Here is a 108,198-nt window from a genome sequence, read left to right as displayed (position 1 = left end):
CGTTCTGATATGGTAAGATGGGTATAGCTCATAACGATTCCTCCGTTTGAATGTTTGTGTGGTAACTACATTTTACACGAGGTCGTTATGGGCTTTCTTTATATTGACTTCTGGGTGTTGCACTTAATATTACAATCCGTCAAGTAGAAAAAGCTCGCTACACATTGCAAACTATAGATAATAAGGCCTAACAAAATGCCATTAAAGACACCTAGTTTTCCATACAACCCTAAGCCATAGCCATAAAAGATAGTCGTACAAATAATGGATTGCATTAAATAATTTGTTAGCGATAGTTTACCAACACATTCAAAGACCTGTGAAATAATAGAGGTATGCCAAAATTTATACTGTAAGGCAGCAAAACACACATACCCTAACGATAATAGCATAGCGCCGCCTATCGAAAACATAGGAGAAAAACTATTTTCCATTAGTCCTAGAGACTTGCACAACAGCCCAATTGGTACAAGAAGTGCCCCTAGCATATACCACTTTTTCTCCTGCTCCATATTTTCAAATGCTCGTACTTTGGCTAGTCCCATCCCTACTAAAAATAATGGTATATGTAAAACTAATCCAAATATCACGTTAGCCATATAAACTAAAGGATCGTCCATTCCTGGCTTTTCAGCATGTTTACGAAAATCATATGTTTCTGCAAAAGTACCATAAACATATGTATGACCTTCTTTTTCAATATAAGTATCAATCCTTTGCTGTTGCTTCATTGAGACCTCACTTGGTCCATACAACAGCATAGTAGAAGTAACAAACAGTATCCCTGCCCAAATAAATGTAGTTTTTGCTTTTCGATTGATAAAAAGAATTAATAAAGGGATCGTTACACCATAGATTACTAAAATACTCCGACGAAGAATTACCCATCTACTTTTTCTGCCTTTTCGGTGTATAGATTCTACTAGTTTTATAAGTGAAAAGCCGAAAAGCAATGTGAAAATCGGCATAAATGAGTCTACAACAAAAATTTTTAAGAAGTACAGTGCACCTTGATCAAGCTGTGATAAACCCCTTACTTCATCCTTCCCTACGATTCCAAATTGAAAAATAAGCAAATTCGCGAGTAATATCCCAAGTAAACTAAATCCTCGCATACAATCAATAAAAGAAACTCGTTTTATTCCCAAAAATGTAATCTCCCAATTCATTATTTTGCTATTAGAGCATAGCACCTCTACGATGTACAACTTCATTGGAGTCTTTCTAGTTGAGTCGGAAACCTAAACTAAGAGGGCTATTTCTTTTTTCTTTTTATTTTGTAAAAGCTATCAAATATTATGTTAGTAATTGAAAAGACAAATACTTCAATTACCCTCCTTCTATGCGTCCACAAAAAAATCTACTCAAATGGACCACGCTTTTTTAGCGCGTTACCCATTTCAAACTATGTTCTTTTCTATGTTTCCAGTAAGTAAATTCGCAAGTAATATCCTAAGTGACCTAAATCCTTGCATAAATCAATAAAAGAAACTCGTTTTATTGCTACACCTGTAACCTTACATAGTGTAAGTATATGGGCATAACCTTATAGGAAAATAATGAGCATCTTAATAAAATCTTAAAAACTGAAAAAAAGTTTTATAAGAGGGATATGACTTTTTATGATGATAACATCACTCTTTTATGAGACTTTTGTTCCGTATTCATTTATCTTGTACCGTACAAGCACTAGCTATTAAGGGCCGAACCCACGCATAGTATCAATAAAGGAAACACGTTTTTTATTGCATTTAATCTCCTCAATTGGTTATCTTATACATAGTGAAAGCTTATTATGAAATAATGACTACTTTAAATTAATCTTAAAAGAAGGTGATAGTATGCAAGATGCGTCAATTTTAGTGTTAGAGGACGAACGTGCAATTGCGGAAATGATTGAAATTATTTTAAGAAAAGAGGGGTTTTTAGACATTACACTTTGCTGTACTGTTCAAGAAGCAAAAAATAAGATTAAAACGAAGGTTTTTGATTTTTATCTATTAGATATTATGCTTCCTGATGGAAGTGGGCTCGATATGGCGAATATGATTCGTGAGCATAGTGAAGCGCCTATCTTCTTTTTAACGGCAAAAGGTAGTGATGCAGATAAGCTTCGCGGTTTTATGAACGGGGCAGACGATTATATTACGAAGCCATTTAATCCACTTGAACTTGTTGCGAGGGTGAAGGTTCAGCTTACCAGATATATGAAGAAAAAAGATGCTCCGAGTAGTCATTTATTTTCATGTAGTCGATTTACATTCGATATCGATGCAGCTGAGGTGACTGTAAATGGTACAAAAGAAATTATTAGCGGTAGATTATTTTACTTATTGAAGTATTTATGTGAAAACGCAGGGCAAGTATTATCAAAAGAGCAAATTTATGAGCGTGTATGGGGTGACTGTTTGTTTGATGATAATACTGTGATGGTTCATATTCGAAAACTGCGAGAAAAAATAGAAAAAAATCCGGGTAAACCAACTTGCATTATTACTGTAAGGGGGATTGGTTATAAACTGGTTGGAGATGTTCATTCATGAAGCCAGCTAGGAGATTAACACTTCGTTTTGTGTCTTATTTCAGCATCTTTTATTTACTAATCATTTCAGGCTTTATTATTTGTTTGGTGTTTTTCTTTCAATCTCTCATTGTTCATATGGGTGACAATATTCATACAATGACTTCCTCTGAAATTGAAGATAATGCTGTCATAGAAAAAGGCAAATCCATTAAGCTTGCTGATTATTTAGTGAAGCGAGCTGAAGAGAACGCAGGGCAATTATATTTGTTCAATGAATCGATGGATATTGTTGATTACACAGGAGATTCATGTGAACTATGTGGAATGACGGATAACGAAATAATGGCTCTTCAACGGCCGGGAATGCACACATGGGAGATTCCTAAATATTATTTGTTATTTTTACCTATATCATCTGTCCATCCACTTTTTGAGGAGGCACTACAAAATTGGAAAGCTACAGGAGGAATTTCAAATGAGGTACTTCAGCGTTTACAAGACAATAAGGCATCTGTTGAAATCTATAATGAGCAATGGGATAGGATAGAGATCATTGGAGAGCGTTATAAAAAGCTACATAAGCCTCAATTGCTAGAAGAGAAATATGATATTTTTGAACATAAAGAGTTTATAGAAAATGCTGCTTTGGAGGATGGCTCGACACTAGTTGTACGGATGCCAAATCCGTCATACAAGCCTTTGGAAGATCCTTTTAAAAATGCAATGTTTTTATTTATTTTCAGCTTCTTTGGTGAAAGTATTATCATGTTAATAGGGGTATTCTTTTTATCGATTAGCATTTCTCGTCAATTTGTTCGTCCGCTTTTGTATATACTATCTCGAATAGAGCGACTTTCACATTTTGATTACAGTAAAGTAAGAGATAAGAAGGTACATCATCGAAAGACAGGTAAATTAAAAAGGAAATTTAAGTTATTTAAGCCAGTTGATGAATCTCTCAATCACTTATCGGAACGTCTTGACTCTAATGAACGACAAATTAAGCATGCAGAGCAATTACGTGAAGAATGGATAACAGGCTTATCCCATGATTTAAAGACACCGTTAAGCTCTATATATGGTTATTCATCCATGCTTGCTTCTAAAGACTATGAGTGGACAAATGAAGAAATGCGCGTCTTTGCAACTACAATGCAGGAGAAGGCGACCTACATGGATGCTCTTATACAAGATTTAACCTATACGTACCAATTAAAAAATAAAGCGATCCAGCTTGAAAAAGTGTTATTACCACTCAACATATGGTTACCTCAATATGAGGATGAGCAAGTGTCTGTAAACGTATATGGGGATGTTATGTTGGAAGCGGACGAGCTTTTATTAAAGCGCATTTTAGATAATCTCATAACAAATGCTAAAAAATATACGCCTGATGGTACGAAGGTAAGTGTAGAAGCGAAAAATATCGGTAATGAAATTATGCTGACCATTGCTGATAAAGGTCCTGGGATTCCTCAGAAGGAGCTCGATAACCTCTTTGAGCGATATTATCGAGGGACAAATACTACAGACGATACAACAGGTACAGGACTAGGGTTGGCTATTACTAAACAGTTAATTGATTTGCATGATGGAGCCATTAGTGTCCAATCGGGAGCAGGAGGTACAGTTTTTGTGTTGAAATTTAAACTTTAAAATATTTTGCAGTAAGGGTGAAAATCAATCACTCGTGAACAGGCTTGAAGTTGAAGTGTATCCCTATATAAACAGCTTTTTCATAACTATTTAACACACATCAATCTATAGATTTTATGTAAAAAAATCCATATAATTTCTAGATACCAAGTAAAGAGGGGAAAAAATGTCACGTAAATTATACTTTGCACTAATTATGTTAAGTCTTATTTGGGGAGGATCTTTTTATTTTTTTAAAATTTTAGTTGCAGATTTCAATCCTTTGGTAGTAGCATTTTTACGGTCAACTTTTGGAGCTGTAACACTTATTGTACTTATACCATTTTTCCGCAAATCTTTTAGTGGGAAAATTCCTATGATACCTTTGTTTGCGGTAGGAATACTAAATACTTTAATTCCATGGACACTTATTTGTTTTAGCGAACAAAAAATGACTAGTAATTTAGCTTCAGTTTTAAATGCAACCCAACCATTATGGACAATGGTTTTAGGAATTTTATTATTTGGTATCCATTCTAATCGTAACCAAATAATAGGTCTATGTATTGGATTCGTAGGTATTTTAATACTCTCAGATATACATCTATCCAATGTTTTTTCAGTGGATTCATTAAATTTCGTCGCAATGTTGATAGCAACTTTTTGCTATGGTTTAGCGACCCATATAACAAAGCGTTATTTAAAAGAAATATCCATGTTCCAAATTTCTTTAGGTACATTATTAGTCGGTAGCATATGTAGTGGTGTCATAGTTCTATTTTTAGAAGAGCCAATTCAAATTTTAACTAAAATATCGTGGCATCATATAGGTGCATTAATTGGAATAGGTACATTTGGATCAGGTATAGCCTATTTACTTTACTTTTACTTAATTCAAAAAGGAAGTCCTAACTTCGCTTCCATATCTACATACTTAGTGCCAGTATCAGCTATTTTCTGGGGATATTTCCTTTTAAATGAAAATATAAGTTGGAGATTAATCATTGGATTAGTTTTTATCCTTATAGGAGTTTATATAACTAGTCAAAAAATCAAATTAAGTGCTCCTATTAAAGTTATACAAAAAGAGTCCTAACCGAGGTTACAGAAGAAGTCCATTTAACTACAATTCCTAGAGTTCGTCAAGATAGTGATTACATTTTTTAAATTCTGGGATTTTTAATCAAAGTTATTAATAAAAACCAAAGTCATAACAAATCAAGCCCACGTATTTTGATCAATCTCTATTAAATCGTGGGTTTCTTCTATATTTTAGATTATCTAAAAAGGATCACTTCAAATTAAGAAAGTTTACATATCAGGTAGTAACAGGTCCTCAAGGAATAACAGGTTACTTTCAATTAGAAACACTTTGTAGTAAAACCAAAACGAGTCTATTACAGTATTCAGCCTTAGAGTGCTATTAAAAAGGTCAGAAAGGTTAAAAATATAAACGACTTCATATCGGAGCTTTGATAGGAAATGATAAATACAAGGGTCACTTGAAATAAAGTGACCCTTGTACAAAAGGTAGAAGAAAGGCTAGATTTTCAACTTACGTTTAGTTAAAAGTTAATCACTAAGTTTGTGTAACTAATTCGACAGCTTCTACTACTAATGGAGTTCCGGCTGAGATCGTACCAGTAACACCGTTAAAAGTTAACTCTGTTGCAGAAATTGTATACGATCCACCTTCTTGTAATACACCGTTTATATAGAAATTATAGTAGCCGTGTGTTACTACTGGGAAAGCAGTCGCAGCAGTTCCACTATCATTTAAAAAGGCAGTCGCTGGGATTGTAGTACCGTCAGCAACTGTTAAATCTGCTGCTAACACATCAAAAAATCGTGTGGAAGTACCATTAACGTTTACATGAATATTAATAATTGAAAGTGCCATTTTTTTCACCTCCTTTCAAGGGAAAAAGAATAATTTAGTAGATTCTCATATCACATTTGTTGGAAACCTAATGATTCAATAATGATTGGAGTTCCGGCAAAAATAGTTGTATTAAATGAGTTAAGGATTAACGAATCCGGGGTTACTTTATAAGCACCGCCTTCTTGCATCACAGCATTGATGTAAAGATTGACATATCCATTGGGATTAAAAAGCTTGAATTCTGTTACTGGATCGCCATTATCATCAGTAAATAAATTAGCAGGAAGAGTTATTCCGTTTGTTAAATCAATATCATCTGTCACAATATAAAAATATCTATTTATTATTGGAATAATAGTTCCTTCAGGGATAATAACTGGAGGAGGTTGAATAGAACCTACATCAATAGCTTTTAAACGGGGCCAAAAAATTCGGTTATTTTCACAACAACTGTCACAAATCAATTTTAGCGGGTCCAATTTTCCCATTTTTTTCACCTCCCTTTTTCATATGTTTTTGACCCCGTAAGGTATAGGCATTTGTTATAAAGAAAGATTTTCAAAAAAAATTATCTTATTTTTACTATATTTTATGAAATAGAATGGGAAGGTGATTGGCACTTAGTCTATAAAAAGAGAATTAAATCAATTTTTTTACGAAAAAATAGGTTTTTGAATTACCTTAAAGCGATTAAAGTGGCGTTTTATACAAGCGAAAAGTGATAGAAATACTGTTAAAAAAGCAAAAAAAAAGAATAAGTCTAAAGGAATTTGCAATAGATGAGTCTTGAAGAATTAAGCTTTTGTAGATTTTATTTTGTTTATAAATGAAAAAGCCGTAGCGCAACACGCTACAGCTAAATGCCCTTTGAAATGGCTGGTTCTTATAAGAAAGATATTATACTGGAAGGTAATTTTATGGGGGGTGTCAATTAATAGGTGAACCTGTTTGGCGTGAAAAGGATTTATTCGTATTTTGAAGAAACGTAAAGAGAATGATAAAACGGTTTAAATTATAGATTTTAACGTGTCGAGTAAAGTTATAACATTCCGCAAATTGAAGTTGTTTGAACCAACTACAAACTCTTCGTCTCTTTCGCTTAACTATCAAAACTGCCTACAATCATAAAATCTACAATAACTCCACTTATTGGATTTTCCGAACCTAATACATTAATTCCTAATACGGTTACACCACTAATGTTTGTAATATTAGCAGAGACATATTTTGAAGTAATATTCTTCTCTCTCATTTGTACTCTCAGTCTTAAATTTATCGTTGAATTTGTAGAATATACAGTTGAAACTGCAAAGTCAATGGTTGATAACAGTGGATTGCCATTAGCTAATGCATTGTCTGTAAAATAAAATGTAGCTATACCATTTGTGTTTGATATAGCTTGTCCATAAACAATGCGCTTATTCGATCCGCCCGCTTTCAACACATGAAATAATGTTGGTGCTAGTGTAATAAATTCAATGCTCATAGCCATTCCCCTGTTATATTTTCCATCAATTACAAGCACTAAAGAATGATTCACTAATACACTATGAACTTTTTATTAATTTATTACTTTAATTTCCTTGATGATTCTTGTTTAAATAAAAGAGGACAACTTAGTTTGTAGGTGAGGAAAGAAATTATTTAGTGAACACTTTGAGCATATTGTTCCGGGGCTAAGAATAGGAATTTGTCTTATGTATTCAAAAAGATTCTTTTGTTGGCGTTCGGTACTCCCAGTGCTGGTAAGCCTGCACGTAAAGCAACAGGTAACAAAACGCCCCTAACAGTGCCACAGCCGGTGATGGCCAAAAGAACCACGAAATAAACATCATTAACAGACCAATCGTCCAATAAGCTAGTGCAGGTGTTTTAATGATTTTTGTAAAAGGAGCAATCATGACCTCATTAATACCAGAAGTCATCATCACCCGACTCATGGCAACGATAATAGAAATAATGAGAATGATCGACAACAATTCTTTAATGGCATAAATAAAACTGTTAAAAACCCCACTAATGGATGCAGTTAAATCGCCTGTAGCAAAAATTGCTAGCATGAAGATGCCTAGTACACAAATGAGGGTGGTATCGCGACTTTTAATGATCTTTTTTTTAAAATGGATTCTTATCAAAAAATATGTTAATGAGGTATTTTTATTCTAACCTCATGTCAAAACAACATCACTCTGAAAGGCAAATCGTTTAGCGCGCATAGCTAAGGATATTTCTTTTTTTATTTTTTTCTCCTTTTATATTTAATTATTTATAATAGAAAGATTGAAAGGGACTGGGACAAAAAGAAAAAATGTTAGACTGATTGTATTTCGGTCTAACATTTTTTTGATTTAGGAAGGAATACTCTACTCATTGAAGCGGAAAAGTTATTATCTATTTTCGCTGTTTTTCATAATCATCGTGTTCTGTCCCAGTCCCCTTTCTAAAAAAGGATACATTGTAGGTTTGAAAATAAGTTGTACTGTTTATTAAAAGTTTGGAAACAAAACCTCTGTATTAAATGTAAAACGGGGATTTTATTTAATTCAACTATCAAACTAAGAATCCACCTCAGAATTTGGTTTATGAAGTTTTGTTTTTCCATGTTTATTCAAAGCGTACATTTTCGGAAATTTCTTTCATCTTAGCCCAATCTAAAATTTCTATCGCATTATTTTCGCGACTGATAATCCCTTGTTCTGACCAGTCCTTTAGGATACGATTTATATGTCTTTTTGTAGTACCAATTAATGAGGCAACATCATCTAAAGAATTTGTTTTTATGTATTGATTGACATGTGTTGGAGATTCAACAGTACATAAATAAGCTGCTAAACGTACATTTACTGGAGAAAGCGCATTAACTCTAGATGAAATTGTGCAAGTTAGGAGCTTATATGCTAACTCTTTTAATAATAATTGATTAAATTTACTATCAAATTTTAAATGAGTTTCGTACACGTCTAATGGAATAATTAAAACTTCACATGGCTCTACAGCGATACAGTTAGATACAATTAAACAATCTGTAAATATTTCAATATCGCCCATAATCGAGGGCTGTTGGCAGTACCTTAATAATAACTCTTTCCCAGTCACTTCTAAACTTGATACCATATACCTTCCTGACAGTAAAAAATATAATCCGTCTATCTGGTCTCCTGCTTTTAAAATGTATTCATTTGGTTGGAAAGGACATACAATAAGGGATGGAGTTAGTTCTTGTGTAAAAGTGTAGTTATAAATAGATTTAAATAAACTTTGATTCATTTTTTCCTCCGAGACATCTGTCCTGTATTAATATTTTTAATTTTAATATAGTTATAGTTAATTAATAAAGAGGTAGGGATTTAAATGAACTTTGTATTCGATTTAGATGGAACACTTTGCTTTGATGGTAAAAGTATTGATAGAGAAATTATTGAAGCACTTCAAGAATTAAAGTTAGCAGGGCATCAAGTGATTTTTGCCTCAGCTAGACCAATTCGTGATTTAGTACCTATCATACCAAAGGATTTTCATGAAGGTCTATTAGTTGGAGGAAATGGAACATTTACGTATGATCATGGGCAAATTCAAGTGACACATTTTGAACAACAAATATTGGACAAACTCATCACACTTATTCATCGACATCAGTTGAAATATTTAGCAGATGGTCAGTGGGATTACTCCTTTACAGGTGATATTGACCATCCTATTTATCGAAATATCGATAAAACCAATTCAACGAACATACCGTTGGAACAATTACTACCAGTCTGCAAATTAGTTTTATTCCAACCAAATGAGGAAGTGTTAGAAGTGCTTGAAGCATTTCCGGTCCTAGTCACACACTATAAAACTGAGCATGCCATCGACATTAGCCCTCTAGGGATTAATAAAGTTAGAGGACTACATACGTTGAACATTCAACAGTTTGTTGCTTTTGGGAACGATAGCAATGACCAATGCTTGTTTGAACATGCGGTTCATAGTGTATGTGTTGGGAGTAATGATGTGAAAAGTTATGCGAATGACATTGTTGAACGAGTTGGCGTAGCGAAGAAGATTCGTGAACTAATGAGAGAATATGATTTAAAATAATACATTTCAATATCAGCAACATAATAATAGAAATATTGAAGGGTTTAGGATTTATTCAGGAATAACAGGTTACTTCCATTTTATGTCTTAATTAAAGCCTGTTAAGCGCTGTACTTTATGAAAAAACAAAAGTGAAATATCAGTACTTATGCGTTAAACGGTATACTGACAAAACTACCGAAGCTTTTTGATAGGTAATTAAAATTAAAGGGTCTTGAAATGAAAGTGACCCTTGTACAAAAGTCAATTTGTGAATCACGTTCCGGCACAATATCTTCTTATAAAAAATAAACTGGGCAATAAGTATATATGAGCATGTTTTGAAAAAGATTAATCAAAACATGCTTTTGATAGTTGTTCTCATTTAAAGGATAAATAATTTAATAAAACTATTTAAAGTTACAATCGAGTAATCACTAATTATTAAATCCTAATTCTTCAAGTATATGTAACGTTTCCTGTAAAAATAAATCTTGTTCTTCTTTACTTTCTAACAAAATACCATCTTCTACTCTGTCAAAACGAAACGCGCGTATAATGGCTTTTGTGTAAGCAGCATAAGTTCTTTCTAATTCATTTAAGGGGCGTTCTTTGTTATATGCATCAATAAATAATTTAAATCGCTCCGTTCCATTTAATCTACCTTCGTAGGGAACATGCCAAGCATGATATACGCCAACTGCAATACATTCATTTAAATAAACTTCATTTCCAGCTAGATTGAAATCATAAATTGCTAGACTCCCTTGATTTTGTTTTAACATGTTGTAATAACAAAAATCACCTTGAATCGCTCCTTGTGGTAAATAACCCCAAATTAACTTTAATCTTTGACGATAATCATTATATAAAGATTCTATTTTAGTAAAGATCGGGTGCGATTTAAACTGTTTTTTAAAGTCTATAAAGCTTAACTCATTTTCATCGTAATCCCCAATTGCATCAGATTGATTTCCACCAAATAAACTCCAAGAAGTAGCTGTGTTGAATGGAGTTGATAATTGCTGCGAGATGAAGTGCTGAACACCTAACAAACGACCGATTTCAACAAGTTCTGCATCTGTTATAGTTTCAATTATTTCGCCCTTTAGTTCTCTTTCTAATGAATATACTTTCTCCTCAATTTCTACAACGTAAAAACCACTTTTAGATTTTACATATTGAGAAACATTCATCCCTTTTTCTGATAGAATATTAGCAAAATTACAACATTGTTCCCAATAGGTTTTACTTGCTTGTTCCCCTTTTAAGATATATGTATACTCTGCTTCAATTTTTGCTAAAACACTTTCACCCATTCTAAAAATATCAATATTTTTAGGGGTAACGTCGTAATGACTACATATAAGCATTATTTTTTGATTATCCATCTCAACCTCCATAAACTTTACCCTTACCTGGATGTTAAATCTGCAATTTTATTTTATAGAATATTTTTACAATTGTATATAAAAAAATAGAGATTGTATTCCACCGAATAAACTAAGTGATGTAATTAAACAAATGGGATATAAAAGCTCTGAATCATTAAGATCATTTTTTCCTATTGAATGGCTTTTGGCCTTTGCCTTATGAATAGACCGAATGAAGGAATGTAACGCGCAAATGACGCTAAGAGACATGAGAATTTGAAATAAAGTTGCGATGTTTATAAAAAGATAAGAAGTTTCGTGACGTTTATAATAAAGACATTGCTCAAATTGCCTACTTTTGAAATAATTGATATTTAACAGTAGTTAAATTGTTTAATATTTCCAACTATAAATAACTAGCAATAAGAGCTTTGCAACAATAATAATAATGTAACTCATTAATACAAAAATCATAAATGGAGGTCATCGAAATATGAATCAAAATTTGAAACGTAAAGAGCTAGATAAGGTATTAGACTTCTTGGAACAAAATAGGCTATTTAGCGGGGTTGTACTATTATCTGAGGAAGGCAAAACATTTTACAAGAGAGCAATTGGCAAGAGAAATAACTCAAGTAAACAGTCTCTTGATGCAGTCTTCGAAATTGCCTCGCTTTCAAAGAGCTTTACAGCAATGGCAATTATGATACTAATTGAGGAGAAAAAACTTAAGATAGATGATAATCTTAAAAAGTTTTTTCCTTTTCTCCCTTATGAAAACATTACTATTAAAAATCTGTTAACTCACACTTCTGGACTTCCGGATTACATGGAATGGTTTGAACATCCAAGTAACTGGGATCCAAATAAAATTGCAACGAATAAAGATGTAGTTAAATTTTTGAAAGATGAAAAGCCAGAAGTGTTATTCCACGTGAATGAAAAGTGGGAGTATTGTAATACAGGGTATGTATTACTTGCAGAAATCATAGAAATAGTTTCTAGAATAGGGTACGGAGAGTTTTTACAGAAAAGAATATTCACACCTTTAAATATGTTCAATACATCAACATATTCACAATTTTTAGATAGCGAAATTGAAAACTTTTCGTCAGGTTTTATCTATGATTGGGAACAGGACTTGTATAGACTACCAACTGAAATGGAAGAACATAAGTATGTTTACTTCTTCGGTGGTGTTAAAGGTGATGGTGGTATAAAATCCACCGTAGATGATTTGCTGAAATGGGAGCGTGCTATTTATAATAATGATCTAGTATCAGAACAAACAAAGGAAAGTATTATAGATCCAGTTTTCATTAAAGGAGAAGCTGCTAATGGGTATTGTCCTTGTTTGCACGAAAATTTAGGGGGATATGGGCTTGGTTGGAAAATAGAGGACCATCCTCAATATAAGAAGGTTATTCTTCACGATGGATATTGGGCAGGTTATTATTCAGTTTTAATTAGTTATAAGGAGAGTAACAAAGCTATAATTATACTAAATAACCTAGACTTTACGGATAACGAGTTAAACAAGACACCATATTTTTTAACCCTTACTTTAGAAAAGATTTTATTCGGAGAAAAAGCTGGGTTACAAAAGTTTGAACAGTTAATAATGTCAAATCATTAGAAAAAGCATATTTGATGTATCTTTTTTCAAAAAAATGCTTTAGTTAGTACAAGGTTATCTTGTTTGTAGATTCCCCTTTTTTATTCTGTCGTTGTATAGTAGTTTTTATTTTTAAGACTAACACTACAAGGGCAAACATATATTAAAGCATCAAATTTGGAGTAATATCTAATCGAAAATAGGGAATTTGAAAGTCTATAAAATTGCATTCAACGGTCGCAATCGTGGAACAACACTAGAAATGATCTTTTTATAAAACTCTCATACTTAACTAAAATGAACTTCATTTTGATTAATTTTTTTCAAAATGGAGTTTTTTCATTTGCTGTTAAGCAAAGCTGAAGGCACTTTTTAATCATTCTTTATTGTAAAGCTATATTTTATTTTTTTTTGCAAGTAAATCTCTATTTGATTGGGAAAATGGAGCAAGGACACACCTATGCAAGATGTAGCAGGGAAAATTCGAGCATTATTGGGAAAGTATCGTGTAGGTGAAGAAGATACTTCTAAGCTTGTTAAACATTAATTACGCATGCTACAGTAGCTTCTTCAAGAATTGGCGTTATCCAGGAAGGATGGCGCTCTTTTGCTGTATTGGGTCAAACTTTCTATAAGGAAATTGGGTGCTTTTGTTAGAATTATAGAGAAGATAGTGACATATTCCATGCTTGGATATTAGCAGGAATGGGACCATTATACAGTGAATATTTTTATAAAAGGGCTGTAGCAACGATTGCTAACATAAATGTGCCTAGTACAATAAGAGAACTTTCTATACCAACAACGTCAACAGCAACAACATATAAATTTAAGGGAGTCGAAAAAACAATTCATGATATAACAATGTTGCAACATCAGTAATAGTCCAAGTTCGCAACATTGGTTTTTTATCGAAAAAGAGTCCTTAAAAAATCTTTTGATACTTTGTACAGTAGTTAAAACATTACTAAGTGTAGAGTAGTTTAATATGAAAGGGTAGGGGGAAGTATGATTAAAAAAATTATAATTTTAATTACTAGCATTCTCTGTATTTTACTAATTATGTCTACAGATAAAGTTTTGGCAACAATAAGTGATAGGGATGAGAAAATAAAACTGATTGAAGTTGAAATTGAGAGCAACATGAAAAAACATGATATTCCGGGGATGGCCTTTGCGCTAGTTGATTCTAATGGGATTATTTATTCTAAAGGTTTTGGAGTTTTAGATATACGAGAAGATACCCAGCAGATTGACGAAAATACAAACTTTAACTTAGGATCGCTTTCTAAAGTGTTTACCACAATAGCTATTATGCAGCTTCAGGAGAAAGGATTTTTAAGTATAGAAGATCCTGTTGTTGACCATCTTTCTTGGTTTAAGACAAAGGATGCTTTCATGTCAAATCAAATTACTATTAAACATTTACTTAATCACTCGAGTGGTTTGCCAAGTCGTCTCAATGTTCATGATGTTAAAAGTGTAGATCGCCGGGAGATTATAGAGCAAATTAGTGAAAAACTAGGTAATGTTATGTTAGATGCTGCAAAACCAGGTGAAACGTTTGAATACACCAATATGAATACAGATTTGTTGCAACTAATTATTGAGGAAGTTTCAGGTGTCCCTTTTACAAAGTATATGGATGAAAATATTTTTAAGCCTCTCGGAATGAACAGAACAGGGTATTTTACATTTGATAATCATCACCTTTCCAATACAGCAATGGGGCATCGCTATCAATGGAGTAAAATTAAACCCTATGAGGAAAAGCTAGTCTATGCTACATCTAGCTCGGCTGGGTTATCCTCAAATGCCACAGATTTAGCAAAGTTTATGAAGTGTTTACTCAACGGGGGAATAACGCCTACGGGTAATCTGATTCGTTCAAATAGTATTACTGAAATATTCAAAGCTAATGAATATGGCGTAGGGTACAATTGGTATGTATATCCTCATAATATGTATATGGAGGGTGGGTTACCAGGCTTCACTTCAACGATGGTCCTTTCTTCTGATAAATCCTTTGGTCTTGTTCTCTTATCAAATTCGAAACAAGATATAACATACCATTCTGGATTTAATTTATTTAGAATAGTGGAAGGAGGAACCCCTAAACCTTTACTAGGTAAGGATTTTCCAAAGGTGAATGCTACCGCTAAGATCATTCTTGGTATTACAATCTTCATTTTTATTATGTTAATCTCTGTATTAGGATCAACATGCTATAATTTCGCAAAAGGAAGGCATAGGGTAGCTTTTGCGAAATTTAGTTTCAGTAGATTTTGTGTGATCACCTTCATACTAGTATTATACTTTGGAGTAATGTATTACATTTACGTTTTACTACCTTTTTACGTGGGAGTTCCTTCGTTATTCAACTTTAAAAAAGAACCAGATGTCACATCAGGACTGATTATATTTAGTATAGTACATACATTGTTCTCTATAGTTTTATTCTTGAAAATCCTAATAATTCAAAAGGTTAAACAGATCCAATCGGTATAGTTTAATTAGAAATTAAAGCGTTGATCCAACAAGGGATTAACGCTCTTTTTATTGAAGCAAATTGAACTAACGAAGCGGGTTTAGTTGTTCAACATAGTGGAATAACTAGCTTTCGTTAAAATGGAGGATTGTATAGCGGGAAGAAAAAATATATAAAATGTCACAAAAAATAATAAAAATCAGTACATTTACAAGATAATATTCCGATATTTAATAATGTCTAATGTCTAACATCTATATTAACGATACATCCACTTGTTGAATAAATCAGTCTAAACTTATACAAAAATTTGAATAATAAATTAATCCTCTTTTTTTAGAAAGTAAAAGCTCTATTAAACCGGATGTTATTTGAATAGTAATACTGAATAACATTAGGAAATCCTAAAATCAAAAATTTATTATTGTAATAGAGCATTGAGAGATAGTAACAGGAGGAACAAAATGAGAAATTATTTCGAAGATCCGAACATAAATATCGAGCAACAACTAATAAACTTGGTCAGTGAAATTAGTGAATATAAAGGAATGTTGACCGCTTATAAAGAGCAAAGACCTGACATATTCACTAGCCTTGAAAAAGCTATACCCCTACAATACATAAAAAACTATATTTCAGTTTATGAGGATATAAAAGTTTCAAATAAGCGATTAAAAGAACTAATTTTAGATGATATGATGCCCCAATCAATTTCGGAAGATGCAATATTTTGTTATTATGAAACTTTGAATTTAGTTCATAAAAAATCTTGTACGTTTTCTATAAGTCCAGATACTATACAAGAATTGCATTTCCAATTAATTCATTATAATACCTCTGACGGTGCAAAATGGCGCCAAAAGCCATTTTCTATCCCAGGACTTCCCGAAAAAGGGATGCATACGATTTGTTATCGTCCTTTTCCACCTGAAAATATTCCGCGGGCAATAGAACAACTATGTAACCAGTATAATTTATTACATCGTAAAAAAGAGTTACCTACACTTATATTAATAGCTCGCTTTATATTGAACTTTTATTGCATAATTCCTTTTAGTCAAGGCAATGGTAGATTAACAATTATGTTAATGCAATTACTATTAGTAAAAAGCGGACATACATTTGTGAAATATGTTTGTTTAGATGAATATATAAAGAAGAGAGAGGCAGAATACTATGAAGCCATATTTAAATCATCGGTTAATTGGTATTGTAATGGGCATAATAGTAGCTTCTGGCTAAAAGAGTTTTTACTTATTATTTTAGAAGCTTATGAAGATCTACATAGCAGAGTACTAGATTCTATATGTAAACATACGAAGGTAGAGCGAATTCAAAATTTTATTCATCATCAAAAGCAACCATTTACAAAAGAATGCATTCGAAGCATTTACCCAGATATAGCTGAAAGTACTATTAGTAAAGCTTTAACTGATTTGCAACTATTAGGTGAAATTAAACTTATTTCAAAAGGGAGAAATGCGCGCTGGATGAAAGTATAGTCTTAATCTACACCTTTTAAAGTCGGGGCTAATCAATTTTTACTAAAAAATTAAAAATCTATTCTAAGAACCAATTGCCAATCTTAAGCGGCAATTGGTTCTTTAGTTATCTATCTGATAAGGAATGGAAAGCAATAAATACGTCCTTTCTAAAATAACCAATATGTCTAAATTTAGAAGATTTATTTCCTAATCTGTTAACAAAAATATGTCCATATTGCCATTTCAATCTGCTTATTTTCGCCATATTATGGCATCTTTATGTTAATTATGTTCCTATTCATCTACTTTAAAATCAATATTCCGGCGAGAATTAACTATTTTACACATAAAATAGATTCTTTATACTGCAGTTTGCCAAAAATTGTGACAATACCTAAAATTTACATTACAGGAAAGCATAAATCGTTTTCGCAAAGATCTTTCCTGAAACAAAAGACTTAAGAAGTAATTGCATAAATTACTTTGAAAAATATTATAGAAGGAGGTAAACAAAATGAAAAAGAAAATAATTACAGGGTTAATGATAACGTCCATTGTTACAACGGGGGCTATTCCTGTACATACTTTTACAACGCCTTTAGTTCATGCGGAAGTTCAAGAAGAGAACATCGCTATTTCCTCATCTTTAAGAAAATTAGGTGCACAGTCTAAATTGATTCAACTATATATAGATCAGGCTTTAATAAGCCCTAATGTACAGCTAGAGGAAGTACCAGCTTTAAACACAGAGCAATTTCTAATAAAACAGGATATGAAAGAATGGTCATCGGAACATTATCCAAAGTTAATGCTAATAAATTCAAAAAGTAAAGGGTTTGCCACTAAATTTAATAATTATTATCCAACATTGAAAGGGTATGTAGATAATAAGGACGATAGAGAAGGTTTTTTGGATAGATTAGAAGTCCTTCAAGAAATGGCTATAACGAATCAAGAAAATGTGCAACTTCAAATTAATGAATTAACAGACCTTAAATTACAGCTTGAAAAAAAACTTAAAGATCTCGATACGGATGTGACAAAAGCTCAGGGAGTACTAAGTTTAGAGGGAACGGGCAAGATAGACAAGCTAAAAGACGAATTACTAGCTACTAAAAAATTAATTCAACATGATTTACAGCAAATGGCATTACTGCCGGGAGCTTTAAATGTACAAGGACTTAAAATATTCCAAGAGATTTATAGTCTTGCAAAAGATATTATCGACCCAGCTGCACAAACAGCGGCGGCGGCGTATAACAAAGGAAAAGAAATTAATAAATCTATTCTAGAGGCTGAGGAAAAAGCAGAGCAAGAAGCAAAAGAAAAGGGTAAATCTGCTTTAGAGATTGAGGCTGCTAAAAAAGAAGCTCGTGAAGCCATTGAGAAAAATAAAAAAGGTGAAATTGCTGCAGCGGCTGCTACAAAAGCGAAAGAGTATGACCTTATGAAAGCAATTGACCCAGAAAAAATCAAAAAAACATATAGTACCTTCGCTGAAGTAAATAAGCTAAAGGCAGAACAACGAGCATACTTAGATGATTTAGGGCAACAAAATCAAAAATTATATGATTTAACAACGAAACTAACGATAGCAGATTTACAAAAATCAATGCTACTTCTTATGCAACATGATTTGCATACATTTGCTAGCCAAGTGGATGTAGAACTTGACCTATTGAAACGCTATAAAGAAGACTTGAATTTAATAAAAAATAGTATCAAAAAATTAAGTACTGATGCTGATACTACTGACAATTCGTCTCAAAAAGATACATTAAGACAATTGAAAAATATAATAAGTCAACTAGAGGAACAAGTTAATAAATTTTAATGTTGTGAAATTATAAAAATCTATCGAAGATTTGGAGTCGTTTAATATGAAGAAATTCCCTTTTAAAGTATTAACTGTGGCAACTTTAGCAACGGTTATAACCGCTACTAACAGTGGCACTATTCATGCACTTGCACAAGAACACATTACTCAGGAACAAAAAATAGGAAATTATTATACATTAGGACCTGAAGGACTGAAAAAAGCGTTAGCTGAAACAGGATCTCATATTCTTGTAATGGATTTGTACGCAAAAACAATGATTAAACAGCCGAATGTAAATCTATCCAATATTGATTTAGGTTCAGACGGGGGAGAATTAATCAAAAATATTCACCTTAATCAGGAACTGTCTCGAATCCATGCGAATTATTGGTTAGATACGGCAAAGCCAAAAATTCAAAAAACAGCACGTAATATTGTAAATTATGATGAACAATTTAATAACTATTACGACACATTGATAGACACTGTAAAAAAGAAAGATAAGGAAGGCTTAAAAGAAGGTATAGGCGATTTAATTAGTACAATTCATACAAATTCGAAAGAAGTTACAGAAGTGATTAAAATGTTAGAAGCCTTCAAAACAAAACTGTATACAAATACGATTGACTTTAAAAATAATATTGGCGGACCAGATGGGAAAGGTGGATTAACGGCAATATTAGCGGGAAAACAAGCATTGATTCCACAGCTTCAAGCTGAAATTGAGAATTTGCGTTCCACTCAGAAGGCCCATTTTGACAATGTACTAGCATGGTCAATTGGTGGAGGCTTAGGAGCAGCTGTTTTAGTTATTGGAACGATTGCAGGAGGAGTAGTAATCGTTGTGACTGGCGGAACAGCTACACCGGCAGTTGTAGGAGGCCTTGCAGTTCTAGGTTCTGCTGGTATTGGTTTAGGAACAGCAGCTGGAGTTACGGCATCTAATCATATGAACTCTTATAACGAAATTTCTAATAAAATCGGAGAATTAACGATGAAAGCCGATTTTGCTAACCAAGCAGTTATTGCACTTACTAACGCTAAAGAAACTTTGACATATTTGTATCAAACAGTGGATCAAGCGATAATGTCTCTAACGAATATTCAGCAACAATGGAATACAATGGGGGCAAATTATAAAGATTTATATGATAATATCGACCAAATGCAAGAACATAAGCTCTCTTTAATACCTGATGATTTAAAAGCAGCTAAACAGAGTTGGAATGATATTCATCAAGATGCAGAATTTATTGCAAAAGACATTGCCTTTAAACAAGAAGAAAAGAATTGAAAGACAGCTAGGAGGAATACAAAATGAAAAAAAAATCTCTTTACAAGGTACTCGCTGTATCGACGCTTTTAACCTTGACAACAACTTCTGTAATCTCTCCAGTAGCAGCATTTGCAGAGACAAGTAAGATTGAGCAAACTATCAATAGTGATACATCTCTTTCAGCAAATGAAGCGAAGATGAGAGAAACCTTGCAAATGGCGGGGCTTTTTGCGAAATCTATGAATGCCTATTCTTATATGTTAATTAAGAATCCAGATGTCAACTTTGAAGGAATTAACATTAAAGGTTATCCAAATTTACCTGGTAAAATTATACAGGATCAAAAAGATGCAAGAGCACATGCCCTTACATGGGATACAAAAGTAAAAAAACAGCTGATAGATACATTGACAGGTATTATTGAATACGACACTAAATTTGAAAATTATTATGACATAATTGTAGAGGCCATTCATACAGGAGATGGAGAGACGTTAATAGAAGGGATTACAGATTTACGCGAAGAAATTCAACAAAATCAAAAATATGCACAACAATTAATAGCAGAATTAACTAAATTAAGAGACGCTATTGGACAAGATGTAAGAGCATTCGGCAGTAACAAAGATCTTTTACAGTCGATTTTAAAAAATCAGGGGGTTGCAGTTGAGGATGATCAAAAGCGACTGAAAGAAGTTTTAGAATCGGTAAACTATTATAAAAAATTAGAGTCTGATGGAATAATAACAGTATCTGTACCCTCTATTCCTACGTGGATTGCTGGTGGTATTATGTTAGGGATAGCAAGAGATCAATTAGGTCAATTAGAACCATTATTAGCACAATTAAATCAGACAGTTGATTATAAAACAACATTAAATCGTGTAGTTGGCATTGCACATAGTAATATTAGTGAAATGTACAATGCACTCGATGATGCTATTAACGCTCTTACTTTTATGTCTACACAATGGAATGATTTAGACTCTCAATATTCAGGCGTACTGAGACATATCGAGAATGCATCTGCAAAAGCGGAACAAAATAAATTCAAATTTTTATTACCTAATTTGAAATCAGCTAAAGACAGCTGGGGAACATTAAAAGAAGATGCAGACACATTAAAAGCAGGGATAAAAGAGTTAAAAATATAGCCTGTTTTCAATAATAGAAAAGTAGATTTGGGGATATTTCATTTTCCAAATCTGCTTTTTTATTCCAGTTTTCAGACTGCTTTCTTGCAATTAGAACACTTTTTTAGCAAGATTATGTAAAATTCATTCAGACCAGACAGTTATTTTCTTTCATCCTAACTAACTACCCAACCTTTTTTGAGGTAATAAACCAAAATAACGCTGTGTCTTTACTTGTAAGATAAATTTGCACAACAAGCCAAATATTAGCCAATGAGTGTTATATCAATAAATCTGATACGACCTGAACAATTAGCAAGAAAAAAATAATGGGTAATAAAATTTGAATCCATTTTGTTTTAATATATGGAATGATCTTTAAGCCTAAAAACGAGCCAACAATTGAGCCAATTGAAACAGGAATTGCGATTCCCCAATTAACAATGCCCGTAAAGTAGTAAAAGAGAAATGCACCTGTACAACTTGAAAACGTAATAATTCTTGTTACCTCAACTGCTTTTATATAGTTATATTGCTTTTTAAGATGATAGGTTACATGCATTAAGGCTGAGCCTGGTCCAAAACCACCGTCATATATTGAAATCACAAACGGAATGAGTTTATTAATTGGTTGCTCCTCCGTTTCTTTTATATCCTTAACCATAAATTTATTACTGCAAAGTACAATGAAAAATGCGAAAATTAAGAATACGCAAGCTACAACATTCATGATTTGCTCTGATAATCGGGTGGCTAAAAATGCGCCAAATAAACCTCCAAAACTAGATATCATAATTAAAGATGTGAATTTTTTGACCGATAAATGACCTTTAACTATAAACGATACGACATTGCATAGGGCTGAAATTCCAGTCGCGAATTTATTAACTGCTACCGTTGTATGAATTGGAATGCCAATAAGTAACATTGCGGGTAACAAAACGAAGCCGGCAGCGCCGAAAAGAACACCAATAATTGCTGCGAGTAAGCCAATTGTAAATAACATAAACCCATTTACTGATAACCATTCATGTAGTAAAATTTCCATCAAATCACCTCATACTTAAATTACTGCTAACTAATACATAAAACAAATATATAATAATTGCTTATTCATAAATATAATTTATGAATAGAAAGGTGTGAATGAAATGAATTTGCATGCATTAAGGATTTTTACGAATGTAGCAAAGCTTGGAGGAATTACCGCAGCAGCGAATAAAATGCTTCTTAGCCAACCAGCTGTCACAATTCAAATACGAAAATTAGAAAGCGAAATCGGAGCAAAATTGATCGAAGGAAAAGGACGTGGCATTCAATTAACTCCTGAGGGGAAGTTTTTGTATGAGCAAGGAATGCGTTTATTTTATTTAGAAGCACAAATTGATGACAAGCTCGGTAAATTTTTAGCGAAAGAAGAAAAAATACATATTGCTTCTTCCTACATACCAATAAACTATATACTCCCGCCTATTATAGCAGCGTATAAGCTTGCTAATCCTCGTGTTGAATTTATTGTATCTTTAGGCAATGTAAAATCTGTGGAAGAGCAAGTTCTGAGTTATGAAGTAGATCTTGGTTTTGTCGTGCAAAATAAAATGGGTCACCCTGATTTACGGTTTGAAAAAATAGTAGATATCCCGTTTTGGTTTGTTGTTCACCCATCACATTCTTTAGCAAATCAAACTGTCCCCATTCATGAATTATCGAATGAGGACTTTATTTATCGAGAACGTGGAAGTTCGACACTTGATTTATTGGAGTCGGTTTTTTACACGTTTAACGGTGCATTACCTAAATTAGGACTTCAAATGCAGGGCTTACATGAATCAATTAAAGTAGTAGAAGCAGGATACGGTATGACTTTAGCGCCGTCCTACAGTGTAACGGAAAGTATTACAAATGGGAAACTAGCTCGGGTGTATGTTGAACAGGCAGATATTCAGCAAAGCTTATTTATATGTACACGCAAATCAGATATAGAAGAGCATCCATTTATTCAGTATTTAAAAGATCATTTAACGCCATAAATTAACCAATCTTAAGATTGAGAAAAGGGAATTTTATATTTCCATTTCCTGCTGTATTAATATATAGTGATGGTAATCATCCACAATGATTAATTTTATTCTTAAATTGGAGGGTATAATGGGGAGATTAGTTCATTTTGAAATTCATGTAAGTGACATGGAACGTGCAAAGAAATTTTATGGAGAGGTATTCGGATGGTCATTTCAAGATTGGAGTGATTATGCAGGAATGCCTTACTTTGGAGCGGTGACTGGCAATGAGGACGAGCTAGGAATCAATGGTGCTTTAATGCAACGTCAGGGTTCTTCTCCGGAACCAAACCAAGCCTTAAATGGATTTGCTTGTACAATGGGTGTGGAAAATTATGATATAACAGAAGCTAAAATTCTTAAGAATGGCGGCACGGTTGCCATGCCGAAATATGCACTACCAGGAATGGCGTGGCAAGGATACTATATTGATACTGAAGGCAATATTTTCGGAATTCATCAACCTGACAAAAATGCAAAATAGAGCTCTAATAGTTAACAAGCATTTTTAAAAATCCAGACTTAGACTACGAGAAGCTGTTTCACTAAAATTTAAACAGCTGAATAGCTTTTGCTTTCTCTAATTACTTTGACGGGCAGCTCGGGATGTAGCACACGTCAAAAATTAATTTTATTAAGGAATTAAGAACTTTGCTAGATTTTTTAATAAGAGCGTGTTTTGATTTAATTTTTAATCAAAACACGCTTTTTGGATTTCTTAATATCATGATTTATTTCTTTGGATCAAAATGCTCTTATGAAAAATCTGTATGGATGATTGCTTGTAATCCTTTTTTTATTATTTTTTGATCTGGAATGGAGAAGCGATTCTTACTCTTCTATCAGCGAAGTTCGATGCTTAGCGGCGTTCCTTGCTTGGTTAGCGGCGGAATTTCGTGTTTTAGCGGCGTTCTTCCTGTGGTATCAGCGATTCATACACTTCTATCAGCGAAGCTCGATGCTTTATCAGCGATTCATACACTTCTATCAGCGATATTCGATGCTTTATCAGCGATTCTTGCACTTCTATCAGCGATATTCGATGCTTTATCAGCGATTTTTGCACTTCTATCAGCGAAGTTCGATTCTTTATCAGCGATCTTACTCTTCTATCAGCGATGTTCGGGCGTTGATTACTTAGAAAGCTTCATTCATTTTGCCTGTTGCTACTTCAATTTAAGCTTTCTGCATTCTCTGTATATATTACCAAAACCACTCTCCCGTTGTTTGGATCTACTTCTCTTTCGATATCACGGAAAAAGAAATAACCCTATTTATGCTGATGCTCAGCAATTGTTTTTAAAAAACATTCCATCGAATTTGTCATATAGGCATCTTTTCGTCGAATAAAGACGGTTGAAATCGTACCGTATTGTTTAGGAATTGGATGACAATAAACCTTGCCTGTAGCAGAAAGATGTTCAGCGGCAGATTGTGGTACAAGTGTAACGCCAAGACCGATGGCAACACTGTTTAAAATTGTCTCTAAAATATTAAATTCCATAATTCTTTTTGGCAATAAACCTTCATCTTTGAGCCAGAGTTCTAGCTTGGATCGATAGCCGCAACCTTGATTAGAAACAAGGATTGGTGTAGACATAAATTCCTCAATACGAAAGGCTTTGTTTTGTGATAGGAGAACGAGGTTTTCTGTATACACATCATATTGTTCTAAAACTGGATGTTTAATCGGTCCAGTTATAAAAGCCCCATCTAATTGGTGATCCGCTACTTCTTTAATAAGCTCCTCAGTTAAACCAGCTTGTAGTGTTAAATCGACATTCGGATAACCTTTATAGTAGGACGCTAGAATGGTAGGTAATATACTCACTGTTTCGACTGTACCGATTTTTAAAGTACCAGTCGGTGTATCACTATCTAAAAATACTTGTTTCATTTCCTCAACATCCTGCAAAATTTTATGAACGTAAGCAAGCATTTTTCGTCCTTCTGGATTTAATGTCATTCCTTTTTTATGGCGATAAAATAACGGCGTTTTGAGCTCCTTTTCTAATAGCTTAATACGTGCAGTTACATTGGATTGTACATAATTTAATTCTTTTGCAGCATGGCTAACACTCCCATTATTTGCGACGCTTTTGAAAATCTGTAAATCTCGTAGTTCCATCGAGCATTACCCCCTTAAAAACTATCATTATAAATGATAGTTAATATCACTTTCAATCATTTTACGTGATGTATTTTCTTTTTTATAATTCTCATTGTGCAATAGAGGAACTTAGTTTAAAAACGCTACGTCCTGTGGCAATGACTGAGTGGCCAACATCGTGCGACGAAGCACGAAAGCTGATTCCGCTCGCAATTATGACGAGCCGTAATTGATAGGGTTATATAGAAATGAGGAAAAACATTGAGAAGAAATCAAATAATAGTAGGCGTGATCGCATGTTTAATTGCAAGTATGTCATGGGGAGCCATGTTTCCAGTAGCTGATCATGCGCTTGAATATATCAATCCGCTCTATTTTTCAACGATTCGATATGGAGCGGTATCGATTGTATTAGTCATTTTATTAGGGATGAAGGAAGGGAAGAAAGCATTTCGTTTAGAAGGGAAAGGTAAATTGCTCGTCTTTTTTGGGACGATGGCATTTACAGTTTACAACGTGCTTGTTTTTTTAGGCCAAATGTTAATGGGGAAATCCGGTGTTATGGTAGCGTCGATTATGGAAGCGCTCATGCCGATGATTTCGATTGCTATTCTTTGGGGGTATAAACATGTGAAACCGAAGAGGTATATGATTAGTAGTATGATTATTGCTTTTGTTGGAGCTATTTTTGTTATTACTAAAGGCGATTTGAGTTTCTTTCTTACACTAAAACAAAATCTGGTTTCGCTTGCATTCATTTTAATCGGTGTTATAGGTTGGGTCATCTATACAATGGGCGGTCAAACATTTAATGATTGGTCTACGCTACGCTATTCTACATTAACATGTGTTTTTGGCACAGCTGTAACAGGTATCATCACAATGATCATGACGTTACAAGGAGTTGTATCAGTCCCAAGTATGGAAACGATTTTTGCTATTAAATATGATTTATTGTTTATGATGACACTGCCGGGTATTGTAGCATTGCTTAGTTGGAATTACGGTGTGAAAATCCTATCATCCATTAATGGGATTTTATTTATTAATTTCGTTCCAATCACTACATTGGTCATTATGATGATACAAGGATACAACATAACAATTTTTGATATGGTAGGGACCTTACTTGTTATTTCTGCTCTTATTTGGAATAACATCTGTCAGCGTAGAGAAGAAAACACGAGTCCGCAGGTTGTGCATGAAGAAGAATTGCGGCAGGCTGTTTAATAGTACAAGGCTTATTATTTTTTTGCTTGCTCAATTGCCTTCTAAGCATTTTAACGTAGCGACATTTATACAATTACCTGATTGTTAACGGCTACAGAATCAACGTAAGTATTTAGCGTAGGCATTTAGTGCGATGATAGCGCGTTAATTAAGACCTTCTAGTATCAAATGAAATTCAAATGTACTAAATAAACAATCACGAAACTCCATTTTGATCAAATTTTTTTCAAAATGGAGTTTTTCTTTTTGTTATTAATATGGCGAATCATTTAGATATATTAAGCATTTTATCGGCAGTATATAAACAAATATCGAAGACAAGGATGGGAGCGAGGGCGGAACGGAAATCAATGACATATGATGAGTAGAAATATAGAAGGTATTTTTTCCCTGTATGCCGAAATAAACAAGAGTACAAATAGAGAGCAATATTTCTATATAATTGTACAATTTACCGATGACTACCATCTGATGAGGAGTGATGTAGTATGTATAAAAAAATAACAAGTTGTTTAATCAGTAGGAGAACACTTATTTAGTAGAGAGTTCGAGATTATGGATTTCTCTACTACTAGAGGAGGAATCGGAAGTTTGCTTAGTTTAAGATCAATTGATCAAAGTAATTGGGAAGCTTGTATTCAACTGAAGCCAAAGCAAGAACAGGAAGAGTTTATTGCCTCGAATCTGTATTCAATTGCAGAAAGTAAATTTTTACCACAAATGAAGATCAAGGCAATCTATTGTGGAGAAATACTTATCGGTTTTGCGATGTACGGGATTGATTCCGATGATGGAAACTATTGGATATATCGGTTTATGATTGATGAGCAATTTCAAGGGCGTGGACATGGCAAGGGCGCAATGAAATTAATAATTGAAGACATCCGGAGTAGGGATGATCGCACTGATGTCATCTTGCTCGGGTATCAGCCAGACAATGAGCAAGCAAGAAAACTATACGCCAGTATGGGTTTTAAAGAGTCTGGAATGGCCCCTTGGGGAGAAATGTTAGCAAAATATAGTTTTCATTAGAATGTCTAAATAAATATTAAATGTAACTAATTTTTACGTGGGATGTTCTTAAAGTCTACAAAGGGCTTTAGGAGCATCCCTTTTTATATAATTTTTGCATTTCCAATTTCCCCTTCACATTATCATGTCGTCTCGTTATTAAAAATCTATCAAAAGAGGATAGTTTGAAAAGTTTGCGAGAGATGGACATTTTAACAGCTTCTATATAAAATTTTGTTTTTCTTATCTTGTGTTTTTAATAGATTCTAAAGTGTCTATCAACATAGTTATAAATGAATAATTCAATTTAGCGTGTTTTAATCCGTTTTCGGTTTAAAACACGCTCTTTAACTATACTATTTTCTTTTGCTTTGATACAGGAACTGACCGATTTAAAATACTGTTAGCTATCATTCCAATCATAATAATGATCATACCGATTAGAGATACTCCAACAGGCCAAGAACCATTTAAAAAAAGGATTTCACCAAGAACAGTAAAAATCATTGTTCCAGCTTGCGTTGCTTCCACTGCCCCTAACAAAGACAGGTTATTTTTCGCTATGTCAGTAGCGAAGAAAAATGTCATTGTGGCGATAACACCCGAACATAATGCTAATAAGAAACCTTCCGTGATTTGCCCAGATGTTGGAATGCCAGTTGTTGTCCAACCATAAATTGCTAATAGAATACTGACAGGAAGGCTGCCAATTGCCATGCCTAGCACGCGTTGAAATGTATCTAAGCGACCAGCAACGACTTCCATCATTTTTCGATTACCGAAAGGATATAAGAATGCAGCGATAACTACAGGGAGGAAGCCAGATAAAAATTGAGAAATAGTAATATTTCCAGATTCTGTTAATTACATACAAATGACACCCGTTAAAATAAATAAGGAAACGAGTAAGCTTCGCATTGGGATTTTACCGCGAACTTGTTTAACTCCGGATTTCGTCTCCAATGTAATAAAGAATAACGGGGATAATAACAAACCAGCTAAAATGGTTATTTGCCATGTACCTGCTACGAGCCATGCAGGACTAAATACAGCAGCATAGCTTAATAATGAATAAAATCCAACCCCGGCTATTGTTCCATAGCCAATCCATGCCAAAGGGTGTTTACGCATTTCTACCCATAGTGGACGAAGGTTTTTGCGAAATAGGACGATAAAGAATAAAATGGGTAAAGCGAATAAAAATCGGAAGGAAGCAGTCCAAGCCCAGCTTGTTCCTGATACGTTCATAACTCGATTTATAATAAATGTAGCTGAAAAAAACGCAGATGATAAAATACCTAATAAGATAGCACGCATTTCGTTCGCTCCTTTCTGAATATATACTATAATATAATTATTTGTATAAAAAGTAAATTATAATATACCGAAAGTGGGGTTCATATGAAAGAACAAGAGGATATGCAAACAAAAGAAGTCATTTTGCAAGTTGGTCAATTGTTACGACAAATAAGGAATGAACAGAAATTAAGTTTAGAAGAGTTAGCGAAAAAAACAGGTGTTAGTAAATTAACGTTAGGGAAAATTGAGAGAGGAGAAACGAATCCTACATTAGGCGTCATTTGGAAGATTACAAAAGGATTATCCATTCCGTTATCACGGCTTATGGTGATAGAAGATATAGTAAATGTTGCACGCTGCGGACAAGGAATTATTATAGAAGAAAATCAAATTTGGCGATTAGAGACTATATTTCGTTATAAAAAGGAAACAGGATTGGAAATGCATCGTGCTTGTTTGCAACCGAATAGCGTATATGAGGCAGAACCTCATCATGAAGGAGCTATCGAATATGTAACAGTAATGAAAGGGGAAATTTCGATTCAAGTTGGACAAGAAGTACATGTATTAAACGAGTTTGATTCTATTCAATTTGAAGCAAATAGAAAGCATAGCTATGAAAACAAGGGGAATGAAGTTGCAGTGCTCCATTTAACAATGAAATATTTATCTTGAAATAAGGTATCACGCGTATTTTGATCTTTGGATTTTATGTGCCACGCTGTAGTTGAGAGCTGTATTGACAGCGTGGAATTTAGGAAAGTAAGTATGTTTTACTGATCGTTTATGAGAAATTTGCCTACAAAGCACTTGCTACTAACATCTCCTTTTAGTGCATATAGCCAAAATGGGTGGAGAAAAATATTATGTTTTTCTCCACAGTCTATTTCTTTTTAACTTTCATCAAAATACGGATCTATTGTTGAGCACGAAAAGTGGCTAGCACAGTTTTAGTTAAGATGTTTGTACCGATTTCAAGAGCATCTGTATCAAAGCTCATATAAGGATGATGGAGTCCGGGAGTGAGGTTACAGCCTAGGCCAATCATCGTTGCTTTTAATTGTGGTTTCTTAATTGTGTAAAAATGAAAATCGTCTCCACCAGAGGTGATAAGTGTGGGTATGATATTTGGTTCACCAATAACTTCGGCAATGCCTGTGCGTGCAAATTGTAGGGTTAGCACGTGCGCTTATTATTTGTGATGAGTCTGTATCGGCATTAGATGTATCTATTCAATCGCAAGTACTGAATTTATTGGAGGATTTACAAAAAGAATTTAACTTAACATTATTGTTTATCTCTCATGATTTAAGTGTTGTACGCCATATTTCTAATCGAATTGGCGTAATGTATTTAGGAAAGCTAGTAGAAGAAACAACGACAGATGAAATTTTTAGCAACCCAATGCATCCTTATACAAAAGCACTTTTATCAGCAATTCCTGTGCCAAATCCACGAATAAGACGTGAAAAGATTAAGCTGCAAGGTGAAATCCCTTCTCCATTGAATCCACCAACAGGCTGTGTTTTCCAGACGAGATGCCCTTTTGTAATGGAAAAATGCCGGACGGTGGAGCCGGAGTTAGTCGAACATTCACCTGCCCATAAAACGGCCTGTCATTTATATTACAAGTAGGGGAGTTTTGAGAAATGAAAATTGAAAAAATTATAGTTCGCAAAATGAAGATGACCATGAAATCACCCTTTGAAACAAGTTTTATGAAGCAGCAAGAACGTGTTTTCTTAATTATTGAAGCATATGGTGAGAAGCATGTTGGTTATGGAGAATGTGTTGTTAGCGCTTATCCTTATTATGGAGAAGAAACGGCTTCAACGGCATTCTCTATTATCGATGAATTTTTAATACCACTTGTTATTAATCAGGAATTCAACCACCCTGATGAAGTAAATGAGAAATTTGCTCGTGTGCGACGCAATAATATGGCAAAATCTGCGGTGGAAGCAGCCATTTGGGATTTATATGCAAAAGAGCGGGGCATACCTTTAGCACAAGCACTTGGAGGAGAAAAAAAAGAAATTACAGTTGGCATTAGCCTAGGCATTGAAGAGGATACAAATGTATTGCTAGAAAGCATTGAAGGTTATTTAAAACAAGGGTTCAAAAAAATTAAAATTAAAATTAAGCCTGGAAAAGATATCGAAGTACTACGTGCAATCCGTGATCGTTTTGGTGATATTCCTTTAATGGCAGATGCCAATTCTGCCTACTCGTTAGAAGATCTACCATTATTTAAAGAGATGGATAAATTAAATTTAATGATGATTGAGCAACCACTTGAGCATGATGATATTGTCGATCATCGAAATTTACAAAGAGAACTCAATACACCGATTTGCTTAGATGAAAGTATACATTCATACGATGATGCCAGACGTGCAATTGAACTAGGTAGCTGCAAAGTGATTAATATAAAGGTAGGTCGTGTTGGAGGCTTATCTGAGGCTAAAAAGATTCATGATTTATGTCAGCAGCATCAGATCCCTGTATGGTGTGGAGGCATGCTAGAATCAGGGATTGGTCGTGCTCATAATATTGCCATTACAACACTGTCAAACTTTACAATACCTGGTGATACAGCTCCGTCTTCTCGCTATTGGCATGAGGACATTATTGAGCCAGAGATTGTCATGGATGACCAAGGACATATCCAAGTTTCTAATCTACCAGGTATTGGTTATAATGTTGCGCAAGACAAACTTGAAAAATACACAATAGAAAAATATATTTACGAAGCATAATGAAGGCTTCTCTAAATTTAGCCATACAAAAACTGCACCTGCAATTGTTAGATTGTGTCTAACAATTGGGGTGCAGTTCACTATAAAGATGGAGGATTTAGAGCTCCATTACTACAATCCAAAAATTGTGAAGGTTATTTATGTGTAAAAGTTCTTGCTACAATTGCTCATTTTATTGTATGTGGCTTGACACTCTTTAGCGGGAGAGCGTAAATACCGTGTAGCAGATATTAGCGTCTTTTCATTAAACGCACCTATTACTCTGAAGTAATAGACGAAAATAATACGAAATTTATAATGTGAATTTTTTTAGTTCTACTGACAATGTATTTGTCATTTCTTGAAGTTCTGAAACCTTCTCACTAATTTTTTTGAATGATCCTAACTGTTCTTGAGTAGAAGCGGATATTTCTTCTGTTCCTGCTGCGGTTTCTTCCGTAATAGCTGAAATGTTTTCAATAGCATTGTTCATGTGCTGGCTCATTTCGCTTGTTTTCTCCATATCCTTCGTAAGGTGCTTTAATTGATCATTAATATCTAATACATGAGTTGCAATTACCTCAAAAGACTTTTCTGTATCGGTCATCGATTGTAATTGTTCCTTTGAAAGCTGATGTCCATGCTCTGCCGTAGAAAGAATGCGTGTAATGCCATCTTGTATTTGTGTCACCATTGAAGAGATGAAAGTAGTGGCCTTTTCTGTTTCATGGGATAGTTTTTTCACTTCCTGCGCTACAATGGCGAATCCTTTTCCGGCTTCGCCAGCACGCGCCGCTTCAATTGCAGCATTCAATGCTAAGAGATTTGTTTGATCAGCAATCGCGTGGACTGCATTAGCCGCACCTTCAATTTCTGTTGTGAATTGAGAGAATTGAGTAACAGCCTCTTTAATATTAATCGAAGTGGATGATATATCCTTTGCAATAGAGGATTGTTTCTCTAGTGAGCTACGACCATTTTGAACAGCAGTAAGTGCTTTGTTACCGTTTACTGCGGATTGTTCACTTGTCTCTTGGACAGTAGTAAATTGATCCGCCATCGTATTCATCAGGATAGCCGTTGACTGGATATCTTCTGAAATAGTGAGGCTTCCCTTTGCCAATTCGTCCGTTGATGTAGCAATTTGTTTACTGCCTTCGTTAACGGTTTCAATATAGCTTGTGACATCTTTAGTAAATAGACCAACATTTTTACCTACATGATCAATGGATTGTACGGTGCTTTTTAAGCTAACAATCATTTTGGAAAAGTTCTCAGTCAGTTGATCAACTTCATTGCGACTACCTTTCTTATAGGGAAGGGAAGAGGTATCAATTGTTAAATTCCCTGCAGCCACCAATTGTGCACAATCCACGACTCGGTTAATCGGATTTGTAATTTTTTTCGTTGCGGCATACGAAAAAATAATAGTAGCAATAAGTAGTAGGATACTACCAATTATTGTTGATGTAGTAATAAAAGAAATTTTTTCTGCTACCAAATCATTCGTTTCTTTATACCATTCATTTGTTTCTTCTTTCAGTAGATACATATCGTTCAAAATACCGGATATTCTGAGAGATTGTTTTTTTATCTCAGGACGATTGTGAGCAAGAAATCCTGCCTCTGAAGCTTTTTCTAATTCGTCGTATTTACCCTCGATTTTTTTGATGATGGCCTTATGCTCAGCTATTTTTGCAATAGTTGAGAGTTTTTCTAAATTTACTTTCGTTTCTTGTAAAGTAGAAAGAGCTTCATTTTTATTGGCCTCACTATCTAAAAAAGTGTAGTTATTTAATGATTGGCTCGCTAAAACTAGACTTTGTTCAAGTTCTTTCACTGCCAGCAATAGTTCTGTATCATCTTGTGCAGTTGTTTGTATATCAAATGTTTGAACGATTATAAAACCAATCATAGCCATTGCGAGGACAATGGGAATAAGTATGTTCATGAATAATTTTTTTCGTAGTGTCACTGGCTGTTCCCCTTTTCTGCAGTAACTTTTATTTTACCCGAAACAATATCTTCTTGTGCTTTTTTAATAGCAGCCTGTTGCTCAGGTGTAAGTTTAATAACACGTATATCCGCTAGGCCCACGCCATTATCAGCTAAACCGAATGACAACGATTTTTCGGAAATTTTCCCTTTATCATCTAATGTTTTAGCCATTTTAAAAACAGCTTGGTCGACGTTTTTTAACATTGATGTTACGACAGTTTTTTCTGCAATGTAAAATTGATCAATATCAACTCCGGCCGCATATATGCCCATATCTTCGGCTTTCTTTATGGCACCAAAGCCTGTGAATCCAGCTGCATGATAAATAAAATCTACGCCGTTCTTTATGTAACGTTCTGCGATTGCGGCACCTGCCTCGGTATCATCAAATGTGCCAGCGTACTCACTAACAATTTCGATTGTTGGATTAAAATACCGAGCACCCTCAATAAAGCCGTTTTCAAAATGATGGATAACCGGGACATTTGCACCACCAATAAATCCTAATTTTCCAGTTTTACTCGTCATTGCGGCAACCATTCCAAGTAAAAAGCTTCCTTCCTGCTCTTTAAAAGTGATTGAAGTAATGTTGGCAACATCTGATTGACCATCTATAAGGATAAATTGCTGATCAGGATATTTCTTCGCAGTTTTTTCTAAAGCTTCCTGTACAGAGAAGCCAAGACCAATAATGACGTTATACTTTTCTGCGACAAGTTCCTCTAGCTTCTGCTCGTAATTGCCATCAGGCGCCTCTTTATAATCAAACAAAATACCTAGCTCATCGCGTGCTTTCTCAAGCCCTTTAAAAGCTGAGTCATTAAACGATTCATCACCAAGCCCTGCATCCGAAAGTAAGATACCAATTTTATAGTCATCTTGCGCTTTTTCCTGCTGAGTAATAGAACAGCCTGCTAATAACAAAGCTATTAAGCAAAAGCCCATCATGTATTTTTTCAATATGAATACCTCCAATTATATGTATTATTTATATCGGCAATAAGTTATTTTAAGTCAGAGTTCAGACGATAATTTTTTGTTTTACCATTAAATACTATCAGATTATTTACAATTTACTACAGGAAAATGGGTTTAAATCATTCTCGATATTTTCTATTCACTGAGTATTTAGTTTGTTTTGTAATGGATTTTCTCTATTTATATAGTGAAAAAGGTCGGGGATTAATGTGAAATTTTTGTATATTTTGAAAAACAACCCCTTTTCTTAGCAAATAAAAAGCCTCGCAAACATCTAAAGAGTTTGCGAGACATACGAATGAATTAAACTGCACCAAATAACTTTACTATATTTATTAGTATGATCCCTACAATACCGAAGTCTGAATCACCAAATGTAGTTCCTTCATAGCCAATATCACCCATAAAGATCAGGAGAAGCGCAGGGATAAAGCTAATCATTAATCCGTTGGCAAATGCTCCTACGATAGCACCGCGTCTACCACCAGTTGCATTTCCAAATACTCCTGCAGTAGCACCCGTGAAAAAATGTGGCACTAGCCCAGGTACAATTACTTTTAGCCCTATGAGAGGGAGTATAAACATGGACACTAAACCTGCTACAAAACTAAACAAGAAGCCGATAATAACTGCATTCGGTGCGAACGGAAAAATTGTAGGGCAGTCTAATGCGGGCTTTGTGTTTGGCACAAGTTTATCTGCAATCCCTTTAAAGGCAGGAACAATCTCGGAAATTAGCATTCGCACGCCAGCCAAAATGATATAGACACCAGCGGCAAAAGTAATAGCTTGAATAATGGCAAAGACGATAAAATTCGAACCGCCAGATAATTGTGTCTCAATATAGGATGAACCTGCGAATAGAGCAATGATAATAAAAAATAGACTCATAGTTAAGGACACAGCTACAGATGTATCTTTTAAAAAACCTAGAGATTTAGGGACTTTTATGTCTTCTGTTGATTTGGCTTTGTTTCCAAGCAGCTTCCCAATTTTAGCAGAGACATAATAACCAACACTGCCAAAATGGCCAACAGCAAAATCATCACTGCCAGTTATTTGACGAACAGTTGGTTGTAACATGGCAGGGAATATGACCATACAAAGACCTAGTATAATAGAGCCAACGATGATAAGAGGTGTACCACTCATACCGCCGACTGACAGTGATGCTGCGATTAAACACGCCATAAACAATGTATGATGACCAGTTAAAAATATATATTTAAAAGGCGTAAATCGTGCAAATAATATGTTCATAATCATACCGAAAACCATAATCATAGCAGTAGATGTTCCGAAACTAGTTTGAGCGGCTGCTACAATCGCTTCATTGTTTGGGATAACCCCTTGGATATGAAATGCATGATCAAACATTTTACTAAAATGATTTAAGGAACCAATTAAAACGCTTGCACCTGCGCCAAGTATCACAAAACCCATAATCGTTTTTAACGTCCCAGAAAGTACTGTTGAAGTTGATTTTTTTTGGATTAATAAACCGACAAAAGCGAATAGGCCGACTAATATAGCTGGTGTTCCTAAAATGTCATTCATAATAACATCTAACATATTAACACCTCATCCTATCCATTTTTTAATTAAGTTCAAATTCCTTTATAACAGAGATTTAAGCTTTAATTTAATTTCAGAAATACTCATCATATTAACAATACTAACGATATGACCACTCTCTTCGCCTAATTGATGAACAATATCTTCTGCGCCAATATAAATATCCGCTTTCTCGGCCTTGGCAGATGCTAAATCTGTATGAGTTACTTCTGCAACTTTTCCAAGTTCAGCTAACGCTTTTTTTACATTCAATTCCATAATAAAACTACTGCCTAAGCCATTCCCGCACACTACTAAAATCTTCATCAAGATTACTCCTTTGCCACAATTTGTTGAATTTCTTTGATAATATCGTCTTTATGCTGGCAAGCAATAATGCTGTCTATTTGATTGGGTTCTTGCAAAATCTTTGTTATATCAACTAATGCTTGCAGATGCGACACATGATCAGTTGCCGCCAAGACAATAATTAAGAAAACAGGCTTTTCTGGTCCAAACAACACAGGTTTTTGTAAGCTTAATAAGCTCATGGCTAGCTCATTAACGCCTTCTGTGTGCCGCGCATGAGGAATTGCTACCTTTGGTGTAATGACTACATAAGGTCCGTGTTTTTCAATGGAATGAATCATTGATTCGATATAGCGTTCTTCGATTTTATTGTGTTTTAGTAGTGGACTTGCCGCTAAATGAATCGCTTCCTGCCAAGTATTTACAAAATTTGCGAGTTGTATAGTATCTTTTGTCAGTAACTCAGTTAACAAGTACAACCCTCCTTTCATAGGGATAAACATTCCCCATTCCATGTTATTAATGTTGATTATGGAATTATGTCATTAAAGGATATATTTTTTGTTTGGCTAAATCGATAAGTGTAAAAGGAGCAACCATGACAGTATACTAGATGTCACTAATACTCAACCCATGGCAATAATTATTGAAATAATAAAAATTGTCGATTTTGGGAGTAGTGATGAAAAAATATTGGCCTTTGAGAGTAACGAAATGTAATTGAAATTAAGAGGTGCAAAAGCATCTTAGGGAATAGTATATACATGGAAAATAAGGAAATGTATTTACTTCTTTCTGGTATGCTATATACTTATATGTAATAAATTTCTATTTTAAATGAGAGGAGTATTATATGAAAAAGAAGACTGTTTTATTGACAGGTGCTAGTGAAGGGATAGGATTGGAACTAGCAAAAATATTTGCTACAAATGGAGATAGACTTATTTTGATTGCTCGTAACCAAAAGAAATTAGTCGAGGTTTCCCAAATTCTGAGTCCGCTAACAGAAGTAATTATAATAGAGAAAGATTTATCAAAAATTGGCGCAGCTAAGGAAATCTATGATGAAATAAGATTAAAGGGAGAACACATAGATATACTTGTTAATAATGCTGGGATGGGATTGCAAGGATATTTTCATCAACTATCAGAGCAAGAACAGCTACGCATGATTCAGTTGAATATTATGACTTTAACTGAACTTACTCATTTATGTATACAGGATATGCTAAAAAGTGGTTATGGTCGTATAATGAATATTGCCTCTATTTCATCTTTTATTGCTACGCCAAGTATGGTTGTATATGGAGCAACTAAAGCTTATGTATTGTCTTTTTCAGAAGCATTAAATATAGAACTTCAGAACAAAGGAGATTTTGCTGTAACAGTTGTTTGTCCTGGACCTACTAAAACAAATTTTTCAAAAAATAATAATATGAATCAATTGGATCAAATTGCAAGCATGGTTGGTACTAGACCAGAAAAGGTAGCTGAAATGGCTTATAATTCATTAAAAAAGAAAAAAATTACAAATATACCTGGTAAGCGTTACAAAGTCGCTATAATAAGTATGAGATTCTTACCAAGATATTTAGTTCAATTTTTAATTGGTAAATTGATGCTAAGTAAATAAGGTGGTATTTGAAAAATCTAAATGTTTTATCACAATAAAATTAGTTATTTAACTAACTGACTCTTTTACTAATTTTAAACAGAATCGGAGGTATTCTTTTGGCGAAACCTATTGGAAAATCAAAGCAGGAATTAATACAGGCAGCAATGCAATGTTTAGTAGATAACGGAACTGCAAATTTTACGTTGAAATTGGTTGCTACATATGCTGATGTAACACAGGGGACTATTTATTACCATTTCAAAACGAAAGAACAAATACTTTTAGAAATAATTAAATATATTTGTGAAGATTCTTGGGGAAAATTATTTGAGAATGATCAATTTACAATTAGCGCTGCTCTTGAAATTATAAAAAGTCGTTTTAAAAACGATGCTTTCTATCATAAATTGTTAATTTCATTGATTGTTCTTGGATTTAATAACCCGTTAATAAAAGAGCAACTTGGCCAAGTTTTAATGAATGAAAATGATAGTTTGCTATTTGGTATAAAAAAATTATGGAGAGCTTCACCAATTGATGGGGTATCGTTAACGACATGGAGTATTTTTTTTAATGCATTGATTGATGGCATAGCAATACAGTTAATTACATGTGAGGATTTTCCAATAGATACTTTTTATAAAGAGCTAGAAAAGATACTCATCACGATTCAACAATTGGAAGAGTAAATCTACAATCACTAATAAAAAATGAGAATACAACAAACGATCTATCATAAAAATTTGTAATTTGTTTAGAGGCAGAATAAATTTAATAATAGTTTAAATAAATATTTTCATTTATTCCATAAATTGTTATAATTTGTATTAGTTAACTGACTTAGATAATAATAAATGTGATTTAATCTGAAAAATTAAAAACGGTTTAACTTTGTGTGATGAATACACTCATTATCGAGCGCAAAGTTAAACCGACTGAATTGTTCTCTCATGAAAAGATTGTTTTTTTAGTAATCCAGCGCGCTAAAAGTTCTTACATTCCCTATTTATAAATTTAAAAAAATTCAAAAGAATAGTGAAAGAATGAAAGCTGCAGTGTGTATAGCTCTTCCGGGAATGTTAATTGACGCTATTGTATTAATCTACTTTGATCAAGTTTTTGTAAATTTGTCAGTCGATACAGATAGATTTTTCGCTTCATGGTTAATGTGGGCATACTCATTGATTCTCTTAACTGGATTTTTTAATACAAAGAAATTGGAGGGATAGTTTTGTATAAAAATATATTTATTACTGGGGGGAGTGGAGTACTTGGAACCTCTGTAATTGAGAAACTACATGATTTTAATTTATATTGTTTAGTCCACAGTACGCCACTAAAAAAAGATAATGTTAAAACGATAATAGGTGATATACGTTTTCCTCAGTTAGGTTTAAATGATAACGATTATATTGAGCTATGCGAAAATATAGATTTAATCGTTCATATGGCAGCATTGACAAATTTTAATATGTCATACGAAAAAATTAGTACTACAAATGTAACAGGGACTCTGAATGTTTTAAAACTAGCAAAAGATGCAAATGTGCCATTGTATCATGTGAGCACAGCATATGTTCATAATTTCAATCAAGAGGATTCATACATTACTACGGGTAATGGTTATGAGACTTCTAAAATAGAAGCAGAAAAATATCTTTGTGATAGCGATATTCCTATAACGGTCATCCGACCTTCAATTATTTTAGGCGATTCAAAAACAGGAGAAATTGCTAATGAACAAGGTTTTCATTATATTACCAAATTATTATTACAAAATCGAATACCTATTATACCCGGAGATGCTGAGGCGAAAATAGATATAGTGTCACAAGACTATGTCGCTAATGTTATTTCTCATTTAATAAGGAGTAATAAAGCTGGAGGAGAATTTTTTGTAACATTAGGAAATAATGCACCGAATTTAGAGGAGGTAATCCATAATATTATACATTCTGGTATTAAGATTACAGGTCAGTCGCTTTCTATACCAAAAATAGTATCGGGCGAGATGTTTGATCGATTAATAAAACCAGTATTTCTACCAAAATTACCTATACAATATCGGAGAGAAATAAAAGTCGCTTTGTATATGTTTAAGTATATAAATATTAGTGGTTGTTTACCTAGTTCCATGGAATCCCTGTGTAATACCTTTGGAATGGAAGAACATCGCGATATAAAGGAGGTTATATATAATAATGTGAAGTATCTTGTAGAAAATGAATCACTAAAAGCTACTGTATAAAAATTTTTATGTTAGTAGGATATTCAGAGACTCTAATGAAAAAGTCCTTTTGAATGATGAAGGAATGTTACCGATTGGACCTATGAAGAAGGATAATAATAATTTCTTTTAACATCAATATGAAGTATTCTATGAATTTCATATAACTTAAAAACGGATCAAATCGATTATACAATAAATATATATAGAGGGAAGATCTAATGGGCAAAATTGAGAGAAAAGCTGTAGTAAATATGTATCGAGATCATGTAAATAGTGGTTTTGCAAAACTGACTGAACTAATGCAAGTACCACTCCAAGTTACATCTAATGGATGTTATGTGTATGATGAGGCTGGAGAGAAGTACTTAGATTGTGGTGGATATGGAGTATTCTTATTAGGTCATTCTCACCCCCGTATTATTGATAGAATAAAGCAACAACTAGATAAGGCTGCGCTATCAAATAAACTATTAATAAATCCAGAAATGGGTAAAGCCGCTAAGTCATTGGTAGAAATTACTCCCGAGGGTTTAGATTACGTACTTTTTTTAAACTCAGGAACAGAAGCAGTTGAAGCTGGATTAAAAATAGCAAGACTAAATAATCGTAGTACGATTATCTCTACAAAACAAGGTTTTCATGGGAAAACACTTGGAGCTCTTAGTGCGACTGGTAGAAGGGAGTTTCAAGAACCCTTTAAACCACTTTTACCAGATGTTTACCATGTTTCATATGGATCGCTGATAGAACTCGAAAAAACATTAAGAAACCATCAGGCAAATGCAGTTGTAATATTAGAACCTATTCAAGGAGAAGGTGGAGTAAATATACCGCCCCAAGGTTACTTTCATGGTGTTAGAGAATTATGTGATAAATATGAAGCATTATTAATAATTGATGAAATACAAACTGGCCTAGGTAGATTAGGCGACTGGTGGGGAATAAATCAAGAGGGAATAGTTCCTGATATGTTGTTAACTGGAAAAATATTAAGCGGTGGAGTTATACCTGTTTCTGCTGTATTGGCAAATGAAAGAGTATTTGAGCCGTTGAATAAAAATCCTTTGCTACATACCTCAACATACTCGGGAAATCCTCTAGCAATGGTGGCAGTACAAGAAACGATTCGCGTAATTCAAGAAGAGGAACTTATTTTAAAATCAAAAAAAATAGGAGAAAGATTCCAAAAATTCTTTGGAGAAATTCTAAAAGAGAATAAAGTTGGGCTTGCTGATATACGCGGAAGAGGTTTATTGTGGGGATTTGAATTTGAAAATAGTGGACTATCAGGGAGATTTATGATGGGTCTTTTGAAGAAAAAGATTATTGTGTCTACTTCTCTAAATTCTAATAAAGTAGTCCGAATTACACCTCCTGCGATTTTAGAGGATCAACAGATAGAATATATTGAAAATTCTATTAAAGATGTAATAAATCAAATAGCAAATATCAGTGTGAAAATATAATGATACTAGGGGGATAGTATGGGAAAAATTATTATAACATCTTGTATACCGGGTACGAAAGCACTAGAAATATATCTTAAAATATCTGATTTCAGTAAATATTCTAACTTCATCGATGTGATACGAGATATATCTGTAGAAGTAATAAACGATAATTCAAGTATATCGAAGTGGGAAGTAGATTTTGAAAATGGAGTTCTTTGCTGGAAAGAAAAAGATTCTTTTGATAGGGCGGCATTGAGTATTAATTTTGAAAAGTTTGAAGGTGATATAGATAAATTTATTGGAAATTGGAGTGTGAGACAGGAACAAAATGATTCAATATTAACATTTGAAGCAGAATATGATTTGGGCATGTCTTTATTAGAAGATATTCTAGATCCAATTGCGGGTGATATTCTTGCACATACAATACAAGAAATATTAAAAGGCCTCTTTTCCGATGTCCAATTTATAGACATTAATATACGGACACTAGCCTTAAAGGAGGAGATTTAATGACACAATTTCTAGCTAAAGAACGAGCGGTATTAGAAAAATATTTCCCAGGTTTTGATGATTTTTTAACCTCTTTCTCTTTTGAAGAACGGGAAGAAGAAACTAAAATTCTCATAAATAAATTTAGAAATATAAATGGTACTTCTTTATTGATTCCAAAAGAATTTGGTGGTATTGGAGCAAATATTATTGAAAGTCTATCTATTCAAAGAGCAATAGCAACTAGATCTCCATCATTAGCAATAGCATTTACGATGCATCATTTTTCAGTTGCATCTTTAGTTGAAATTGTTCAATCTAATGGGCACTTAGATACTGTATTAAAATTAATAGTTGAAGAAAAATTCTTATTATCTTCCTGTTTTGCGGAAGGAAATTCAAATAATACTTTTTCGCCTTCAGTAAGTGCTGAAGACAAAGGAGATTATTTTATTATTAATGGTACAAAAAAGCCTTGTACTTTATCCAAATCTATGGATATTTTAACAGGCAGTGTAAAACTACCGGATGGAAGACTTGGTATTTTCACAATTCCTAAAAATAGTCAGGGAATTGAAGTGAGAGAGTTTTGGAAACATTGGATATTAAAGGGGAGCGAAACAGAAGAGATCGTATTAAAAGATGTAAAAGTACCTAAAGATTCAATGTTTGTTGCAGGAAATGAGAAAGAATTACATCCTTCAATTGTGAATGGCTTAATATGGTTTGAATTAATAGTTTCTACATCATATATTGGCGTTTGTTCTTCTTTGATTGAGAAAGTAATTTCACAGGGGAATTTGCCTACTTTTGAAGTAAGGAGCATGGTTTCATTAATAGAGACAGCGATGAATGCTATTGAAGGTTTAGCACACAAGTTTAGCTTGAATTATTCTGAAAATATACTACCTGAAGTAATTTTTGTGCGTAAAAGTATAGAAGATATTATTAAGAGTGTTGCTTCTGATGCAACAAAACTTTTAGGTGGAATGCAATTTCTTACAAATAAAGAGATATCTTATCAATTATTGGTTTGTCAGTTACTTCATTTCCATCCACCAGCAAAACAAGAATCTTATCAAATAATGGATAACTTTTTGAAGTATTCTCCAGAACGTGTTCTAAGCTAAATCGAATCAACGAAAGAGAATGATGCATTAAAGACCGCTGTTATAGAAAAAGAATGGCATGTTCGGAATTACCTTTTCAGCGGGTGTCTAATCACCCGCTGAAAGCAGGTAAGCTTCCAGAGGCAATTATGCTGAAGTATAATTGATTGGGATAAGTAATGAAAAATACTTTTAAAAATTCGCGATACTTCTTGGAATAGCGAACAGACCGTGGTGCAATATCATCTACAGGCTTGTTACGCGTTTGGAGAAGTAGAGCGAATTTTCTTTTTGGTGTGAAGTAGAATAGAAGGTAAATAAAAACAAAGAAAAAATTGTTCTAACTTTTTCATTTTAGCTTACACTTACTATAGGACGAACTTAGTGTTGAGCAAGGGAGGAAATGACATAGCGAAAAAAATGGGAATTGTCGCGCTACTTTTATTCGGTGTTTATGTGCTGTGTATGTATTGGTATATATTCCATAGCGGTGGTGGTACAATACCCCGTGCGATGCAAGGGACAGCTGCAGATCCAGTGATGTTTATGTCCGAAAAAGAACTATACTTAAGCGGTGAATATTCTAAAATACGGAACTTCCTATTCTTTGTTGCTACACCTTTGGAATGGTTAATTTATTTCATAATTTTAACTATGGGCGTATCACGTTACTTTGAAAAGGTGGCGACGTCACAAACAAAATGGAAGCTGTTACAAAATGCAAGCTACTTATTCTTATTATCATTTTTACTATATGTTGTACTATTCCCACTCGATTATTATCGTTACAATTTAAGCAAAACTTACGGAATTAGTACACAAGGTTTTTCTTCATGGATGCGAGACGGCATTATTGATTTTTGGGTTAACTTTGGCATGAGTTTAATTATCGTATCTGTCCTTTATTGGCTCATCAAAAAAAGTGCCAAAAGATGGTGGTTATATGCATGGCTTCTAACGATTCCATTTACAATATTCGTGATGTTCATTCAACCTGTAGTCATCGATCCTTTATATAATGATTTTTATCCGTTAAAAAATAAGGAGCTAGAAGAGAAAATTTTGTCTATAGCTGCACAGGCTAATATACCAGCAGAGCACGTCTATGAAGTCAACATGGCAGAAAAAACAAATGCTTTAAATGCCTATGTAACGGGTATTGGCAGTAATTCAAGAATTGTACTATGGGATACAACCTTAAATCGTTTAACGGATAATGAAATATTATTTATCATGGCACATGAAATGGGACACTATGTTGAGAAGCATATTTATTTTGGGATTGCTGGGTATCTTCTGTTATCATTGCTAGGCTTATGGCTAACAGCGAAATGTTTGAGATGGTTCATTGGACGTTACGGGCAGGTATTAAAAATTAAAAAAATCGGGGATATAAGCTCTTATCCATTGTTCTTACTCCTAACATCTGTCTTATTATTTGCTTCGAGCCCTCTGTCGAATTATATTTCGCGGTATCAGGAAAATAGAGCTGATCAATATGCGATTTCACTAACGGGCGATCGAGAGTCCGCAATTACTGCATTCCAGAAGCTAACGATATCTGGTTTAAGTGAGGTAAATCCACAGTTACTCGTAAAGTGGTTCCGTTATACACATCCGCCTATGCTTGAACGTATTTATAAGGTAGCGGAGAAGGCTGAAGAGAATAAAGAAGAGCCGTTAAAAGAAGTACCGATAAAAGAGGAGCAGAAAAAAGAACAGCAGAAGAAATAAAGAAACAAATGTCGTTGTTTTAACTGCAATAGTGCCCTACTCAAGGTTTTTTGAACGAATAAATTGGGTATTCTAATGAAAAGAAGTACAAAACTCGTTCGTTATGATAGGGGATTCATTATGCGAAATATTGTCATTATTACACTTTCATCGATATTAGTCGCCCTTGCCTACAATCTTCTGTTAATTCCACATGAGATTTTAAGTGGGGGATTAAGTGGGATTGCTATCATGCTTGGTATTATTACACCCTTGAATACAGGGGTTTTAAATTTACTATTGAATTTACCATTGCTAATTATAGGTGTCTTGAAGCTAGGGAAACGGTTTATTGGATATACCATTCTTTCTGTAGTTGTCTTGTCGATAAGCTTGTATATTATTCCGGTTTATAAAGCTACACAAGATCCAATTCTTGCGTCATTATTTGGTGGTGTTATTGTGGGCTTAGGGTTGGGCTTGATTTTCCGTGCGGCAGGTTCTTCTGGTGGTTTTGATATTATAGCGATGCTGCTAAGCCGTAAGCGAGATTTTCCACTCGGTACATTAATCTCTGCGATGAATGGTATCGTTGTAGCTATCTCTGGGTTCGTCTTTAGCTGGGATGCGGCATTACTGACACTCGTTTCAATTTATGCTACAGGGAAGGTTGTCGACACTATTCATACGAGCCATATTAAATTGACACTGATGATTATTACGAGTAAGGGCGAGGAAGTAAAACAGCAGCTACTAGAAAAGCTTCATAGAGGTGTAACGATTATGGATGCGAAAGGTGCTTATTCAGGCGAAGGGCGCAAAGTTTTAATTACCGTCATTACACGCTATCAGCTTGCCGATGTTAAACGTTTAATCAAAAATGCAGATGCTAAAGCTTTTGTTAATATATTACAAACTACCGAGGTCATCGGTGTGTTTGATAGAGGCATAAAGTAAAAAGCGTCCTGTCATAACACTTTAAAAATTAAATCGTGTGACCGTAGATTTGCTCGAACAAAAAAATAATTATTTCCTCTACACACGTTATTGATTATAATGAAAATGATCGAACGTGTGTTTCTTTATTATTTTGAAACGAAATGGGGTTAAATAATGAACAAAGAAACAATTCATGAATATTGCCTAAAACTTCGTGGAACAACGCATGATTACAAAGAAGAATGGCAGGCGGATCGTTATCAAATTGGGGGTAAAATGTATGGCATGATGGGTGGAGATAGTACCGGAAGACCCGTACTTACTTTAAAATGTGAACCTAATCGAGCTGAAGAGTTAAGAGAAGCCTATGAAGGTATTATTCCAGGTTATTACATGAATAAAACACATTGGAATTCAATCTATATGGATGTAGATGAAGTACCTATTGATTTAGTTGAAAATTTAATTAACCATTCGTATGAGCTAGTTTTCGGAAAGCTAACAAAAAAAGCTCAGCAGGAAATTCAGAAATGAAGTGAGAGAGCAAGTAGGATTCCCGCACGCAAAGAAGTGGGGGCAAGCCGACGAGTAAATACTTAGATGCAAAGAACATCACTCATTAAACTGATCGGGTGCAAGTGAAAAGTGCTCGGATCAGCCAAAGAACTGATCAGATCCAACTGATATTTACTTTACCAGTGAAAAGGAATTTTCCCCGGAAGGAGCGAATCCCCCGTGCGATACACAATATATGAAATCAAAAAAGAATCTGCAAGTTTCTCAAGCTTAGTCTCGTAGAAAACAGATTCTTTTTTTGTTATTTAATTATATCCACGTTCACCAAATGGCTGAAGTTTGTCGAGCCATTTTTGTTCCAGCTTTTCTAGCTCTTTTTTTGGATCGAAATAGCCTTGTTCTTTTTTCTTCAAATATTCCACAACTTCAATATCAAAAGCATCATGGCCGAATGTGTTAAAATCCGCTTGTAGTTCTTTATTAGTATGTGTATTCGTTTTTAACATAAATTGAAAGCCGTTTAAGCGTTTTAAATTATTGAAGCTGCCAACAAACACTTTACCATTTTGTTGATTGGTCATCGTGAAAACACCAGCTTCGATTTTTATTTCTTTATACATTTCCTTTAATTCTTTTTTATGGTCCATTGGAAACCCTGCCTTCTTATTTTTTTATCCAGTAAGCACTGCCATCCTCTTGTCGATCCATGAAGCCGTATTCGATTAAATAGCGACGTATTTGTACATAGTCCTCATATATTGGTTGAATTATTGCGTTTAATTCTTTTTCTGAATACTGTTTTGTTACATCGAAAAGCTTTGTGATTGCACGAAGTATGACAATTTTATGTTTTTCACGTTTTGGGAAGCGGACAAGCTCTTTGCCAATACCGTTTGGAAAGTACTTTTCGAGTAATTGTTGTTCTTCAGAAATCGTAATATTATAGCGATCGTCGACCATCGTAGCCGTTTTGTGAATAGGTACAAAGCTGTCTTCCTTTTCATTCTGTTCTTTTAATAGTTCCATCATTGCAAGAAAGGTTTTTGCTTGACGTTCCTTTTCTTTAAGGGTAAAGCGATGATGACGTATTGTGGCTGCACTACCAATCTCCAATTCTTCTTTAATGTCTTGATCGGTTTTTCCTTCATAAAATAAGCGTAAAATATGACTTTGATGATCAGTTAGTCCTGTCATTTTTTTATTAAGGCCATTTAAATAATGAAATACGGATTGATGTGTAGCAGTAATATGATGTTGCATAAATTTTTCCGCCTCGTAGAGAACGCCTTCATGTGGATAAATAATACCCTTTTCAATCTTTTCCCCGCAAAGCAAACAAGTGAAGTGTGTTGCTTCATCATGGTAGCCTTTTTTTATGTCATGGATCGAAGCTTGCCAAAATAATTCATTTACATCCATCGAAAATCCTCCTGTAAAACAAACGATTATTTATTTTGTTTGCTTATATATTATTAAAATAACAAATTGTTTAAATAAAATCAATGAAAAACACATCGTTTTATAAACGATGTGCGAAAGTGTTTATTTATTCTTCTTTTTAAAAATAATGATAGATAAGATAGCTAGCACAATAATTGTGACGATAATAATGATCATGCTTGTTGAGGTACTTAATATATTTCCGTGAAGGTCATAGACAATACCATATACTTTTTTGTATTCTTCTAGCTGTGAAGCGGGCGCACCTTCGAAAATCTTGGAAATTGAGCTCTCCATAAAGGCATTGCGTAATAGTAAAGTTGTATGGCTGATTGGGAAATACATAATAATATTTTGAGCAAAGCTTGGTAGTGCCCCAACAGCTGAAGTTGCTTAACGGCTTGCCAAACGAATTGCCGTGTTTGTGGATCAAGTCCAGTTGTTGGTTCATCTAAAAACAATATTTTCGGTCGATGGATAAGTGCTCGAGCGATATCAGCACGTCTTTTTTGACCACCTGATAAAGTCTATATTTGCGATTTTCTATATCATCTAAATGCAAATATGTTGAAACGAATTGATAATTTTCGACCAATTGTTTTTTGATAAGCCATATGTCTTACCGCGATGGATTATATTTTCCCGCACTGTTAATCGTTCATCTAATAAACTTTGCTGGAATACGACACCAATGGATTTCCGAATTTCCGCATTATCATTGCTTGCATCAAGTGTGTAGCCATTAATTTTTACTGTACCGTTTTTATTTTTTTAATAATGTATAGAGTATTTCAATGGTCGTTGATTTCCCAGCACCATTTGCACCTGAAAAGGCGAAGAGGGAACCTTGCTCTACGGTAAATGAAATACCTTTTACTGCCTGATGGTCCCCATATTGCTTACATAGATTTTAAACTTGTATAGCAAGATCATATTGTTTATTCCTTTCTTTTTTGAATTTCTTGATTGATTTTTGCGATATCACTTTTTTGAAGTACATAAATAATGCACCAAGCGATAAAGAAAATAATAGCTTCACTTACAAAAATATATAGTATGCTTGAATGTTCAAACCAACGCCCGAAATAGCCTGCAATCATGACACATATCGTAACCGCAATTACATGTAGAATAAACTGAGCAATAAAAGGTAAACGTTCAATATCATAGATGGTAGACAGTAGACCTATTACAACTCCAAGTATGGCGGCGACGATAATTTGTTCAAGTAATTCAGGCCCTGATATCACAGTGTTATTAGATAGGACACTGAATGTTACTAAGGAGTAGGAAGAGCTTAGTGATATAAGTAGACCGATTGTCATCATACGTATAAATTTTTTCATATTATGAGTCCCTCCCAATACCTAAGTGTTGTTTTAGTTCTTTTAAATATTTGCGGCTAACATGGACGGACACATCGTTTTCTAAAATCAGTTCTGTTGTACCGATTTTACCCATTTGAATAGAGGCAATTTTGTTAATGTTGACGAGTGTCGATTTACTGACTCTGGCAAAGTCTTTCGCTAATTGTGCTTCTAGCTCATATAATTTACGCTTCGTTTCAAATTCCTGTTCCTCTGTCTGCAAAAATACTTTTGCACCCTCTGCGTAAATAGAGTAAATATCTGAAATTTTTAGCATATGAATTTCTTGCTGAAAGTAGCCATCTAACATTGTTGTTTGTGAAGTTTGTAGTTGCTTCATCAGTCGTTCAATTTGCTCGTTGTATTCCTTTGCATGTATATGAACCTCAGTTTCTTCTAGTTCACTATTGATTGTTAAATGAATTTTCATTGGAGGCCTCCTTTACATATCTCCGCAACGGGGAATCACTGAATTAGGTAATAATAATGTAGCATAGAAAATTTTGGATTGGAAAAAATCTGGATAAGAGGTTAAATTTTATAAATAACAGGTTCAATTTTAACGATATATTACATTGCGAAAAAGCAATGAAGTAGAAAAAAAGGCAGGTTCACGGCATAATAGAATGATTCAGTTAAGAGGGGTTGCTTCAATGGTTATTTTTGACAAACATATGTTAATTACATTATGTATCGGTTTAGCAGGTGCGGTTTCATTTAATTTATTACATATTCCAATGCCATGGTTACTTGGAGCAATTGCGGCGGTGCTAATTGTTCAGTTATCGACGAAAGTACAATTGAAATGGCATAAATATTTTCGGAATTTTGGTTTAATCGTTGCGGGATATTCCATAGGTTTTGCGTTTACACCAGAAGCGGTGCAGGATATTAAACAATTTATAGGAAGTATGATTGTTTTAAACGTACTATTTATTGTATTGTTTTTTGGTGTTAGTTATTTAGTTGCAAAACGTGCGGAATTAGATTTTGCAACTGCGTTGACATGCTGTGTACCTGGTGGAATGTCACAGGTTGTTGCCTTTGCCGAGGAGCAAGGGGATATGGATATGGTCGTTATTACGTTCTTCCAAATATTACGGGTTCTTTTAATTGTCGGCTTTGTGCCATTAATGGTGTCAAGCTCTGGGGGGACTGGTGCAGTTGTCAATGGAGCGTATACATGGAACCTAATAGTTTTACTTACTGTGTGTGGCGTAGCGGGGTGGCTAGCGCAAAAGGTGAGAATTCCGACAGGTTATATGCTCGGTCCCGTGTTTTTATTGATGGGCATCAATATAGCAGGGCTTGATGTGCCGAAATTGCCATTGTCACTACTTCATATTGCACAACTAATGCTTGGTATTTACATCGGACTTTTATTGAAAAAAGACGATCTACATTTATCGAAGAAGCATGTATTTTACGCTTTTGTTTCGGCAGGGATCTTTATTGGCACTGCTTATGGCTTAACATTTGTCATGGAGAGTTTTTACAGCCTTGATTTTCAAACAGGATTTTTAAGTATCGTACCAGGAGGCCTTGATCAAATGGGGATTATCGCTGCTTCTGTGCATGCAAAGGTCACAATCGTCACTGCATTTCAGCTATTCCGCGTACTGGTCGTGTCCGTTTTCCTCGTACCGTTTGTTAAAATGTTTGTGAAAAAAGTGAAGACATAGAGGCCTGTTGTGAAGAACAAAGTTGATAATATGATAGGTTCTAAGTTGACCAAAATGATGCAAAGAAAACGGGGTGCTTCGTATTATATAGTTCAGCCAGAACTTATGGGAATTTGGATGAAAATTCAGGTATATAATCTTTTCTTACTTTACAAAAGATCATTAATAGGGAAGCGTCTGTTATTTTAGACCTAGACCTAGAACTATTTAGACGTTTTATAAAACAATGGAAGATTGAGAAACAAACTATAGAACAATTTTGGATTCAATTTAATACAGATGTAAGTGGTTTCATATTTATGTATAGATTATAAGGGGGAAAATGTAGGAGAATTCAAGTTGTATTTTACTTTAGATGGAGAAATATCTGACTTTGATTTAATTATGCATTAGTTTAATAAATTTCATATAGAAGTATTGAATTGGAATCATGCTCTCCTATGATTATAGAAGGCGCAGTAAATTCTAAGGGGAATATCCTTATTTAGATAATTTACTGTATAGAAAATAGTTAAAGGTTTTCTAGAAGATTGGAGAAGATTGTGGCTAATGGTATAAAAATTTTTAGAAAGCTAAAAGCAGGTGTTTGTTTTGTTTATGCTAAATGTTTACAAATATTCGAACGAAAACTTAAAAAAAGCAATAAGCTTAGCGATTAATAACCAAATAACTCACAAAGAACTTGTAGATTGGTGTTTTCATTATTTAAATGACGTATATTTTAAAGACGATGAAGACAACCCGTTAGATGATAGGGCTACAAAAATAGTTTTAGACATAGATACCCAGTGGGAAATATACATTTCTAATACTTTTGCACTTTCAGAACTACAAACTCTCGAATTTGAAACGGTTAAAATGCCAATAGAATGGTTAAAAAAATGGTTTGATTTGATTAACTACTAAGCCTGATTGCTTCATTAAATTTTGGGTTGGTACCAAGGAGCATTTCTTTAATCTTTCGTGCATTGAAACCTTTCTTATTTAGTTCAAGAAAATGATACTAAAATAACTAGCTATATGTTAGACAAAGGAAATAATAAACAAGTAGAATATAGCGCGGACAAGACGAATTTGGAGCAATATATTATAAATGTTATATGTAGAAATGAATTTCCCTTTAATTCTATGATGAAGGGGATTTCTATTTTATGGGGGTAGTACCGAATAAACAGATCAAAGCTTTAAGGAGGTATACTCCTAGCATCCATGAAAATAGAAGATTTGGAGTAGCTTAAATGAACTTTTATGAATTTAAAGTAAAATGCGGTGAAATTTGTAATTAGGGATTGGTAGAAATAGTAAAGGGTAAAGAGAATCAAAACTATTATGGTGATGTTGATATGTTAGAAAAAGAGTGGTTAGAACAGGAGAAACGCTGATTTAATAAATGGGGAAAATAGGAAAGTTAAAGGTGTATTTTTGCCCGTAAATGTCTGAATAGTGAGAGGCCATACTCTTTCGAATGAAACAAAGGATCAGTACATCACAGATAAGAGCTTCTAGTGAAAGTGAAGTATTATATCCCTACTTTTTCTAGATAATCCAGTATTGCGGAACCGGAAACTTATTGTAACGTCTTTAACTTCAAAGGGTGAAGGGAGAAGTACATTGTTTAAATATGTGATACAACTAATTCTTGGTTTCTTGACTTTATTGATGTCAACAGCTATTTCTTGGTATGAGGGAAGTGGTATTATAGATAATCCGCTGGAATGGAAGTATTCAACCCCAGTTTCTCAGATATTTGATATTGAGATAAACAATGGCCAGGATATTAGCCAGCTTGATTACTTTGTCTATGCGGCTAAATTTCAACCATTTTTCCCGGCTATTATGATAGTAAGTGTTCTTTACATTTGTACGGTACTTATATTTTTCATTTTTCAACTAAATCATCAGTTAGCCATTATTTTATCAGGGATTATAAGTTGTTTATTTATTGTTATTAGCGGTATATTTTTTAATTCATCAACTGTTGGAGGAAACGTTTTCTTTTGGATTACGGCTGTCGGTGCATTCATTTTTGTAAGTATGGCGATGAGTTTATGGTTCAGAAAAAAATACATGTTAAAATTATTACAACCATAATAATTGCTTAGTAACGTAAAAGTGCGAGCTCTAGTACAAAGGTATTTGTACAGGAGTTCGCACTTCTTTAATTAATATATTGGATTGGAGCATGGGTAATGAATTTTGAAAAACATTGACGCCTCCAGGAAGGGACCTAGCTCGGAACAGAAATTAACTCCAGGGTAAGGTGACTTGTAGAAAAAAATGTGAAAGAATGTAATTTGGTCTTTTCAAAATTACCCGAATTATGGTAATATAAATTTAATTATATTGAACGGAGGTGAAAAGGATTGAATAAAAACGCTACGAAAACATGTGTAAAGGTGGATACAGCTATGTATTTTGCACGTGTTATTACTTTCGATTTTGCGAACAACGGGATAGGTCTGTCCATTTTTAAGCAAAATCAAATATCAAACGTAGCGAATTAACCATTCTTTTTCACAAACTAATGAGGAAAAGACTGCTTGTTAATCGAGCAGTCTTTTTTGTGTATTTAGATGTTTTTCGCACGTTTCATTGGAGGAAAAAACGATGCAAATTAAGGCTGAACAAATTCAAAAAATTATTGGTGGAAATGTTTTATTTGAAGGACTTCAATTAGAAGTAAATACAGGGGAGCATGTCGCCATTGTTGGTGTGAATGGCAGTGGGAAAACGACTCTATTACAGTTACTTGCCGGTTTGGATATACCAGATAAGGGACGAATTATAAAAAGCAAGGAAGCGACGATTGGTTATTTACATCAAATTCCACAATATCCTTTGTTCTCAGTAAAGGAAGTGCTGGAGGAAGCATTTGCAGAAATTTATGCATTAAAGGCTAAAATGACAAAGCTTGAGCAGGAAATGCAGTTAGCTGTAACAGATAAGGTACTCCAGCAATACGGTCATGTGCAGGAACAGTTTATGCTGCAGGGTGGCTATGAAATTGATGCGCAATTAGCGATGATTGCAAATGGTCTAGGTATAACACCATTGCTTGAGCAACCGTTTAGTAGCTTAAGTGGTGGGGAGAAAACGAAGGTAATGCTAGGGCAAATTCTTTTAAGTAATCCTTCTATTTTACTATTAGATGAACCGACCAATCATTTAGATATGCAGGCAATCGAATGGTTAGAAAATTATGTCCGAAATTTTGCAGGAATTGTTATTGCCGTATCACATGATCGCCACTTTATGAATCAAATGGCTCAAAAAATAATTGAAATTGAAGATGGAGAGGCATTTACGTACATTGGTAATTACGATGCATTTGTCGAACAAAAGGAAACGAAGCTTGAACAGCAATTTGCTCAATACGAAGAACAGCAAAAGAAAATAAAAAAAATGCAGGAAACAATAAAGCGCTTAAAGCAATGGGCAAATGAAGCAAACCCGCCAAATGCTGGCTTGCATCGTCGTGCTAAAAGTATGGAGAAAGCACTAGCCCGTATAGAGCGTGTGAAGAAGCCCCTAACGAAAAAGAAAATGAATTTAGCATTAACGATGGCTGAGCGTAGTGGTAAAGAGGTTGTACAAATGAAGGGTATTAGCCATGCATTTGAGAAACCGTTATTTAAGGAAAGTAATTTAGCGGTTTACTTCGGAGAACGTCTGGCGATTGTTGGTGGTAATGGCAGTGGGAAATCAACGTTATTAAAAATGATGTTAGGTGAAGTTGAACCTAGTAAAGGTACTTGTCATGTCGGCAGCAGTGTTAAAATTGGCTACCTATCACAGCAATTTGAGCATAAAAATCCTGCCATTCGCTTAATAGATGCCTTTCGTGAGAGTGTCTCTGTGTCAGAGGCAGATGCACGTCATATTCTGGCTCAGTTTTTATTTTATGGCTATGACGTTTTTAAAAAAGTGAAGGATTTAAGTGGCGGTGAAAAGATGCGCTTACGTCTAGTACAGTTAATGCATGAGGATATTAATTTATTGATGCTGGATGAACCAACTAACCATTTAGACATTGAAGCGAGAGAGGTATTGGAGGATACACTGGAGTCCTTTGAAGGAACCATAATTGGCGTCTCACATGACCGTTATTTTTTACAAAAGATTTTTACAAAAGTTGCATGGATTGAGCATGAAAACATTCAAGTATTTGAAGGGGATTATGAATGGGCAAGACAAAAACGCTCAGAAATAGTAAAAGAACCAGTTAAAAAAGAAGTGTCTGAAAAACCCTGTGCTGTTAAAAAAGAGCTCGCAATTGAAGAACAAATTGAAAAGCTTGAAAGGAGATTAAAGGAGCCGACACTTGCGAAGGAGCAACGTCAAAAGCTTGAACAGCAGCTAGAGGATTTATTTGAAAAATGGATTGAGGGAGGAGCAGAGCATGCATAAAATTAAGCACATCATGCAGCTAGATATTGATTTTTATCAATTATACCTTGGCATAATTGCCTCCCGGAATCGGCTTTAGAGCCAGATATGTTTTTAAAGAAAATCAAGGATTTCTATCAGTCAAAATCTCATTCCTAGATTGAATTTATACAATCTGGAGGAAAATTAGTCATATATAGAAGCATTAGAGAATTAGGCTTTCAATTTAAAAGTTTTATCTATAATGTTGGGATGTGAATACTCGCGATTTTTTCATAATCCAGTCATACAAATCGAACGTGTAACAGGTGCAAATATGGAAGAAGCATTAGCTGGGAAATGAGCATTTCTACATTTGGAATCAAAAAAGCTTTTGAGGAGACATATCATTGCCCGCATTTTAAGTATTATTTATTAAGATTGGATGGCAAAGCTTACTGTACTGCCAATATTTTGTCTCAGGAAATCAAGGGAGGGTCGAGGGTGTAGCAACACTTGAAAGCTATCGAGGTCGACAGTTGATCGGATATATTCTGCAGCATTAGAATATTTTTACGATATTACCTAATGACAGGGCAAATTTCAGATCAGTAGGCACAATAAAATCAATTCATGCCTTTACTGAAGGAAAAAGTATTAAGCAAATACGACAAGGGTCTTAATTGGATGAAAGATAAAAAATCTAGCCTTACTCCTGTGGGACTGAATTTTCCATAGGAGTAGTACTTTTAGGTGTTTATTTTCGCTTATTTTAGTCGTAGAATATGTTCAAACCGTGTAAGTCAAAGCTTTTAGAGGTTAAATGGTAAAATTACTAACAGTAACGACTACTTAGGAATTTTTGAATTAATGTTTCGAAAGAAGGATTTTCAATCTTTAAAAGTTTTTTACTTGAAAAAATGGCGAATTCGATTTACTCTCTTTAGAGATACTTGTTTAATGGACTTGGAGGATATGGAATGCACGGAATTTATATACGCTATAATGTCTCAGAAGAAACCCCAGCAGCACAATGGCCCAAAAAAATGGATGCATTTGCGTATGTTCAACGAGGAAAGCCACAACAAGACAATGACAACTTGCTATCGATGGAAGAGCTAAAAAGCCATGCAATTCGCTATATTAAAAGCTTAAAAGACAATGCAGGTGATCATTTAGTAGAACAACGCAATGGTGAAATTGAGCACTTTGATCGACGCTATATGGAATCCTTAAAGCTAAAGGAAAGCATCGATTCACAGCTTATTAATCTAGAAGAAATTCGTTTGCTTTTACAGTTAATGAATGTATTGAATTTATCGCATGGTTTCGGAGAAAATGCTGGAAAGCTGCTTCGTCAAATTACCCCATATGCAAAAGAGGTAGAGCACCCAACATTCCAAACAACTCGTGTTGAGCGTCATTTTTATTCAGAACTAATTGAACAAATTGAAGCGGTATATGCACGAATTATGCGTCATCACAACCCGTCAACGAATGAAATGCAGCAGTCAGAAAAGATATGGACAGCAGTTTGTGAGCAAGCAATAGAAAAGGTAGAATCGCGCATTGAACGCTTGTCTTCTATCAAGTTAAAGCATGAGAAAAATTTACTAGAGTTTAGTCAATTAAAACAGCAAAATATCGAGGCGAAGGAACGCCTAGATATTGCTGTCAATGATCTTGATGCTATTTTAAATGTACTAGAATCTTAAAAGGCTATGTAATGTGGTTTAAGTGGGGGTTAGCTTTGAGCTAGCCCCACTTTTATGTGAACAACAAGGAATTAGTAGTCGTAGACAAACTTCATAACAAATTCAAACAGACATACTTTTTATTGACTACATGGCAATAGAAAATATGTCTGTTTTTATGCAGATGAACATGGAAATATGCCTGTTTTTTATCTCTAGAGTCCCGATTTTTCATGCAGATTGTCCCGATCTTTTATTCCGGTAGGCCCGTTAAACCTTGGGATTGTATCGATTACAGTATTTGCTGCTATGTTTATAACTGATACTGCATTTGAATTTTTATCTGCAACGTAAGCTAACGCACCATTCGGAGTAAAAGCATGCCTTGAGGTTGAAGCCCTACTGGAATTGTAGCGGTTACGGTATTTGTAGTTGTATCATTGTTTGATTCCTAAAATATAGTGTTTTTTGGTGATTCTTCGAAGGAATCTTTAATAAAATGACTTTATTGATTGGAGTGAAGGCTGGGCGACTCCTTGAAGATTAGCGTCATTAATGAGACTATGGAGCGAGCAAGTAAAGGAAAAACCATAACGTCCGATCATTAAGCCTTCGTAACCAACATCCAGCAGCTGACATTTTGTTTTGAGCGCCAAAAACATCTGTTGCCACAAGCGGATTCTGTTCTCTCTAACTCTGCAAACAACAGCACGATAACATCAAAACAGGATTTTTAAGGATAATCGATTTGTGATTCGTCGCCAAGTAATGTTAGTGTAGGATAAAACTATGTATAAAGTAGGTTACTTTGTGTTGAATAAATCGTTATATCGTTTTAACATTGTTGCGAATTGCTCACGTGTTAGGAAGTTTTGAGGATTTGAGCCATTAGTAATGCCTTGACATTTCAACCATTCCCATGCAGCATTATGAGTTTCAGTAGCTTTGCGAGTAGGGATAACAGCTTGTTTTGTTTTTAAAGCATCCTCAAGCTCTTTAATTTTATTTAGCAATTCATTGTATTGTGACATCGTTAGTTCTCCTTCATTAGTAGTTTTATTCGTTAATGTAATAAATTTCATAGGATCAATTGCATTCGGTTGACCCTTCTCCCAGGTACCGTTATGAATTTCAAAATGCAAATGTATTCCAAATGCTCGTCCCGTGTTACCCATAATACCAATTGTCTGTCCTTGCTTCACTCTTTGTCCAACCTGAACACAAGAGGAATCTAAATGGGCATAATTCGTTTCATAAGTTTTCCCGTTGATAGTATGTCTTATCATAACGACATTCCCATAGCTGCTTAACACTTGAGCTCGACTAATAACTCCAGCAGCACTAGCATGAACAGGAACTTTTCCTGTTGAAGCTAGATCGACACCTTGGTGCCATTCCTTTCCATAGCCGATATCTCTCCATCCAAATTTACTCGTTAATCTCGCGTTCTTCACAGGACAAATAAAATTCGCCATTATTACACATCTCTTTTCGGTTTTTTAATTGCTAATACTCGTGTTGAGTCATTCAAGCTAGCGGTTGTAGGGTCTAAAATTGCATTATATGTACTCACAGCCATTAAGGCTAATACATATGGGTTAGAGCCTGCATTTATGATTAAGGCCCATACACTATGCCAAGTAGTTAAATCAGCTCCTGTAATGCCGTAATAGGCGAATAGGGGGGTAATAATTGATAATCCTACCGTAATCCAAAATTGAGGATTGTGGATGCGAACTTTCCAATTGATTTTCATAGCTATCAATTCCTTTCTTACAGACCTAATGATTTTAAAATAAATGCACCAATAATAATTGTTGGAATGAGTATCCACCAATGAAGGTATTGCTTTATCATGTCGCTGATCGAAATACTGTCCTTTGCGGATTCCATCTTTAGATCATCTTCAATGCTATCAACTCGTTTTCCAATACCTTTTACATCCTCCTGCAATTCATCCTGGGTCATATTTAATTTCGTTAGGTTCATATTGATATTATTAAATGTTTTATCCATTCTATTTAATTGAATTTGCTGATGTTTATTCATCTCTTGCTGTTGTTCTGAAACTAATGTTAAGCGATACAATAATTCATGATTACCTTCTAATTTTGAAATTCGGTTTTCTTGATTTTTTATTTCAACTTCCACACTAGCCAATCTTTCGCCAAATTTTTCATTTTGCATGTATTCACCGACTTTTAAATAATAAAAGAGTAGGGGAGATAACTCACCTACTCATAATTTAGAATTTTATCTGCTGCAGACATACTTTAGAACTATTTATCAATGAAATTTATTTTTTTATTGTAACCCTTGTTCCAGATTTAAGTTTAAATACTGGATGGAATGGTCTTTCTTTGCTAGATGGAGATGTACTAGTAGTAAGTGTACCACCTTTGATATTATATGTTGAACGTTTATCATTTGAGTCGGTAGATCCACACCAGTGTTCGTATCGACTAGTACTATTTGATTGTAAATGAGCTTTTAATGCATTTGTAACTGAGTTACCATGTTTAAATAATAACTCCCTTGTAATTAAGGCAACTTTATATTGTTTATATTGTGGTGCATTATTATAGTTATAAGCTACATTATAATTAGTTTCTTCAATACTTTCCTTTAAGTTTTGACTTAAATTTGCATAGTATGTTTTATCTAAATAATAGCCAATATTAGTTGGTCTTTCATAATTTATATATTTTGATTCTGGAATCTCTACTGTATCAAATTTCATCTCTCCAACACTTTTGGATTTAATTACCATCCTATCGTCTATAACTATGTAATCTTCGTTTTCAATAGTTATAATATTACCTACGACTGCTATATCAATAGTATCTGGCATTGATTCCATTATAAAACTATAAGTCTCCATAATTAAGTTATCATATGTAACGCAAATTGTATGTTTTCCGTTTTTCTGAGTTATAAACGAATTTCCGGTAAACTCATTACCTCCAGTAGAGAAATAAGATAAGTTTTGATATTCATATTCCCATTTTTGTAACTTTACATGTTCGGTATATTCAAAATTAACATTTATTGTGCCGTTTTCTGTACCAGTTATTGTAGGTTTTGCAGGAGGTTTAGTCATCACAGAAGTTATTTCAAATGTTTCTACGAATTCCCTGCCTTGTTCATCTTTAATATAGATAGTAATAGTTGACGGTACACCTTGGAAAAATCTTCGTTGATTAGGTTGTAACCCGGCAGGATTCTCAAGTGTATTACCAATATTACCACCTTTAAAGTATGAGATATCTTGCTTACCGATGGACCATCTTGTAGTTTGTGGAGCTCCATCTTCCCAAGTTAACAAATTATATCCGTCTAATCCCCAAATGCTAGGACGATAATTTACTAGTTGTTCTGTTAATACATTAAATACTTCTACATGTTCTGAACCATTTTCTAATTTTGTGAATACTGTGTATTCTCCAGCTTTATCTACATTAAAAGTTGACTCTTTCATATTAATTCCGTTTTCTTTAAAATAATCGACTGTTTGAGATCCATAAGCCCATTTTTCTTGGGTTATTTTTGTTATAGGGGAGTGAGTAACAGTAACAATACCTTTTGAAACGCTTATTTCAGGTGGAGTATGGGGCGGCTTTAGATGTTCTTGTTTTACATAAAATAATTGAACAAACTTACGACCATCATCTAATTGATAATATAATGTATATTGCCCAAATTTATCGATTTTAAATGTAGAGCCTACAAACTGAGTACCATCAGTATTGAAATATTCAAAGTTAGCAATTTCTCCAAAAGCCCATTTATGCATAGAAATTATAGTTGTTGGGTCATAGGTAACTGTAACAACACTGTCTTTTATGTTTATAATGGGGGGAATATGGGAAGGAGTAGGGTCATATTGATTTTTAACCATTCTCCATTGGTTATTTTCTGGGTCTTTATACTCAAGATGTCCCTTTTTATTTAATCTAATACCGTGAACCTCTTCGTTTATTATCAATTGTTCAACATGTTCTTTATATCTTGGAGGTAATGTAGACTCTAATACTTTGTTATTAGCATCAGTTATAGCAACACCATTTGGTTTTCCTACTAAATCCTTCTTAATTAAACTAGCAAAATTAGCATAAGATTGATTAAATTCATCAATCACTTTCCTAACAGATATCATTTCTGCGGTATCTTTTTGATAAATATTGAGTTTAAACTCACGTAAAGGTTTGATTATTCCATTGATATTAATTTTTGGGTAAGCTACAAAATCTGTAGAAGTTCTAGTCATTTCCCTTGGTAACGACATTTTTACTAGTTTCTCATTATTAAAACTAATAATATTACTTTTCGAAGCTTCAACTAAAAATTTATTTAAAGAATTTTTAGTATCAATAAACTCAATCATTAGTTTTGTAAAATCATCATTGGTGGCAACATAATGATTTTTTATTAACCTGAAATACATCGTACATTGTTCATTCTGCAAAAAGGAATAATCACTGGTTTTGAATTGTCCTTCTATATCTATATTAAGCCTTACTTCTTGAGCCAAAATATCTCCTCCTTTTTTAACATGAAAAAAGAGAGGAAATTTCCTCTCTTTAAATTTTATTTTATAATTAATTCTTTTAAGCAGTATAAAAAGGCTTATAATAGTTAAGGTATAATAACTGTATCAATAATAGTTGCATTAGACTCAGCAAAACCACTAGAACCATTAATTCCAGATGCACTTCCTTTACCAACTGCATACCAATATCCGTTACTTGCTAATCCCACAAAACCTCCATCAAATGGATGTAGATCAACTAATGTTAAGCCAACATTTGAAAAGGCTGTAATTAATACTGGAATATTAGAGTTCGATCTACTGCCATTTCCTAGCTTATAGTTGTCTCCTTCACCAGCAGCGTACCATTGACCGCCTGTTTTAAAATATGTGTTCCAAGAAGTTCCTTGTATATCAGTTATATTTGTTATTGATCTGATAATTATTGGAGTGTTGGTATTTACATTACTTCCAATACCTAATGAACCATAATTATTCCTACCAACAGCGTATAGTGTTCCACTCGTATTACCAACAAATAATTTATCACTATCAGGTACAAAAACTTTTGATATATTCGGAATAGGTGTAGACCTATATGTTTCCATATAACCGTTTTCCCCAACACTTCCATCTCCAATGTTACCTACATTAATTCCTTCCGCATAAAGCCCATTAGAGGTTTTAATAAAAGTTGGAGTTGCACCAGATGTTCTTTGAGGAATAATTTCTTGAACAGTTCCTAGTGTGTTTATTTTAGTTGGAGCTAAAGTGCCATTCATGCCATAAGATGCTACAGAATATCCAGCGCTATACCACCCATCTGTTTTTTTATAATAAGTAATTTGATTACTTAAAATGAAATCTTGAACCCCTGATATTGGAACTTTCAATAATTTATCAGATGCATTTGATCCACTAGGCATAATACCAGCGTAAGGAGTATTACCTACTGTGTATATTTCACCCGAGGTAGTTAAATATACGGCTGTATTATTTAAGATATCCATTTTTACTATATTTGGTAATATAGTAACCTCTAGTAAGTCATAACTAGATGCAGTAGAGCCAGAATTATTAGCATATCTATGCGCAAATCTCCCAGTTACATACCACTTTCCATTAGAGGTTTTAAATATTGAATTTCCCTGAGCGATATCAGTTGTAATTTCTACAACATTTGAGATACTAGATATTTTTATTGGCAATATTGCATCACGTATAGAACTTGGCATCCCAGTTCCAAAACCACCATCCCCAACTGCATACACATCACCTGAAGTAGTTAAATAAAACCCGCTTTTAGCATTATATCCTGCGAAAAATTTTGCGTTTTTCAAAATTTCAGCACCATTAATGATACTTGATACTTTTACATCTAATGTGTAATTATTATTGGCTTTATCATAAATTACAAACTTATAAGTTCCATTATTAGAAACCTTGTATGTGGTCGTTGAACTATAAATTTCTGTTGAATCGGGCTTAACGATTTTGTAAACTCCAGACTCCATGTCGTTTGCAGTTACTGTAATTATTACATCGTTACCAGATTTAGTTTGAGTAGTAGTTGCAGTAGGAGGAATTTTATCGATGTTCTCAATTGTAATTGATTTGACTGCTGCATTACCGAAACGGTCTTTTGCATAAACAGTGTATATGCCATTATCTGAAACAATGAAACTGTTATTAGAAATAGTATTTCCGTTGTTTTGGAAGAATGAAGTGGTTTGGTTACCGCTAGCCCATTTAATTAATGGTACTTCATTTACATCAGAGATTGTTACATTGACTGTAACATCTTTATTAGTGAATGTTTGAGGGGCAGAAGACAAACTTATAATAGGTGGATCAAGATCAATTTGATCAACCGTGACAGTATGTATTAGTTGATTGCCAGCTTTATCGCTTACGATAAATTCATAACTACCATTTGCTGTTGTGGTATAAGTAGTAGTAGTTGCATAAATAATTGAGCCGTCAGGCTTTTTAATACTATGTATTCCAGAGCCTTCATCACTAGCAGTAATGGTAATAGTGGCAATATTTTTTAGAATGTCAACTGAAGAATTTACGATAGGTAGTATCTTATCTAATTGATGTTCATAAACAGTAAATACCTTTACATATTCTAATCCATTCACTAACTTATAATACAAAGTATAGGTTCCTGCTTCTGTTACTATAAATGAGTTATCTGTAATAATTGTCCCATTATTTCGGAAGTGTGTCACATCATGAATTCCTTTGTCCCACTTTATGACTGTAATATCTTCCTGAGAATCAATTGTACCTACACTATTCTCTATGTCAATGTTTACAGTAGGTTCTTTTAAATCTTCCATAACAACATTAAATTTATGTACATATTCATTGCCAATTTCGTCTTTATAATAGATAGTATGTACACCTAAATTCGTAACATTTAATGTTAGCTCTGTAAATTCTGTTCCGTTTAAAGCAAAGTCTGTAATGAGTTTATCGCCGATCATCCATTTCTGTAATACAGCATGTCCTTTACCTGTATACTTCAATGATACAAGTCCATTATTTACTTTAGTAGATAATTGTAGTCTAATACCATGAGAAATGGGTGTTTCACTAAATTCTGCGTCTTTCCAATCACCAATAGTTGTTTCGTATTGTAATGCTCCATCTTTATTGACACGCATTCCATGTACGCCTTCGAGATACACTAGTTTATCAAGATGCTCTGACATAGATTTTGGTAATTGTTCATCAGGAATTTTGCCTTCCTGATCTAAACTGACCACTCCGTTTGCTATCCCTTTATCTTTTATAGAAATTTTATCATTTAATAAATTACCGAAATTATCTAGTTTCAACTGTAAGTCCTGAATCAGTTGTAAGAAATTTAAATTAGCAGAATTGAGGTTATCAAAGAAACGTACTTTAATTGGTTGAATAGAAACTTTACTGTTATTATTAGATAGGGTTAAGATTACATTATAAGTACCAATCTCGACTGTATGTATAGGTTGAAATAGAAACTTTATTATCTTCAAGCCATCTAATACTTCTGAATTGCCATTTGCTTTTAATGTTGCTCCACTTGGCATGATAATTGTTAATTCAGCGTTATCGAACGTTGAAATATCATACAAACCTCCATTATCATGAATTCTAAATTTCAAAACTGCAGTGTCACCTCTACGAAACACTGGTATAAGAGATGTATATTTAAATTTTAAATCTACATCTAGTAGATATTCATTTTTAAACATTTTAAGCTCCTTTTTTATTAGAGATTTTAAGGAATTGGAAATCAAGAGACTTAGGAATTAATAACTTAGTTTGAATTGTTACTCGATTAAGAAAGACTCCAATTGACAGTTGATTTATCAGGGAGAGTTATATGTTCAACTCCTGATTGGAAATCACTAGCTTTAATTTTTATTATAATGGTGTTTCCTAGAGGAGTTTTAGTAATCGTTGCAATAGGTGCAGTTTTATCAATGTTATTAATTGATTTGACTGTTGCATTACCGAAACGGTCTTTGGCATAAACAGTGTATATGCCATTATCTGAAACATTGAAACTGTTATTGGAAATAGTATTTCCGTTGTTTTGTAAGAATGCAGTAGTTTGATTACCGCTAGCCCGTTTAATTGATGGTACTTCATTTACATTAGAGATTGTTACATTGACTGTAACATCTTTATTAGTGAATGTTTGAGGGGCAGAAGACAAACTTATAATAGGTGGATCAAGATCAATTTGATCAACCGTGACAGTATGTATTAGTTGATTGCCAACTTTATCGCTTACGATAAATTCATAACTACCATTCGCTGTTGTGGTATAAGTAGTAGTATTTGCATAAACAATTGGACCGTCAGGCTTTTTAATACTATGTATTCCAGAGCCTTCATCACTAGCAGTAATGGTAATAGTGGCAATATTTTTTAGAATGTCAACTAACTGAAATATCCTCTTGAGAATCAATTGTCCCTACACCATTCTATATGTCAATGTTTACAGTAGGTTCTTTTAAATCTTCCATAACAACATTAAATTTATGTACATATTCGTTGCCAATATCGTCTTTGTAATAGATGGTATGTGTACCTATATTTATAATGTTAAATGTTAGCCCGGTGATTTCTGTTCCATTTAAAGCGAAGTCTGTAATAAGTTTATCGCCGATTATCCATTTCTGTAATATAGCATGTCCATTACCTGTATACTTCAATGTTACAACTCCATCATTTATTTTAGTAGATAATTGTAATCGGTTATAATTACTAGACGCTTCTTCATCAAACCCTGCATTTTGCCACTTACCTGTAGAGGTTTCATATTGGACAATTCCTTCTTCGTTTACACGTAGTCCATGCACACCTTCAAGATAAACATTTTTATTAATATGATTTTTAATGAAATTAGGTATCTGCAATTCAGGTATCTCCCCATTTCTATCTAAACTTAAGATACCATTTGGTTTGCCTTTCTCCTGAATGCTAACCGTACTATCTAATAAATTGTCTAAATTATCGACTTGTGCCTGTAAATCTTGATTTAATTGTAGTAAGTTCGAATTGCTGGAAGGGGGATTATCAAAGAAACGTACTTTAATTGGTTGAACAGAAATTTTATTATTATTGTTAGACAAGGTTAATATAATACTATAGGTACCAACTTCCATTGAATGGGTTGGATCGAATTTAAATTTGATTACACTCACACCATTAAGAATTTCAGAATCGCAAGTTGTTTCAATTGTTGAGCCACTTGGCATGATAATGGTTAGTTCAGCTTTATCGTAGGATGAAATGTCAAACAAGTCTCCATTGTCATGAAATCTAAATTTCAAAATAGCTGTGTCACCTCTACGGAACACAGGAATGAGAGAAGAGTATTTAAATTTTAAATCTACGTCTAATAACCACTCATTTTTAAACATATTAATTAAACACTCCCTTAACTATTCTTGTTCTGCTTTCTTAAATTCTTTGTTCAGAGCTTCATAATATTCGAGGGCATTTTCGAATTGCTCACACCAAGAATCTATCAAAATGGCGACTTCGTTCGATACTTTCAAATCACAGTTAAGAATGCTATTTGCGACTGATAAAATCATATCTTTGCTAGATGGCGTTAAATCTATGTAGAATTCTTCATTTTCTAATTCTGTAATAAGGTTAATGGCCTCTTCTTCAGATGATATTGATTTAAATTGTATTGTGTTACTGTCATTACTTTTCCTCATAGGCTTTCCGTCTTGTCCGATTTCTGCTCTATCAAGAATGATTGCATCGACCTCTGCGATAACACCAATGTTCCATTGTTCTGCAATAATTCTATTAAATTTTGTTCGCATTCTTGATTCTTTAACAGATAACTCCATAGCCATGACAAAATCACTTAATGCTTTTAGATCTCGGTTTTTAAAAAATATAAAATTACTCATATTCACGTTCTCCTTTGTTTAATCCTATTATTGTAATACCACTAAAATCAACTACACCTTGAAAAATTTTATATTATATCTTTAAATAATTGAATACGTCTATAGTTAAACTATCACTACCTGTAATACTAATCATGAAAAGAACGTAATTCGCTTGCTCCTATTATTAATCTGGCTCCAACAGTCCACTAATTAAATCTAGCTTTTCTGCACTTATTAAACTATTTAATTAAGACCTAGTACTTTTGCTTCTCTTAAATCTAGTGTTCCAGTTATTCTTAACTCTTCTATCAATACACCCCACATGGCACCTAAAATTAAATAGTCATTTCTATGCCATATAAATCCACCAGTAATTCCGCCGAAGTTTATTCTTTTTTCTTCACGATTGCCATAGTGACTACCGATATTTAATACACTTCCTATAAAAACATCTTTCTCTGTTTTAATACTTACTCCATTTAATTTTCCAGCATTAACTGTTCCTAAATCGGCTGTAATAGCACTTAATGAATTAACTTCCATTTGATCAGCTGTAATTTTCCCAGTAGTAATTTGTTTTGCATCAATTGAGATTGTTTTCATAGTTTCTGTACTTAACGAACCGGTAACTAAGCCTTGGAACGTTCCACTTGCTGCTTGCAAAGAGCCTGTGAATGTTCCATTTACTGCTTGGAGACTCCCTGTAAAAACTCCATCGACGCCTTTTAGTGTACCTATAAAAGTTCCTCCTACATTATCGAGTGTACCTGTCGCGCTTTCTAATCTTCCACCAAACCATGCATTCCCACTATTGTTTATTTGAAATGTAATTTGTCCTGATGCGTTATAGCCTTTAATACCATCTCCGTCAATAACTACACCTTTATTTGTGGAAGGGGAGGTACGGATAGATAAATCACCTACAATTTCAACCTGTCCTGTAGCTGCATTGACATTAAATGTGCGAACACCGTTATTATTAAATGAACGAATACCATTTCCATCAAATTGAATACCTCGATATTGATTATCTGACGTTCGAATATCAATGGCACCGTCATAAATTCTAAGACCATATGTATATAACGATGTATTGTCTGGATTAGGATATCTCCCTAAGTGCACTCGTGGCTTATTCGATTTGTCAAAAACCGTCATTAGAGCATTTTGAATTGAGACAATGCCATCAACGTCTTCGATATGTAATTTGTTTCCTAATATTAAACGTCCGATAAGACGTTCAGCGTGTACACCATCTTTATTAATGGCTACTGAAACCGTATTGCCATTATCGGGAGTTATTAATAATTGACCATTTTGAATCATTAACCAATTATTCTTGTTTAACATATCAATGGCAATTAGTCCACGTTCACTTAAAGTTACACTGTTATTTAAGCCACCTTGAATTAATTGCTTGGCAGAATCAAATACACCATTAATGTATGCTGTTAAACTATCTTTCGCATCTCTTCCATCATTCCATTTATATTTATCGATGTTAACGGTAGTTGACGTATTAGAAGCTATGTTCAGTTGTGCGATCAAATCACTATAGTCATCTTTTTCTCTTGTTGTATTTGATAAGGTTATAGAGACATCACCAGACTCATAGTTAAAGGTAATTTCAGTAATCTTAGCACTTACCAAGACATTCATACTTTGGGATTTTACAGTTAAAATATCTCCAATACTTATTTTGTCTTTATTAAAATCTTGTTCTATATTATGTAGAAAGTTATCAAGTGAAAGAGTTAGATGAATAGGAGGCTGACGCACTTCATTAAATACTTCGTAGGCTTCTTCTAATAAGTCTTCATCGTCTGTAATAGAGTCATTATAGTGTTCACGTTCTATAATAAAATCGTTCCACTCCTGGATCTGTGTAACTGTAAAATTATTTTCTACTTTGACTGTCTCGCGTAATTGAGAAATTTGATTTTCAATAGTATTTTGTTGATTCTTTAATAAAGAAATTTGTGATTCTTTAGCGGTTATTTCTGAAAACTTGTTATTTAATTGATTAATCAGATTTTGCCAATCTGATCGATTAGGTGCTGAATCACCATACGTATAATTGATAATGTCACGTTGATTTAATAAATCATTTCGCTGGGCAATTAAAACACTTAACTCTTGTTCAAGCTGTTGGATGTCATCATTTTTGGCTGTTGCCTGAGTAGTTAATGAATCAAATTGACCTTGTAAAGATTCTAATTTTTTCCTGTATTTAACCAATGCGATACATAAGCTATCACTCATATAATTCGATGATTGTATAACATTGTAAGAAGAGTCGCATTCAAATGGGAACATGAAGAATGAATAGTCTTCAATAAAATTTGAACCAGTAGGGGAGAGTCTTCGAAAATCTAATCCATCTTGACCGTATACTTTTAACCGTGTCACCATATTTTCAGGGTCGATTGATAAATTAAAGGACTCCAAAAACTTTCCTTCTTTTAATCGCAGGCCTTTATTTTTACCAATGTTCTTTGCATAATGAAATGAAATTTTCTGTGTTATCGTGTCAAAATTTACTGCAGCATTGAATTTTTCAGCGATATCAAAAATACATTGTAGGACATTGGCAGAAGACACTTCAAAAGAACGATGTTTTAAATCAAATTCTGCATCTACATAATCTAAATTCCAAACAGTTTGGTTTAACATATCTGCTGATAGGTAAGAGAGAGTACGTGATGTCTCTTCATAATCACGAATTAATTTAGTTGCTAGTTGAATGGCTAAACTGTATGTCTGATAAGTAACATACTCAAAACCTTCATTATCCATTTGTTTGTTAATTTTTAAAATAATAAAGTACTCTATTTGATTATCTTTTTTCATACGAATGAGATATCGTTCTTTTATTTTATCTATTAATGGATTTTTAATGAGTTTGTGGTTACGTTCTACCAATACAGGAATTGAAAATGATAATTCGTTAATTGCACTAAATTTAATCGATAAATTTTCATCGAAACTATCTATAATTTTATGTATCGATGTTCTATCTGGTTTACATAACCAAAATTCAGGTTTAGACTTTCTATGTTGAATATTAAAATATGAGATTGACAAATTTTCACCTCCAAAATTATTCAGTTAAATAAACATATTGATAAGTCATTTCTATATCAAAATCTCCTGTTAAAATCATTTTTGTAGATGTCTCACCATTATATTTATAGCCAATTCCAAACTCCAGCCAGTCATTGTTGTGATTATCAAATAAATAACGACCTTTTGATTCAAAATTTGATTTAATCTCTTCGTTCGAGCAGTCTATATCAATTTCTTCACCATCTAATAATGCATTTAGTTGGAAATTATTAATTAATTTATTTTCTAAATACGTTTTAATTTTTATGTCTCCATTACCTTTTTTCTTTATTTTAATATAAGGTCTAAATGGTTTATCTCCATCATTATTAATATAATTAGTTAATTCACTAGATACATTATATTTAGAAGTAATTGGATGAGAATAAGAATAGGGGGAGTTACATCTCACAGTTGTTTGTACATATCCATCCTTTAGACCATTATGGAATATTTCTGAAGAACCTTCGATTAAAGCATAGTAGACTCTATTTGGATTTGATTCGAACCAAAGTGGCTTGTAATACTCTTGATCAAGCCAACGAGCTATCTCCCGCAAATTTTCTCTGTTTTCCCATTCTTCAATATAAAATACCAAAGGAAAAGAGACTGGCTGTTCATCCAGTCTCTTAAAATATGGTGTATTTCTACTAGCGACGCTTTTTTCGATTATTTTTCTAGTAGGGAGGAAATTTTCCCTAAACAATCCTCCACCCTCACTTATTAAGATAACCCCCATATCTTCACTAGATATTCCGTCGTAAGTAAACACTGTTGATTCATTCAATTATATTCCACCCTTTCTTGTTCTAATATCATTCATAATTTCACGAGCAAACTGTTTTGCACTTGCTTGAGTAGTATTAAATATGTCTCCCATAAAACTTATTTCAAAAACATCTCCACTATTACTAATAGGGCTTAATATATTAGATGTACTAGGAAGAGCACTAAGTAGGGGAGGAATGGAATTCATTATTCTATCTATAATGTTAATAGAACTAAATAACCTATTAGTGTCAACTTTATCCAGAATGATTTCATTAGGGTGAGCAATAATAGCTTTACCACCATTACCATCAATGCCAAAACCGCGCCAATTCATATAACCACCAGTATCCAAGGAAGCGATATATTTTCTCATATATTCTTGAAGTGTTATATCACTTATACTCCCAATGTTGGCAGCCATAAATTCTTTTAATTGACCAATTTGCGATGAGTTTAAAGCGGATTTGATTTCTTTGAATCCAAATTCGGGTAGAATTTTAGAGCCGTTCGTACGACCTGATTGAGCAATTTTATCTGCAGTTCCTTTAATAGCTTGTTTTGTACCAGCATTGCTAGTTTGATATCTAAGAATATCATTCATATATTTTGCCATAAGGACTTGCATATCACCCTTCGTTAAAGCTTCTCCAATATTATAACGGGCAGCGTTGTTGGTCGAACTTAAAGGGGAACCAATAGTACCTGTATTTAAAAATTCGTCTATATAGGAGGCATATTTACCTCCTCCTATTCCTTTGTATTGAGAAAAGAACTCATCTAATCGTTCTTTATCTGCATTTGTTAAGCTACTTATATAACTATCAAAGCTAATATTTTTACCTATTTTAGAACCGTTATCACGACCTTGTAATCCTAAACTATTACCTAGACTATGTGTAGCTTCTTTTTCAGAACCAGTTAAAACATTTGCAACTTTATCTGTTAGAAATTTTCCAAATACCACCTGTAAATCAGCGTTGGATAGATTTCCTTTAGATAGCTCAACATTACTTCCATTTTTCTCGTTAAAATTACCATTAGGGTTAAAGTTATCTACAAAATCATTTGAGGCTATTTGTGTAGATTTAAATTCATTAAAAAGTTTTAGGGCTTCTTCTAATTGATCAATAACATTTTGTCGAATAGCAGTACCGACTGCGGCCATTGTACCATCCATTGTATCTTGTAACCCTGGTAGAGTATCTTTCATTTGTTGTATAAAGAGTCGGAAGTCTGCTTCAATGTTATCAAAATTTCCTTTTAAAATATCTTCTCGCATTTGAGCGAACTTTCGTTCATCATTTAGAAGATCACTATAGTGTTTTTCCCAATATTCTTTTTCTCTGTCTATTTTTTTAATTATTGCTTCATGTTCTTTTTCTTGAATCTCGATTTTTCTATTTATTTCCTCTTCCTTTAATTCTAGTTGATCACTTAAACCCTGTTTTTGCAATTCAATATCTCTATCATGACGGCGCTCGTTAATATTTTTATCAATTTCATCTAATTGTTCTTGTAGCTTTTTACGTTTAGATTTAGCCTCATGACTATCATCTAGGGCAAGTACATTAATTTGACGCTGGATATTATTTTTTTCTTTTTCCATTTGGTCAATTTCCATATTATAATCACGTTCAGCTTCTGTTCTATCAATTAAACGTAACCGCTCATTGATATTTTTCTTAAAAAGATCTAGCTCATCTTGGAGATTTTTCATGATTTTTTCATGCTTTTCGTTTTCACGTTTAATCTCTTCATCAATAAGTTTTAAATGTTCATCTCTACGTTCTTGAATATAATCTTTATATGCAGAAATAACGTCATTAGCAATTTGTTCTAATTGAGATTTATTAGCTTCCTCAACTTGCTTTGTATAGTCTTTTATAGATAGGGTGGCATTTAAATATGCAAGATGTTCTTCCTCTAAAAGTTCTTTAATCTGTTTAATTCTTTCAGCCGTGATATCACGTTGTTTCAATTCTTCAACTAAAGAATCTCGAGTTTTAAGATGTTGTTTAGCCATTTGTTCATACTGTTTAAGTATATCTTTTGTGTATTCTACATAATCGGCAGACCCTTCTTTATACATTTTACGAATTGCTTCTGCTCGATCAATTTCAAACTGCATATCATCAATCGCAGCATCAGATTTTGTTTTTATATTAACAATAATCTCATAATCTTTTTCTTGTATATCTAGTTGAAGTTGTTTTATTTCCTTTTTTAATTCACTAACTTTATCAGTAGCTTTTGTTAATGCTTCGCCATATAATTCACCACTGTTAATTAACTTTTGAAGGTCACTTAATTCTTGAATATTTATAGTCTGCTTTTCACGCATTGTTTGATTAATTTTTTCAAGTGATTGCAAATATTTAAGTGAAGATGTATCAAGCTCATTTAATTTCAAATACTCATAATCAAGTACTACATCTTTATCTTTACGTTTATCGTCAAAAGTACTAAATAATTCCTCTACCAGACTTACATATGATTCCATCTTAGATGTGTCAACATCAAGTATCGCCAAATCAATTTCACTATTAATCTTTCCTAATTCATGTAATCTTTCAGTATATTCAGCAACAATAGAAGAGGATAATTTACCGCTTTTGATAAATTGTTGTAATTGATTTATTTCATCAACATTAATCTTTTTCTTTTCATTTAATGCTTGTGACTGCCTATTTAATTCATTGCGATATTCAAGTGAAGATTGTTTTAGTTTCTTTAAGCGATTTTCACTATTTTCTAGAAATTTATCGTAATTCGACTTTTTGTATTCAAATGATTCTAGAGAAGCATCAATGATATATTTTTCTAATTTCTCAATCGATTCCCTTTGATTTAGAATATCCCGTTGAAGATTTATTAACTCAGAACGTGCTTCATCAATAGCTTGTTGACCTGTATCAAATTTGGAAGTAACACTAGTAACACTGACGTTTCCTGATTTAGCGTCCTTGTAAAATTCTGTTGGATTGATTTGTTTTCCATTTTTACGAGTTTCGTAATGTAAATGTGGACCAGTTGTACGTCCTGATTCTCCTGTCTCGCCGATATAGGTTCCAGCTTGAACATAATCTCCAACTTTTGCTACAGCTTTATTTAAGTGTGCATATAAATGTTCAATGCCAGAATCATCTCTAACAATAACAATATTGCCATATGTTTCATGCTCACTGTTTTTAGAAGCTTTTCCTGCTTTTATTACTGTACCTGATATATTTGATTCTAATCGAGTACCTTTTTTAGCGGAAATATCCATACCTAGATGTTTATCTGGTTTACCACTGATTGGATCAATGCGTCCTCCAAAAGGACTTGTAATTTTTCCCGACCATCCACTTAATTTTTTGGTAGTTGTTGACGTAGTCCCATTGCTCGTGATATTTCCAGTCTTTTGAATCTTTCCACTTTCGATTTGTGATTCAATGGATCCAGCTTGTTTTTGAAGTATGTCTAATTTATCTTTTTCAAGTTTCAATTGCTGTTCTAATGATTTTTTGTATTCATTGGAATGCTTAGGTAGGGTAGACTGAAGACTTATTTGTTTTTGAATTTCAAGATTCAAATTTTCTAAAGTTTTTTTATAATTATTAGTGACATAAATTGATTCTTTTATTGTTGAGTTAGAAGCTTTAGAAGAAGATTTCGTGGATGAATCAATTGTAGAAGTAAATGCATCAATTACACCAACCTCCTTGTCTAAATTAGAAACTAAACCACTCAATTCTTTTTTATAACCACTTATTTTATTTTGTAAAACTACTTGTTGTCCCTTAAGTGCGATACCTACAAATGGAGTATTTAATGCACCAAATACTTTGGATGTAATTTCGTTTACTTTTACATAATTCTCTAACATTAGTATTTCTTTTTTTATATTTTCAATTTTAAATTTTGTTGATTGAGCAGAGGCAATCATCATTTGTTGTTCAGAGGTTAATTTTTCTTCTCTTGCTAACTTATATGCTTTTAATAAGACTTCATTCGCTCTATTCTCAGCTTGAATAACCTTAATCTTTTCCTCACTTAAGGTTATAGCTTTCCCGTCTTTATCTAGAATGGAAGGATAAATAGAATTTAAACTATTCATAACTGAATCACGACTTTTCAATACATCTACTAGCCGTTGTTCTTCAGCCGTTAAACTGCCTTTTTGATTCAAGTTACGAATTTCTTCTTCAGTATATCCACCCAATTGATTAGTCAACATTTCATATTGGAATAATAATTCAGACGTGTCATTGATCTTTTTCTGAGAAACACCTGCTAGTTTTTCAAAAACATTTGATAGTGTTTCTGCCTCTTTTTTGAAGCCACCCACTTTTTCTCTTGCTTCAGCTAATGTTAAACTATGAGTTTTCATTTCAAAAGATAATTCTTTTTGAGTTTTCGTAGTATCCTTGAATTGTTGATTTAGCGCTTTCATAATACTACTTACTTCTTTTTCACTTAATCCCAGCCCAGATAATTCAGCTTTCACATTAGACAACTTATCTTTAGTTTTACCTGCCATTGAGTCAAAAGTTTCAGAAGTAGCATTCTCCATGTTTTGAAAAGAACCTATAATATCATTTATTAATGTAGTGGCATCCACATTTGAAAATAATGATGTTAATGATTTTTGCAAAGTATCTAGTTCACTTATATCCGCAGCGGCAATTAATTGTGCTGCAAAACCTTCAGCATTGTTTTTAACACTATCGGTTAATTTATCGTTTTCACTTATTACATTAGCAATGTTAGAGATATAGTCCGATTTTTGTGCTAATACATTTTGTTTTAGCTTATTTTCCGTTTCAATAATGTTTTCAGCGTGATAATTGACGGCTTCACTTAAGTTTTGATAATAATCTGCTAACTCACTATTACCATTACTTCTAGCTTTAGATTGGAGCTTATTTAATTCTTCTATTTTGTTTTCAAAATCAGCTACTGTTTTAAGTAATGGTTCACCTTTGTCATCAAAAAAATTAACTTTATATCGTATATCTGGTGCAAAATCAGCGTGAAAAGTGTTTAGAGTAGTAGCTATTCTTTTTGTTTTACTATCTTGTTCATCTTCTAATTCAGAAATAGACGTTTTTCGAATTTTGATATCTTCATCACGTTTTTCTTTGGCCGCTTGTTCAGCAATTTGCGACTCGATAGCTTGCTGTTCTTTAAGTAATTCGATTTTTACTTTCAAAGCATCTGAAGAACCAATAATCTTATTACCAAATTCATCTTCGCGGGCGACAATATGAGGTAGTATTTCTCCAAGTTGATTCGAAATTTCTTGATATTCGGTTAAGATAGAAGGATCTGTATTGCCTAATGTTATGGATTTCTCTAATTCAGCATATCTAGATGTTAGGCTATTGATATCTGGGGCATTAGCAGTATAAGAGTCCACTATATTCTTTTGCTCAGCTACTAATTCTTCAGCCATTTGTTTGGCTTTAGTACTTCTTTCTTGTAGTTTATTTATTCCAAATTCTGCAAGAACTATTGCTGCTCCAATGCCAGTAGATGCAAGAAGTCCTCTCCCGATGCTTGCAAGACTACCAACAGCCGCAAGTCCAAGTCCTCCACCTTTTTTTGAAGATGCAGCTGTTTTTGCCGAGGATTTTTCGCTATTTTCTTCACCAATTTTAGGCGGTCTAATTTCAGCTGTTTTTTTCTTAATAAATTCTGTTAATTCAATAGCTCTTTTTGCTCCATCAATAATTGAGGTTAAGAAGTTTGTAGAATCTTGAGCGGCGACTTTCGTATTGTTTCCGAACTCGATAATACCCTGATTAATTTTCTCTAATTGGTTTGGAATATCCGATATACCTGCAATATTTAAACCTTCACCTAGTTGAATATTTGTAATTTGAGTATTTAATTCAACGATTTTTGAGGTTAATTGTTCGAAGTCGGCAGTGTCTGCATATGCTTTTTGTAGTTCATAGATGTTATTTAAATTGGCTTCTAAAGCTTGTAAATTTTGCTGTGTTTCTTGAATGCCGTTTAATTTAAATTCATTAGTATTGACTGTTTGCATTTCTGTTTTCAGTTGGGTCAATATTTTTTCAAGAGATTGTAGGTCGCCGGTAGGGACTTTTGCTAGTTGTTTGTAAAATGCGTTGACATTTATTTTTAAATCTCCGAAAGTTTTATTTAGAGTGTCTATAGATTTTACAGAGTGAGTGACTTGTTGTTTGAATTCATCGAAAAATGGAAGGGGAGGGGATGCTCCGTTTCCAATATTTTTTAGTTTTTGATTAAAGGCTTCGAGTTGCCGTTCTAACGCTTTTATTTGTTTTTCATATTCGATAAAGATTTGTGTGTTATGTCCTTTTACATCTAAGTTAATTGTTAGATTAGGTATGTTTTTTAATCGTTGTATGTATGTATTAATATTTTTCTTAGAAATCTCGTCATTGATACCTAGAGCGACTAATAGCTCCGTTGGTTTTGTTTGTCCACCACCAGTACTCAATCGGTTTTCCCTCCTAATTTTTAGACAACAGAAAAAACAGCTACTGTATGGCAGCTGTATTGATCAATTTATCTTTATTTAATAATGAATAAGACAGTAAATATCCTAAAATGTTCAAATACCCACCTAAAGCAGGTAGGGGAGTAGTTCAAAATTTTAAAAATTTATTTGCAAAGACTAAAAATCAGAAGTTCCTTAGTCGTTCTTTTTAGGATGTTTATTTGGTTGTCTCAACAACGTTTGATTTTAAGATATTGAAGAACTCTTTTTCTATTTCTAAATATTTGAAACTTATGTTTAGTCGTTTATTAATTTCCTCTAACACATTGGAAATCTCATTCATTGTAAACATTTCAGTTAAAAATATTTCATACCAGCCAATGTCTACTAGTTGATTCATTGTTGCAAAATGCGTTTCAATTGGCTTATCTTTTAATTCAGTTTGTAAATCAGTAAAATGTTTAATGATTAAAAATAAAATGTAATTATTTAATTCATGATCATTTTGAAAGAAATCCAGTTTGTTTTTTTGAACATATTCAATTGTATCAGCTAATTCACTTATCAAAATTGTTATTTTACGTTTACTAAATTTAGGATAAAAATAAATAAACTTTCCTTGCTCTTGATCAATGTAAAACTTTTGCTTTTTATTTAAGGCATCTGCATTTTTTTGTATATCTGCTAATGATAATTTCGTTTCACGTTTTGTCATTTTTGAACTCCTTCATTAGAAATAAAGAGGGTAGAGAATGAAATCTCTACCCATTTTAAATTAATTTATTAAATAACATCTACAGCAATTGTTTCACTAAATGTACCATCAGTTACTTCAATAGTCGTTTGATCATTTGCTTTTGCAGCAGCGCCTAAAGTAACGACACCATTTGCATCTACAGTAGCAATTGACGTGTTCTTCGATTTCCAAGTTAACTCATTGTTTTGTAAAAGTACATTGCTATAGCCTGCGCCTCGAATACCTAATACTGTAATACGTTGAGAATCCCCAGCAACAGCAGAATCAAGAACTAAGCGAGAAGGATTTGCAGCAAGGGCAGTAAATTGTACTTTTTCCTCAGATAAATTACGAAGCTTGATATATGCATAGTTTCCTTTTTTATCTGCAAGTGAGCTACCTGCTAGGGAAGAAGAAGCAACACCTTCATGTGTCATTGAAATTTCAACAGCTCCATTTGGCTTGAAGTTGGGCACTTCAATAATCACTTCACCAGTTTTTCCGTTATTCGAACGAATATCGACATTTAATTCCATGCGAACTGCTTTAGGGAAGGAATCAGCAGAGATTTCAATTGTATCCATCATTTCCTGAACAGCATAGACAACCTGTACTTCTTTTCCAGCTAGAGCAGGGACAGAAATATCTTTACCAGCAGGCGCGTATTGTGTAAATGTACCGTTTAGTTGCTCTACGTGTACTTTTCCAACAGGTGTATCAGCTAAGGTACCTTTACCGTCTGCATCAAGTAAAATAATTTCGTCAGTAAAGAATTCAGCTAGTTGATGGTTGATTTCTGTACCATTTTGTAAAGCGATATAGGCAGTATCGAAAGCAGCATCTTCAATAGAAAATGTTAATTCTTTTTGGTAGTTAAGTTCATACACCTTTTTAGAGCCTTTTCCAGCGTGAATTGCTTGTGTTTGAATTGCTTGTGTCATAGATGAATTTAGAAGAGTTTTACCATTTAAAATTAATTCATCTGTTAAGCGATCAAATAAACGAACGTTTGCTACTGAAGTTAAAAATTGGTTTTGTTGTGTCATAAAATATTACCATCCTTTTAGTTATTATTATTATTTATTTGAACTAGGCTCAAGTCCTAGTTTTTTCATTTGTTGGTCAAATGCTGATCTTGTAATAATGACATCCTCATTTTTCTGCGGCTCTTCAATATGGCCTAACCAGTGTGGAAGATCTTGTTCATTTTTGAATTCAATCATTCCGGAGTAGCGTGCATTAAGAATGGCATCACTACTGATCATATAGTCCATACGAATTAATCCTTTGTGGAATTGATAAAGAGTTAGTTGTTCAATTTCATGGTAGGGTAAGCCGGATTTACAATGATATGCTATTATTTGTTGTTCTAAATCTGCCTGTTTTGTTTTTCTTTTAGCCATAAATACACGTGCTTCTTGAATGGCTTTCTTTGTACCGGGGTCGATAAATTCATCATCTAAATCAATAAGATTTTGTTCACTTATGAAAGTTTTAATTTTATCAAAATCACGCTCATGCAAAGAAATGCCATCGACGATTATAAAGGCCATACCTTTTTCATTCATTGAAATTTGGATGTCATCAGTTTTAAAAACTAAACGATATAATGAAAGTAATTTTTCTAGTATTTCGTGTCCACCGTCGTTCTGAGACATAGCAAGTAAAAACAGGAAGTAAGACATTCTAATTATTTCTGGTTGTGGAAAATCGTTTTTAGGTAAAAGTAAGCATTGCACAGCATCATAAAATTCATCTGCATCGTTCATTTTTACAGGGTAAACATTTAAACCTTTATATTTAATCGGTTTTCCAAATGCCTTTTTAGTGCTGATATTCATGATCTAAATCCCATAGGCTGTTGCCCTGAAGGCATAATGTAAGTCCAACGATAACCAACAAAGTCATTAGGAGCATTCGTAATTGGGAATCCGCTATGGAATCTTAAATCCCCAAACTCCTCAACATCTTCTTGAAACAATACTTCGTTTAGCTTTTCGCCGAGCCAATCGAGCCGAAAATCAGTATTATTGACAGAAACAGGCGTATAAATATCAAAGATATACTGTTGAGTGCTAGAATAAGGATTATCCGTAAATTGATTTAAGTTTTTTAGATAATTTTTTTGTGGCATACGAGTACCTGTGTATAAACAAATTCTACAAATATTTGTGTCTGATGCTAGATCATTAGTTTTATCACCTATAACTATTAAATTGTTAAGTATACTGTCTTTCTCAGGTAATTGAGATACATCCATTTTTAAGTCATCAAGTGGATCATCTTGTTGATCCTTTGACATGTAGTATAGTAAACGAAGAAGTTTTTCATCATTTACTAATAAACGATAAAATTCAGTTATGTTTTTTACTATTTTCATTCTCCTTTATTCCTCCTAAAGAAGAAGAGTGCAATTTTGAAGGTTTCAATATTATTTAATTGGAAAAAGATTATGTATTTTTTTACATTAATTTATACATACAAAAGTTATCACCTTCTTTCATTTAATATAGATAATCATGCTAGGCCAATTACATTTCATAAACAGTTTACTTGAAAGCACGGATACCTCTTTTAGTAATATGAAACCTTCATGATAGGGCTGTAAGATATGTTAAACTTAGTGGACAGCCCTATTAGAAAACTTCATTATTTTTAATGTTTGTTTTAAATTAATTTATGTATTAAACGGAATCTTCTTCTGCATCTTCAATGCCAAAAGCAATAGCTTCAAAGTATGAAGTGTTTGAAAAGGTGTTATGTCTACTGGAGCCTTTAGTAATTTCTTTTTGCTTATAGTGAGAGAGTACGTAATTATCTTGTAATCGATGTTGTGCATTTTGATTTTTAAGTAATTTTGTAATTTCTTTGCGTCTTTTATTGCGCTTTTTAGCTTCTTTAATGTACTTTAAATTTTCTTCTTCTAATAGAAGCTCTTCTTTAGTGAAAAATCCTTTTGTTATATAATAACCTAACATATCTAACAAAATGATCGTATTGCGAGTATGAGAGGTTATACTGAAATATATTTCTAGAGTGATCTCTTCACCTCGATAAATGATTCTCTCATTTTCTAAAAATGATCGTATGTATTGAACTCTGTCCTCTATCGGAAGATCTAAATTCAATTCAATGACCGCATTCGGTAATTGTAATTTCATATGTATTCTCCTTCTACTTATTAGGTTGGCTAGTGTATATGTAAATCCACTTTTTTCGCCCAAACCACTTTACCGTTTATTTTTTGCATTTCTTACATTGTGAGTGGAAAAGATCTTTGCTACTGCTATTTAAACTAAAAAACTCATCGGTAGCAGGGAGTATATCTTTACATTTACTACATCTTTTTGTTTTTAAATGTAATGTATTTATATAGGTAACTTTTCTCCATTGTCTATCATTCTCTTGTTTTAGTCGCAAACAAATAGTATTAAATCTACTCCCTACTGTTTTAACAGGTATTCCTAAAATTTTCCCTATAGTATAATAAGAAAAGTCTTTAGCAATATAACTTAGTAATTTAATTTGGTCTTTATTTAAAGTTTTTTTAATTAATTCATCTAAATCAGCGAATAAACTAATGACATCTGTATTCATTTTTAAAGAATTAGTTGCACATACACCATGATTGAAATTGGTATCGTCAATTGAGCCTCTATAAGTTAATAGTTCTTTAATAACTGTTACATCAGATAATACTAGTTGCTGATATTTTGTATCTTTACTTGTTTGATAAGCCATTGTGATATCTCCTTTTGTTTTTCCATAATATGCTTTTAACAATTATAATCCTAATGATAAATAAATCAATCAATATTTTAAATTAATTAATTTAATTAAAAGTCAAAACCTCTATTTTAACAGAAAAGAAATAGTTTAAAATAAAATCTTGATGCTTAGTCAATCTAAATTGGATTAATTAATTTAAAAATGTTACATTTTAAATTAGCGTGTGTTACTATTAAATTGATTATATTTAAAATGGTAAAATAAGGGAGTTGAAAGGTTTGAAGGTTGGAAAAACGAAAGAAGAATTAATTGAAGATATTAAAGCGAAAATACCTTTGTTAGTCCAAAACGATTTAATTTTAGACGAAATTTCAATACAGCTTAATAAACATAACATTAACATAGGAAATATTCTCGAATTGATTAATGATGAGAACATATTAAGAGATGCGAATTTACAGGAATTGTTATTACTAGGAGAACAACTGCATTTAAAATTTGCAGACACTGATGATAATTGGATAGCAGAGTGGCTTAATCCTTCAGAAATTAAAGAGTTAAGGTTGTACATAAAAGAATCACCATATCAAGAAACTATTACGTTGCCATATACTTTCGAGAATGTTATGAAAACAGGACATAATGAGTATACTGCAGTAATTCCAAATTCAATTATTGGTAAGCTTTGGATGAGCGGTATTACAATGTATAATCCAAATATTCAACGTCAAGCAAAAAAGAAAAGAGTAAAAAGTGGAATTATTGAGGTCATGAATTTAAATCCAAAATCTTTACATGAGATTGAAAAGCAAGCTTTAGAGGGAGACTTAATTACTTCTACTTTACGCTACAATGCCAAAGTTGGTTCTGGGATGGATGGGGTTGAATTTATTTTCGATGAACGAGATAAGTCTCTGACATTGTTAGAAGGTACTTTATTAGATGTCTTAGATGGGGCGCATCGTACTTTCTCAATTTATAACGCGTATATGAAGAAAGCAGATTTAGAAGGTAACATGATCGTTATTTTTTCTAATATGACAGAGGCACAATGTAAACGAGTACAAGTAGATATGGCAAAGGCTAACCCAATACCTAAACCAAGATTACAAGAATTAGCAAAAGGAAAATTATCCGACGAAGTTGTCATTGAGTTAAAAGCAGAAGGGGAATTAAGAGGTAAGATTACATCAAGTTCTAATGTTAAATATTCATATGGTGAAGTAGTTACTTTTTCGGAATTATCAAATGCCATCGACAAAAGCTTTCATTTGGAAAATCGCCTAGAAGTTATAAAAGTAGCAAAAATAATTAATGATTATATGATGTATCTTTTTGCATACTATAAGGCAAATGTGTTTGATAAAAATTCCTTAATGTTTAAGAGTAGAATGTTTATAGGTCACATTGAGCTAGCAGCTAAAATGTTTGAACATAATATTCCGTTTGAAATCTTAAATGATTATTTAGACAGAATTGATTTTACAATCGATAATCCCTTATGGGAGAAAATTGGACTACAGAAATATGGTAGTTTAAGTGCACGCAGTCGAACAAAAATTCAAAAAGTATTCGAACAATTAATTCAAGAATGAGGTGTAAAAGATGCTAAAGGAAAATGTTTTTAATAAAGATATTAAGGAATGGTACTTACAATCATTAGATGTTCAGGAAAATAGTCTAACTACTTATTTATCGTTATTTAATAAAGCAACGTTGCTTGAAAATCAAAAAAATAAAGATATTTTTGATATGCACAAAGTAGAGCTGGAAGAGTTATTTTATAGTTTAAAATCACCAAGTCCACAATCCATTAGTGCTTCCATCGGTGTTATTGTCAGATATATAGACTGGGCTATTATGAATGGCTATACAGACAATCGTTCACAAAGGCTTCCTAGCATTATTGATATGGAATATTGTAGTAAGTTTATCTATAAAGCATCGATTGTCCGATATACAAGGGAACAATTATTACGCTATATGAATTTGTTTGATGACCAGAGATATGCCGTATTTCTCCTATGTTTATTTGAGGGAATTAAGGGCGAGGGCTATAGTGAGATTTTAAATTTAAAGATGGAAGATTTGACAAATGAAGATGGGGTCTGCTTTGCTAATTTGACGAATAGTAAGGGCTACACAAGAACGATTGAAATCTCTGAAGATTTATATTGGAGGCTGGAGAGGTTAGATAAAGTATCTTCAACAAGCTCACAACCGAAGCAGGGCCAAAAATATTTTTCAGATAGTACCTATATATTTAAAAAAGCAAATGCTAAAGGGGGTGATATACAACTTAGGGCATCTTTTGGAAATAGGGCTTTGGATTTAGCAAAATCAATTTTTGACAATAGTAACCTGATAGCAAGTACAATACAAGTATCGGGTATGATGTGGTATATATGGGAATTGCTTGAACATAAAGAAGCAAAAGTCTTGAATAAAGAAATACTTGAGAGAGTTGCTAATAAATATGATACTGGCTATGTCAACAAAGATAATAAGTATGTAAGTTATTCAATACTCCAACATAAACTAGATTTTGATTTTATGAAAACGAATTATGGTTTTTTTTATATTGAGCTATAGAACTGGTGAATACCAGTTTTTTTTATTTTAAGTACTATTAAGATTCATAAATTGTAAATATTCTCTAAAAATAACCTTGAAAACGAACGTTTGTTCGTGTTAATATAAAAATAAATAAATAAATAGATTGGTGCATTACTTTTGTTATAGGAAGTAATTAAGGAGGGATTTAAATGAGTGATAAGGAGACTACGGCAATATTAGAACTAGTAATTTATAAGGATAGAGATATATCAGAAGAGTTAATGAGTGATTTCTATGGCAGCATATCAAATGTGATATTGAATGATGAAGGTGGCAATGCTCTTACATGTCAATGCATGGACAGCTCACTTTCTAGTTTAATCCTTATGGATAAATGGAATGATGATGAGGTCGAATTAATAAAGGGGGTAGGTGATACAAAATTTATTTATAAAAAATCACAAGAATTAGATATTCAATATGATAGTTTAGTTCAGTTGGATGGTAATAACGAAAATATTTATAGTGTTGTTGAATTCCAAAATATTATTTACTTATACAATGGATATCAACGAAAATCTATTATTGATAACAATATTACAAGTTTAAAAAGTCTCAAACATTATTTAAATCATTATTATCCAGAACATAAAGTTTTGGAAAGAATAAATTGAGGATCATTTTTTTAGCAGTTTTATAGAATATTTATAGATTAATTAATAAGAAATGCGAGGGTTTTAAATTGGAGAAACGTTTAATAAGTGATTTTGCATCTGAAATAGTTGAACAGTCCAGAGGGAGAATAAGCTCGATAGATGCTGAAGCACTAGCAATTGTTTACATATCTAAGATGAAAAATTTTAATCCCACTAAAAATATTAGAAGGATGGCCAAGGAGATTGTAAAGTGTAAATTATAAAGATGAAAAGTCTAAAGTAATGAAAGGAATGATTGGTGATATATACAAAATACGCACAATCTGTTTATAAAAAATACGGAATTATCATCTTAAAAGATAGTGTGAGTAGTAAATGGCTATTAGTTCAAGTAGAAGATGATTTTATTTATTCCAAGAAATTTCCTTCTAAGGTAGCAGCCCAAAAATATTTAGATAAATTAATTGGAAATATTATTAAAATTAGTGAAGGTAGGGATTATAGTGGATAAATTAATAATGACAGAAATGAAACAAATGATGAGAGAGTTTGGAGAGATCTTTAGCATAATTAATCGGGGGGAGCTTTTTGAGGATGAAAATAATATGAAAGAATGTTTATACAAATGCAAAAAACTACAAAATGTATTAATGAATTGTACAAAACTAATAGAATTAACATTTATTGAATTACAGGAAAAGCGGGAACAGGCTCTGCTAGCATTAAGTTATGAATCAGATAATGAAAAAAGGTTAAAACAATTAGATTCACTAGTTTTAGAAATTAATAGAAAACAACAAGATAAGTGACGGCCTATAAAAAATGGAAGGAAGGAGTTAAATGACTATTAACAAAAATATAAATGGGTTTAAAGAAGATTATTATGAGATGGCATTAGCCTACAAGGAAATGGGTGATCTAAATTTAACGATATCAAAGGAGATGGAACATCTAGAATGGGAAGCAGTTAACTTGATAGAAGCCTTTATCAAGAATATCAATGTACTTGAGATTTAATTAATGTTTATACATAAACTAATATAATACATATTTCGGAATTAAAAATATGGTCCTGCAAGACCTATATGGAGTTTTAAGTATCATATGAATAAATATAAAATAATTTTAGCCATATTTTTCATCTTTTTATTTCCTATAAGTTTAATAGATGAAAATGTAAATAATGATATAGATTATAAAAGGATATTTCAAAATACTCCTAAGAATAGCTATGATAACATGATTACAACAATTGTTACTTCAGCAAAACAGCTAGAAAAACAAAAAAATGAGAAGCGGCAAGAATTAAAACGATTGATGCATGAAAAAGAGATTCGAAAAGAACAACTTAGAATAGAACGGCAACAGAAAGATTCTAGTATAAAAGAAAATATTGAGTGGTTAAATTTCCACGCTACTTATTATGGCAATGATTGTATAGGATGTAGTGGGATTACGGCTACAGGAATTAATGTACAAAAAACAATATATTTTAAGGGGTTGAGAATTGTAGCAGTGGACCCAACAATTATCCCATTAGGAACTATTGTTGAAATTAAAACACCGAATGAGAGGTTTAAGGCGATTGCTGCCGATAAAGGTGGTGCTATTAAAGGATATCGGTTAGATATCCTTGTTGAATCCGAAAGAGTATCAGCACAATATGGCAGACATAACGTCCAATTACGCATTATAAAGTAATTAAGCTACTCAAAAAACTTGATAATTCAATACATAAATTTTAAGGAGCATAATTTGTGCTCCTTTCTTTTATTTGAAAAATGTGAAAAATTACGAAACTTTTTGTAGTCTGCATCCGTATAGTAGGTAATACAATGAAAAGGGGGGAACAACTTGACGCTATTTGGCTATTCACTCGAGCAAATCTTTTTAGTGGGATTAATATTCGGGGGCCTTGCAACACTTTTATTTACGTTTTTTAGTGATGCTGTCGAGGGCATTGGAGAGGGGCTACCGATTTTTAATCCAAGTGTCATTCTATCTTTCATTACGTTGATGTCAGCAGCAGGATTTATTTTAGAAAAACTAGCCTTCTTTCCTAGCGTTTGGAACATTGTTGCTGCTTGTATCATCGGAGCTATTTTAAGTGCACTATTTTATTTATTTGTTCTAGTTCCGCTACGATCAGCCGATGTTTCGTTAGCTTATACAGAAGAATCACTTGGAGGTCAGCTAGGAAAAGTCATTGTTCCAATCCCGATTGACGGTTTTGGAGAGGTAGTTATTGAAATGGCTAGCGGAATGATTTCAAAGCGAGCAACAGGATTTGACAATGAGGCTATTGATTACGATACGACGGTACTTGTTGTAGAAGTGAAAGAAGGAACACTTTTTGTGAGATCTTATGATAAAAAATTTTTATAGAGGAGCGATATTTATATGTCAATGGAGATTTTAATTGTAATAGGAATTGTAGCCTTTGTTTTAATAGCACTAGTTGCACTATATGTGACAAAGTATCGTACAGCAGGTCCTGATGAAGCACTGATTGTGACTGGTAGCTATCTTGGCTCAAAAAATGTACATAAAGATGAGTCGGGAAACCGTATAAAAATTATTCGTGGTGGCGGTACATTCGTATTCCCAATTTTCCAGCAAGCACATCCATTAAGCTTATTGTCTAGTAAGCTTGATGTGACAACGCCTGAAGTGTATACGGAACAAGGTGTACCGGTTATGGCCGATGGAACCGCTATCATTAAAATCGGTGGTTCCATTTCAGAAATTGCTACGGCGGCGGAGCAGTTTTTAGGGAAGCAAAAGGATGAGCGTGAAAATGAGGCACGTGAAGTGCTAGAAGGTCATTTACGTTCAATCTTAGGTTCAATGACGGTTGAGGAAATTTATAAAAACCGTGATAAATTTTCTCAGGAAGTACAGCGTGTTGCGTCTCAGGACTTAGCGAAGATGGGTCTGACAATCGTTTCCTTTACGATTAAAGATGTCCGTGATAAAAATGGCTACTTAGAATCGCTTGGTAAGCCGCGTATTGCGCAGGTTAAACGTGATGCGGATATAGCTACCGCAGATGCTGAAAAGGAAACACGCATTAAGCGTGCTGAAGCATCAAAAGAAGCACAAAAGGCTGAGCTTGAACGTGCGACAGAAATTGCAGAAGCGGAAAAAGAAAATCAATTAAAGGTAGCAGAATTCCGTCGTGAGCAAGATATCGCTAAGGCACGTGCTGACCAAGCTTATGAACTTGAAACGGCTCGTGCAAAGCAAGAGGTTACTGAACAAGAAATGCAGATTCGCATTATTGAACGTCAAAAGCAAATTGAATTAGAAGAAAAAGAGATTTTACGTCGTGAGAAGCAATACGATTCAGAAGTTAAGAAAAAGGCTGATGCTGATCGTTACGCTGTCGAGCAAAATGCGGCGGCAGCCAAAATGCGTGAGCTTGCGCAGGCTGATGCGGAGAAATACCGTATCGAATCATTGGCACAAGCCGAAGCGGAGAAAATTCGTTTGGACGGTCTTGCAAAAGCGGATGCTGAGCGTGCAAAAGGGGAAACAGATGCGGATATTATTCGTCTTCGTGGTCTAGCAGAAGCCGAGGCGAAACGTAAAATTGCGGAAGCCTTCGAATACTACGGTCAGGCAGCTGTCCTGGATATGATTGTACGTATGATGCCTGAATATGCGAAAGAACTTGCGAGCCCACTTGGCAATATTGATAAGATTACTGTTGTTGATACTGGTGGTGGGGAAGGCGGAGGCGGTGCTAATAAAGTAACTGCCTATGCAACGAATTTAATGTCAACATTACAGGAATCGTTAAAGGAAACTTCAGGAATTGACGTGAAGGAATTAATTGAAAGCTATGCAGGTAAGCATACATTGCGTCCGGAGCTAGAGCAAATAGCAGTAGGCTTAGGTAAGCAAACAACAGCTACAGCTAATGAAACGCAAGACGAAATAAAAGAAACGGTTGAACAATAATAGAAATAGCCGCCTGATTTGATATCAGGTGGCTATTTTTCCTCTATTTTTCCTTCCACTCACTTGCGAGCATGCCATAAGCAACGTGGTCAACATAATGGTCATAAAGCCATTCTGCTGCACGAATCGTTCCTTCTTTTGTAAAACCAAGTCGTTCAGGGATGGCGCGGCTTTTTGCGTTGCTCGTAGCAGCACGAATTTCCACTTTATTGAGCTGTAAATCCTTAAAAGCATATTGTAATAATGCTTGGACAGTCTTTGTCATAATACCATGTCCTTGAGCTCCTTCGCTGAGCCAATAGCCAATAGCAGCGATCTTATTGCTATGATTTATCGTATTAAAGCCAGCAATGCCTACGATTTCATTGCGAAAAATGATAACAAGAGAGAGGCTGCTTTTAGCTTCATGCCCTTTTATACAGCCTTCTATATATGCCGTTGTATCGGCTACTTCTTTTGTAATATCCAGCCACGGCAACCATTCCCGTAAATATGTACGTGATGCATCTGTTAAGGCAAAAACAGCATTTGCATCTTCTAATTCGACAGTACGTAAAGATAATTCCGGATTAATGGTCATTTGCAATATTCTTCACCTCTTTTTTATTTTAAGGCGTTATGCATAAAGCCCTTCATTTCATGACTAAGAACGGTTAACTCCTCAATAATTTCACTAAAATCTTGAACGAGCTGAGACTGTTCGTTCGTTGCGTCATTGATTTGCCCCATATTTTGCTTAAGGTTTTCTAGGTTCCTATTTATATTTCGTAGGGAGGCTTCGATATTTTCCGTGGCGCTGGATGTTTCGAACGAGAGCTTTCTAACTTCCTGTGCTACGATGTTAAAGCCAGCACCATGCTGGCCTGCACGAGCCGCCTCAATAGATGCATTTAAGCCGAGTAAATTTGTTTGGCGAGAAATGCTTTTTATTAAATCTGTTACTTCATTTGTTTTCTTTGAATCTTCAAGGGCGTGCTGTGCTTGTTTGTTAATCTCCTCACTTGTTGCTGCTAATTCCTCAGAATGTGAGGCAATTGTATGTACTTTGTCCTGTAAGCTGTTTACAATGCTATCCATTGTCCCCATATAATCCTCAAGTTTAAGCTCATTGTCGATTGGTAGTCCAAATGCTAGGGCACCTACGACTTTACCATTTTCACGGATTGGAAATGAAAAAGCATTGATGGCAACCCCGTATACATCCTTTGGTATTACGACATCAGCATTTTTCCCAGTAAAGGCAATGAAAACATTTTGGTCATTAGCATTTACTTTTTGTCCATCTAGGTAGCCTGAATCTACACGTTTGCCAGCTAAATATTTTACAACTATTTCACTTTCCTTCTCGACGACAGCCACAATTGCCTCTTCCTTTAATGCAAGGTGGATATAAGGTACTGAAAGTGCTAAAGCTTCAATAATTTTCATGAAAATTCCTCCAAGTCTGTGCAGTGAAAAATAGTTTAGTCATCGAAGCTTTTTGCCAAGGATTGCTAGATGATTACTTTCACTGTAACACAATATTTGCCACTAAAAATAGATAAAAACTAAATTTATATGAAGAAAATGTGATTTTAGTCACGGTAATTTGTCAAATAAAATCATATGCATAATAAAAAAACAGCGGTAAATTTGTCTATTTTTTGACAAGTTATCGTGTGTTTTAAAGATCATTGTATTAGAATAATAGTAGAATTGAAAGAACGTAAGGAGAGAGAAAGATGGGTTACATTCAAAAGGGGACAAAGGCGTTTCATAAAGCAAACTGGGCTTTATTTTTAGCAGGCTTTATCACCTTCGCCAATTTATATGTATCACAGCCATTATTACCAACATTTGCGAAGGAGTTTCATGTATCACCTGCAGTTGCGAGTTTAACGCTTTCTGTGACAACTTTTGCGTTATCCATCAGTATGATTATTGTAGGTTCATTATCAGAGGCATGGGGTAGGAAATCTTTGATGACGAGTTCTATTTTTGCGGCATCAATTATTACACTTGCACTCGCCTTTTCTCCTAATTTTGAAACGATATTAGTGTTACGTGTTATACAGGGTATTGTTTTTGCAGGATTGCCGGCAATTGCGATGGCATATTTAGGAGAGGAAATGGATCCAGCTAGTTTAGGGATTGCGATGGGCTTATACATAAGCGGTAATTCGGTCGGCGGGCTTAGTGGCCGAGTTATTACCGGGACATTAACGGATCTTTATAATTGGCAGGTGGGGATGATAGTACTGGGTGTCATCAGTCTGATGATAAGCGTGTTATTTATCTGGATGCTGCCTAACTCCAAGCATTTTACACCACGATCTTTGCAAATAAAATCATTGACGACATCTCTTTTGCAGCATTTAAAGGACCCATTCATGCTTTGTTTGTTTGGCATTAGCTTTGTATTGATGGGAAGCTTCGTGACGCTATATAACTATATTGGCTTTAAATTGATGGCGCCACCTTATAATTTAAGTGCTACGATTGTTGGCTGGATTTTTGTCATTTACTTAGTAGGTACATTTAGCTCTGCTTGGTTCGGTAGTCTTGCTGATCAATATGGCCGTCAAAAGATGTTGTTATTGTCTATTGCGATCATGTTTACTGGGGCGATTTTAACATTAAATGGGCTACTTAGTTTGAAAATTTTAGGGATTACAATCTTTACATTTGGTTTCTTTGCAGCGCACTCGATTGCCAGTGGCTGGGTAAGTAAACGAGCCACTCATGATAAAGCGCAAGCCTCTTCGCTCTATTTATTTTTCTATTATTTTGGTTCAAGTGTTGGAGGAACAGTAGGGGGAATATTCTGGATGCATTATGGCTGGGGAGGCGTTATTGTCATGATTGCTGTATTTTTATTCGTTGCATGCTTGCTGTCTGTTTTATTAAAGCTGTTTAATCAGTTCAGTAAGAAGTCATTAGTCTGAGTTAAAATAATGAAGCTTTTAGTATAAAAAGGATATAAAGAAAGTTGATACTGTTAAGGAAAAGTGGATAGCGTTTTTTGATTTGTTGCAGACCCTTTTTACGGGATTAAAATAGCCATCTGCACGAATTATTCATAAAAATGATTTGTCGTAAACTATCTGATAATATAAAGAGTAGACTGGTAATTAAGAGGAGTTGAAAGAATATGTTCGCGCGTTTTAAAGAATTTTCTGTTGTCTTTGCGTTGCTGCTGGTAGCATTTGTTTTGACAGGTTGTGGAGCCGCTAAAGAAAGTGGGCAATCGGAAGGAGATACGGCAAAGAAAACGGAAGAAAATGTGGATTATTCATCAAAAGTGAAGGAAAATCCAATTGTGACGATTACGATGAGCAATGATGAAAAAATCGTCATCGAATTAGAACCTTCTACAGCGCCGAATACGGTAGCTAATTTTATTTCGTTAGTTAAAAAAGGTTTTTATGATGGTCTTATTTTTCATCGAGTTGTCCCTGATTTTATGATTCAAGGTGGGGATCCTTTAGGTAATGGTACGGGTGGTCCAGATTACTCGATAGAAGGTGAGTTTTCATTAAATGGCTTTAAAAATGATTTAAAGCATGAACGCGGTGTCATTTCAATGGCTCGTTCGCGGGATCTGAATTCTGCTGGATCACAATTTTTCATAATGGTAAATGAAGCGACACATCTTGATGGTGAATATGCTGCCTTTGGAAAAGTGATCGAGGGGATGGAAACAGTAGATGCGATCGCTGCTGCTGAACTAAATGGTGAAAAACCAATAAAAGATCAGCAAATGAAAAAGGTAGAAGTGGATACAAAGGGCTTTGATTATCCAGCCCCTAAGGTAATAAAATAACGTTTGTTAAATTTAGAAGTACAATACGAAACAAAGAAGCATGAGAGATCACTTTTGATCTTTCATGCTTCTTCGTATTTAACCCATAATATTGTAGCCTGCGTCGATGTAAATCGTTTCGCCTGTTACACCGCGTGATAGGTGAGAAAGCATCACGATTGTCATATCTGCTACTTCGTCTTGTTGAACATTACGTTTTAATGGAGCTGTTTCTTCGATTTTGTGTAAAATTGTATTGAATGAAGGAACACCTTTTGCAGCAAGTGTGCGAATTGCCCCAGCAGAGATCGCATTAACGCGAATATTATCTTTACCAATATCTGCTGCAAGATAGCGCATAGATGCTTCTAATGCAGCCTTCGCTACACCCATGACATTGTAGCCATCAAGCACACGCTCTGCTCCTAAGTAACTCATTGTTACGATAGAGCCACCCTCAGTCATATAAGGATGTGCGGCCTTTGCTGCTGAAATAAGAGAATAAGCGCTAGTATCTTGTGCAAATGCATAGCCATCACGAGTTGTATCTAAGAAGCGATTGTGTAAATCTTCTGCATTGGCAAAAGCTACTGAGTGCACGATACCATGGATAACGCCTACTTTTGTACCGATTTCATTGAAAGCCGCTTTTGTGCTCTCGTCGCTGTTAACATCACATTGTACGATCAGTGAATCAGCTTGTCCGATGTTTTCTAATTGCTTTTGTAATTTTTTTAATGAACGTTCTTGGCGATAAGTGAAAATAACATTTGCACCTACGTCAAATAAACGTTTTGCGATGCCCCAAGCAATACTTCGATCGTTTGCCACACCCATTACGACAATATTCTTATCTTTTAATTGTAATAAATTATCTATCATTTATAAGAACCCCTTTATGAAATAATATCTGTTATTAGTACCAACTACTAAAATCTTATCATACATAAAAAATGGTTGCAATAACAAGATGAAAAGAGTGACCAACTTTACTTGCAAAGTACAAAAAAATTCATCTCCATTATGTTAGAGATGAATCATTGCATAAGAATCGTTCGTTTGTAGAAAATTGCTCATCACCATGTGTGGTTGATGTCCGTTCCGGCTGGGCGCTTTGTTGTTGCTGACGCTTCGCTATGCTACAGGATCTCGAGTCAACAGATGTTTTTTGCGAGAAAGTAGTTGCGATATTGCGGCAGCGTCACGATGCAGGATATGATGATTTTAACCTTCGTTCCTCTATTGCTGATCTCCAAGGAGTCGCCCTGTCTCCGCTCCAATCAACTAATAAATGAGGGGACAAAAAAAGGCACCCAGTTAAGGATGCCTTTAAGATACGTATGAAGGACTATTCGAATTTTAAAGAGTCGCCATCAAAAGGTTCATCTGCTACTTTGATTGAGTCAGTTGGGCATCCTTCGAAAGCATCTTGCATGTCTTCTAGTAGATCTTCTGGAACTTCAGCAGTTCCCATGTTATCATCTAAAATAACGAAGGCAATCCCTTCATCGTCATAATCATAAATATCTGGTGCTGCGGCTCCGCAAGCGCCACAAGCGATGCATGTATCTTTATCAACAATTGTGAATTTAGCCATTTTTCTTTCTCTCCTTTTACATGTTCCTACAAAGCTTCATACTCATTTTAAAGATGTTTATCTTACATTTCAACATAAATACTATTAAATTGGAGGAATTTGCGTCTATGTTTCATCAAATCTTATTGCAAATCTTTCAAAAACTAAATAATGAAAGAACAATTTCTGCTGCTTATCACATATTAAGAGGAAAGCGCTCAGGTCAGACTATTCAAGACATTGGCCTATTTCAGTTACATAAATATTTTGGGCTATTACCTAAGTTACCTAGGAAGACATTTGATGAAGCCGTAACTTCGTTTTTACAGTATAGTTGGTTAACAATGCAACAATCTGGTCACTATTCCATGAAAAAGCTAGGTTTACAGCGAGCAGCGCAGACACCTGATTTTTTATTTGACGGATGGCACTATCGAGGAAATGAGCATGTTTTTTTTGCGAGGTTCTCGTTAATTGTACAAAGTTTATCTTATCAAAGTGCTGGGGTTCGTTCTTTTTCTCCCATAAGTAGGGATACGAATATTCAATCTTGGGTGCGTACATTTTTAATCGAGCATAATTATCAAGATAGGCATTTACAGCAACGATTATTGGAGGAATGTGAACAGGTACTTTCTGTATTACCTTTATCAGATGCCAACAAACAGCTTGTCCTCTATCGGTTGAGTGGTCAAAGTTTACCTGGATGGACGTGGCAGCAGCTTGCTGGTGAACGTCAGGAAACAGTTTTAGATTGTCAGTTAGCGTTTATAGAATTGCTACATACATTGTTAAATGAAGTTCATGAGACAAATGACTATCCGTTGCTTGGTAAGATTGCTGAAGGATTAAGAGTAAAAGCATTAGTAACTGATTCAGCGCAGCAAACAGCACATTTATATGAGCAGGGCTATTCAATTGAACAGATTGTGCAAATAAGGAAACTAAAACAAAGTACAATCGAGGATCATTTAGTAGAATTAGCCATGAATGAACCGAACTTTTCGATTGGCCCATTCGTCTCATATGAAGAAGCGGAAAAAGTTTGGCAGGCATCGAAACACTATCAAACAAAAAAATTGAAAACATTGCATGAAGTAGTTGAAGGTATGAGTTATTTCCAGTTAAGGCTTGTCCTCGCGAAAGGAGAAGTATAAATGGAACTTGAACAAACGTTAGTAAAGTATTTTGGCTATACAACATTTCGTCCAGGCCAGAAAGAGGTTATTGAAGCAATCTTAGAAGAAAAAGATGTTATTGCTTTATTACCAACTGGAATGGGAAAGTCACTTTGTTACCAACTATCAGGATATATCTTGCAGAAGCCAGTATTAATTGTTTCTCCGCTGCTTTCTCTAATGCAGGACCAGGTAGAGGAGTTAAAACGCTTTGGTGAAAAGAGGGTAGTTGCCTTAAATTCATTTTTAACCGTAAGTGAAAAACGATATGTATTACATTTTTTAGAGCAGTATCGTTTTATCTTTACGTCACCGGAGATGCTTTTACAGCAGCAAGTTCAAGAAAAGCTTTCACAAATGCAGCTAGGTCTTATCGTTGTGGACGAGGCACATTGTATTTCTCAGTGGGGCTTTGATTTTCGGCCAGATTATTTACGAATTGGACAATGGTTTTCACAAGTAAATCGTCCACCGGTTTTAGCATTATCAGCGACTGCGACGAATAAAGTAATCAATGACATACGAGATACACTGTCGCTACATACACCATTTGAGTTTTTGTACAATGTGGATCGGCCTAATATTCATCTTGGGCGTGTCGTATTTGAGGATAGGGCAGATAAAACACACTGGATTATGCAACATATTAAAGAGACGGCAGGACCGGGTATATTATATTTGTCCTCGCGTAAGCGTGCTGAACAATATAGCGAAGCGCTTATACAAGCTGGTATACGTGCGGCAGCTTATCATGCAGGCTATGGCGCTGAGGACCGCCAGTTTATTCAGCAACAGTTTATTGACGGGGAGCTCGACTGGATTGTGGCAACGAATGCTTTTGGAATGGGTATCAATAAGTCAAATATTCGTCAGGTTATCCATGAAACGCTTCCTGCTAATGTAGAAAACTACATGCAGGAGATTGGCCGCGCAGGACGTGATGGTCAATCAGCGCTCGCGATTTTACTTTATAGTGATGGTGATGAGGAACTTGCGAAATTTGTTGTAACAGGCGATTTGCCAACAGCTGGTCATGTTGATCGTTATCAGGAACTACTAAATCAACATATGCATCCTTCCCAAATGTTGAAAAATGGAGAGGTAAGTGAAACTGCTTTTCGTGTGCTGGATTACTGGTTACAACAAGAAACGGTGGAACAAGTGAAAGTACGTTTAAATCATTTAGTACTGGAAAAGTATCGAGCTGTCGATAAAATGCATAAAATTACTCAGACAAAAGACTGTATTCGCACACAGCTAGTCGGGTATTTTGGGCAAAAATTGCTGAAAAAACCAGAAAACTGTTGTGAAAATTGTGGAATCCATTATGATGAAATCAATAAGGTACGCTTAAAAGAAGAGAAGAAAATAGAAATGATGCCATGGAAAAGTCGGCTAAAGCAGCTCTTAATGGGTTGTTAAAGGCTCATCACTCAAAGTTATGGATGACATTTTATTAAAAACGTATGCCATATATTAGTTGATTTCCGTTCCGACTGGACGCCTCCAAGAAAGCGCCCTATGGAACGGAAAATCGACCCCACGTTTTGGTGATATGTCCTTTTTAGCCTATAACTGACGGTCATTTACTTTTTTCGCAAAATTCGTCATAATAGAATGATAGAAAGCGTAGTAAGGTTGGAGGAACGGCGAATGAGTAAAGAAGATTATCGCGATAAAATTGAAGAACATCGTCAATCTTTTGAGGAAGAACAAAAAGAACAGCAAGCTTTATCTAGAGTTTCAAGAATGAAGAAAAATGGAAATGACAATAAAAAACCAAGTAATACAAAACGAAAACCGCCATTAATGACGATTCTTTTTGTAATTTTTATCTTAATTCCATTATCGATATTAGTCTATTTTTTAAAATTCTATGAACCTGGAACAACAATTGAAGAGGCTGAAAAAAATTCTTCGGATGAAATTGTAGAAATCGACAATTCAGGGGATGAAGATAAGGTGCCTGTATCTACTGACAACAAAGCAAAAGAAGACGATAAAGCAAACAAAGATAAGGCAGACAAAGCAAAAGAGCCTTCTAAGAAAGACGCTGAGAAAGTAGCTGCTGAGCAAAAGGCAGTTGAGGAAGCGAAAAAGGCCGAAGCAGCTAAGAAAGCAGAAGAAGCTAGAAAAGCCGACGAAGCTAAAAAAGCTGAGCAAGCTAGAATAGCAAAAGCAGAAGAGGCTAAACGAGCTGAACAAGCACGAAAGGCCGAGGAAGCGCGTAAAGCTGAGGAAGCACGCAAAGCAGAAGAAGCAAAACAATCTGCAAAAGCAAGTACTCATACTGTAAAAGCAAATGAAAATCTATATCGTATTGCTTTAAATCACTACGGCGATGGAAGTGAAGCAACATTATCGAAAATTCGTGCAGCAAATGGTATGTCTTCAAATAATGTAATGATTGGGCAAGTGATTAAGCTACCATAAGAAAAGCGAGTGTCATTCTTTGGCAATGATGTTTTTCTAGTATAAAATAATGGACAAACGTCAACACCAAATATGGTTGAGGCGTACGTCTGATTTAGTGAAAAGGCGATTCTTCATTATAACGAATCGTCTTTTTGCTTTCGTAAGGAGATGTGAGGGAATGATTTATATTGGACTATTTGTTTTAGTAGTCATCGCGTTCCTGCTTTATATGTTGAAGGTGGCACATGAAAATAATGTTTTACATCATCAATTGTTATTAAAGGGTGAACAGGAAAAGGTCCGACTATTTTTTATTTCGGATACACATTTACGCAAAATTAATCGCCAAATGATTGAACAGTTAGATGGTCAATTTGATGCTGTTATTATTGGTGGAGATTTTGCAGATGGACGCACACCTATTCAACGTATTCATGACAACCTTAAATTATTAACTCCTTTAGGACCGACATTTTTTGTATGGGGTAATAATGACAGAGAAGTAGGCGAAGGACGATTAAGAAGTATTTTGCAGGAACATGGTGTTCAGATCATCGCTAATGATGCTGTATTACTACCTAAAAAAAACCGTTTTTGGCTAAATGCAATTGAAGACACATCTACAATGAAATATAGCTTTGATGAAGCATTTGCAAAGGTAGGAGAGAAAGACTTAGTTGTTTTTATCTCACATAACCCTGGTGTTTTTGCAAGAGTCCGTGCGAAATTTAGAGCAGATTTAATGATTGGTGGGCATTTACACGGTGGTCAAATAAGAGTTGGTCCATACGGTGTGCATCCTAATGGCTCTTACCGGGAGCGTGAGGGTGTGATGACGTTAGTAAGTAACGGCTATGGTACGACATTATTGCCTTTCCGGCTTGGTGCGAGACCACAGTGTCATATTATTGACATTGAAATTTCGGGTAAATAAACAACCAAAACTCGATTGAAGGCGTATAATGGAAGCGATAAGGATTTATTTGAAAGTAAAGTATTAGCAATTGCTGATACAAAGTTGATAGGAGTGTAAGAAATGCAGCAAGTAGATGCAATTATTGTTGGAGGAGGCCCATGTGGTTTAGCAGCAGCAATAGCCTTGCAAAATATTGGATTAAAGCCAATTGTCATTGAAAAAGGCAATATCGTAAATGCGGTTTACAATTACCCTACGCATCAAACTTTTTTTAGTACTAGTGAACGACTAGCTATTGGTGATGTACCCTTTATAATTGAAGGTCGTAAACCAAAGCGAAATCAAGCACTAGTTTATTATCGAGAAGTTGTACGTTTGAAAGGTATTCAAGTAAACCGCTTCGAGAAAGTAAATAGCGTCGTAAAAAATGGAACCGTGTTTACAGTAACGACAAATAAAGAGATCTATACAACACCTTATGTTGTGATCGCAACAGGCTACTATGACCATCCGAATTATTTAAACATCCCAGGTGAGAAGTTGCCAAAAGTCTTCCATTACTTTAAAGAGGGACATGAATTTTTTGATACGGATGTTCTGGTAATAGGTGGAAAAAATTCTGCAATAGATGCGGCGCTTGAGTTAAATAAGGCTGGAGCTCGCGTCACTGTTGCCTATCGCGGTAGTGAGTATTCACCTAGCATCAAGCCATGGGTTTTACCAGAATTTGAAGGTGTAGTACGAAATGAAGAAGTCCAAATGCTTTTCAATACAAATATACTGGAAATCCGAGAGCGTGAGGTCGTAATAGAAATTGCTGGTCGCAAGAAAATTTTAAAAAATGATTTTGTTTTTGCTATGACAGGTTACCATCCGGATCATTCATTTATTCGAGCCATGGGTGTCTCTATTGATTATGAAACGGGTCGTCCCTTCTTTAATCCAGAAACGATGGAAACAAATGTAGAAGGCTTATTTATTGCGGGAGTTATTGCAGCTGGAAATAATGCCAATGAAATTTTTATAGAAAATGGCCGTTTCCATGGCGATTGTATTGCAAAGACAATTGACAACAGAACAAAATAGCAAGATGAGCTGTATAGGCATATAAGCTTATACAGCTTTTTTAAACCGTCAGATAGAAGAAAGAAAGCAGCGAAGGAGTCGAAGCGACGGATAGAAGTGTCGAAGCGACGGATGAAAGGGCTGAAGTGACGGAAAGAAGTGTCAAGGCGACGGAAAGAGCCGAAGTGACGGAAAGAATGGCCAGAGCGATGGTTGAAAGAGCCGAAGTGACGGAAAGAATGTCCAGAGCGACGGATGAAAGAGGCGAAGCGACGGAAAGAATGTCCAGAGCGACGGAAAGAAGTGAGAGCGACGGATGAAAGAGCCGAAGCGACGGAAAGAAGTGTCAGAGCGACGGAAAGAGCCGAAGCGACGGATGAAAGGGCTGAAGTGACGGAAAGAAACGTCAAGGCGACGGAAAGAGCCGAAGTGACGGATAGAATGGCCAGTGCGACGGATGAAAGAGGCGAAGCGACGGAAAGAAGTGTTAGAGCGACGGATGAAAGAGCCGAAGCGACGGAAAGAATGGCCAGAGCGACGGAAAGAGGCGAAGCGACGGAAAGAAGTGTCAGAGCGACGGATGAAAGAGCTGAAGCGACGGAAAGAATGGTCAGAGCGACGGATGAAAGGGCCGAAGCGACGGAAGGCACGAAGTGGCTCTCCGGATAACCCCCAGGAAAGTGCCCAGTCATAACGGAAATCAACCTCACATTATGGTGATAGTACATATAAAAGGTGTGAAAGAATGATTGGATTATATTGGATTATAAGTTATGTTATAGGGAACTTCATGACAGCGTATGTCGTTGGAAAAGCATATGGCGTTAATTTACAGGAAGAAAGAAGTAAAAACTTAGGTGCAAGAAATGCTGGTAGTGTGATTGGGAAAGGTGCTTTTCTATGGACTTTTTTAGGGGATTCTTTTAAAGGTGCGCTCATTGTTAGTGTAGGGCGTTTACTGCATTGCGAAGAATGGGTAATTGTGTTAGGCGCTAGTTTGGGTATGCTTGGTCATATGTTTCCGTTTTGGCTTCAGTTTAAAGGGGGAAAAGGAGTAGCAACTTTTATAGGTGTAGGTCTGGCATTATCTCCGAGCTTATTTTTTATGATGGTTGTAGGAACAGCTATTACGTTTAGTGTAACTAGAAGTTTAACACTTAGTATGGTAGGTGGCTTAGTTTTATATGTGGGAGCAATTGTTTGTACAAATAAATTACTGTTATACATACCGATACTAGTAGCAATTTGTTTTATGCTTATTAAACATATGTCGAATATTAAAGAGTCTTTAGAGAGAAAGAAGTGATTATTATGTATTGGTGTAAAATTGCGCATACAGAAGCGGAGTTTGAGGAAATTGCACGTTTAAATTATGAAACCTTTGTTGAAGAAATTCCACAGCATAAACCAAACTCTGAAAGGAAAAAAGTTGACCGTTTTCATCATGAAAATACGTATATTGTTGTTTATAAAGGAATAGAACTTATAGGCATGCTTGCATTTAGAGATCAGAGGCCGTTCTCAATTGATGAAAAGATAGGAAAAGTTGAGCAATATTTATCAAAAGAGATTAGTGCTAAGCTATGTGAAATTAGATTGCTTGCAGTCAAGAAGGCATACCGTACAGGAAGAGTACTGCTGAAATTGACACAGGCATTGACTGCTTTTGCATACGAGAAAGGTTATTCGGCAGCGGTTATTTCAGGTACTACTCGTGAAGAGAAGCTTTATAAACAAATGGGCTTTAGCCAATTTGCACCTGCTACAGGGACAGAGGATGCTTTATTTTTACCAATGGTATTAACGAGACAGCAGTTTGAAAAGTCTTTACAGCAAAGACTTGCGAAGGAATGTCATACGTTTTATCCAGGTCCAGTGAAACAAAGAGAACCATTTATGTATTCAGAGCTTTCTCATCGCTCGTTAGGCTTTCAATCATTATTTGAGCAAATGAGAAATAAGTTACTTCAATTATCAGGAGCAGCGCATGTAGCAACAATTGTAGGAACTGGGACATTGGCAAATGAAGTTATGCTAGGGCAATTGAAGGCACAACAATTAGGGCGTGGACTAATTTTAACAAATGGTGAGTTTGGAGAACGTCTTCGAAAGCAAGCAGAGAGATGGTCATTGGATTTTGATGTAATTGAGCAAGATTGGGGAAGTTCCTTTGATACAAATATTTTGGACGCTTATTTACAAAAAAGATCGTATCAATGGCTTCTAGCAGTACATGGAGAAACGTCGACTGGTACTTGTAATGATATAAAGGAACTTATACAGCTTACAAAGCGGTATAATATAAAGCTTTGCATTGATTGCATTAGTTCTTTCGGAGCAATGCCATTTTCTTTAAAAGATTGTTATTTAGCGACTGCTGTGAGTGGAAAAGCAATAGGTGCGCTCAGTGGTTTAGCTTTTATTTTTTCGCAAAACATTGTGAAATCTTCTTCAACATTACCAGCTTATCTCGATTTAGCTAATTACCAGCAAGGAGCGATTCCATTTACATTACCAGCAGTACTTGTTGCAAATGTTACTGCAGCGTTGCAAGCATATCCAGAAAGGTATGGACAGTTACAGCAACGTTTTAAAACATTACTGCAACTACCATTTATGCACTACCAAGTTTCAACTAGACAGTATCCGATGCTGATCACTTTACAACTTCCTAAGACTCTATCAAATCTACAGAGAGATTTAATGTTAAATGGTTATTATGTTCATGCAGATAGCCAATACTTACGTCAAAGAGATTTTATGCAGCTCTCTGTTATACAGCCGGATTTTGAGATAGCAATCAATCATTTACATAAACTCTTGAATTATTATAAGCAAATTGTAGATGCATAAGCTTACTTGAACATTGAATACAATAGCCTTACATGAAAAATTCCTTTAAATTAAGAGGAGTTCCTACTTTGTTAAGTCCAATTAATAATTTTAGTCGTGCCTTTTGACCATTAATACCAGTTGCAAATATAGCGCCTAAGTCTTCGAGCATTTTGCCGCCGCCAACATAGCCATAAACTCCTTCTGCGATACCATTAAAACAACGGGATACCAGTATAACAGGAATGCCGCGCTCTAAAAGACTTTCAATACCTTTAGCGACTGTTGGAGGGACATTGCCTTGTCCAAGGCCTTCTAATACAACGCCATCATATTTACATGCGAGTACTACATCAAGTAAGTCAATCTCCATGCCAGCATACACTTTCAGCATGGCTACTCGTTTTGATAATTCATCAATTTCTACATATTGACGGCGGATAGGGGCATGATGAAATAATATTCTTGATTTTGTAATAAGTCCAATCGGGCCATATTGAGGTGACTGAAAGGTATTTACAGAACTGGTGCTTGTTTTTGTAGTGTTAACAGCAAGGTGGACCTCGTCATTCATGACAACAAGTACACCTTTCTCACGAGCTTCTTCATCAACGGCCACACGAACGGCTTCTACTAAATTATAAATACCGTCTGCACCAAGTTCGTTTGAGGAGCGCATTGCACCTGTTAAGACAATGGGAATTGATAAATCCGTCGTTAACTCTAAAAAATAAGCTGTTTCTTCTAATGTATCAGTACCATGAGTAATAACAACGCCATCAATGTTCTTTTCTGCAACTTTTTCGATAATGAGATTACGTAATGTAAGCATTTCTTTTTGTGTAATATGTGGTGATGGGAGGTTAAAAGCCTCCATTTCAATAATTGTGGCAAGTGCATCAAGTTTACGGCTTTCCTTCATTAGAGGATTTTCCTTGTTTGGCATAACGGCACCTTCATCACTCATCGCCATAGAAATTGTGCCACCTGTATGAATTAATAAAATTGTTTTTTTCATAAAAAATATTTATCTCCTTTTAAAAAGTTTTATGTCATATCATGGTATAATAATAGCAGTTTATCTTCATGTAATAGATAGTTATTGTTGAAAACGGAAGCTTAATGTCTCATAAGTTTTTACACTTGAGATATACGTATATATTTTTTATGCAGCTGTCCAATATTCGGTAGATAAAGATAAACTTAGGATATGGAATTTTAATCCTTTAAAAACATAAGTAACCCAACATTATTTGCTGTCCGTTTTGCTTACGCGCATGAATAGATTTGTTGGTTTAATGTATTGAAGGATGTCACGAATTTTAAAATCTTAACATAATTATGTCAAGGCGAAATTGATTTTTTGAAAGGAGCCGGCATCATGATCATTTTATTATCAGCTGCCATTGCTCCCGGTCTAGCGCTTTTTAGTTACTTTTATTTGCGCAATCAGATGGCAACGGAGCCAAGAAGAACTTTACTTCAAACGTTTTTATATGGCGCATTTTTAACGTTCCCAATCTTGTTTTTACAATATGTACTAACAGAGGAAGGGGTCTTTCGTTATCTTTATCTACAAGATGTAGTTTTTTCTAGTGTAGTTGAAGAGTTTTTTAAATGGTTTGTTCTGTTGATCGCAATCTACAATCATGTAGAATTCGATGATCCTTATGATGGCATACTGTATGGTGCAAGTATATCTCTTGGTTTTGCCACGATAGAAAATGTGCTTTATTTATTTTCTTTCGGTTTGAATACTGCATTTATGCGTGCATTATTACCTGTATCGAGTCATGCTTTGTTCGGTGTTGTAATGGGCTATTATTATGGACGTGCCAAGTTTTCTAAGCTTGCAAAGACGAAAGAAATGATTGCTATGGCGCTTTGTGCACCGGTAGTATTACACATTTTATATAATACAATTTTATCATTCAAAGGGTATTGGGTATATTTAATGATCCCTTTTATGCTATTTTTGTGGTGGTTTGGGCTACGGAAAGTCAAGCTCGCTCACTATCATCTAGTACAACATTTGCATATGCATAAAAAAATATAAAGCGTAGAAATCTAAAAAAGATTTCTGCGCTTTTCTTTTTTAACTTCTTTCAGCAATGTTTTCTGTAACGAAAGTGAAACGTAGTTACTAGTAAAAGAAAGCGTCAGCAATAGGAATCTTCCTTTTCTATAGGTGGTGAGATGAATACGGATTTAAGTTACTTTGCAGCGGGTGTCTAAACACCTGTAGCTCCTACCTATCGCTACGCTTTCGGTACAAAAAAATCTGCTGAAATAGAGGAACTCAGTCTAAGAAAGCCACGTCCTGTGGCAATTTAAGCTTAAGCACAAAGCCGATTTCAGACGCAATTTTACCGAGGGAAAATTGATAGGTATAAAATGAGTCGTTTGTTTCAAGCTATGAAAAAAGGAGTGATGATCATGCGTTTAGTAAGCATAGTTTTTGCTTTCATGTTGGGGATTAGTATTTTTGCTATTCCGCAAAATGACGCCATTGCATTTACCGAGCAACAGATTTCTCGTGGTGCTTATGGAGATGATGTAATTGAGCTACAGGCAAGGCTACAATACTTAGGATTTTATAAAAGTAAAATTGATGGCAAATTTGGCTATAACACATATTGGGCTTTACGAAATTTCCAAGAGAAATATGGTTTACCAGTAGATGGAATAGCCGGTGCGAAAACTAAAAAAACTTTATCTGGCTTTTCGGATTACGATGAAGGATGGGTAAAAGCACAATTAAATGCAGGAAATCAATTTACTTATTATGGTGGAACGCCACTTGAACAGCAGGTGAAAACAAACACTGGCGGCGGTGGTGGAGGTGGTAAAAGTAGTGGTAGTAGTAATAATAATGGGACTAAAACTCAAGTACCTCCAAAGTATACTGACAGAGATGTACAGTTAATGGCGAATGCGGTTTATGGTGAAGCTAGGGGAGAGCCCTATGAAGGTCAGGTGGCTGTAGCGGCTGTTATTTTAAATCGTTTGGAAAGTCCTGAATTCCCTAATACTATTTCAGGTATTATTTTCCAACCGCTCGCTTTTACTGCAGTGGCAGATGGGCAAATTTGGCTTGAACCAAATGAACGTGCAAAAGAAGCAGTTCTTGATGCGATGAATGGATGGGATCCTTCGGAAAATGCACTTTATTATTTTAATCCGAAAACAGCAACAAGTAAGTGGATTTGGTCACGACCACAAATTAAACGAATTGGAGAACATATTTTCTGTTCATAAGAAAGGAGGAAAAAAATGAGAACTATGCTCGTTATTCTCACTGCTGCAGTTATAGGTTTAGGGGCATATAGCATTAATATGCACGGAAAAAATGCAAGTTTACAACGAACTGTGTTAGCTCAGTACACGGATAGTTTAACGGATGCATCCGAGAAATTATCACATTTACAAAGAGCTGTTTCGCAATCTTTATTGTTTCGAGATGACAATGCCATTCACAATGAGTTAGATTCTGTTTGGCGACTAAGCTCTGACGTTCGATCTTCTATGTCGAATATTCCTATCGGGCAGGAAGTGTCGAACGACTGGCTAAGCTACTTAGGGCGCCTAGGAGATGAGGCGAAGAAAACAGCTAAAACTGGTGATTTTAAAGCATGGCGAGAAAAAATGCCACAAGTCTCTACAAATTTACAGGCACTTTCAGATGAATGGTCATCTGCAACAGTAGATTTTTATAAAAACAACGGTAAGATGGATGTCTGGTTAAGACAAGTAGATACTAAAAACCCAAATACAACATTTGATAATGTGCATAAGACATTAAAGGATTACAGCGAAAAAGACTTCCCACTTACATTAAGTGAATCAGATTGGCAGAAAAAAATGGATCTTAAAGCATTACAAGATTCAGACATTACTGAAAAAGAAGCGTTGGAAAAAGTAAAACAGTTATTCCCTATCATAAAAGACGCAACATTTACTGTGACGAAAAGCAGTGATACGGCACCATATCCGTTTTATCATATCCAATTCCACCAAGATATTCGTTTAGGATATGTCGATTTAACAGAAAAGGGTGGACATTTAATATCCTATTTAGTGGAACGTCCAGTAGATGAAGCAAGGCTTTCACAAGATGAAATTATGAAAAAAGCTGAAGAATATGTAAAACGACTTGGAATGAATGATGTTGCATTTGTGGAATCTCGTGAAAACCATCAAGCATGGCATGTAACATTTGCGCGTGTTCACCCTGGTGATAATGCATTGGTTTATGCAGATGGAGTGCAATTGAAACTTGCTAAGGATACAGGCGAGTTACTTGGTGCAAATGCGATGGAATATATTCAGGCAGAGACGATTAAACCACAAACGGCGAAACCAATAGATTGGAAAACTTTCTTCGATGATGATGTAAAAGTACAAGAAGTAAAAAATATTTATACAGATAACGGCTCATTTGAACAACGTCTTTGTTATGAGGTAATTGCGGTCCGTGATAAAAACGCGCAAGAAACATTCCGAGTTGTTATTGATGCTGAAAATCACAATGTTTTAAAAGTGGAATATTTAACGTAATATAAGAAAAAACTACCGGTATATATAGCCAAAATGGGCATCTCGTGCGATAATAAATGTATATTTGTGTTCGGGGAGATGCTCATGGAAATAAAAATTGGTACACAATTAGAACTAGAACCAACTTATACAGAGCGTGTTGAAAAATTCCGCTGTAAAGTTGTAGAACAAAAAGATAATATTATTTATATCGATTATCCAATAAATATTGCCACAAAGAAAACAGCTTTTTTAATAGATGGCTCTGAATTTAGAGCAACTTTTCACACGGGGGATAAACAATCATTTGCTTTCAATACTGAAGTAATTGGACGTAAAGCTGGTAATATACCTATGATTATGTTGCATTGTCCAAAGGCAGATGACTTTATCAAAATTCAACGTCGTGAATATGTACGTGTGGAAACGCCTGTGGATGTAGCGATACAGTTTAAGGATTACAAATATCAGCTAGTAACATCAGACATTAGCGCAGGTGGTTTGGCAGTAACCTTAAAAGGGGCAATTGCTTTCCAAGATGGTGATGAGGTTCAGTTAACAATCGTTTTACCATATGCCAATGGCGATATAAAATACGTGGTCACAGATGCGACGGTTGTTCGTATATACGAAAAAGATGAGATAAAAATGGCAACCATTCAACTAACAGATATGGATGATGTGGACCAACAGCATATTGTTCGTTTCTGCTTTGAACGCCAATTAGTGAATCGTCGTAAAGAAATAAATCCTTTTGATGCCTAATTTTACAAAGCCG

The 108,198-nt window shown here is 34.3% G+C and carries 97 protein-coding genes and 6 pseudogenes; 58 read left to right on the top strand and 45 right to left on the bottom strand.

All coding sequences use genetic code 11. The annotated features are described in order from the left end of the window. Positions 1-98: 98 nt before the first annotated feature. Complete coding sequence (locus ACIQ7N_RS01980; RefSeq protein ID WP_402929913.1) at positions 99-1,148, bottom strand: DUF418 domain-containing protein; 1,050 nt, start codon at positions 1,146-1,148, stop codon at positions 99-101. 693 nt (positions 1,149-1,841) lie between these two features. Here ACIQ7N_RS01980 and ACIQ7N_RS01975 point away from each other — a divergent pair. The 3 genes from ACIQ7N_RS01975 to ACIQ7N_RS01965 all read left to right on the top strand — a co-directional run bounded on the left by ACIQ7N_RS01975 (position 1,842) and on the right by ACIQ7N_RS01965 (position 5,255). Continuing rightward, positions 1,842-2,543: a response regulator transcription factor gene (locus ACIQ7N_RS01975; protein WP_402929911.1), complete on the top strand. Its 702-nt coding sequence runs from the start codon at positions 1,842-1,844 to the stop codon at positions 2,541-2,543. Further along, a complete protein-coding gene (locus tag ACIQ7N_RS01970) occupies positions 2,540-4,180 on the top strand; it encodes a sensor histidine kinase (RefSeq protein ID WP_402929909.1) in 1,641 nt (546 codons plus the stop codon). Before ACIQ7N_RS01975 ends, ACIQ7N_RS01970 begins: the two co-directional genes overlap by 4 nt. Before the next feature lie 166 nt (positions 4,181-4,346). Beyond that, positions 4,347-5,255 carry a DMT family transporter gene (locus ACIQ7N_RS01965; RefSeq protein ID WP_402929907.1) on the top strand — a complete coding sequence of 303 codons (909 nt, stop codon included), beginning with the start codon at positions 4,347-4,349 and terminating at the stop codon, positions 5,253-5,255. Positions 5,256-5,738: 483 nt separating this feature from the next. Here the strand turns inward: ACIQ7N_RS01965 and ACIQ7N_RS01960 are convergent, their stop codons facing one another. From ACIQ7N_RS01960 to ACIQ7N_RS01940, 5 genes and pseudogenes are all read right to left on the bottom strand, one after another. Then, positions 5,739-6,059, bottom strand: a complete 321-nt coding sequence (locus tag ACIQ7N_RS01960) for a DUF4183 domain-containing protein (RefSeq protein WP_142508441.1) — start codon at positions 6,057-6,059, stop codon at positions 5,739-5,741. Positions 6,060-6,109: 50 nt separating this feature from the next. Continuing rightward, positions 6,110-6,529, bottom strand: a complete 420-nt coding sequence (locus tag ACIQ7N_RS01955) for a DUF4183 domain-containing protein (RefSeq protein WP_402929905.1) — start codon at positions 6,527-6,529, stop codon at positions 6,110-6,112. A 611-nt stretch (positions 6,530-7,140) separates the two neighbouring features. Further along, the gene (locus ACIQ7N_RS01950; RefSeq protein ID WP_402929903.1) at positions 7,141-7,527 is read right to left on the bottom strand and encodes a hypothetical protein; all 387 of its coding nucleotides are present in this window, start codon (positions 7,525-7,527) and stop codon (positions 7,141-7,143) included. A 236-nt stretch (positions 7,528-7,763) separates the two neighbouring features. Beyond that, a pseudogene (locus tag ACIQ7N_RS01945) lies at positions 7,764-8,149 on the bottom strand (hypothetical protein); the annotation flags it as partial. 496 nt (positions 8,150-8,645) lie between these two features. After that, positions 8,646-9,308, bottom strand: a complete 663-nt coding sequence (locus tag ACIQ7N_RS01940; protein ID WP_132359409.1) for a Crp/Fnr family transcriptional regulator — start codon at positions 9,306-9,308, stop codon at positions 8,646-8,648. Between the two features lie 84 nt (positions 9,309-9,392). On the opposite strand from ACIQ7N_RS01940, the gene ACIQ7N_RS01935 reads away from it, so the two are divergent. Next, complete coding sequence (locus tag ACIQ7N_RS01935) at positions 9,393-10,124, top strand: HAD-IIB family hydrolase (protein ID WP_402929901.1); 732 nt, start codon at positions 9,393-9,395, stop codon at positions 10,122-10,124. A gap of 416 nt (positions 10,125-10,540) precedes the next feature. On the opposite strand, the gene ACIQ7N_RS01930 is transcribed toward ACIQ7N_RS01935, so the two are convergent. Next, the gene (locus tag ACIQ7N_RS01930; protein ID WP_402929899.1) at positions 10,541-11,494 is read right to left on the bottom strand and encodes a protein kinase family protein; all 954 of its coding nucleotides are present in this window, start codon (positions 11,492-11,494) and stop codon (positions 10,541-10,543) included. Between the two features lie 475 nt (positions 11,495-11,969). Between ACIQ7N_RS01930 and ACIQ7N_RS01925 the strand changes: the two genes are divergently transcribed. The 6 genes from ACIQ7N_RS01925 to hblA all read left to right on the top strand — a co-directional run bounded on the left by ACIQ7N_RS01925 (position 11,970) and on the right by hblA (position 21,312). Further along, a complete protein-coding gene (locus tag ACIQ7N_RS01925; protein ID WP_402929897.1) occupies positions 11,970-13,112 on the top strand; it encodes a serine hydrolase domain-containing protein in 1,143 nt (380 codons plus the stop codon). Positions 13,113-14,099: 987 nt separating this feature from the next. Next, entirely contained in the window at positions 14,100-15,599 is a 1,500-nt protein-coding gene (locus ACIQ7N_RS01920; protein ID WP_402929895.1) for a serine hydrolase domain-containing protein, read from the top strand. 444 nt (positions 15,600-16,043) lie between these two features. Beyond that, positions 16,044-17,081 (top strand): Fic family protein, encoded by a 1,038-nt coding sequence (locus ACIQ7N_RS01915; protein WP_402929894.1) that lies wholly within the window; start codon positions 16,044-16,046, stop codon positions 17,079-17,081. 496 nt (positions 17,082-17,577) lie between these two features. Then, entirely contained in the window at positions 17,578-18,897 is a 1,320-nt protein-coding gene (gene hblC, locus ACIQ7N_RS01910) for a hemolysin BL lytic component L2 (RefSeq protein WP_402929893.1), read from the top strand. A gap of 46 nt (positions 18,898-18,943) precedes the next feature. Next, positions 18,944-20,176, top strand: a complete 1,233-nt coding sequence (gene hblD, locus ACIQ7N_RS01905) for a hemolysin BL lytic component L1 (protein ID WP_402929891.1) — start codon at positions 18,944-18,946, stop codon at positions 20,174-20,176. A gap of 23 nt (positions 20,177-20,199) precedes the next feature. Beyond that, on the top strand, positions 20,200-21,312 hold the full coding sequence (gene hblA / locus ACIQ7N_RS01900) for a hemolysin BL binding component B (RefSeq protein WP_402929890.1): 1,113 nt from the start codon (positions 20,200-20,202) through the stop codon (positions 21,310-21,312). A gap of 259 nt (positions 21,313-21,571) precedes the next feature. Here hblA and ACIQ7N_RS01895 read toward each other — a convergent pair whose 3' ends face one another. After that, the gene (locus ACIQ7N_RS01895; RefSeq protein ID WP_402929888.1) at positions 21,572-22,339 is read right to left on the bottom strand and encodes a sulfite exporter TauE/SafE family protein; all 768 of its coding nucleotides are present in this window, start codon (positions 22,337-22,339) and stop codon (positions 21,572-21,574) included. 103 nt (positions 22,340-22,442) lie between these two features. Between ACIQ7N_RS01895 and ACIQ7N_RS01890 the strand changes: the two genes are divergently transcribed. Further along, positions 22,443-23,321, top strand: coding sequence for a LysR family transcriptional regulator (locus ACIQ7N_RS01890; protein WP_402929886.1), 879 nt, complete (start codon positions 22,443-22,445; stop codon positions 23,319-23,321). Positions 23,322-23,439: 118 nt separating this feature from the next. Beyond that, positions 23,440-23,835: a VOC family protein gene (locus ACIQ7N_RS01885; protein WP_402929884.1), complete on the top strand. Its 396-nt coding sequence runs from the start codon at positions 23,440-23,442 to the stop codon at positions 23,833-23,835. Positions 23,836-24,621: 786 nt separating this feature from the next. On the opposite strand, the gene ACIQ7N_RS01880 is transcribed toward ACIQ7N_RS01885, so the two are convergent. Continuing rightward, a complete protein-coding gene (locus tag ACIQ7N_RS01880) occupies positions 24,622-25,479 on the bottom strand; it encodes a LysR family transcriptional regulator (RefSeq protein ID WP_402929882.1) in 858 nt (285 codons plus the stop codon). Between the two features lie 243 nt (positions 25,480-25,722). Between ACIQ7N_RS01880 and ACIQ7N_RS01875 the strand changes: the two genes are divergently transcribed. Next, the gene (locus ACIQ7N_RS01875; protein ID WP_402929881.1) at positions 25,723-26,691 is read left to right on the top strand and encodes a DMT family transporter; all 969 of its coding nucleotides are present in this window, start codon (positions 25,723-25,725) and stop codon (positions 26,689-26,691) included. 591 nt (positions 26,692-27,282) lie between these two features. Continuing rightward, the gene (locus ACIQ7N_RS01870) at positions 27,283-27,723 is read left to right on the top strand and encodes a GNAT family N-acetyltransferase (protein ID WP_132359373.1); all 441 of its coding nucleotides are present in this window, start codon (positions 27,283-27,285) and stop codon (positions 27,721-27,723) included. A gap of 330 nt (positions 27,724-28,053) precedes the next feature. Here ACIQ7N_RS01870 and ACIQ7N_RS01865 read toward each other — a convergent pair. Then, positions 28,054-29,019 (bottom strand): annotated as a pseudogene (locus tag ACIQ7N_RS01865) (DMT family transporter). 84 nt (positions 29,020-29,103) lie between these two features. Between ACIQ7N_RS01865 and ACIQ7N_RS01860 the strand changes: the two are divergent. Continuing rightward, the gene (locus ACIQ7N_RS01860; protein ID WP_132359369.1) at positions 29,104-29,676 is read left to right on the top strand and encodes a helix-turn-helix domain-containing protein; all 573 of its coding nucleotides are present in this window, start codon (positions 29,104-29,106) and stop codon (positions 29,674-29,676) included. 241 nt (positions 29,677-29,917) lie between these two features. On the opposite strand, the gene ACIQ7N_RS01855 is transcribed toward ACIQ7N_RS01860, so the two are convergent. Next, entirely contained in the window at positions 29,918-30,184 is a 267-nt protein-coding gene (locus ACIQ7N_RS01855; RefSeq protein WP_402929878.1) for a M20/M25/M40 family metallo-hydrolase, read from the bottom strand. Here ACIQ7N_RS01855 and ACIQ7N_RS01850 point away from each other — a divergent pair. Both ACIQ7N_RS01850 and menC read left to right on the top strand, forming a co-directional pair. Then, positions 30,166-30,636: pseudogene (locus ACIQ7N_RS01850) on the top strand (oligopeptide/dipeptide ABC transporter ATP-binding protein); the annotation flags it as partial. The gene ACIQ7N_RS01855 and the pseudogene ACIQ7N_RS01850 overlap by 19 nt on opposite strands. A gap of 14 nt (positions 30,637-30,650) precedes the next feature. Then, the gene (gene menC / locus ACIQ7N_RS01845; protein WP_402929876.1) at positions 30,651-31,760 is read left to right on the top strand and encodes an o-succinylbenzoate synthase; all 1,110 of its coding nucleotides are present in this window, start codon (positions 30,651-30,653) and stop codon (positions 31,758-31,760) included. Between the two features lie 292 nt (positions 31,761-32,052). On the opposite strand, the gene ACIQ7N_RS01840 is transcribed toward menC, so the two are convergent. The 5 genes from ACIQ7N_RS01840 to ACIQ7N_RS01820 all read right to left on the bottom strand — a co-directional run bounded on the left by ACIQ7N_RS01840 (position 32,053) and on the right by ACIQ7N_RS01820 (position 37,051). Further along, positions 32,053-33,714, bottom strand: coding sequence for a methyl-accepting chemotaxis protein (locus tag ACIQ7N_RS01840; protein ID WP_402929874.1), 1,662 nt, complete (start codon positions 33,712-33,714; stop codon positions 32,053-32,055). Continuing rightward, positions 33,711-34,685 (bottom strand): BMP family lipoprotein, encoded by a 975-nt coding sequence (locus tag ACIQ7N_RS01835; RefSeq protein ID WP_402929938.1) that lies wholly within the window; start codon positions 34,683-34,685, stop codon positions 33,711-33,713. The genes ACIQ7N_RS01840 and ACIQ7N_RS01835 overlap by 4 nt, the downstream gene beginning before the upstream one ends. Before the next feature lie 333 nt (positions 34,686-35,018). Continuing rightward, positions 35,019-36,287 carry a PTS ascorbate transporter subunit IIC gene (locus ACIQ7N_RS01830; protein WP_402929872.1) on the bottom strand — a complete coding sequence of 423 codons (1,269 nt, stop codon included), beginning with the start codon at positions 36,285-36,287 and terminating at the stop codon, positions 35,019-35,021. A gap of 45 nt (positions 36,288-36,332) precedes the next feature. Next, complete coding sequence (locus ACIQ7N_RS01825; protein ID WP_402929870.1) at positions 36,333-36,596, bottom strand: PTS sugar transporter subunit IIB; 264 nt, start codon at positions 36,594-36,596, stop codon at positions 36,333-36,335. Positions 36,597-36,601: 5 nt separating this feature from the next. Further along, entirely contained in the window at positions 36,602-37,051 is a 450-nt protein-coding gene (locus ACIQ7N_RS01820) for a PTS sugar transporter subunit IIA (protein WP_402929868.1), read from the bottom strand. Between the two features lie 380 nt (positions 37,052-37,431). On the opposite strand from ACIQ7N_RS01820, the gene ACIQ7N_RS01815 reads away from it, so the two are divergent. The 10 genes and pseudogenes from ACIQ7N_RS01815 (at position 37,432) to ACIQ7N_RS01770 (ending at position 46,661) form a co-directional block, all read left to right on the top strand. Further along, on the top strand, positions 37,432-38,211 hold the full coding sequence (locus tag ACIQ7N_RS01815) for an SDR family NAD(P)-dependent oxidoreductase (protein ID WP_402929866.1): 780 nt from the start codon (positions 37,432-37,434) through the stop codon (positions 38,209-38,211). A 98-nt stretch (positions 38,212-38,309) separates the two neighbouring features. After that, positions 38,310-38,882, top strand: a complete 573-nt coding sequence (locus ACIQ7N_RS01810; protein WP_402929864.1) for a TetR/AcrR family transcriptional regulator — start codon at positions 38,310-38,312, stop codon at positions 38,880-38,882. Between the two features lie 309 nt (positions 38,883-39,191). Beyond that, positions 39,192-39,422 (top strand): annotated as a pseudogene (locus ACIQ7N_RS01805) (DUF5367 domain-containing protein); the annotation flags it as partial. A gap of 2 nt (positions 39,423-39,424) precedes the next feature. Further along, positions 39,425-40,441 (top strand): SDR family oxidoreductase, encoded by a 1,017-nt coding sequence (locus ACIQ7N_RS01800; protein WP_274067336.1) that lies wholly within the window; start codon positions 39,425-39,427, stop codon positions 40,439-40,441. A 200-nt stretch (positions 40,442-40,641) separates the two neighbouring features. Then, positions 40,642-41,889, top strand: coding sequence for an aspartate aminotransferase family protein (locus ACIQ7N_RS01795; protein ID WP_402929863.1), 1,248 nt, complete (start codon positions 40,642-40,644; stop codon positions 41,887-41,889). 18 nt (positions 41,890-41,907) lie between these two features. After that, positions 41,908-42,387: an SRPBCC family protein gene (locus tag ACIQ7N_RS01790; protein WP_402929861.1), complete on the top strand. Its 480-nt coding sequence runs from the start codon at positions 41,908-41,910 to the stop codon at positions 42,385-42,387. Further along, on the top strand, positions 42,387-43,496 hold the full coding sequence (locus ACIQ7N_RS01785; protein ID WP_402929860.1) for a hypothetical protein: 1,110 nt from the start codon (positions 42,387-42,389) through the stop codon (positions 43,494-43,496). The genes ACIQ7N_RS01790 and ACIQ7N_RS01785 overlap by 1 nt, the downstream gene beginning before the upstream one ends. Positions 43,497-43,883: 387 nt before the next feature. Next, positions 43,884-45,209 (top strand): M48 family metallopeptidase, encoded by a 1,326-nt coding sequence (locus ACIQ7N_RS01780; RefSeq protein WP_402929936.1) that lies wholly within the window; start codon positions 43,884-43,886, stop codon positions 45,207-45,209. Positions 45,210-45,329: 120 nt separating this feature from the next. Then, entirely contained in the window at positions 45,330-46,145 is an 816-nt protein-coding gene (locus ACIQ7N_RS01775; RefSeq protein ID WP_248718424.1) for a YitT family protein, read from the top strand. A 156-nt stretch (positions 46,146-46,301) separates the two neighbouring features. Continuing rightward, complete coding sequence (locus ACIQ7N_RS01770; RefSeq protein ID WP_402929857.1) at positions 46,302-46,661, top strand: MmcQ/YjbR family DNA-binding protein; 360 nt, start codon at positions 46,302-46,304, stop codon at positions 46,659-46,661. 287 nt (positions 46,662-46,948) lie between these two features. Here the strand turns inward: ACIQ7N_RS01770 and ACIQ7N_RS01765 are convergent, their stop codons facing one another. From ACIQ7N_RS01765 to ACIQ7N_RS01745, 5 genes and pseudogenes are all read right to left on the bottom strand, one after another. Continuing rightward, positions 46,949-47,290, bottom strand: coding sequence for a GIY-YIG nuclease family protein (locus tag ACIQ7N_RS01765; protein ID WP_132359337.1), 342 nt, complete (start codon positions 47,288-47,290; stop codon positions 46,949-46,951). Positions 47,291-47,306: 16 nt separating this feature from the next. Beyond that, positions 47,307-48,062, bottom strand: coding sequence for a DUF2087 domain-containing protein (locus ACIQ7N_RS01760; protein WP_402929855.1), 756 nt, complete (start codon positions 48,060-48,062; stop codon positions 47,307-47,309). 404 nt (positions 48,063-48,466) lie between these two features. Beyond that, positions 48,467-48,993: pseudogene (locus tag ACIQ7N_RS01755) on the bottom strand (ABC transporter ATP-binding protein); the annotation flags it as partial. A gap of 28 nt (positions 48,994-49,021) precedes the next feature. Further along, complete coding sequence (locus ACIQ7N_RS01750) at positions 49,022-49,429, bottom strand: DUF3021 domain-containing protein (protein ID WP_402929853.1); 408 nt, start codon at positions 49,427-49,429, stop codon at positions 49,022-49,024. Between the two features lies 1 nt (position 49,430). After that, complete coding sequence (locus ACIQ7N_RS01745) at positions 49,431-49,880, bottom strand: LytTR family DNA-binding domain-containing protein (protein WP_402929851.1); 450 nt, start codon at positions 49,878-49,880, stop codon at positions 49,431-49,433. Positions 49,881-50,103: 223 nt separating this feature from the next. On the opposite strand from ACIQ7N_RS01745, the gene ACIQ7N_RS01740 reads away from it, so the two are divergent. From ACIQ7N_RS01740 to ACIQ7N_RS01715, 6 genes are all read left to right on the top strand, one after another. Next, the gene (locus ACIQ7N_RS01740) at positions 50,104-51,132 is read left to right on the top strand and encodes an AbrB family transcriptional regulator (protein WP_402929849.1); all 1,029 of its coding nucleotides are present in this window, start codon (positions 50,104-50,106) and stop codon (positions 51,130-51,132) included. Positions 51,133-51,723: 591 nt separating this feature from the next. Further along, a complete protein-coding gene (locus ACIQ7N_RS01735; protein ID WP_402929847.1) occupies positions 51,724-52,038 on the top strand; it encodes a hypothetical protein in 315 nt (104 codons plus the stop codon). Positions 52,039-52,743: 705 nt separating this feature from the next. Then, positions 52,744-53,223, top strand: a complete 480-nt coding sequence (locus ACIQ7N_RS01730; RefSeq protein WP_402929845.1) for a YjdJ family protein — start codon at positions 52,744-52,746, stop codon at positions 53,221-53,223. 272 nt (positions 53,224-53,495) lie between these two features. After that, positions 53,496-53,636, top strand: coding sequence for an RAxF-45 family protein (locus ACIQ7N_RS01725; RefSeq protein WP_166672191.1), 141 nt, complete (start codon positions 53,496-53,498; stop codon positions 53,634-53,636). 103 nt (positions 53,637-53,739) lie between these two features. Then, positions 53,740-55,539, top strand: coding sequence for a ribosomal protection-like ABC-F family protein (gene abc-f, locus ACIQ7N_RS01720; protein ID WP_402929843.1), 1,800 nt, complete (start codon positions 53,740-53,742; stop codon positions 55,537-55,539). Between the two features lie 938 nt (positions 55,540-56,477). After that, positions 56,478-57,212 carry a hypothetical protein gene (locus tag ACIQ7N_RS01715; protein ID WP_402929841.1) on the top strand — a complete coding sequence of 245 codons (735 nt, stop codon included), beginning with the start codon at positions 56,478-56,480 and terminating at the stop codon, positions 57,210-57,212. A gap of 194 nt (positions 57,213-57,406) precedes the next feature. Here the strand turns inward: ACIQ7N_RS01715 and ACIQ7N_RS01710 are convergent, their stop codons facing one another. From ACIQ7N_RS01710 to ACIQ7N_RS01620, 19 genes and pseudogenes are all read right to left on the bottom strand, one after another. After that, entirely contained in the window at positions 57,407-57,508 is a 102-nt protein-coding gene (locus tag ACIQ7N_RS01710; protein ID WP_402929934.1) for a hypothetical protein, read from the bottom strand. A 38-nt stretch (positions 57,509-57,546) separates the two neighbouring features. Next, positions 57,547-57,603 (bottom strand): annotated as a pseudogene (locus tag ACIQ7N_RS01705) (hypothetical protein); the annotation flags it as partial. Between the two features lie 391 nt (positions 57,604-57,994). Further along, on the bottom strand, positions 57,995-58,666 hold the full coding sequence (locus tag ACIQ7N_RS01700) for a M23 family metallopeptidase (protein WP_402929839.1): 672 nt from the start codon (positions 58,664-58,666) through the stop codon (positions 57,995-57,997). A gap of 2 nt (positions 58,667-58,668) precedes the next feature. Then, positions 58,669-58,947 carry a phage holin gene (locus ACIQ7N_RS01695; RefSeq protein ID WP_402929837.1) on the bottom strand — a complete coding sequence of 93 codons (279 nt, stop codon included), beginning with the start codon at positions 58,945-58,947 and terminating at the stop codon, positions 58,669-58,671. A 17-nt stretch (positions 58,948-58,964) separates the two neighbouring features. Next, on the bottom strand, positions 58,965-59,378 hold the full coding sequence (locus tag ACIQ7N_RS01690; RefSeq protein WP_402929835.1) for a hypothetical protein: 414 nt from the start codon (positions 59,376-59,378) through the stop codon (positions 58,965-58,967). 109 nt (positions 59,379-59,487) lie between these two features. Continuing rightward, a complete protein-coding gene (locus ACIQ7N_RS01685; RefSeq protein WP_402929833.1) occupies positions 59,488-61,722 on the bottom strand; it encodes a hypothetical protein in 2,235 nt (744 codons plus the stop codon). Between the two features lie 104 nt (positions 61,723-61,826). Next, a complete protein-coding gene (locus ACIQ7N_RS01680; protein WP_402929831.1) occupies positions 61,827-64,964 on the bottom strand; it encodes an RCC1 domain-containing protein in 3,138 nt (1,045 codons plus the stop codon). Positions 64,965-65,050: 86 nt separating this feature from the next. Beyond that, complete coding sequence (locus ACIQ7N_RS01675; RefSeq protein WP_402929828.1) at positions 65,051-65,686, bottom strand: hypothetical protein; 636 nt, start codon at positions 65,684-65,686, stop codon at positions 65,051-65,053. Between the two features lie 16 nt (positions 65,687-65,702). Next, positions 65,703-66,524, bottom strand: a complete 822-nt coding sequence (locus ACIQ7N_RS01670) for a hypothetical protein (RefSeq protein ID WP_402929825.1) — start codon at positions 66,522-66,524, stop codon at positions 65,703-65,705. Positions 66,525-66,665: 141 nt separating this feature from the next. Further along, entirely contained in the window at positions 66,666-67,151 is a 486-nt protein-coding gene (locus ACIQ7N_RS01665) for a hypothetical protein (RefSeq protein ID WP_402929823.1), read from the bottom strand. Between the two features lie 225 nt (positions 67,152-67,376). Next, positions 67,377-70,217 carry a phage tail spike protein gene (locus ACIQ7N_RS01660; RefSeq protein ID WP_402929821.1) on the bottom strand — a complete coding sequence of 947 codons (2,841 nt, stop codon included), beginning with the start codon at positions 70,215-70,217 and terminating at the stop codon, positions 67,377-67,379. A 16-nt stretch (positions 70,218-70,233) separates the two neighbouring features. Next, positions 70,234-71,025, bottom strand: coding sequence for a distal tail protein Dit (locus ACIQ7N_RS01655; protein ID WP_402929819.1), 792 nt, complete (start codon positions 71,023-71,025; stop codon positions 70,234-70,236). After that, positions 71,026-77,481 carry a peptidoglycan DD-metalloendopeptidase family protein gene (locus tag ACIQ7N_RS01650; protein WP_402929817.1) on the bottom strand — a complete coding sequence of 2,152 codons (6,456 nt, stop codon included), beginning with the start codon at positions 77,479-77,481 and terminating at the stop codon, positions 71,026-71,028. Between the two features lie 217 nt (positions 77,482-77,698). Further along, positions 77,699-78,196 carry a hypothetical protein gene (locus ACIQ7N_RS01645; protein WP_402929815.1) on the bottom strand — a complete coding sequence of 166 codons (498 nt, stop codon included), beginning with the start codon at positions 78,194-78,196 and terminating at the stop codon, positions 77,699-77,701. A gap of 68 nt (positions 78,197-78,264) precedes the next feature. Then, positions 78,265-79,263, bottom strand: a complete 999-nt coding sequence (locus ACIQ7N_RS01640; RefSeq protein ID WP_274067307.1) for an Ig-like domain-containing protein — start codon at positions 79,261-79,263, stop codon at positions 78,265-78,267. 30 nt (positions 79,264-79,293) lie between these two features. Then, positions 79,294-80,058: a hypothetical protein gene (locus ACIQ7N_RS01635; RefSeq protein ID WP_402929813.1), complete on the bottom strand. Its 765-nt coding sequence runs from the start codon at positions 80,056-80,058 to the stop codon at positions 79,294-79,296. Beyond that, the gene (locus tag ACIQ7N_RS01630) at positions 80,055-80,597 is read right to left on the bottom strand and encodes a hypothetical protein (protein WP_402929811.1); all 543 of its coding nucleotides are present in this window, start codon (positions 80,595-80,597) and stop codon (positions 80,055-80,057) included. Before ACIQ7N_RS01630 ends, ACIQ7N_RS01635 begins: the two co-directional genes overlap by 4 nt. A 304-nt stretch (positions 80,598-80,901) precedes the next feature. After that, complete coding sequence (locus ACIQ7N_RS01625; RefSeq protein WP_402929809.1) at positions 80,902-81,378, bottom strand: hypothetical protein; 477 nt, start codon at positions 81,376-81,378, stop codon at positions 80,902-80,904. Positions 81,379-81,454: 76 nt separating this feature from the next. Then, positions 81,455-81,958 carry a hypothetical protein gene (locus ACIQ7N_RS01620; protein ID WP_274069343.1) on the bottom strand — a complete coding sequence of 168 codons (504 nt, stop codon included), beginning with the start codon at positions 81,956-81,958 and terminating at the stop codon, positions 81,455-81,457. Between the two features lie 266 nt (positions 81,959-82,224). Here ACIQ7N_RS01620 and ACIQ7N_RS01615 point away from each other — a divergent pair, with 266 nt between their 5' ends. From ACIQ7N_RS01615 to ACIQ7N_RS01570, 10 genes are all read left to right on the top strand, one after another. After that, positions 82,225-83,541, top strand: a complete 1,317-nt coding sequence (locus ACIQ7N_RS01615) for a ParB N-terminal domain-containing protein (protein ID WP_402929807.1) — start codon at positions 82,225-82,227, stop codon at positions 83,539-83,541. A gap of 10 nt (positions 83,542-83,551) precedes the next feature. After that, positions 83,552-84,538: a phage lytic cycle repressor MrpR family protein gene (locus ACIQ7N_RS01610; RefSeq protein ID WP_402929805.1), complete on the top strand. Its 987-nt coding sequence runs from the start codon at positions 83,552-83,554 to the stop codon at positions 84,536-84,538. Positions 84,539-84,711: 173 nt separating this feature from the next. Next, positions 84,712-85,176 (top strand): hypothetical protein, encoded by a 465-nt coding sequence (locus ACIQ7N_RS01605; protein ID WP_402929803.1) that lies wholly within the window; start codon positions 84,712-84,714, stop codon positions 85,174-85,176. A gap of 68 nt (positions 85,177-85,244) precedes the next feature. Next, positions 85,245-85,421, top strand: a complete 177-nt coding sequence (locus ACIQ7N_RS01600) for a hypothetical protein (RefSeq protein ID WP_274067659.1) — start codon at positions 85,245-85,247, stop codon at positions 85,419-85,421. Positions 85,422-85,456: 35 nt separating this feature from the next. Further along, positions 85,457-85,669: a hypothetical protein gene (locus ACIQ7N_RS01595; RefSeq protein WP_402929801.1), complete on the top strand. Its 213-nt coding sequence runs from the start codon at positions 85,457-85,459 to the stop codon at positions 85,667-85,669. Then, positions 85,662-85,967, top strand: coding sequence for a hypothetical protein (locus ACIQ7N_RS01590; RefSeq protein WP_402929799.1), 306 nt, complete (start codon positions 85,662-85,664; stop codon positions 85,965-85,967). Before ACIQ7N_RS01595 ends, ACIQ7N_RS01590 begins: the two co-directional genes overlap by 8 nt. 31 nt (positions 85,968-85,998) lie before the next feature. Beyond that, complete coding sequence (locus ACIQ7N_RS01585; protein ID WP_402929797.1) at positions 85,999-86,175, top strand: hypothetical protein; 177 nt, start codon at positions 85,999-86,001, stop codon at positions 86,173-86,175. Positions 86,176-86,262: 87 nt separating this feature from the next. After that, a complete protein-coding gene (locus ACIQ7N_RS01580) occupies positions 86,263-86,859 on the top strand; it encodes a 3D domain-containing protein (RefSeq protein WP_402929795.1) in 597 nt (198 codons plus the stop codon). A 153-nt stretch (positions 86,860-87,012) separates the two neighbouring features. Next, entirely contained in the window at positions 87,013-87,543 is a 531-nt protein-coding gene (locus ACIQ7N_RS01575; protein WP_402929793.1) for an NfeD family membrane protein, read from the top strand. A 15-nt stretch (positions 87,544-87,558) separates the two neighbouring features. Then, entirely contained in the window at positions 87,559-89,121 is a 1,563-nt protein-coding gene (locus ACIQ7N_RS01570; protein WP_132359315.1) for a flotillin lipid rafts scaffold protein FloT, read from the top strand. Positions 89,122-89,164: 43 nt separating this feature from the next. Here the strand turns inward: ACIQ7N_RS01570 and ACIQ7N_RS01565 are convergent, their stop codons facing one another. Both ACIQ7N_RS01565 and ACIQ7N_RS01560 read right to left on the bottom strand, forming a co-directional pair. Further along, on the bottom strand, positions 89,165-89,701 hold the full coding sequence (locus tag ACIQ7N_RS01565) for a GNAT family N-acetyltransferase (protein WP_402929932.1): 537 nt from the start codon (positions 89,699-89,701) through the stop codon (positions 89,165-89,167). Between the two features lie 23 nt (positions 89,702-89,724). Then, on the bottom strand, positions 89,725-90,549 hold the full coding sequence (locus tag ACIQ7N_RS01560) for a methyl-accepting chemotaxis protein (protein WP_323654116.1): 825 nt from the start codon (positions 90,547-90,549) through the stop codon (positions 89,725-89,727). A 293-nt stretch (positions 90,550-90,842) separates the two neighbouring features. Here ACIQ7N_RS01560 and ACIQ7N_RS01555 point away from each other — a divergent pair, with 293 nt between their 5' ends. Then, on the top strand, positions 90,843-92,045 hold the full coding sequence (locus tag ACIQ7N_RS01555) for an MFS transporter (RefSeq protein WP_402929791.1): 1,203 nt from the start codon (positions 90,843-90,845) through the stop codon (positions 92,043-92,045). Between the two features lie 206 nt (positions 92,046-92,251). Next, positions 92,252-92,923, top strand: a complete 672-nt coding sequence (locus tag ACIQ7N_RS01550) for a peptidylprolyl isomerase (protein WP_402929789.1) — start codon at positions 92,252-92,254, stop codon at positions 92,921-92,923. A 78-nt stretch (positions 92,924-93,001) separates the two neighbouring features. Here ACIQ7N_RS01550 and ACIQ7N_RS01545 read toward each other — a convergent pair whose 3' ends face one another. Both ACIQ7N_RS01545 and ACIQ7N_RS01540 read right to left on the bottom strand, forming a co-directional pair. Then, the gene (locus ACIQ7N_RS01545; RefSeq protein ID WP_248718438.1) at positions 93,002-93,784 is read right to left on the bottom strand and encodes an enoyl-ACP reductase FabI; all 783 of its coding nucleotides are present in this window, start codon (positions 93,782-93,784) and stop codon (positions 93,002-93,004) included. A 466-nt stretch (positions 93,785-94,250) separates the two neighbouring features. After that, positions 94,251-94,499 carry a ferredoxin gene (locus ACIQ7N_RS01540; RefSeq protein WP_132359303.1) on the bottom strand — a complete coding sequence of 83 codons (249 nt, stop codon included), beginning with the start codon at positions 94,497-94,499 and terminating at the stop codon, positions 94,251-94,253. A gap of 107 nt (positions 94,500-94,606) precedes the next feature. On the opposite strand from ACIQ7N_RS01540, the gene ACIQ7N_RS01535 reads away from it, so the two are divergent. From ACIQ7N_RS01535 to ACIQ7N_RS01495, 9 genes are all read left to right on the top strand, one after another. Next, positions 94,607-95,635, top strand: a complete 1,029-nt coding sequence (locus ACIQ7N_RS01535) for a YpbB family protein (RefSeq protein WP_402929786.1) — start codon at positions 94,607-94,609, stop codon at positions 95,633-95,635. Beyond that, positions 95,636-97,078 carry a RecQ family ATP-dependent DNA helicase gene (locus ACIQ7N_RS01530; protein WP_402929784.1) on the top strand — a complete coding sequence of 481 codons (1,443 nt, stop codon included), beginning with the start codon at positions 95,636-95,638 and terminating at the stop codon, positions 97,076-97,078. Positions 97,079-97,309: 231 nt separating this feature from the next. Then, positions 97,310-98,089 carry a LysM peptidoglycan-binding domain-containing protein gene (locus tag ACIQ7N_RS01525; RefSeq protein ID WP_402929782.1) on the top strand — a complete coding sequence of 260 codons (780 nt, stop codon included), beginning with the start codon at positions 97,310-97,312 and terminating at the stop codon, positions 98,087-98,089. Positions 98,090-98,249: 160 nt separating this feature from the next. Then, entirely contained in the window at positions 98,250-99,005 is a 756-nt protein-coding gene (locus ACIQ7N_RS01520; RefSeq protein WP_402929781.1) for a metallophosphoesterase, read from the top strand. Positions 99,006-99,107: 102 nt separating this feature from the next. Continuing rightward, entirely contained in the window at positions 99,108-100,073 is a 966-nt protein-coding gene (locus ACIQ7N_RS01515) for a YpdA family putative bacillithiol disulfide reductase (protein ID WP_402929779.1), read from the top strand. Between the two features lie 125 nt (positions 100,074-100,198). Further along, on the top strand, positions 100,199-100,372 hold the full coding sequence (locus ACIQ7N_RS01510) for a hypothetical protein (protein WP_402929777.1): 174 nt from the start codon (positions 100,199-100,201) through the stop codon (positions 100,370-100,372). Continuing rightward, positions 100,308-100,721: a hypothetical protein gene (locus ACIQ7N_RS01505; RefSeq protein ID WP_402929775.1), complete on the top strand. Its 414-nt coding sequence runs from the start codon at positions 100,308-100,310 to the stop codon at positions 100,719-100,721. The genes ACIQ7N_RS01510 and ACIQ7N_RS01505 overlap by 65 nt, the downstream gene beginning before the upstream one ends. A 76-nt stretch (positions 100,722-100,797) precedes the next feature. After that, positions 100,798-101,358 (top strand): glycerol-3-phosphate acyltransferase, encoded by a 561-nt coding sequence (locus ACIQ7N_RS01500; protein ID WP_402929773.1) that lies wholly within the window; start codon positions 100,798-100,800, stop codon positions 101,356-101,358. A gap of 5 nt (positions 101,359-101,363) precedes the next feature. Next, on the top strand, positions 101,364-102,905 hold the full coding sequence (locus ACIQ7N_RS01495; protein ID WP_402929771.1) for an aminotransferase class V-fold PLP-dependent enzyme: 1,542 nt from the start codon (positions 101,364-101,366) through the stop codon (positions 102,903-102,905). Positions 102,906-102,933: 28 nt separating this feature from the next. Here the strand turns inward: ACIQ7N_RS01495 and ACIQ7N_RS01490 are convergent, their stop codons facing one another. Next, a complete protein-coding gene (locus tag ACIQ7N_RS01490; RefSeq protein WP_132359287.1) occupies positions 102,934-103,902 on the bottom strand; it encodes an asparaginase in 969 nt (322 codons plus the stop codon). Positions 103,903-104,265: 363 nt separating this feature from the next. Between ACIQ7N_RS01490 and prsW the strand changes: the two genes are divergently transcribed. The 4 genes from prsW (at position 104,266) to ACIQ7N_RS01470 (ending at position 108,185) form a co-directional block, all read left to right on the top strand. Then, positions 104,266-104,940, top strand: coding sequence for a glutamic-type intramembrane protease PrsW (prsW, locus tag ACIQ7N_RS01485; protein ID WP_132359285.1), 675 nt, complete (start codon positions 104,266-104,268; stop codon positions 104,938-104,940). A 380-nt stretch (positions 104,941-105,320) separates the two neighbouring features. After that, positions 105,321-106,142 carry a spore cortex-lytic enzyme gene (gene sleB, locus ACIQ7N_RS01480; protein ID WP_402929769.1) on the top strand — a complete coding sequence of 274 codons (822 nt, stop codon included), beginning with the start codon at positions 105,321-105,323 and terminating at the stop codon, positions 106,140-106,142. Positions 106,143-106,157: 15 nt separating this feature from the next. Then, positions 106,158-107,441 carry a PepSY1/2 domain-containing protein gene (locus ACIQ7N_RS01475; RefSeq protein WP_248718447.1) on the top strand — a complete coding sequence of 428 codons (1,284 nt, stop codon included), beginning with the start codon at positions 106,158-106,160 and terminating at the stop codon, positions 107,439-107,441. An 84-nt stretch (positions 107,442-107,525) separates the two neighbouring features. Then, complete coding sequence (locus ACIQ7N_RS01470; RefSeq protein WP_402929767.1) at positions 107,526-108,185, top strand: flagellar brake protein; 660 nt, start codon at positions 107,526-107,528, stop codon at positions 108,183-108,185. Positions 108,186-108,198 lie beyond the last annotated feature (13 nt).

The organism is Lysinibacillus sp. NPDC095746, assembly GCF_044763535.1.
Lineage (GTDB): Bacteria > Bacillota > Bacilli > Bacillales_A > Planococcaceae > Lysinibacillus.
This window is presented reverse-complemented; position numbering and strand designations above follow the sequence as displayed.

Coding starts and splice junctions, on each gene's coding strand:
- ACIQ7N_RS01580 (WP_402929795.1), top strand. CDS start 86,263: ATGAATAAATATAAAATAATTTTAGCCATATTTTTCATCTTTTTATTT.
- ACIQ7N_RS01915 (WP_402929894.1), top strand. CDS start 16,044: ATGAGAAATTATTTCGAAGATCCGAACATAAATATCGAGCAACAACTA.
- ACIQ7N_RS01925 (WP_402929897.1), top strand. CDS start 11,970: ATGAATCAAAATTTGAAACGTAAAGAGCTAGATAAGGTATTAGACTTC.
- ACIQ7N_RS01515 (WP_402929779.1), top strand. CDS start 99,108: ATGCAGCAAGTAGATGCAATTATTGTTGGAGGAGGCCCATGTGGTTTA.
- ACIQ7N_RS01535 (WP_402929786.1), top strand. CDS start 94,607: ATGTTTCATCAAATCTTATTGCAAATCTTTCAAAAACTAAATAATGAA.
- ACIQ7N_RS01795 (WP_402929863.1), top strand. CDS start 40,642: ATGGGCAAAATTGAGAGAAAAGCTGTAGTAAATATGTATCGAGATCAT.
- ACIQ7N_RS01695 (WP_402929837.1), bottom strand. CDS start 58,947: ATGAAAATCAATTGGAAAGTTCGCATCCACAATCCTCAATTTTGGATT.
- ACIQ7N_RS01965 (WP_402929907.1), top strand. CDS start 4,347: ATGTCACGTAAATTATACTTTGCACTAATTATGTTAAGTCTTATTTGG.
- ACIQ7N_RS01490 (WP_132359287.1), bottom strand. CDS start 103,902: ATGAAAAAAACAATTTTATTAATTCATACAGGTGGCACAATTTCTATG.
- ACIQ7N_RS01775 (WP_248718424.1), top strand. CDS start 45,330: ATGCGAAATATTGTCATTATTACACTTTCATCGATATTAGTCGCCCTT.
- ACIQ7N_RS01545 (WP_248718438.1), bottom strand. CDS start 93,784: ATGATAGATAATTTATTACAATTAAAAGATAAGAATATTGTCGTAATG.
- ACIQ7N_RS01920 (WP_402929895.1), top strand. CDS start 14,100: ATGATTAAAAAAATTATAATTTTAATTACTAGCATTCTCTGTATTTTA.
- ACIQ7N_RS01760 (WP_402929855.1), bottom strand. CDS start 48,062: ATGGATGTAAATGAATTATTTTGGCAAGCTTCGATCCATGACATAAAA.
- hblD (WP_402929891.1), top strand. CDS start 18,944: ATGAAGAAATTCCCTTTTAAAGTATTAACTGTGGCAACTTTAGCAACG.
- ACIQ7N_RS01700 (WP_402929839.1), bottom strand. CDS start 58,666: ATGGCGAATTTTATTTGTCCTGTGAAGAACGCGAGATTAACGAGTAAA.
- ACIQ7N_RS01560 (WP_323654116.1), bottom strand. CDS start 90,549: ATGAAAATTATTGAAGCTTTAGCACTTTCAGTACCTTATATCCACCTT.
- ACIQ7N_RS01505 (WP_402929775.1), top strand. CDS start 100,308: ATGAAAGAGGCGAAGCGACGGAAAGAATGTCCAGAGCGACGGAAAGAA.
- ACIQ7N_RS01625 (WP_402929809.1), bottom strand. CDS start 81,378: ATGAAATTACAATTACCGAATGCGGTCATTGAATTGAATTTAGATCTT.
- ACIQ7N_RS01815 (WP_402929866.1), top strand. CDS start 37,432: ATGAAAAAGAAGACTGTTTTATTGACAGGTGCTAGTGAAGGGATAGGA.
- sleB (WP_402929769.1), top strand. CDS start 105,321: ATGCGTTTAGTAAGCATAGTTTTTGCTTTCATGTTGGGGATTAGTATT.
- abc-f (WP_402929843.1), top strand. CDS start 53,740: ATGCAAATTAAGGCTGAACAAATTCAAAAAATTATTGGTGGAAATGTT.
- ACIQ7N_RS01570 (WP_132359315.1), top strand. CDS start 87,559: ATGTCAATGGAGATTTTAATTGTAATAGGAATTGTAGCCTTTGTTTTA.
- ACIQ7N_RS01765 (WP_132359337.1), bottom strand. CDS start 47,290: ATGGACCATAAAAAAGAATTAAAGGAAATGTATAAAGAAATAAAAATC.
- ACIQ7N_RS01470 (WP_402929767.1), top strand. CDS start 107,526: ATGGAAATAAAAATTGGTACACAATTAGAACTAGAACCAACTTATACA.
- ACIQ7N_RS01880 (WP_402929882.1), bottom strand. CDS start 25,479: ATGGAACTACGAGATTTACAGATTTTCAAAAGCGTCGCAAATAATGGG.
- ACIQ7N_RS01740 (WP_402929849.1), top strand. CDS start 50,104: ATGGTTATTTTTGACAAACATATGTTAATTACATTATGTATCGGTTTA.
- ACIQ7N_RS01975 (WP_402929911.1), top strand. CDS start 1,842: ATGCAAGATGCGTCAATTTTAGTGTTAGAGGACGAACGTGCAATTGCG.
- ACIQ7N_RS01500 (WP_402929773.1), top strand. CDS start 100,798: ATGATTGGATTATATTGGATTATAAGTTATGTTATAGGGAACTTCATG.
- ACIQ7N_RS01940 (WP_132359409.1), bottom strand. CDS start 9,308: ATGAATCAAAGTTTATTTAAATCTATTTATAACTACACTTTTACACAA.
- prsW (WP_132359285.1), top strand. CDS start 104,266: ATGATCATTTTATTATCAGCTGCCATTGCTCCCGGTCTAGCGCTTTTT.
- ACIQ7N_RS01935 (WP_402929901.1), top strand. CDS start 9,393: ATGAACTTTGTATTCGATTTAGATGGAACACTTTGCTTTGATGGTAAA.
- ACIQ7N_RS01690 (WP_402929835.1), bottom strand. CDS start 59,378: ATGCAAAATGAAAAATTTGGCGAAAGATTGGCTAGTGTGGAAGTTGAA.
- ACIQ7N_RS01950 (WP_402929903.1), bottom strand. CDS start 7,527: ATGAGCATTGAATTTATTACACTAGCACCAACATTATTTCATGTGTTG.
- ACIQ7N_RS01565 (WP_402929932.1), bottom strand. CDS start 89,701: ATGACCATTAATCCGGAATTATCTTTACGTACTGTCGAATTAGAAGAT.
- ACIQ7N_RS01585 (WP_402929797.1), top strand. CDS start 85,999: ATGACTATTAACAAAAATATAAATGGGTTTAAAGAAGATTATTATGAG.
- ACIQ7N_RS01665 (WP_402929823.1), bottom strand. CDS start 67,151: ATGAGTAATTTTATATTTTTTAAAAACCGAGATCTAAAAGCATTAAGT.
- hblC (WP_402929893.1), top strand. CDS start 17,578: ATGAAAAAGAAAATAATTACAGGGTTAATGATAACGTCCATTGTTACA.
- ACIQ7N_RS01630 (WP_402929811.1), bottom strand. CDS start 80,597: ATGAAAATAGTAAAAAACATAACTGAATTTTATCGTTTATTAGTAAAT.
- ACIQ7N_RS01860 (WP_132359369.1), top strand. CDS start 29,104: ATGAAAGAACAAGAGGATATGCAAACAAAAGAAGTCATTTTGCAAGTT.
- ACIQ7N_RS01955 (WP_402929905.1), bottom strand. CDS start 6,529: ATGGGAAAATTGGACCCGCTAAAATTGATTTGTGACAGTTGTTGTGAA.
- ACIQ7N_RS01830 (WP_402929872.1), bottom strand. CDS start 36,287: ATGTTAGATGTTATTATGAATGACATTTTAGGAACACCAGCTATATTA.
- ACIQ7N_RS01540 (WP_132359303.1), bottom strand. CDS start 94,499: ATGGCTAAATTCACAATTGTTGATAAAGATACATGCATCGCTTGTGGC.
- ACIQ7N_RS01770 (WP_402929857.1), top strand. CDS start 46,302: ATGAACAAAGAAACAATTCATGAATATTGCCTAAAACTTCGTGGAACA.
- ACIQ7N_RS01550 (WP_402929789.1), top strand. CDS start 92,252: ATGTTCGCGCGTTTTAAAGAATTTTCTGTTGTCTTTGCGTTGCTGCTG.
- ACIQ7N_RS01960 (WP_142508441.1), bottom strand. CDS start 6,059: ATGGCACTTTCAATTATTAATATTCATGTAAACGTTAATGGTACTTCC.
- ACIQ7N_RS01605 (WP_402929803.1), top strand. CDS start 84,712: ATGAGTGATAAGGAGACTACGGCAATATTAGAACTAGTAATTTATAAG.
- ACIQ7N_RS01715 (WP_402929841.1), top strand. CDS start 56,478: ATGCACGGAATTTATATACGCTATAATGTCTCAGAAGAAACCCCAGCA.
- ACIQ7N_RS01555 (WP_402929791.1), top strand. CDS start 90,843: ATGGGTTACATTCAAAAGGGGACAAAGGCGTTTCATAAAGCAAACTGG.
- ACIQ7N_RS01890 (WP_402929886.1), top strand. CDS start 22,443: ATGAATTTGCATGCATTAAGGATTTTTACGAATGTAGCAAAGCTTGGA.
- ACIQ7N_RS01790 (WP_402929861.1), top strand. CDS start 41,908: ATGGGAAAAATTATTATAACATCTTGTATACCGGGTACGAAAGCACTA.
- ACIQ7N_RS01610 (WP_402929805.1), top strand. CDS start 83,552: ATGCTAAAGGAAAATGTTTTTAATAAAGATATTAAGGAATGGTACTTA.
- ACIQ7N_RS01620 (WP_274069343.1), bottom strand. CDS start 81,958: ATGGCTTATCAAACAAGTAAAGATACAAAATATCAGCAACTAGTATTA.
- ACIQ7N_RS01825 (WP_402929870.1), bottom strand. CDS start 36,596: ATGAAGATTTTAGTAGTGTGCGGGAATGGCTTAGGCAGTAGTTTTATT.
- ACIQ7N_RS01645 (WP_402929815.1), bottom strand. CDS start 78,196: ATGACAAAACGTGAAACGAAATTATCATTAGCAGATATACAAAAAAAT.
- ACIQ7N_RS01930 (WP_402929899.1), bottom strand. CDS start 11,494: ATGGATAATCAAAAAATAATGCTTATATGTAGTCATTACGACGTTACC.
- ACIQ7N_RS01885 (WP_402929884.1), top strand. CDS start 23,440: ATGGGGAGATTAGTTCATTTTGAAATTCATGTAAGTGACATGGAACGT.
- ACIQ7N_RS01530 (WP_402929784.1), top strand. CDS start 95,636: ATGGAACTTGAACAAACGTTAGTAAAGTATTTTGGCTATACAACATTT.
- hblA (WP_402929890.1), top strand. CDS start 20,200: ATGAAAAAAAAATCTCTTTACAAGGTACTCGCTGTATCGACGCTTTTA.
- ACIQ7N_RS01525 (WP_402929782.1), top strand. CDS start 97,310: ATGAGTAAAGAAGATTATCGCGATAAAATTGAAGAACATCGTCAATCT.
- ACIQ7N_RS01895 (WP_402929888.1), bottom strand. CDS start 22,339: ATGGAAATTTTACTACATGAATGGTTATCAGTAAATGGGTTTATGTTA.
- ACIQ7N_RS01680 (WP_402929831.1), bottom strand. CDS start 64,964: ATGTTTAAAAATGAATATCTACTAGATGTAGATTTAAAATTTAAATAT.
- ACIQ7N_RS01750 (WP_402929853.1), bottom strand. CDS start 49,429: ATGAAAAAATTTATACGTATGATGACAATCGGTCTACTTATATCACTA.
- ACIQ7N_RS01495 (WP_402929771.1), top strand. CDS start 101,364: ATGTATTGGTGTAAAATTGCGCATACAGAAGCGGAGTTTGAGGAAATT.
- ACIQ7N_RS01640 (WP_274067307.1), bottom strand. CDS start 79,263: ATGACACAACAAAACCAATTTTTAACTTCAGTAGCAAACGTTCGTTTA.
- ACIQ7N_RS01745 (WP_402929851.1), bottom strand. CDS start 49,880: ATGAAAATTCATTTAACAATCAATAGTGAACTAGAAGAAACTGAGGTT.
- ACIQ7N_RS01835 (WP_402929938.1), bottom strand. CDS start 34,685: ATGATGGGCTTTTGCTTAATAGCTTTGTTATTAGCAGGCTGTTCTATT.
- menC (WP_402929876.1), top strand. CDS start 30,651: ATGAAAATTGAAAAAATTATAGTTCGCAAAATGAAGATGACCATGAAA.
- ACIQ7N_RS01970 (WP_402929909.1), top strand. CDS start 2,540: ATGAAGCCAGCTAGGAGATTAACACTTCGTTTTGTGTCTTATTTCAGC.
- ACIQ7N_RS01475 (WP_248718447.1), top strand. CDS start 106,158: ATGAGAACTATGCTCGTTATTCTCACTGCTGCAGTTATAGGTTTAGGG.
- ACIQ7N_RS01635 (WP_402929813.1), bottom strand. CDS start 80,058: ATGAATATCAGCACTAAAAAGGCATTTGGAAAACCGATTAAATATAAA.
- ACIQ7N_RS01785 (WP_402929860.1), top strand. CDS start 42,387: ATGACACAATTTCTAGCTAAAGAACGAGCGGTATTAGAAAAATATTTC.
- ACIQ7N_RS01520 (WP_402929781.1), top strand. CDS start 98,250: ATGATTTATATTGGACTATTTGTTTTAGTAGTCATCGCGTTCCTGCTT.